We start from the raw sequence: 115,343 nt of genomic DNA, 5'->3' as shown, positions 1-115,343 counted from the left end.
AGGAGGTCATCCGCGGCGGCAGCGACGCCCAGATCGAGCGTGCCAAGGACATGCTGTCCAAGCTGTCGTAAGCGGCGTAGCATTCAGACTGTCCGGAAACGGGCGCCGAGGTTGGCGCCCGTTTGCTTTTATCGAATCAAGGATGCCGTCATGCATCTGCAACGACCCAAACAAGTGCCGTGACCGAATCTTCACTCCTCTCCGCCGCCGAGCCAGTTACAGCGCATCCTATGCGCCGGATCGTGCTCGGCATCCAGTACGACGGCGCTTCCTGGCAAGGCTGGCAGACCCAGCCGCATGGCCTGACCGTTCAGGACAAGCTGGAAGCCGCGCTCAAGCAGTTCACCCTGGTCGACATCACCACTACCTGCGCCGGACGCACCGACTCCGGTGTGCATGCGCTGGAACAGGTGGCGCATTTCGACACCGACATTGCGCGCGACAAATTCTCGTGGGTGCGCGGCGTGAATGCGTTTTTACCGGCGTCGATCGCGGTGCGCTGGGCATGCGAATTGCCGGTCGAAGATGGTCCCGGCCGGACCGTGGAAGAGCGCGACGGCGGTTTTCATGCGCGCTTCAGCGCCACCGCGCGCACCTATCACTACGTTTTGTACAACCATCCGGTGCGTTCGCCTTTGCTGGCGGGCAAGGCCGGCTGGACGTTCCGGCCACTGGATGCGGCGTTGATGCAGCAGGGCGCAAATCATCTGGTCGGCGAGCATGACTTCACGACGTTTCGCGCCGTCGAATGCCAGGCCAAGTCGCCGGTGCGCACGATGGAATCGTTGCAGGTGCGTCGCCACGGCGATCTGATCATTTTCACCCTGAAAGCCAATGCTTTTCTGCACCACATGGTACGCAACATCGTTGGTTCGCTGATCTTCGTTGGCAACGGCAACCAGCCGCCGGAATGGATCGCCCAAGTGCTGGCGCAAAAGGATCGCGGTCGTGCTGCGCCGACCTTCATGCCGGACGGCCTGTATCTGGCCAAAGTGGATTATCCGGCGCACTGGGCGTTGCCGCAGGAAGAGGCCGCGTGGCCCTGGCTGTAAGCAGGCCTTGCCATCGGTTAGACTAGGGCACATTCCTCTTATGACCTCATCTATCGATCATGCACAGAACCAGAATCAAGATCTGCGGCCTGACCCGCGCTGAAGACGTTGCCGTCGCCGTGGCGGCAGGGGCGGATGCGATCGGTTTCGTGTTTTATGCCAAGAGCCCGCGTCATGTCACAGCCGCGGTCGCCGCGGAATTGATCTCCGCGGTGCCGCCCTTTATTTCCACCGTCGGTTTGTTCGTCAATGCGAGCGCCGCCGACATCGCCGCCGTGCTGGAGCGGGCGCCCTTGTCATTGTTGCAATTCCACGGCGATGAAACGCCGGAGCAATGCGCCGCCATTGCGCAAGCGGTCAAACGGCCATTCATGCGCGCAGCCCGCATCGGAATGGCAACCACGGCCGGGGATTTGTTAAAATGCGAACAGGATTATCGTTCCTCCAGTTCCTTGTTCACGGGACTGTTGCTTGACACCCTGGTCGAGCAATACGGCGGCAGCGGAAAGGTTTTCGATTGGTCTCTCATTCCAGAAGAACTCGCGCCTCGGGTCGTTTTAAGTGGTGGCTTGAGCGTGCAAAACGTCACTGACGCGGTGCAGCGCGTGCGCCCGTACGCCGTCGACGTCAGCAGCGGCGTCGAGCAAGCCAAGGGCATCAAGGATGCCGCCAGGATAGCCGCGTTCATCAGCGCGGTGCAATTGGCAGACAAAGCCTGAGCGTTGACGCCAGGCAGCAATCACACCAGATCATCAGAGGAATACCAATGAAAGAATTGAACCCGCTCGCACACTTTGCCGAGCGCCAGCCCGTTTCCGCCGCCGCGCTGCATCAGTCGGCGCACTACAATCTGCCCGACGCGCGTGGCCATTTCGGGCAGTACGGCGGCAGCTTCGTGTCGGAAACCCTGACCCATGCGCTGAGCGAACTGCGCGAAGCCTATGCGCATTACCAGCACGACGAACAGTTCCTGGCCGAATTTCATACCGAACTGAAACATTTCGTCGGCCGTCCGAGTCCGGTGTATCACGCCAAGCGCTGGTCCGAGCTGGCTGGCGGCGCGCAAATCTATTTCAAGCGCGAAGACCTCAATCACACCGGCGCGCACAAGATCAACAACGTCATCGGCCAGGCTCTGCTGGCCAAGCGCATGGGCAAGAAGCGCATCATCGCCGAGACCGGCGCCGGCCAGCACGGTGTGGCGACCGCGACGATCTGCGCGCGTTTCGGCATGGAATGCATCGTCTACATGGGCAGCGAAGACGTCAAACGCCAGTTGCAGAACGTCTATCGCATGAACCTGCTGGGCGCCAAGGTGGTGCCGGTCGAATCGGGTTCCAAGACGCTCAAGGATGCGCTCAATGAAGCCATGCGCGACTGGGTCACCAATGTCGAGACGACCTTTTACATCATCGGCACCGTGGCCGGCCCGCATCCTTATCCGATGATGGTGCGCGATTTTCAGTCGGTGATCGGCAACGAATGCATCGTGCAGATGCCCGAAATCGCCAGCCGCCAGCCCGACTATGTCGTGGCGGCCGTCGGCGGCGGCTCCAATGCGATGGGGATTTTCTATCCCTACATCGATTACCTGGGCGTGAAACTGGTCGGCGTCGAAGCCGCCGGCGATGGGCTCGACACGGGCCGCCATTCGGCGTCGCTGACTCGGGGTTCGCCGGGCGTGCTGCACGGCAACCGCACTTATCTGCTGCAGGACGAAAACGGTCAGATCATCGAGACGCATTCGGTCTCCGCCGGCCTCGATTATCCCGGCGTCGGTCCCGAGCATGCCTGGCTGAAAGACAGCGGCCGCGCCAGCTACGAATGCATTACCGACGAGGAGGCGCTGGCGGCGTTCCACACCTGCTGCCGCATCGAAGGCATCATTCCTGCGCTGGAATCGAGCCATGCACTGGCCTACGCAGCCAAGCTGGCGGCGACCTTGCCGAAGGACAGGATTGTGTTGGCCAACCTGTCCGGCCGCGGCGACAAGGACATGCATACGGTCCAGCAGCGGCAGGGGCAATCAGGCTTGTAAGCAATAAAAGGCACCATCCCGGCATGCGAGCGGAGGATTCTTGATCCGTCGTTCGCAGGCGTAAAACAAAGCCGGGCTGGCCGAATCGACGAACAAAACATTCCCATATCATGTCCCGCATCCAATCCACTTTTTCCGCGCTGGCCGCGAACAACAAGAAGGCGCTGGTCACCTTTATCACGGCAGGCGATCCTGCTCCCGAACTCACGGTGCCGCTGCTGCATGCACTGGTTGCCGGCGGTGTCGATATCCTTGAACTCGGCGTACCGTTTTCCGATCCCATGGCCGAAGGTCCCGTGATCCAGCGCGCCTGCGAACGCGCGCTCAAGTTCGGCGTCGGCACGCGCGACGTGCTCGGCTATGTGCGCGAGTTTCGCAAGACCGACACCAGCACTCCGGTGGTGCTGATGGGTTACGCCAACCCGATCGAGCATTTCGGCGTCGATGCCTTCATCGCCGCCGCGAAGGAAGCCGGCGTGGACGGCACCATCGTGGTCGACTATCCGCCGGAAGAGTGCGAGGAATTCGCGCAAAAGATGCAGGCGCAAGGTCTTGATCCGATTTTCCTGCTGGCGCCGACGTCGACTGAAGAGCGCATCGAACAGGTCGCCAAGGTCAGCAGCGGTTTCTGTTATTACGTATCGCTGAAGGGCGTGACCGGCGCCGGCAATATCGACACCGCCGAAGTGGCGGCGCGTATCGCCGCCATCCGCAAACACGTCAAACTGCCGATCGGCGTCGGTTTCGGCATCCGCGACGGCGCCACGGCCAGGGCGGTAAGCCAGGTGGCCGATGCCGTCGTGATCGGCAGCCGCATCATCCAGGAACTGGAGAACACGCCGCGTGAACGTGCGGTGGCAGCGGTCCAGGCATTCGTCGCGGATATCCGCAAGGCCATGGATGCCTGAGTCCGGCAGGCGAGCAGGGGAGCAATCGGGTTCCGACAAGGTGCTCCCTGACCGCCTTGTGTGCTAGTGATCATTGCTGGAAAGCAAACAAAACACGATCCCCGGTTGCGTACCTTTTGCCTCTGGTACAATGCGCCACCGGAAATTAAATGAGGTTTCTATGAGCTGGCTAGAGAAATTACTCCCGCCTCAAATTCAACGTAGCGATTCCGCAAGCCGGAAGTCGATACCCGAAGGTCTGTGGGTCAAGTGCCCGTCCTGCGAAGCGGTACTCTACCGTACCGATCTGGAATCCAATCTCCACGTTTGCCCCAAGTGCAGCCACCACATGCGTATCCGCGCCCGTGCACGCTTGGACGCATTGCTCGACGAGGGCGGCCGTTATGAAATCGGCCAGGAAACCCTGCCGGTCGACACGCTCAAGTTCAAAGACAGCAAAAAGTACCCCGATCGCCTGAAAGACGCGCTGGAATCAACCGGCGAGACTGATGCGATGGTTGTCATGGGCGGTGCCATCATGACCTTGCCGGTTGTGGTTGCCTGCTTCGAATTCGAATTCATGGGCGGTTCCATGGGCTCGGTGGTCGGCGAGCGTTTTACTCGCGGCGCGCAAATGGCGCTGGAGCAAAAAGTCCCATTCATCTGCGTCACAGCCACCGGCGGCGCACGCATGCAGGAAGGCTTGCTGTCGTTGATGCAAATGGCCAAGACCACCTCCATGCTGACCAAGCTGTCGGAAAAGAGATTGCCGTTCATCAGCGTCCTGACCGATCCGACCATGGGCGGCGTGTCGGCGTCGTTTGCCTTCATGGGCGACGTCGTCATGGCCGAGCCGAAAGCCCTGATCGGCTTTGCCGGTCCGCGCGTGATCGAGAACACCGTGCGTGAAAAATTGCCGGAAGGCTTCCAGCGTGCCGAGTTCCTGGTGACCAAGGGCGCCATCGACATGATCGTCGATCGCCGCAAGATGCGCGAAGAAATCGCACGTTTGCTGGCGTTGCTGCAAAATCAGGCGGCCGAGACGGTTTCGTGACCACAACAAGACCTTGAACAGGTTCTTCAAGGTTGGCATACCGCAGGCAGACCCGAACTTGCCGTCCAGCGTGAGTTCGGGTTTTTGTTTTTAAGTCATTCGTCGGGCCCCGCGGCTCGATGCAGCTCCATCGCAGGTCGACATCATGCAAGCGCAAGCAACTCCCACCACCCTGGCCGACTGGCTGGCACTTCTTGAAACCCGCCATGCCAAAGCGATCGACATGGGCCTGGAGCGCGTCGCCAAGGTCAAGGAACAACTCGACATCCGCTTCGATTGTCCCGTCATCATGGTGGCAGGCACCAACGGCAAGGGCTCGACCTGCGCCATGCTGGAGTCGATCCTGATGCGCGCCGGCTATCGCGTGGGTTTGTACATCAAGCCGCATTTCCTGCATTTCAACGAGCGCGCCCGCGTCGAAGGCACGCCGGCTTCGGATGCCGCGCTGATCGCCGCGTTCGAGGCGGTCGAAGAAAAGCGCGGCGATGTCTCGCTGACCTATTTCGAATTCACCACGCTGGCGATCATGAAGCTGCTGGCCGACGCCAGGCTCGATGTCGTGATCCTTGAAGTCGGCCTGGGCGGGCGGCTGGACGCCGTCAATGTGATCGATGCCGACGTCGGCATCGTCACCAGCATCGACATCGACCACACCGAATACCTCGGCACCACGCGCGAAGAAATCGGTTTCGAAAAGGCCGGCATCTATCGCGCCGACAAGACCGCGATCTGCGGCGATCCGGTGCCGCCGAAGTCGCTGATCAAGCATGCGGAAGCCATCGGCGCCGATCTGTGGCTGATGGGCCGCGATTTCAACTATCAGGGCGACAAGCAGCAGTGGGCCTACGGCGGCCGCAACCAGCGCCGCAATTCGCTGGCCTATCCAAGCCTGCGCGGCGCCAATCAGTTGCTCAATGCCGCGGCCGCGCTGGCCGCGTTGGAGGCCTTGCGCGATCGTCTGCCGGTCGGCGCGCAAGAAGTACGCACCGGATTGGCGACCGTCGAGTTGCCGGGCCGTTTCCAGGTCTTGCCCGGGCAGCCGCTGGTGATCCTCGATGTCGCGCACAACCCGCATGCAGCCGCCACGCTGGCGCAAAATCTCGACAACATGGGTTTCCATCCCTACACCTATGCCGTGTTCGGCTCCATGCTCGACAAGGACATCGAAGGCGTGATCAACCACCTCAAGGGCAAGATCGATCACTGGTGCGTTACAAGCTTGCCGTTGCCGCGCGCTGCCACGGCGCAGCAATTGAAGGACAAGTTGCTGGAAGCGGGCGTCGAGCCGGAATTCAAGCCCGATGCAGCCTGCACGATAGAAACCTTCGAAACCCCGGCGGCTGCATTCGCAAATGCGCAGAGCAGGGCGACCGAGAATGATAGAATTGTGGTTTTTGGATCCTTCCTCACCGTCGCCGGTGTGATGGAAGCCCGCAAGCCGGAACTGCATTGAGTTCTTGCCGTTTTGCACGCAGTTTTTGTTGTTCATCCGCATTTTTCAGACCACCTAACATAGATCAGCATGGGCTTGTTCTCGTTTTTTCGTAAAAACAAGCAGGAATCCGCTTCCGGTCAGGGCGAATTCCTCTCTCGTTCCGCAGGGGAGTCGTCGGCCATACGCGGCAGCCGCAGCAGCGCCGGCAATTCACGCAAATCCGGCAAAGCCGGCAAGGAAGATTCCGTCGATCCGGTCCTGCCCGAGAAAAAACGCGCCCGCCGCCGCCTGATCGGTGCTGTCGCGCTGGTGCTGGCGGTGGTGATCGTGCTGCCAATGATCCTCGATTCCGAGCCGCGCCCGCTGGCCGACGATATTGCGATTCAGATACCTTCCAAGGACGGCAAGGACACCGCCAAGGATGCGGGCCACGCTGCCGACAAACCTCAGGCCGCCGCTGAGCCCAAGGAAGAATTCGTCGATCCTGCCACCATGAACGCCGGCGTCGAGAAGCCGGCGATCGCGCCCGGTGCGTCTGCCATGCCTTCCGGTCCCGCCAATGTGCCCCTGGCGCCGGAGACCAAGCCTGCGCTACCGATTGCCGAGAAGCCGGCCGACAAGCCGGAGCCGCCCAAGGAAACCCCAAAACCCGTCGCTAAAGCCGATGCCAAAGCGGACGTAAAAGACAGTAAGGTTGCTGCGAAGCCGGCGGAACGCAAGGACGAGCGCAAGAAAGACGTGAAGGAAGCAGCCAAGCCGAAGACGGCCGACAAGCCCGACGACGCGGCGCGCGCGCTGGCAATCCTGGAAGGCAAGCCGGCGACGGCCGACAAGAAACCGACTGCGACGCCGGCCGGCGGCGGCAAGTTCGTGATCCAGGTTGCTGCGCTGGCGACACAGGAAAAAGTGGATGAACTGCGCGGCAAGCTCAGCGGCGCGGGCATCAAGTCTTACACGCAAAAGGTGGCGACCCAGTCCGGCGATCGCACGCGCATCCGCGTCGGTCCGTTCGCCAACCGCGACGAAGCCGACAAGATGCGTGCCAAGATCAACAAGCTCGGCCTGAACGCCACCATCGTTCCGGCTTGAATCTGATGCCGACCGGCCGCATATTGGTCATGTTGCTGAGCTTATCGTGACGATTTTCGATTATCTGGTCTTGCTGGTGCTGGTTTGTTCGGTCATCATCAGCATGTTGCGCGGCCTGGTCAGGGAAGTGTTGTCGCTGGCCAGTTGGGTGATTGCATTAGTTGTCGCCAACGCCTATGGTGAAGCATTGGCGACAATGTTGCCGGATGTGATTCCAGGCGAGTCGACAAGATTGATTGTGGGCTTCATCGCCTTATTCATCGGCACGCGCCTGTTGATGGGGCTGGTGACCAGGGCCATGTCTGAAATGGTGAAGGCGAGCGGCCTGTCGCTGATCGATCGCAGCCTGGGCGCCGTGTTCGGCCTGGCGCGCGGTGCGGTGATTGTGTTGGCGGTGGTGCTATTGTGCGGTACGACGTCGATTCCGCAGCAGCCGTTCTGGAAAGATGCAAGGTTAAGTCCGCTGGCGGAAGCCGCCGCGGAAACCGTCAAACCGTATTTGCCCGGCCAGTTCGCGCAGCATGTCCATTTTTGATTTTGTTCTTCGTTTTTGTTCTCATTTAGGAGTCCACCATGTGTGGCATTGTCGGCGTCGTTTCCCATAGTCCAGTCAACCAGTTGCTCTACGATGCGCTGCTGCTGCTGCAGCACCGCGGCCAGGATGCAGCCGGTATCGCAACCAACCATGCCAACGGCTTCTCGATGCACAAGGCCAACGGCTTGGTGCGCGACGTGTTCCGTACCCGCAACATGCGTTCGTTGCCCGGCAATACCGGCCTCGGCCAGGTGCGCTATCCGACCGCCGGCAGTTCGTCCAGCGAAGAGGAAGCGCAACCGTTTTACGTCAATGCGCCGTTCGGCATCATCCTTGCGCACAACGGCAACCTGACCAACGCGGAACAGCTCAAGGTCGAGATGTTCAAGAACGACCGCCGCCACCTCAATACCGATTCCGACACCGAAGTACTCGTCAACGTGTTTGCGCATGAATTGCAGCAAGCCACCACCGGCTATTCGCTTGATCCGGCCGCCTTGTTCAAAGCAGTCGCCATGGTCCACAAGCGCGTGCGCGGCTCCTATGCCGTGGTGGCGCAGATCGCCGGCTACGGCCTGCTGGGCTTCCGCGATCCGTACGGCATTCGTCCGATGTGCCTGGGTTTCAATGAAACCGACAAGGGCGCCGAATACATGCTGGCCAGCGAATCCGTGGCGCTGGAAGGCCTGGGCTTCCGCTTCCTGCGCGACGTCATGCCGGGCGAAGCGATCTTCATCGACAACGACGGCAAGCTGTACAACCAGCAATGCGCCGAAAATCCGTCGCTCAATCCTTGCGCTTTCGAATTCGTCTACCTTGCCCGTCCCGACTCCGTGATCGATGGCGCGTCGGTGTATGCCTCGCGGCTGAAGATGGGGGAATTCCTGGCCGACAAGATCCGTCGCGAAATCAACAGCGGCGAGATCGATGTGGTCATGCCGATCCCTGATTCTTCGCGTCCTGCCGCGATGGAGCTGGCGTTGAAACTGAACCTCCAATATCGCGAAGGCTTCATCAAGAACCGCTACATCGGCCGCACTTTCATTATGCCGGGCCAAGGGCTGCGCAAGAAGTCCGTGCGCCAGAAACTGAATGCCATCGGTTCCGAGTTCAAGGGCAAGAGCGTGCTGTTGGTGGATGACTCCATCGTGCGCGGCACCACCAGCCGCGAAATCGTGCAGATGGCGCGCGAAGCCGGCGCTAAACGCGTGATCTTCGCTTCGGCCGCGCCTCCGGTCAAATTTCCGAACGTCTACGGCATCGACATGCCGACGCGCGACGAACTGATCGCCTACGGCCGCACCGACGAAGAAGTCTGCCGCGAAATCACAGCCGATGCACTGGTCTACCAGGACGTGGAGGCGCTGAAGCGTTCGATTTCCGACATCAATCCGGCGCTGAAGAACTTCGAGGCATCGTGCTTCGACGGCAACTACATCACCGGCGACATCACGCGCGAATATCTCGACCGCATCGAACTGGCGCGCAAGAATCCTAAGCCGGCGCTGGAGGACATGGTGCGTTCGCAACTGAACCTGAATCTGGCGCGCGTGGACTGAGTTTTCTTCACGCTTCAGGACAGTAAAAACGTCGGATCGCCGTTATAGCATCCGGCGTTTTTTATTGTGCTGCGGCAGCGCTGGAACTGGCTTATCATCACTATTCTTGCATGTTTTACCGTCCCGGCTTTTCCATCCATCAATATGAACGACAAGAAAAACTACGGCTTCACCACCACCATCCTGCACAGCGATCGCCAGAAGGAGATCGAACACGGCTCGCTACACAAGCCTATCCACACTTCCGTCGCTTTCGGCTACAAGGATGCGCGCCAACTGGCGGAAGTATTCCAGGGCAAGCAACCCGGTTACCGTTACGGCCGTCAAGGCAATCCGACCGTGTCGGCGCTGGAGGACAAGATCACCAAGATGGAAGGCGGCCTGTCGACCATCTGTTTCGCTACCGGCATGGCAGCTATCGGCGCAGTGATCCAGGGCTTGCTGCGCGAAGGCGACCATGTGGTGTCGTCGGCTTTCCTGTTCGGCAACACCAACAGCATGTGGATGACGGTGAATGCGCAAGGTGCGCGCGTCTCGATGGTCGACGCCACCGATGTCAAATTGGTGGAGGAGGCATTGACGCCGCAGACGCGCGTCGTCTTTGTCGAAACCATCGCCAATCCGCGCACCCAGATCGCCGACTTGAAACGCATCGGCGAACTGTGCCGCGAACGCGGCATCCTGTACATCGTCGACAACACGATGACGTCGCCTTATCTGTTCCGGCCTAAGGCGGTGGGCGCCGGACTGGTGGTCAATTCGCTCACCAAATCGATCGGCGGGCATGGCAATGCGCTGGGCGGCGCGCTGACCGATACCGGCCTGTACGACTGGTCGCGCTATCCGCACATCGCCGACAACTACAAGAAGAACCCGCAGCCGCAGTGGGGTATGGCGCAAATTCGTGCCAAGGCGTTGCGCGACTTCGGCGCTTCGCTCGGACCGGAAGCTGCGCATCACATTGCCGTCGGCGCCGAAACCATGGCGCTGCGTCAGGAACGCGAATGCGCCAATGCGCTGGCGGTGGCGCAGATGCTGGACGCCGACCCGCGTGTGGCGGCGGTGCACTACCCAGGTTTGCCTTCGCATCCCCAGCATGCGCTGGCGACCGAACTGTTCCGATCTTACGGCAGCTTGTTGAGCTTTGAGCTGAAGGACGGCATCGATTGCTTCGACTACCTGAATCGCTTGCAACTGGCGATCCCGGCCAGCAATCTGGGCGACACGCGCACGCTGGTGATCCCGGTGGCGCACACGATTTTCTACGAGATGGGAGCGGAGCGCCGCGCCGGCATGGGGATTGCCGAGTCGCTGATTCGCGTGTCGATCGGACTGGAAGACACTGCGGATCTGGTCGACGATTTCAGACAGGCGCTGAACTCCTGATCCTGAGAGGCGCCATTCCGGCCGATGCTAATGGCAATGGCCGGAATGGCGTGAAGATTAGGGCAGCAACGGGGCCGGTGCTGCCTTCTCCGACCATTTGTTGGTATAGCTGGGCTTGTAGGTCTTGAAGCGCTGGACCAGGTCGGCCGGACTGGCTTCATGCATCATCAGCAGCGATTGTTCCGCCGTCAGAAAACGCTGCGACACCAGGTGTTCGATGAAGGCGATCAGGTTGTTGTAGAAACCGTCGACGTTGAGCAGGCCGATCGGTTTGTAGTGGAAGCCCAACTGCGCCCAGGTCAGCACTTCAAACAGTTCTTCCAGCGTGCCCATGCCTCCCGGCATGGCGATAAACCCGTCCGACAATTCCGCCATCATGGCCTTGCGCTCGTGCATGTCCTTCACGATGTGCAGACGGGTCAGGCCATTGTGGCCGAGCTCCTTGTCGAGCAGCGCCTTGGGAATGACGCCGGTGGCTTCGCCGCCCAGACGCATGACTTCCGTGGCAATCACGCCCATCAGGCCGACGTTGCCGCCGCCATACACGAGGGCGATGTTGTCCTTGACCATTTGTTGCGCCAGTGCGCGAGCGCCTTGAGCATAGACTTCGGAGGCGCCGACGGAAGAACCGCAATAAACACAGATAGATTTCATTTTCTTTCGCTCGAATTAATCAACATGGCCATGTTATAACATGACAGCTATGACCTGGCGGTGACAGGCGGCATGAAGGCTGACTCAAGGAATAGCATGCAAAACAAGATTGTGACATTGGCATTGCAAGGCGGCGGCTCGCACGGCGCATTTACCTGGGGCGTACTGGACCGGTTGCTGGAAGATGGCCGTATCGACTACGAAGGCATCAGCGGCGCCAGCGCCGGCGCCATGAACGCCACGGTGCTGGCGCATGGCTACAATCTTGGCGGCCGCGAAGGCGCGCGCGAAGCCCTGGCGGCCTTCTGGGGACGTATCGTCACCAAGGAGCCGTTCAGCTTCCTGCCGCCCGAAATGCTGCCCGGCGGCGCCAGCCTGCTGACGCAGACCACGCCGGCGGCGATGCATGCCCTGCTGGCCATGACGCGTTTCTTTTCGCCGACCCAATTGAATCCGCTGGACATCAATCCCTTGCGCGACATCCTCGAAGAGCAGATCGATTTCGAGCGCCTGCGCCGCACCGGCAGCATCAAGCTTTTCATTGCCGCCACCAGGGTCAGCACCGGTACGTTGAAGATATTCCGCAATCGCGAACTGACGCTGGACGCCTTGCTGGCCTCGGCCTGCCTGCCGTCGATGCACCGGCCGGTGGAAATCGACGGCGAGGTGTACTGGGACGGCGGCCTGACGGCCAATCCGCCGATCTTTCCGTTGCTGCACCTGTGCTCGGCGCGCGACCTGCTGGTGGTGCTGCTGCATCCGTGCAGCCGGCCGGGTACGCCGACTTCCACGCATGAAATCGGCCAGCGTTTGAGCGAGATCAGTTTCAGTTCGGCGTTCTTCACCGAACTGGGCGGCCTGGCCCTGGCCAAACGCGAAGCCGAGAGTGCGATGTTCGCCTTTGGTACGCTGGAGCGCCGCCTGCGCCGGCTCAACATGCATCTGGTCGAAGCCAATGACCTGATGAGTCAGCTCGACGTCATGAGCAAACTCAACACCAAGACCTCGTTCATCCACGGCCTCTACGAGGAAGGGCGGCAAGCCGCTGCACGTTGGCTGGAAACGAATTTCCACATGCTGGGATTGAAGTCGTCCTTCGATCTGGGACGTTATCTGCAATAAGAGACGCTCGCAGCGTCGCTGACAAAACGATGGCGCCGGGCAGGCGGGGCGCCGGGGATTTATACTGTGAGGTTTTCCGACTGCCTATCCGCCATGAAGCCATCGCGTTCCGACTACCTCAACATCCGCGGCCTGCGGTACCACGTGCGCCACTGGGGCGACTCGCAAGCGCCCAAGTTATTCATGGTGCATGGCTGGATGGATATTTCCGCTTCGTTCCAGTTCGTGGTCGATTGCCTGCGGAAGGAGTGGCATGTGATCGCGCCCGACTGGCGCGGTTTCGGCCTGACCGAGCGCACCAGAGGAGATACCTACTGGTTCCCCGACTATCTCGCGGATCTCGATGCATTGCTGCTGCATTATTCGCCCGAGGAATCCGTCAACCTGATCGGTCACAGCCTGGGCGGCAATGTCGTCGGCCTGTATGCAGGCGTGCGTCCGCACCGCATTGCCAGACTGGTCAACCTGGAGGGGTTCGGCATGCCGAGCACTGTGCCGGAGCAGGCACCGGGCCGTTTCGCCAAATGGCTGGACGAGTTGCAGGATAAGCCTTTCATGCGTCCCTACGCTACGCTGGACGACGTCATGGCGCGGCTGCAAAAAACCAATCCGCGCCTGAGCCGTGAACGCGCCGCTTTCCTTGCCGGGCACTGGGCTATGCAGAACGACGACGGCGCTTGGGACATCCTCGGCGATCCGGTCCATAAAAAGGTCAATCCTATGCTTTACCGCGTCGAAGAAGCGATGGCATGCTGGTCGCAGATCACCGCACCGGTGTTGTGGGTTGAGGCCGCCGAGACCGACATCTGGCGCTGGTTCGGCGAAAACACACTGATGCGGCCGGAAATCGAGCGCCGCATTGCGCACATCCGCAATGTGCGCACCGAAATCATCCCCGACGCCGGCCATATGCTGCATCACGATCAGCCAGAATTGCTGGCGACCTTGATCGAGAGCTTCCTGGAGGAGTGAGGGGGCTCCGTAAGGCCCGCCCCGCAGCGTGTGCACATGCAGCAGAGAAGGCTTATGCAGCGTACAATGAAAACATCTCATTTCCATATTTTCAGGTATCGCCCACAATGCCCAATGTCGATCTGCACTGCCATTCCAACGTCTCCGACGGCCTGCTGCCGCCGGCGGAAGTGGCTGCGCGCGCCAAGGCCAACGGCGTCGATGTATGGGCGTTGACCGACCACGACGAAATCGGCGGCATTGCGGTGGCGCGTCAGACTGCGCAAGCGCTTGGCATGCGTTATATCCCCGGCGTCGAAATTTCCGTGACCTGGGCCGGACAGACCGTGCATATCGTCGGTTTGTGCATCGATGAAACCAATGCTGCGCTGGTGCGAGGACTGGCGGCGACGCGCAACGGCCGCGAGCGGCGCGCCCGCGAGATCGCGGCTCAGTTGGACACCGTCGGCATTCCCGATGCCTTCGAAGGCGCGCTTAAGCATGTCGGCAATCCCGACCTGATGTCGCGCACGCACTTTGCACGCTACATTGTCGAAATCGGCCGCTGCGCCGATATCAAGGAAGTGTTCCGTAACTACCTGTGTGAAGGCAAACCCGGTTACGTGCCGCACCGCTGGGCCACGCTCAAGGAATCGGTCGACTGGATCCGTGGCGCTGGCGGCGTGGCGGTGATTGCCCATCCGGGGCGCTATCAGTACAGCGACCTCGAATTCGGCGCTTTGTTCGACGAGTTCAAGCAACATGGCGGCGCGGCGATCGAGGTCATCACCGGCAGCCACACGCCCGACCAGTACGACGAATATGCCCGTGTCGCCAAGCGCTACGGCTTCCTGGCATCGATTGGCTCGGATTTCCACGGCCCCGGAGAATCGCGCGTCGATCTGGGAGGCTTGCCGCCGTTGCCGGCCGGATTAACGCCGGTGTGGCACGACTGGAACCTGTAAGAAGCTGTTCGAGATCTTGCTGCGGGACCATGATCCGCGAATCGGCAACTTCCGGGAGGTGCTTGGAATCAAGTACATTCAAAGGATCGCAACTGAGCTCGGCTTCGTCCGCCACGGGCTGATGGCCTCTCGCTACAGATCGTCAACAGGTTCCAAGTCGCAAACCGAGGAAGTGGCTTGCGGCGGCATCTCTTGATTTCCCCCTCTCTGATCCTATCTAATAACCACTTTCCTGACAGGAGTTTTTCAGATGAAACGCATATTCCTCTTCCTCGCGACCAATATCGCCGTGCTGGTGGTGATGAGCGTGGTCCTGTCCTTGCTGGGCGTGGACAAATTCCTGACCCGTGCGGGGCTGAATCTGCCCATGCTGCTGGTGTTCTCGATCGTGGTCGGCTTTACCGGCTCGATCATTTCGCTGCTGATGAGCAAGTCCATGGCGAAATGGAGCACTGGTGCGCGCGTGATCGACACGCCGACCAACTCTACCGAAGTCTGGCTGGTTGCTACCGTGAACAAGCTGGCACAGCGCGCCGGCATCGGCATGCCGGAAGTAGCGGTCTATGAAGGCGAACCGAATGCCTTCGCCACCGGCGCTTTCAGGGATTCGGCGCTGGTCGCGGTATCGACCGGCTTGTTGCAGGGCATGACCAAGGAAGAAGTCGAAGCCGTGCTCGGCCATGAAATTTCCCATATCGCCAACGGCGACATGGTGACCATGACGTTGATCCAGGGCGTGGTGAATACTTTCGTCGTGTTCCTGTCGCGCGTGGTCGGCTACTTCGTCGATTCGGCACTGCGCCGGAACAATGACGATTCCGGTCCCGGCATCGGCTACATGGTGACGGTGCTGGTGTGCCAGGTGGTGTTCGGTATCGGTGCCTCAATGATCGTGGCCTGGTTTTCGCGCCATCGCGAGTTCCGCGCCGACGCCGGCTCCGCCCGGTTGCTCGGCGGTCCGCAGCCGATGATCCACGCGCTGGCGCGGCTGGGCGGCATTCCCGTGAGCGGCTTGCCGGAATCGATGGCCGCCATGGGTATCAACGACAAGCCGGGATTCATGGAATTGTTTTCCACGCACCCGCCGCTGGAGCAGCGTATCGCCGCATTGCGCGGCCAGCGATGATCCGCCGACGGTAGGAACGGCGGTGCGAAACCGCCGTTTTGCCTTTTTGAAACCGCAACCGATGCTGAAATGAAAGACGCATGAGTCAGTTTTTCCAGATCCACCCCGATAACCCACAACTGCGCCTGATCAAGCAGGCCGCACAGATCATCCGTAGCGGCGGCATCGTGGCCTTGCCGACGGATTCCTGTTACGCGCTGGTATGCCAGCTCGACGACAAGGGCGCCGTCGAACGCCTGCGCCGGATTCGCGGCGTAGATGATAAACATCACCTGACGCTGCTATGCCGCGACCTCAGCGAAATCGCCCAATACGCCAAGGTCGACAACCGGCAATATCGTCTGCTCAAGGCGGCGACGCCGGGACCGTACACCTTCATCCTGGAAGCCACCAAGGAAGTGCCGCGCCGCCTGAGCCATCCGTCGCGCAAGACCATCGGCCTGCGCGTCCCGGAAAACCAGATTGCCCACGCCTTGCTGGCCGAACTGGGTCAGCCCCTGATCGGCACCACGCTGATCTTGCCCGACCAGGACGATCCGCTGACCAGCGCCGACGATATTCGCGACCGTCTGGAAAAACAGATCGAACTGGTCATCGACAGCGGCGCCTGCAGCCTGGAGCCGACCACCGTCATCGACCTCAGCGACGATACTCAGCCGGTGTTGGTCAGGCAGGGGCGGGGTGACGCTGCGCCATTCGGGTTGTAATTGCCTTTTGGAAATGTGTTTTCCCCGTCACGGGCCGTTGCATTACGGTCCACATCCACTTTTTCCACAATGAAATTGTGATTTTGGCAAGCTTGCCCTGCGGCTCGCGCCGATTTCTCTTGCATGCCGTCGATTTTCCCGCGGCCCTTCCTTGTCCCTCTGCTAAAATTCGCACCCATGAATGATCTTATCCAGACTGTCGCAGTGTATGCGCTCCCGGTACTGTTCGCGATTACACTGCACGAGGCAGCGCATGCCTTCGCGGCAAAGTACTTCGGCGACAACACCGCTTATGCGATGGGGCGCATGAGCCTCAATCCCCTCAAGCACATCGATCCTTTCGGGACCATCGTCATTCCGGTGCTGCTGTATTTCGCTACCAGCGGGGCTTTCCTGTTCGGTTATGCGAAACCGGTGCCGCTCGACTTCGGTAAGCTGCGCAAGCCCAAGCGCGACATGGCGTGGGTGGCGCTGGCCGGTCCCGCCGCCAACTTCCTGATGGCGTTGATCTGGACGCTGGTGATTTATGCGCTGGCGATCGGTGGCGTCGAAGAAGAATTCTTCATGCTCATGGCCAAGGCTGGCGTGCTGACCAACCTGGTCATGTTCGCGTTCAACCTGTTCCCGATTCCGCCGCTCGACGGTGGCCGCATACTGACAAGTTTGCTGCCGAGCCGATATGCGTATAAATTTGCACAAATCGAGCCCTACGGTTTCTTCATCGTGATGGCACTGGTCTTGCTCAAGGTGATTTACACCTGGTGGATGGCGCCGGTCATGTACCTGGCGGGCAGCCTGCTGCAACTGATCACCTCGCCGATATCCTTATTTTTTAACTAAATCACACCATGTATCCTGATCGCGTTGTCTCCGGTATGCGCCCCACGGGCGCGCTGCATCTGGGCCATTATCACGGCGCCCTGAAGAACTGGGTCAAGCTGCAATCCGAACTGCCTTGCCTGTTTTTCGTTGCCGACTGGCATGCGCTGACGACGCATTACGACGACCCCAGCATCATCGAGACCAGCACCTGGGAAATGGTGATCGACTGGCTCGCCGCCGGCGTCGATCCTTCCCAATCGACCCTGTTCATCCAGTCGCGCGTGCCGGAACACGCCGAACTGCACCTGTTGCTGTCGATGGCCACGCCGCTGGGCTGGCTGGAGCGCGTGCCGACCTACAAGGACCAGCAGGAAAAGCTGGCCGACCGCGACCTCGCGACCTACGGTTTCCTCGGCTATCCCTTGCTGCAGGCGGCCGACGTGCTGATCTACCGCGCCAGCCAGGTGCCGGTGGGGGAAGACCAGATTCCGCACATCGAGATGATGCGAGAGATTTCGCGTCGCTTCAACCACCTCTACGGCAAGGAAAAGGGCTTCGAGGAAAAGGCTCGCGAAGCCGTCAAAAAGCTCGGCAGCAAGCGTTCCAAGCTGTATCAGGAGCTACGCACCAAATTTCAGGAACAGGGCGATGACGAGGCGTTGGCGCAGGCCAAGGCCATGCTCGACGATGCACAAAACCTGTCCATGATCGATCGCGAGCGCCTGTTCGGTTATCTGGAAGGCAGCCGCAAGCTGATCCTGACCGAGCCGCAAGCCTTGCTGACGGAGGCGTCGCGCCTGCCCGGCCTGGACGGCGCCAAGATGTCGAAGAGCTACGGCAACGCGATTGCGTTGCGCGAAGACAAGGATACCGTCATCAAGAAGGTCCGCACCATGCCGACCGACCCGCAGCGCGTGCGCCGCACCGACGCGGGCGATCCGGGCAAGTGTCCGGTCTGGCAATTCCATCTGGTGTATTCGGACGATGCCACCCGGCAATGGGTCGACAAGGGCTGCCGTTCGGCCGGAATCGGTTGTCTGGAATGCAAGCAACCGGTGATCGACGCCATCCTCAGGGAGCAACAGCCGATGCTTGAGCGCGCGCAGCAATACATCGACGATCCCTCGCTGGTGCGCGCCATCATCGCCGACGGCTGCGACAATGCCCGCAAGCTGGCGCAGGACACCATGCGCGACGTGCGTGAAGCCATGGGCTTGGGATACTGAGCGGCGGGGCAAGCAAATCCGAACAATTTGACCGGTAGCAGCGGCTATCCGCTACAATCGTTCTTTTCTTTTTAACCGTATCCTTTACTACGCACGAACATCATGATCAAGGGCAGCATAGTCGCCATCGTCACGCCGATGCATCCGGATGGCAGTCTCGATTTCCCGGGCCTGCGCAAGTTGATTGACTGGCACATCGCCGAAGGCACCGACGGCATCGTGATCGTCGGCACCACAGGCGAATCGCCGACCGTTTCGGTCGAAGAACATTCCGAACTGATCAAGGTCGCGGTTGAGCATACCGCCAGACGTATTCCCATCATCGCCGGCACAGGCGGCAATTCGACTTCGGAAGCCATCGAGCTGACGGCGTTCGCCAAGAAGGTCGGCGCCGACGCCTCGCTGCAGGTCGTGCCTTACTACAATCGCCCGACGCAAGAGGGCATGTACCAGCACTTCAAGAAGATCGCCGAGTCGGTCGACCTGCCGGTCATCCTGTACAACGTTCCCGGCCGCACCGTGGCTGACATGAGCAACGACACCATCCTGCGCCTGGCGCAAGTGAAGGGCATCGTCGGCGTCAAGGACGCCACCGGCAACATCGGGCGCGGCACCGACCTGATCCGCCTGGCGCCGAAGTCGTTTGCGGTATATTCCGGCGACGATCCGACCGCTATCGCATTGATGCTTTACGGCGGGCAGGGCAACATCTCGGTGACCGCCAACGTGGCGCCGCGCGACATGCACGAACTGTGCGTGGCTGCCATGAGCGGCAATATCGCCAGGGCGATCGAACTGAACAACAAGCTGCTGCCTCTGCATAACAAGCTGTTCGTCGAACCCAATCCGGTTCCCCTGAAATGGGCAATGACGGAAATGGGTCTGATAGAATCCGGCATGCGTTTGCCGCTGGCTCCGCTGGGCGCGGCCTTCCACGATACCGTGCGGGCCGCGTTGCGCGAATCCGGTGTATTAAAATAATCAATTAACTAAACGGCAGTATCGTTTTTCCTTGAACCCGAACCCGCTTCTCATTGCAACGATATGACAATTCGCAAGAACGTTCACTCTGCTTCACGTCTTCTCCCGCAACGTGGTCTCATCATCGCCCTGGCTTTCACCAGCCTGGCCGGATGCAGCGCCGTCAGCAACATGCTCGAGGGGGACCGTATCGACTACAAGAGTGCGGAAAAAGCCAAGGGCCCACGACTCGAAGTGCCGCCTGACCTGACCCAGTTGCAGCGCGACAACCGTTACGCCATTCCCGAGGCGAACAAGGGCGTAGCGACCGCCTCCGGTTACAACCTCGAACAGAAGACGCGTCCTGCCGCCGATGCAGTGGCAGTCGCGCCGCAAGTCAAGGGCGACATCCGCATCGAGCGCGACGGCAGCCAACGCTGGTTGGTGGTGAACAAGACGCCCGACGAACTGTGGCCGCAGATCAAGGATTTCTGGCAAGACTCCGGCTTCCTGATCAACGTCGAGTCGCCTGACACGGGCGTGATGGAAACCGACTGGGCAGAAAACCGCGCCAAGATTCCTCAGGATTTCATTCGCAATACACTGGGCAAGGTGTTCGATTCGCTGTATTCCACCGGCGAACGCGACAAGTTCCGCACGCGCCTGGAGCGCGGTCCGAACGGCACCACCGAAATCTTCATCAGCCATCGCGGCGCCGAAGAAGTGCTGACCGGCTCTTCCAAGGAAACTTCGGTGTGGACCGCGCGTCCTTCCGATCCAGGCCTTGAAGCCGAATTCCTGTCGCGCCTGATGGTGCGCCTGGGTGCCGAAGAAACCAAGGCCAAGGCTGCCGTCGCCAACGCGCCGACGCTGCAGGCCCGTTCCAAGCTGCTCAAGACCGCTAACGGCTCCAGCGTGCAGGTCGACGAAAGCTTCGACCGCGCATGGCGTCGCGTGGGCCTGGCGCTGGACCGCGTCGGCTTCACCGTGGAAGATCGCGATCGTTCGCAAGGCTTGTACTTCGTGCGTTATGTCGACCAGAACCAGGATGCCAAGGACAAGGAATCCGGCGGCTTCTTCTCGAACCTGTTCAGTTCCAAGAACAAGGACAAGACCGCTGCGCGTTACCGCATCGTGGTCAAGGGCAGCGGAGACATCAGCGACATCACTGTCCAGAACAACGACGGCAAGCAGGAAGTATCGCAAACCGCCGACAAGATCCTCGGCCTGCTGAACGATCAGTTGAAGTAATTCTCCGTCCGCAGCACATGTCTTCGCGAGGCCACTGTTGAAATTTGCAAGTCTCGGCAGCGGCAGCGAAGGCAATGCCCTCATCATCGCCGGCGCATCCGGCACGACCACCACCACGGTCATGCTGGATTGCGGTTTCGGCATCCGCGAAACCGAGCGTCGCCTGGCGCGCATCGGCAAACTCCCTCAGGATATTTCCGGCATCGTCGTCACGCATGAACATCAGGATCATGTCGGCGGCGCGTTCAAGTTCGCGCGGCGCCACCGCATTCCGGTATGGCTCACCTACGGCACCTTCCAGGCGGTCGGCGAAGAGGCCTGCAAGGACGTCCTGCTGCATTTCTGCCGCGACAGCGAGGAACTCGTCATCGGCGATCTGTCTTTCATGCCGTACACCGTACCGCACGACGCTCGCGAACCGGTACAGTACGTCGCCAATGACGGCGTGCGCAAGCTCGGTGTATTGACCGATGCCGGGCAATCGACTTCGCATCTGGTGCAGGCGCTGAGCGGCTGCGACGCGCTGGTGCTGGAGTGCAACCATGATCGCCGGATGCTGGAAGAGTCGGTATATCCGCCGTCGCTCAAGCGGCGCATCGGCGGCGCTTACGGCCATCTGGCGAACGACACCAGCGCCGAGATCTTGGCGGCGATTGAAAAACAAAAATTGAAGACCGTGGTCGGCGCCCACCTGAGCCTCAAGAACAATACGCCGGAACTTGCGCGAGCAGCATTGTGCGGGGCGTTGGATGCGCACGCGGGCGACGTCATGATCGCTTGCCAGGAAGAAGGGTTCGACTGGATCGCTATCGGCTGAGCAGCCTGGCGAGAAATGCGGCGAAAATCCTGCATGAACCGCGCAGGCATAAAAAAGCCGACCCATCAGGTCGGCCTTTCCAATAATCAGTTGATTATTTTGCTGGAGCTGCGTCAGCAGGCTTAGCATCGGCTGCTGGTGCTGCAGGAGCAGCATCGGCTGGCTTAGCGTCGGCTGCTGGTGCTGCAGGAGCTGCGTCAGCTGGCTTGGCATCAGCCGGAGCTGCTGGTGCTGCTGCTGGAGCTTCAGCCGCTGGAGCTGGTGCAGGTGCTGGAGCTTCTTCTTTTTTACCGCAAGCAGCCAGAGCAACAGCCAACAAAGATGCGATCAACAGAGTCTTTTTCATGAATATTCCTTCAATGATAATCAAAATTTTGCGATGAATAATTACCGGTAATTATCGCTCTATAGGATGTTTTCGCCGTTTTGCTTGGTAGCTCCACAACGAAAGCTTTCCAGCCCGATATTATAGCCACTTTTTTGGAAAATCACATGCGAATTATTCTTTTCTGTAAGAATTTGTAAGATTGTCGGAAATCCTGTCAGCTTGGCGTAAGCCCTTTATTCATGCAGGTTTCCGGCCGTCGGTAAAATTTTTAAAGCCGAAAATTTCTGCATTTTTGGCCTGTCAGAACAGCTCCAGCCAACCGTCCTGATACCAGTTGTGAAACGCTTCCATGACATCCTCTGAAGCATGTTGCAACGCGCTCTTGTCGAGCCTGCGCTCGTCCGCCAGCATGCTCAGCACAGTTTTATCGGCGCGTCCCACGGCAAAGGATTCGCCGTTGATGAACACATGCTTGCCGCGATACAGCATCTGGGTTTTACGTGAGAGCTTGATTCCGCGCTTGTTTGCCGCCTGCACGAAACGCGCCGGCGTAAGCGGCTTGTCGACCGGATCGAAGTACACCGAGGCCTTCGGTTCGGACAGGTATTCGCCCAGGAAAATCGTGACGTCATCGTCGGTGAAGCGCATCTTGTTGATTTCTTCGGTCACCCGCGCCAGCAACGGCGCCGGCAGTTCGGCCGGATGCCTGGTCGGAGTCAGTTCCGGGTCGGCGTAGCGACCGGGCAGGTCGATGGAGTCGGCCATGAATTGCAGGAAGGCCTCGCCGAGTTCCTGGAAAGCCGGCGCGCGAAAACCGACCGAATACGTCATGCACTCGCCGACAGCGATGCCGTCGTGGGCATAATGCGGCGGCAGGTACAGCATATCGCCCGGTTCCAGCACGAACTCCTGCTCGGACTGGAAGTTCTTCAGGATCTTCAGCGGCATGCCGTCCACCAGCGACAAATCCTGTTGCGCGCTGATGCGCCAGCGGCGCCGGCCATGCGCCTGCAGCAGGAACACGTCGTAGGAATCGAAGTGAGGACCGACGCCGCCGCCGTCGCTGGCGTAGCTGATCATCAGGTCATCCAGGCGCGCATCGGGAATGAAGCGGAACTGGCGCAGCAGCGCATCGGCGGCATCGTCATGCAGATTGACGCCCTGGACCAGCATGGTCCATTCCTTTTCCCTGAGCGGTGGCAGTTTGGCCAGCGGACCGTGATCCATTCGCCAGTCGTCGCCGTTTTGCCTGATCAGGCGGGATTCGACGTCTTCGCGGGCGGCCAGATCGAATAATTCCTGGCGCGACAGCAGCGGCGTAAATCCGGGAATCGCCTGGCGGATCAGCAGCGGTTTCTTGTGCCAGTAGTCGCGCAGGAAGGTGGTGGGGCTGAGGCCGCCGAGCAAAGCGAGGGTGTTTTTCATGGCGACATTATAGACGCAGCCCGGTGCGCCTTTTGCGTGCCAAAACATCCAAGCAGGTATAATTCGCGGTGCAGATTGCAGCGCATTCACCATGTCATGCCTTCTTGGGATCGTTACATCAGGATTCCGCAACAACCGCAAGCGCAGGCCGGTTTCTTCCTGCACCTGCAGTAATCGATGACCAGCCATACACGTCTTAAGTTAAGAAAGGGGCATACATGAAGATTGCCAAAAACACCGTAGTTTCCGTCAACTACAAACTCTCCGACGCCCAGGGCGTGCTGATCGAAGAAAGCCGCGATCCGATGGTCTACCTCCACGGCGGCTATGAAAACACGCTGCCGAAGATCGAAGAAGCACTGGACGGCAAGGAAACCGGTTATAACGTGACTATCCAGGTCGAACCCGTCGACGCCTTCGGCGAATACGACGCCGAACTGGTCAAGATCGAACCGAAAAACCGTTTGCCGTCGCCGATCGAAGTCGGTATGCAATTCGAAGGTTCGCCGGACGACGAAAACGAAGCTTCCGTGATTTTCACCGTGACCGAAATCGCCGACGACAAGGTCGTCCTCGACGGCAACCATCCGCTGGCCGGCATCGCGCTGCGTTTTGAACTGAATGTCACGGAAGTGCGCGCCGCCACCGAAGAAGAAGTGCAGCACCAGCATGTGCACGGCCCGCACGGCCATCATCATCACGGTCACGATCACGGCCATGATGAAGGCGACGAGGGCGATCACTTCCGCAGCCATCCGATTCATTAAGCTGGTTGGAACGACATAAACGCAGCCTCGGCTGTAATGCCGTTCAGTTAAGCCTATTTTCCCAGCCGTGTCGTCCCAGCGAACGCAGGGACCCAGCGTCGTGAAGACGTCCGATACGACACTGGGTCCTGATTTTCGTCAGGACGACAGTTGTGATGGACTGACAATGCGGCAAGAAATTTTACAGACTTAACTGAACGGCATTACAGCCGAGGCTGCATTTTTTACGTCTGTCGGAACGCAGCTACTGCGCTGTCGGCGGCGCTTGCATTGCAGTTTTTCCGGTAGAATGCACCAGCGTAAACAACGCCGCATTGCCGCTGTCGACCGAGAACTTCGACCACCCCGACGCCACGCCGATGCTGCCCAGATTGCGGCGCCAGACGATGCCGGTGTTGGATTCGCTCTTCAGATTCTCGCCATGCACCAGCAAGACCTTGCCGCGGAATCCGTTGGCCAGCGTGACGATGCGCTGGCGCATCTCGGCAAAGCCGTCGCGCTGGCCGCGCAGCAGGAAAGGGCGCTGGCTCGGCTGTGCCAGCGGATTGCCGTCGGCGAACAGCACGATGCCTTCCAGCTTCTTTTGCGCAGCGAACGTGAACAAGCGCTGCAACCAGTCCTTGTTGGCGATCAGGCGGTCTTCAAACTCGCTGTTGCGGCCGCCGTCCTGCACGAAATGGTTGTTGGCGGCGGGGATATTGACGGTGGCGAACAGCACGCCGCCGAATTCCCAGCGTGCATTTTCGGTGTAGCTGCGGAATTTCGGCGTGACCGACTGGCGGAACAAGGGCACCTTGCTGGCGCCGAAAGAAAATTCATCCGGGAAGAACAGGTCGCGCATGCGGTTCAGGCGCTCGATGGCGATCGAGCCGTTCCTGTTGCGGCAGCCGACCCAGTCGCTCGCGGCAAGCGAGACGATGACGCCGTTTTCGGCTTCCTTGAGCAGGTCGCGGCGCGCACTGTAGAGCGCGTCGCTGCAGGGCTCGCTGGCCGACTTGATGCCGTTGACGACGACAAAGGCGAGGTTGTCGGCGTCGCTTTCGTCGAGCGCCTTGCGCAGCACGCTGTCGTCCGGACTGCCGGCGAAAGAATGGCCGATCACGCCGAACTGGAAGCTGTCTTGCGCCCGCGTCGCCGACGCCGCGCACAAGGCGGCGCTCAGCAGGGCGACGACGCAGAACAACTTGCGTTTCATGCGCGGTTGCCTCCGCCGTTGCCGCCATCACCCAGTTGTTTGAGGCGGTATAAGGCATCGAGCGCCTGGCGCGGCGTCATGGCGTCGGGATTGATGTCGGCGAGTGCCTCAACGACTGCTTGTGCCGTCGGATCGGCCGGCTCCGACGACGTGGGATGAGCATCTTCCGGGTCGTCCCGGAGCGGTGCGCTGAACAGGTCGAATTGCGGCGTCGTTTGCACCGATTGCGTTTCGAGCGCCGTCAGGTGTTTGCGCGCCGCGCGGATGACCGGCGCCGGCACGCCCGCCAGTTGCGCCACCTGCAAGCCGTAGCTTTGCGAGGCCGGACCGGCTTGCACTGCATGCAGGAACACGATGCTGTCCTTGTGTTCGACGGCGGACAAGTGGACGTTGGAAGCGGTCGGATGCACTTCCGGCAATTGCGTCAGTTCGAAATAGTGGGTCGCGAACAAAGTGAAGCTGCGCGTCGCGTCGATCAGGTGCTTGGCGATCGCCCACGCCAGCGCCAGGCCGTCGAAAGTGGAGGTGCCGCGGCCGACTTCATCCATCAGCACCAGCGAATTCTCGGTGGCGTTGTTGAGGATGGCGGCCGATTCCGTCATTTCCACCATGAAGGTCGAACGGCCGCCCGCCAGGTCGTCGGCCGCGCCGATGCGCGTGAAGATGCGGTCGATCGGACCGATCGTCGCACTGGTCGCCGGCACGAAGCTGCCGACATAGGCCAGCAGCGTGATCAGCGCCACCTGGCGCATGAAGGTCGATTTACCGCCCATGTTGGGGCCGGTGATCAGCAGCAGCTTGCGCTCGGCGCTGAAGGCGCAGTCGTTGGCGATGAAACGCTCGATCTGGTTTTCCACCACCGGATGGCGGCCTTGCTCGATCAGGATGGTCGGCTCGGTCACCAGTTGCGGTGCGCACCAGTTGTTGCGCGCGGCATGGTCGGCCAGCGCCACCAGCGTGTCGAGCTGGGCCAGCGCATGGGCGATTGCCTGCAGCGTGACGATATGCGGCGCCAGATCCTGCAGCAACTGGTCGTAGAGGAATTTCTCGCGCGACAGTGCGCGTTCCTGCGCCGATAGCGCCTTGTCCTCAAACGCTTTCAGTTCGGGCGTGATGTAACGCTCGGCGTTCTTGAGGGTCTGGCGGCGGCGATAGTCGTCCGGCACCTTGTCGGTCTGTCCGTGCGTGACTTCGATGTAGAAACCATGCACCTTGTTGTATTCCACGCGCAGGTTGGCGATGCCGGTGCGCGCGCGTTCCCGGGTTTCGAGGTCGATCAGGAACTGGCCGGCATTTTCCGACAGGCCGCGCAGCTCATCCAGGTCGGCATCGAAACCGCGCGCGATCACGCCGCCGTCGCGCACCATCGCGGCCGGTTCCAGCATGATGGCGCGTTCCAGCAGGTCGAGGCATTCGGTCGGCGTCGCCAGCGCGTCGTGCAGGTCCAGCAGCAACGGCGCATCGGCGTCGCGGCTGCACATCGCCACGTAATTGCGCAGCGAACCGAGTTGCTGCAAACCCGCGCGCAGACCGGCCAGGTCGCGCGGACGCGCCGACAGCAGGGCGATGCGCGTGGTAATGCGTTCGATATCGGGAACGGCTGCCAGGGTTGTCGACAGACCCGAGCAGGCATCGGTGCGCATCAATGCATTGATGGCGGCATGGCGCGCCCTGGCGATGCGCTGGTCGCGGCGCGCATGATGCAGCCAGTGGCGCAAGAGGCGCGACCCCATCGCAGTGCGGCAATGGTCGAGCAGCGAGAACAGCGTTGGCGCCATCGCCGATGCATCCTGGGCGCGGATGGTTTCGGTCAATTCCAGGTTGCGGCGCGTCGAGGCGTCAAGGCCGATGAATTCGTTTTCGGACTCCACCGTCAGCGCGCGCACATGTTGCAGACCCTTGCCCTGGGTGGATTGCGCATAGCGCAGCAGCGCGCCGCCGGCACCGATGGCGGCGCTCATGCCTTCCGCGCCGAAACCGTTCAGCGTGGCGACGCCAAGCTGGTCCAGCAACGCCTTTTCGCCGCTCGGCAAATCAAAATGCCAGTCCGGCACCGTGGTCGCCTTGCCGGTGAGGATGTGGGAGTATGCCGCTTCTTCAGCGTCGCCGATCAGCGTTTCGGCCGGTGAAATGCGCTCCAGTTCCTGCTTCAGGCGCGCTTCCAGCAAGGCCGGTTCGGCGCTGAATTCCATCAGTTTCAAGGCGCCGCTGGCCATCGACAGCCAGGCCAGGCCGACGGTGACGGTCTTGCGTTGCTTGGCGGACGCCACATTGACAGCCAGCAGAGGACGTTCGGATTTCTCCGGCAGCAGGTCGGAATCGGTCAGCGTGCCCGGCGTGATCACACGCACCACCTTGCGCTCGACCGGCCCCTTGCTGGTGGCCGGATCGCCGATCTGTTCGCAGATCGCGACCGATTCGCCGAGCTTGATCAGCTTGACCAGATACTGGTCGACGGAATGGAAGGGAATCCCCGCCATTTTGATCGGTACGCCATTGGATGCGCCGCGCTGCGTCAGCGTGATGCCCATCAGGCGCGAGGCCTTTTCGGCGTCGTCGTAGAACAGTTCGTAGAAGTCGCCCATGCGGTAGAACACGAGCGTGGTAGGGTATTCCGCCTTGATGCGCAGATATTGCTGCATCATTGGAGTGTGAGAGATCGGTTCTTTTTTTGTTGAGTTCAATGTAAAAAATCCATTTAAAATCAATAAATTATGATTTTTTAATAAAAGTCATGCGGACAGTATAAATTCTCGTGTCGAAAATAATCTGTGAGCGGCTTATCGAGATGTAATGAGAATAAATATCCTTATAAAACAAGGATTTGTAGAGTTGTTACATAGTCTTTCGATGCCAAAATGAGCCATTTAGCCCTTGGTTGGAGCAAAAAAAGCGCCGTGGAAAATATGGGGACTAAAGGGAGAATGGCGACCGGGTTCTGGTGAAGGTGAGTTTTTAGTCCCCCAATTTACCGGGGAATTCCCGAATGCAGATAGGACTGCATCCGCAAGGCGGTGCAGCAATTATGCCGCAAGCATGTTCAGTTGGGCGAGGGTTTGTCCAAAATAGGCCGTACTATCCATCGATGCCGTCCTGCCGTCTTCGGGTTTGATGGCGCTTCGTGAGTCAGGCCAAGCTCGATTGCCCATGTGCCAGGCTCTGCGGAATGCTGAGCAGGGAAGGCCAGTCAAATTCGTCGATTGTATGCTTCATATGATTTGGATCATATCCATCGATGGCCATAACGCTATAGGATCAATCCAACGTCCATACCGGAGACAAGACCGTGTTAAAACTCCTCATCACCTCGTGCGCAATCGCTGTTTTTGCGTCAGGCACCCAGGCCCAGACGATGGACCCATCGACCATGGATCATTCCCACATGGACCAGGCCGCCCATATGAAAATGATGGAGGAGACGCAGCGCCAGGCAGCGGTCGCCGAGCGCGGCAAGGACGTGATGCCTTTTAACCTTGCCGCCACCACGCACATCTTCGCCAAGACTGCTGAGGGCGGCGTGCAGCAAGTCGTGGTCAAGAAGCCTGCCGACACCGCGCAGGTCAATTTGGTTCGCGGGCATCTTCGGGATATCCGCGAACAGTTCTTGAAGGGCGACTTCTCCGGCCCTTCGACCATTCACGGCCAGGACATGCCCGGACTCGCCGACCTCAACGCCGCGAAGCCCGGCCAGATCGCCATCGACTACAAAGACATAAAGGGCGGCGGGCAGTTGACCTACAGGTCGGCAGACGCCATTCTCGTCGCCGCGTTGCACCAGTGGTTTGACGCGCAACTCTCCGACCACGGCAAGGATGCCATGGCGGGACATGCCGGTCATGGCGGCATGCCGAAGCGTTGAGAGCAGGCTGGGTGGATCGCAAAGGATGACGGAGAGAAGATCAGTTCAGCACTTCGCCTATTGCCGCCGTCTAAAGTCCCATTGATTGGTCATCCATAAGATTCCACGCCGGTAGGGGGTCTCAGTGGCGGGTGCATCGCGCGCGCGGGTACGCTCATGATCCATGAACCCGTGGACAGGTTTTGCGACAACAATCGGATTAAGGAAGCTTATGCCGTCACATTTCACTCTTCTCGACGCGCCAACCAAGTATCTGTTCTTCACAGGCAAAGGCGGAGTCGGCAAAACCTCGGTGTCCACGGCAGTATCAATCGCGCTGGCGGAGTCGGGCAAGAAAGTCCTGCTGGTCAGCACGGACGCGGCATCCAACCTCGATGAAATGCTCGGCATTGAGTTGCGCAATCAACCCGTGGCGGTGCCCGGCGTTCCCGGCATGTCGGTCATAAACATCGACCCGGATGCGGCGGCCCAGAGCTACCGCTCTCGCGTTGTCGAACAGATGGGGCCGCACGCAAGCGCCGAAGAAGTCGCGACGGTTCGCGAGCAACTCTCTGGCGCTTGCACCACGGAGATCGCCACCTTCGATGAGTTCTCCAGCCTGCTGTCGCGAGGAGGCGCAGACTATGACCATGTAGTATTCGACACCGCCCCGACCGGGCACACGCTGAGGCTTCTGAGCCTGCCGAAGGCATGGAGCGGCTTCCTGAGTGGGAATGACCGGGGCGCATCATGTCTTGGGCCGCATTCCGGATTGAAAATGCAAGAGCAGCTATTCAATCAGGCATTGGCGTCGCTCAACGATGCGTCACTGACGAGCATCGTTCTGGTGGCGCGACCGGAAGCCGGCGCGCTCAATGAAGCCGCAAGGTCGTCCGACGAATTGCGGGCGCTTGGTTTGGGCAACCAGCGACTGGTGGTGAACGCGGTATTCAAGGCAAGCGGTAACGACGATCCGATTGCCAAGGCCATTGAAGCATTGGGGCCAACAGGCGATGGACGAGATGCCTGCGCAACTGAGGGAATTGGAGCGCGACATTATTCCCTTGAGGGCAGTCGATTCGGTTGGACTGGCAGCGCTGCGCGGGCTGTTGGCGCCCCACTCAACGGAAATATCCAATGTCAAAGTCGAAGCGTCGCGTTTCGATCATCGCAAGCTTTCCGAGTTGGTTGCCGAACTTGCGAAAGGCGAGCGTGGCTTGATCATGGTAATGGGTAAGGGAGGCGTCGGAAAAACCACCGTTGCCGCAGCCATCGCATTGGGTTTGGTTCAAAGCGGGAAGTCCGTGCATCTCAGCACGACCGACCCCGCGGCCCATTTGGCTGTGACGCTTAATGGCGAGGTTCCCGGTTTATCTGTGGGGCGCATCGATCCGAAAGTCGAGACCCGGAAATACGTGGACAAGATCGTGGCAGCGAAGTCTCCCGGCATGACTCAGGCCGAGAAGGACTTGCTCATTGAAGACCTTCGTTCGCCTTGCACCGAGGAAGTCGCTGTTTTTCACGCGTTTTCGCACGTGGTGTCGCAGGCAGGAAGCTCGTTTGTGGTGCTTGACACCGCGCCCACCGGTCACTCGTTATTGCTGATGGATGCCACTGGCGCCTACCACCGCCAGATGCTCAGGGAGTTCGAGGGCAAAGCCTCCGGCCGGATCGTCACGCCCTTGATGCGGCTGCAAGACGCCGCTTACACCAAGATCATTCTGGTGGCGTTGCCCGAAGCAACGCCCGTCTCGCAAGCGGTGGCGCTGCAAGACGACCTGCGCAGGGCCAGGATTGAGCCGTTCGCGTGGGTGGTCAACAAATCGCTGCTGGCTACGACCACACGCGACCCGCTGCTCCTCGCTCGTTTGGAGAGTGAGAGAAAGCAGATTGAACGGGTAAAGGCGCAGGCCAGCGGAGAGGTTTTCATGGTCCCATGGACTGCCTCCCCACCTGTTGGGGTGGCCGCCATCAAAGCGCTGCTCGACGCCTGATCGCCGATCATGAATCGACATCGGTATGCAACAATCGCCTTCAAGTCCATGAAGTCGCCGATCAGTCTGTGCTTCGCCTCCCCGAACAAGCCTGCGTGACGATAGGCTCAGCGCATATGCACGCAAGCGCCGGCCGAATACGTCGCCGCAATGGCGCGGTCGTCCGCCAGGATCGCCAGCGCGAACAATTGCTCTTCCAGGCTGTCGGTGGTGGCGCTGCGGCGCGCCAGCAGCGGGGTGGCCTTGGGATCGAGCACGATGAAGTCGGCCTCGCAGCCGGCAGCGAAGTTGCCGATCGTTCCTTCCAGTTGCAAGGCGCGCGCGCCGCCCAGCGTCGCCAGGTAAAACATGCGCTGCGCGGCCAGATGCGTGCCGGCCATGCGACCGACCTTGTACAGCTCGTTCATCGTTTGCAGCATCGAGAAGCTGGTGCCGCCGCCGACATCGGTGGCCAATGACACCGGCATGCGCAGCTTGTCGGCGTTGGCGAAGTCGAACAGGCCGCTGCCGAGGAACAGGTTGGAAGTCGGGCAGACGGCGGCCACCGATTGCGTCGCCGCCATGCGCGCGCGGTCGGCGTCGTCCAGCCAGATGCAGTGCGCATACAGCGCGCGTTTGCGCATCAGGCCGTACCGATCGTAAACGTCGAGATAGCTGCGGCTGTCGGGAAACAGCTCCTTGACCCACTTCACTTCGTCGGTGTTTTCGGCGACGTGGGTCTGGATGTAGGTATCGGGATATTGCATCGCCAGTTCGCCGGCCAGCTTCAGTTGCGCGGGCGTCGAGGTCGGCGCAAAGCGCACGGTGATGGCGTAATGCTGGCGGCCCTTGTTGTGCCAGCGCTGTATCAGTTCTTCGGTCTCGCGCGCGCCGCTTTCGGCGGTGTCGCGCAGGAAGTCCGGCGCGTTGCGGTCCATCAGGCACTTGCCGGCCACCATGCGCAGGTTCAGCGCGCTGCTGCGCCGGAAGAAGGCATCCACCGATTGCGGATGCACCGTGCAATACACCGCCGCCGTGGTGGTGCCGTTGCGCAGCAGTTCGGCGAGGAAAAAGTCAGCCACTTCGCTCGCATGTTCGCCGTTCTCGAAACGCCGTTCGGCGGGAAAAGTATAGGTGTTCAGCCACGGCAGCAGGCCCGGCGCCGGCGAGCCGATGATGTCGGTTTGCGGATAGTGGACGTGGGTGTCGACGAAGCCGGGCGCGATGATCTTGCCGCGATAATCATGCAAGTCGCAATCAGCGGGCAGCGAGGCGGACAGCTCGTCGTAGTCGCCGGCCGCGACGATTTTGCCGTCGGCGACGATCAGCAGGCCGTCGCCGTGCCATTGCGTGGCGTGTTCGTCGAAGGCCGGGTCGTTGCGGAAATGGAGCAGGCTGGCGCGATAGGCTTGCACGTGGGAAGTCATGATGATCCTTGATAATCTTGGCAATGCAATTCAATACAATTGAATGATACGGGATGAACAGGTAAGCAGAGGCGACGGTCCGGGTGTTCTTAAGTCCGGCCGTCCAGCAGCTCTGTGGCCGGTCTCGCCTTGAACTTGCGATCCGGCTGTTGCGAATGCAGCGCCTGCAACTCCCATAATTGCACCAGTTGCGCCACCACCGCGATCGCGATGCTGGCGGGTTCCTTGCCATAGATGCCCGGAATGCCGATCGGGCAGGTCATCTTGTTCAACTGCTCCTGCGTGATGCCGCGATCCTGCAGGCGATGCTCGAATTGCTTGCGTTTGGTCACTGAGCCGATCAGGCCGAACCAGCCGATGTCTGCGCGCTTGAGAATGCGTTCGCTCAGTTGCTGGTCCAGCGCATGGCTGTGCGTCATCACCAGAAAGTATGCACCCGGTTCGGCCAGGTCCACCACGGCGTTGGGCGCGTCGGTGGCTTCGATCGCGACTTGCATCGGCAGGTCGGCCGGGAACATGTCTTCGCGCTCGTCGACCCACAGTACGCGGCAGGGCAGCGTCGCCAGCACGCGCACGATGGCTGCGCCGACATGGCCGGCGCCGAACAGCACCACCTGCGGCTGGTGCGCGCGGCAGCGGTCCAGCAGCCAGCGGCGGCCGTAGCGGTCTTGCGCCACATGGGTGTTGCCGGCGTTGAGGAACATCGCCGCGTCCAGGCCGTTGTCGGGCGCGCCGAGGTCGCAGGCTTCGCCTTCCGGTTCGTACAGCAGCGTCGGGTCGTTCGATTCGAGCGCGACGGCGCGCCAGACGTCGATGCCCTTGCGCCAGTGCTGTTCCAGTGCATCGAGCATCGCGCCTGCGTGTGCATCGACGTGCCGGTCGATACGCTCAAACGCGAGAAAAACCACGCCGCCGCAGCATTGCCCCAGGCTCGGTCCGAGCGCAATGCGCTCGAACTTGCGGATGCCGGATAAGGCAGTCGGATCGGCTTCCAGCATGGCGCGCGCGATCTGCGCCGCACGCCACTCCAGATGGCCGCCGCCGATGGTGTCGACCTGGTCGTCGGCCGTCAACACCATGCGCGCTCCAGCCTCGCGCGGCGCCGACCCCTGGATGGTCGCCACCGTCACCAATACCGCCGGAACGGCAGCGTCGTGCAAGTCTTTGAGTGCGGCAAGCCATGCGGTCATGAATTTTCCTTATGAAGTCCGACGATATCGATACGCTATTGCGTCAACCGCGCAGCTTTCACCGCATCGACCGCATTCAGGATCGCTTCGCTGGTCGCAGGCGCGCGCAGCGGCGGATTGACGCGATGTCCGCCGACCGCCGACACCGCGTCGCGAATTGCGAAGAACACCGAGAACGGCAGCAGCAGCGGCGGCTCGCCGGTTGCCTTGGAGCGGTGGATGGTATCCGAGACATTGCTGTTCTCGAACAGGCGCGTGCGGAAATCCGCCGGGCAATCCGACACCGCCGGAATCTTGTAGGTCGACGGCGCATGCGTCATCAGCTTGCCGTCCTTGTTCCACCACAATTCTTCCGTGGTCAGCCAGCCCATGCCCTGGATGAATCCGCCTTCGACCTGGCCGACATCGATCGCCGGGTTCAGGCTTTCGCCGGCGTCGTACAGCAGGTCGGTGCGGATCAGGCGCCACTCGCCGGTCAGCGTATCGATCACGACTTCGGCCACCGCCGCGCCGTAGGCGAAGTAGAAGAACGGATGGCCGTTCATGGTCTTGGCATCCCAGTGCACCTTGGGCGTGGAATAGAAACCGTCCGACCACAACTGCACGCGTTGCAGGTAAGCCTGCATCACCAGTTCTTCAAACGTCGCCGATTGTGCGCCGCCGTTGCCCGCTGTGACCATGCCGTCGGCAAAGCGCACCTCGGCGGCGTCGACGCTGAAATGTTTTGCCGCCACTTGCGTCAGCCGATGGCGAATCTGCAACGCCGCATCCTGCGCCGCCTTGCCGTTGAGGTCGCTGCCGGTCGAAGCGGCGGTGGCCGAGGTGTTGGCGATCTTGCTGGTGTCGGTGGCGGTGCAGCGCACCCGCTCCAGCGGCAACCCGAGTGCGTTGGCGACCACCTGAGCGACCTTGGTGTTGAGGCCCTGGCCCATCTCGGTGCCGCCGTGATTGACCAGCACCGAGCCATCGGTATAGACGTGCACCAGCGAACCGGCCTGGTTCAGATGCGGGACATTGAACGAAATGCCGAACTTGACCGGGGTCAGCGCCAGGCCGCGTTTCAGGATCGTGTTTTCCGTATTGAAAGCGTTGACGGCCTTGCGGCGCTCCCGGTATTCGCTGGTGCATTCCAGTTCGTCCACCAGCGCCTGGATGATGTTGTCTTCGACCTTCTGGCCATAGTGCGTGACGTTGCGCGCATCCGGGCCTTCGGCATCGCTGGCGCCATAGAAGTTGGCGCGGCGCACATCGAGCGCATCCTTGCCGAGATTGCGGGCGATTTCGTCGATGATGTACTCGATGGCGATCGCCCCTTGCGGACCGCCGAAGCCGCGAAAGGCGGTGTTCGACTGCGTGTTGGTCTTGCCGCACATGGCGTGGATTTCCACGTCCGACAGATAGTAGGCATTGTCGAAGTGGCACACGGCGCGTGTCGCCACCGGGCCCGACAAATCGGCCGAGAAGCCGGCGCGCGACACCATGTCGATGCGTGCGGCGACGATGCGGCCGTCGTCGTCGTAGCCGATGTCATAGTCGTAAGCGAAACAGTGGCGCTTGCCGGTGACGATCATGTCGTCGTCGCGGTCGGCGCGCAGCTTGACCGGGCGGCGCAGGCGCACCGCAGCTACCGCGGCGGCGCAAGCCCACAAGGCCGATTGCGACTCCTTGCCGCCGAAGCCGCCGCCCATGCGACGGCATTCCACCAGCACATCATGCGAGGCGACGTGCAGCACTTCCGCGATGTGATGCTGCATTTCGCTCGGGTGCTGGGTCGAGCAATATACATGCATGCCGCGTCCTTCTTTCGGGATCGCGTACGAGACCTGGCCTTCCAGATAAAACTGTTCCTGTCCGCCGACATCGAACCGGCCCTTGAGCTTGTGCGGCGCCCTCGCCAAGGCTGCGGCCGGAGCGCCGCGCGTCAGATGCATCGGCGGCAGCACGTAGGATTCGGCGGCATGCGCGGCGCGCGGCGTCAGGATGGGCGGCAGTTCGTCGTAGTCGATCACGGCCTGGCGCGCCGCGCGACGGGCGTTGTCATGGCTGTCGGCGACGACGATGAAGATCGGCTGGCCGACGTATTGCACCAGGCCGTCCGCCAATACCGGATCGTCCTTGATGATGGCGCCGCACTGGTTCTCGCCGGGGATGTCGTCGGCGGTGTAGACCGCGACCACGCCGGCGGATGCCTTGACCCTGGAGAGGTCGATGGCGCGCAGTCTGGCATGCGCCTTTGCCGACAGGCCGAGCGCGGCATGCAACGTGCCTTGCAGCTCGACGATGTCGTCGGTATAGGTGGCTTCGCCGGTCACGTGCAGGACGGCGGATTCGTGCGGATGCGGTTTGCCGACCTCGGTCCAGGCGGTGGGAGTTTGCGGATTGTCGACAGCCATGAATTCTTCAGTTTGCTTGTTCATTGCGTTTTCTTCCTAAGCAATCTGCGCGGCGCTAGAGGCAGAGGTTTTGCCATGCACGAAGGCGCTCACGGAGGCGGGTTGCAGCGGCGCGTCGGCGCGCGTTTCCAGCCAGTAGCGATACAACAGATTCTGTGCCGTCTTCATACGATACGCCGAAGATGCGCGCATGTCAGACAGCGGCGCATAATCTTGCGCCAGCGCAAGCATTGCCGCCTTGACATTGGCTTCGTTCCAATCCTTGCCGTTGAGTTCTGCTTCGGCCAGTGCGGCGCGCTTCGGCGTGGCCGCCATGCCGCCGTAGGCGATGCGGGCGTCGGCCACCTTGCCGCCGTCGAGCCGGAAGGCAAACGATGCGCACACTGCCGAGATGTCCTGGTCGAAGCGTTTGGACAGCTTGTACACGCGGAAGGCGACGTCCTTGCGCGGCAACGGCACGCGCACCGCCTGCACGAACTCGTTCGGCTGCAATGCCGACTGTTGATACGCGATGTAAAAATCCTCCAGCGGCATCGTGCGTTGACCGTCCACGCCGTACAGCACGATTTCCGCGCCGAGCGCGATCAGCCACGGCATCGAGTCGCCGATCGGCGAGCCGTTGGCGACGTTGCCGCCCAACGTGCCGGCATTGCGCACCGGCAGCGAGGCGAAGCGTTGCCACAGTTCGGACAGTTCAGCCGGATATCGTTCGGTCAGCGCGGCGTAGGCTGTTTCCAGCGTGACGCCGGCGCCGATTTCCAGCCGGCCGTCTCTGTCGACGATGCGGCGCAGTTCTTCGACCTGGCCGATGTAGATGATGTCGCCCAGATCGCGCATGTGTTTGGTCACCCACAGGCCGACGTCGGTCGAGCCTGCCAGGATGCGCGCCTTTGGCAATTTGCTGCGCAGCGCCGCCAGTTGCGCCAGCGTGCGCGGCGCGTGGAAAGTCTGGCCGGCATACGTGACGGAGAGCGGTTCGTCGCGCCGGATGGCGCGCAACGCCTCGATCACCGGCGTGCGGTCGAACGTCGCTTTCGGCAATTCCCCCATGCGGCGCGCAGCGTCGATGATCGGACGATAGCCGGTGCAGCGGCACAGGTTGCCGGACAGGGCGTCGTCGATTTCGCGTGCGGTCGGCGTGACGTTGTCTTGCTCATGCTTGAGGTACAGGCCCCACAGCGACATGACGAAACCCGGCGTGCAGAAGCCGCATTGCGAACCGTGGCATTCCACCATCGCTTGCTGGACCGGATGCAGGCAGCCGTCGCCCTGCTTGAGGTCTTCCACGGTGAACAGCGCCTTGCCGTCCAGCGTCGGCACGAACTGGATGCAGGAGTTGACCGTCTTCAGTTCCAGTTCGTTGCCGCGCAGCTCGCCCACGACCACCGTGCAGGCGCCGCAATCGCCTTCCGCGCAACCCTCTTTGGTGCCGGTGCAATGCAGGTCTTCGCGCAAATGCTGCAAAACGGTGCGTGTATTGGGCAGGCCATCGACTTGATGGGTCTCGCCGCGGAAATAGAAGCGAATCGGTTCGGACATGGTGTGCTTTGCTATATGAAAATGGCTATCGATGATGTGCTTGCTATTGTGATTCAAGATCTGTGCCGGGACCTTCGAGAGATAAAACCGATTTGCCGCAGCGGATTGTTGCGAAAAATTGTCGGGCCGGTTCCATCTCTGAAAAATCCTTCTTCTTTCATGCTGCCGGCACCGTCCGAAGATCGATGCCGGCATTCCCGCTATTGACTATTGTCGTTCCCCGGACCTCATGCGCCCAGGTAAATCATCTTGAACAGGAAGATCGCCGCAATCACCCAGATCACCGCCGACACATCCTTGAAGCGCCCGGTCAGCAGCTTCAGCGCGGCGTAGCTGATGAAGCCCAGCGCCAGACCGTTGGCGATCGAATACGTGAACGGCATGACCAGCGCGGTAATCACGGCAGGCACGCATTCGGTGGTGTCGTTCCAGTCGATGTCGGTCAGTTCGCGCAGCATCAGGCAGGCCACGAAGAACAGCGCCGGCGCGGTTGCATACGCAGGCACCACGCCCGCCAGCGGCGCAATGAACAGGCACAGCAGGAACAGCGCCGCGACCGCGACGGCGGTCAGGCCGGTACGGCCGCCGGCCTGCACGCCTGCCGCACTTTCAATATAGGCAGTGGTGCTCGATGTGCCAAGCAGCGAACCGGCCACAATCGCGCCGCTGTCGGCCAGCAGCGCCTTGTTGATGCGCTCGATCTTGCCGTTCTTGACCAGGCCCGCGCGCTGCGCCACGCCCATCAGCGTGCCCGTGGCGTCGAACAATTCCACCAGGAAGAACACCAGCACGACGTTGAGCAGGCCCATCGAAATCGCGCCCTTCAGATCGAGCTGGAACAGCGTCGGCGAGATCGACGGCGGCGCCGAGAAGATGCCCGAGAAATGGTTGCCGCCGAAGAAGAAGCTCAGCACCGTCACGGTCAGGATGCCGATCAGCAGCGCGCCGCGGATTTTCATCTGATCCAGCGCGACGATCACCAGGAAACCGATGATGGCCAGTACCGGCGCGACTTCATGCAGGTTGCCGATGGTCACGAACGTGGCCGGGCTGGCGGCCACGATGCCGGCGTTCTTGAGCGAGATCAGCGCGAGGAAAAGTCCTATTCCCGCCGGTATCGCCGTGCGCAGCGAATGCGGAATCGCGTTGATGATCAGCTCGCGCACGCGGAACAGGCTCACCAGCAGGAACAGGCAGCCCGAGATGAACACCGCGCCCAGCGCGGCCTGCCACGGAAAGCCCATGCCCTTGACCACGGCGTAGGCGAAATAGGCATTCAGCCCCATGCCCGGCGCCAGGCCGATAGGATAGTTGGCGTACAAGCCCATGATCAGCGTGCCGATTGCCGCCGCCAGGCAGGTGGCGACGAAAACCGAGTCCTTCGGCATGCCCGCATCCCCGAGTATGGATGGGTTGACGAAGATGATGTAGGCCATCGTCAGAAAGGTCGTGAGACCGGCCAGCAGTTCGGTACGGACGGTCGTGCCGTTGTCGCTGAGTTTGAAGAATTTGTCCAGGAAAGTCATGAGAATTGTCTCCGTTTACGCGTTGTGCGGTTCTTTTTTATACGCCAGAAAACTTGCGGATTTCTCCGGTCCGCAAAAAATGGGCGTTCTGAGGTCGATGTTGTTGTACGCTGCTTTCGCGCCCCGGCGCCAGGCGCGGGAGCCGGCTTTGAGCAGATTGATTGCAGCAAGGGCCTGCTGTGGGCAAGCCCATGTAATGTCGTTGAAATAATTGGGCAAAACGTAAGTCATGAGGAATATCAACTATAAGGTTATGGGTATATGTTCATGCGTTAATCAAATAATGACGATTTGCCATGGTTTCTGGCTATGGATGGCCTCCAATAATGTATTGAATTGAGGAGCCTGGTCTGATGCCGTGCAGTGAAGCTCAAAATACCTTCCCTCATTGCCAACTCTGCATGCCTGTCCTCCTGGCGCACGTCAGGACCCAGCGCCGATCAGCCGTCGTCATAACGCTGGGACGACTGCTCTTTAGCTCTCTTATCTGCTTCTTTGCGGCAATTATCTGGTCCAGTAATCCGGCCGCGAATACACCTCCTTCAGATAGTCGATGAAGAACCGCGTCTTCGCCGGCAAATGCCGTTGCTGCGGGTAGACGGCCATGATGTCGTAATGGGGCAGGGCGTACTCGTCCAGCACCGTGATCAGTTCTCCCGAGGCGAGTTGCGACTGGATCTCCCAGGTCGAGCGCCAGGCCAGTCCGAGGCCCTCGCTGGCCCAGCGATGCAATAGCTCGCCGTCGTTGCAATCGAGATTGCCTTGCGCGCGGATGATCACCGGCTTGCCGTTCTGCTGGAAATACCAGCCGCGCTGCTGGCCGCCCTGCAGGTTGAAGGCCAGGCAATTGTGACTGGCCAGGTCGTCCAGCGTCTTGGGGATGCCGTTGCGATGCAGGTATTCCGGCGCGGCGCAGACCACGCGCCGGTTGCCGGCCAGTTTCACGGCGACGAAACTCGGCTCGATCGCGCCGCCGATGCGGATGCCCAGATCATAGCCTTCGCGCACCAGATCCACCACGCGGTCGGTCAGGTTGAATGAAATCTGCACTTCCGGATGATTGGCCAGGAAGGCCGGCGCATGCGGCGCGACATGCAGCCGTCCGTAAGCCGCCGGCGTCGACACCACCAGATGGCCGGTAGCCTTGTGGCGACCCTCGGCAATGCTCTTTTCCGCCACTTCGATATCGCCCAGCAGCTTGCGGCAATGATCGAGGAAGACGCTGCCTTGCTCGGTCAGCGTCAGATGGCGCGTGGTGCGATGCATGAGCTTGGTGCCGAGGCGTTTTTCGAGCGCGTCGATGCGTCGGCCGAGCATCACGGGCGTGATGTTTTCTTCCAGCGCCGCCGCGGCGAGGCTGCCTTTTTCAACGACAGACACAAAAGCTTCGATCTGTTTGAGTTTGTCCACAAATCCTCCTTGCGCCGCTAACAAAATGCCGCTGGCGGCGTTGCTTTTCCTTGCCGGCGACGTTTTGTTCGCGGTTTATATTCAATACTTTTTCTATGTTTCCATATTTTTAGTACGGAATAAACAGATATTTAGTCTTCTTATCAAACAATATTGTTGGTTATAGGATGCATCTCAATGGTCGAGGGGCATCGTCGCTGCTTCCCGGCCGTCGACAACCTGGGAGGCAACATGGCAAAGATGAAGGCAGTGGATGCAGCGGTATATGTGCTGGAAAAAGAGGGCTGCCTGCAAGCCTTCGGCGTGCCCGGCGCGGCAATCAATCCATTCTACGCGGCGCTCAAGCGCCACGGCGGGATCCGGCATACATTGGCGCGCCATGTCGAAGGCGCCTCGCACATGGCCGAAGGCTACACCCGCGCCAGGGCCGGCAACATCGGCGTATGCATCGGCACCTCCGGTCCGGCCGGCACCGACATGATCACCGGCCTGTATTCCGCGCAGGCCGACTCGATTCCCATCCTGTGCATCACCGGTCAGGCGCCGCGCGCACGTCTATATAAAGAAGACTTCCAGGCCGTCGATATCGAAGCCATCGCCAAGCCGGTCGTCAAATGGTCCGTGACCGTGCGCGAACCGGCGCTGGTGCCGCGCGTATTCCAGCAGGCATTCCACCTGATGCGCTCGGGCCGTCCCGGTCCGGTGCTGATCGACTTGCCGTTCGACGTGCAGATGGCCGAGATCGAATTCGACCCCGACACCTACGAGCCGCTGCCGATCTATCGGCCGTCTGCCAGCCGCGCCCAGATCGAAAAAGCGCTGACCATGCTGAACCAGTCGGAGCGTCCGCTGCTGACCATCGGCGGCGGCGTGATCAACGCCGATGCCGCCGGGCTGGCCGTCGAGTTCGCCGAACTCGCCGGCGTGCCGGTCATCCCGACGCTGATGGCCTGGGGCGCAATCCCCGACGATCACCCGCACATGGCGGGCATGGTCGGACTGCAGACCAGCCACCGTTACGGCAATGCCACCATGCTGGCATCCGACTTCGTGCTCGGCATCGGCAATCGCTGGGCCAACCGCCACACCGGTTCGATCGACGTGTTCACGAAGGACCGCAAGTTCGTCCACGTCGACATCGAACCGACCCAGATCGGCCGCGTGTTCGGTCCCGACTACGGCATCGTTTCCGACGCTGGGGTGGCATTGAAGCTGTTCATCGAAGTCGCCAAGGAACTCAAGGCCGCCGGCAAATTGCCGAACCGCTCGACATGGCTGACCGAATGCCAGGAGCGCAAGCGCACGATGCATCGCCGCACGCACTTCGACGAAGTGCCGATCAAGCCGCAACGCGTCTATGAAGAGATGAACCGCGCCTTCGGTCGCGACACCTGCTACGTCAGCACCATCGGCCTGTCGCAGATCGCCGCCGCGCAATTCCTGCATGTCTACAAGGAGCGCCACTGGATCAACTGCGGCCAGGCCGGCCCGCTGGGTTGGACCATTCCGGCCGCGCTGGGCGTGTGCGCCGCCGATCCGCAACGCAAGGTCGTAGCGATCTCGGGCGACTACGACTTCCAGTTCATGATCGAAGAACTTGCCGTCGGCGCGCAATTCAAGCTGCCGTACCTGCACGTGGTGGTGAACAATTCCTGCCTCGGCCTGATCCGGCAGGCGCAACGCGGCTTCGAAATGGACTACTGCGTGCAGTTGGCGTTCGAGAACATCAACGCGCCCGACCTCAACGGCTACGGCGTCGACCACGTCGCCGTGGTGGAAGGCCTCGGCTGCAAGGCGATCCGCGTCACCGACCCCAATGCCATTCAGGACGCCTTCGCCGTGGCGCAGCGCTGGATGGAAGAGTACCGCGTGCCGGTGGTGGTGGAAATCATCCTGGAGCGCGTCACGAATATTGCAATGGGCACCGAGATCAACGCCATCAACGAATTCGAAGAGCTGGCCACCAAACGCGAACATGCGCCGACGGCGATCAGTTTGCTGGATTAGGAATAGTCGCGAAGAGATAAGGATAAGAAGGAAGAACGATCACCGGAGGAGACAACGACGGAGGCGCTTAATCACTTCTCCGTCGTCCCGACGAACGTCGGGACCCAGCGTCGTCAGTGCATCGACGGCGTTGGGAATGAGCGAGAACGACAGCGGAAAACCAAACCGGTTTGCCGGCACATGTCGCCATGTGCCGAGCGAACAACCGCCGTCGCCATTGCAGCAAGCCACTGGGTCCCGGCGTTCGCCGGGACGACGGTGGTGGATTTAACGATAGCCTGAACCGGCAAGCGCCACGACCGCCAAGGACCCACACATGACCAAACTCGCCGCCAACCTGACCATGCTCTTCACCGAGCTGCCGTTCCTGGAGCGTTTCCGCGCCGCCGCGCAAGCCGGGTTCAAGGCCGTGGAATTCCTGTTCCCCTACACCTTCGAACCGGCGCAGATCGCCGGGCAACTGCGCAAGAACGAACTGGAACTGGTCTTGCACAATCTGCCTGCCGGCAACTGGGACGCCGGCGAACGCGGCATCGCCTGCCATCCGGACCGCGTCGGCGAATTTCGCCGGGGTGTCGACGACGCCCTCCGCTACGCCAAAGTTCTCGGCGTCAAACAACTGAACTGCCTGGCCGGCATCCGGCCGCAAAGCATCAGCGTCGAGGTCGCGCGCGAAACACTGCTCGCCAACCTCAAGTTCGCCGCCGACAAGCTGGAAGCCGACGGCATCGCCTTGCTGATCGAGCCGATCAACTGCTTCGACATTCCCGGCTTCTTTCTCAACACGACCAAACAAGCCGTCGAGCTGATCATGGCGAGCGGCTCCGGCAATCTGTTCGTGCAGTACGACGTCTATCACATGCAGCGCATGGAAGGCGAACTGGCCAACACCATCAAGGCCAATCTCTCGCTGATCCGCCATGTGCAACTGGCCGACAACCCGGGGCGTGGTGAGCCGGGTACGGGCGAGATCAACTATCGTTTCCTGTTCAGGCACCTGGACGAGATCGGTTATCGAGGCTGGATCGGCTGCGAATACAAGCCCAAGGCGGGCACCGCGGAAGGCCTCGGCTGGCGTGCTGCGCACGGCCTTTGATCGGCAATCCGGACGAGTTCATTTTTCATTATTGAGGAGAGATATCATGGCAAAAGTCGGTTTCATCGGATTAGGCATCATGGGGTCTCCCATGGCGGACAACCTGCAAAAGGGCGGTCACAAACTCTACCTGCACGACCGCAAAAATCCACCAACGGCATTGATCGACGGGGGCGCCACCGTCTGCACCTCGGGCGCGGAAGTCGCCAAGCGCGCCGATATCGTCATCGTGATGGTGCCGGACACGCCGCACGTCGAGGCGGTGCTGTTCAGCAAGGGTGGCGTCGCCGAAGGCCTGACCGCCGGCAAGGTAGTGGTCGACATGAGCTCGATCTCGCCGATCGCCACCAAGGGCTTCGCGCAAAAGATCAATGCGCTCGGCTGCGAATATCTGGACGCGCCGGTCTCCGGCGGCGAAGTCGGCGCCAAGGCGGCGTCGCTGACCATCATGGTCGGCGGCAACGAATCGGCGTTCAACGACGTCAAGCCACTGTTCGAACTGATGGGCAAGAACATCACGCTGGTCGGCGGCAACGGCGACGGCCAGACCACCAAGGTTGCCAATCAGATCATCGTGGCGCTGAACATTCAGGCCGTGGCCGAGGCATTGCTGTTTGCATCCAGGGCCGGCGCCGATCCCGCGCGCGTGCGTCAGGCGCTGATGGGCGGATTTGCTTCGTCGCGCATTCTGGAGGTGCATGGCGAGCGCATGGTCAAGCGTGCGTTCAATCCGGGTTTCCGGATCGAGTTGCATCAGAAGGATCTGAATCTGGCTTTGCAGGGCGCGAAGACCTTGGGCGTCAGCTTGCCCAATACTGCTCTAGCGCAGGAACTGATGAATGCTTGCGCGGCGCATGGGATGAGCGGGTTGGATCATTCGGCCTTGTGCCGGGCGATTGAGCTGATGTCGAATCATGAGATTGCCAGGGGCTAAAAGCTTGTCGTGCCAACGGAAGTCAGAAACTGGCGTCGTCACGCAGTTCGGGTAAGGCATTGCGTCGCTTTGCGCTCAAGCCCGACAATGCCTTCTCATAAGCCCAGCGCACCAGTTCCTTCAAATAATCCTCAGGCATGCTGCGCACATCGACAATCGTGACCCAATGAAAGCGCGCCATGTAGCGTGCAGGTTTGATGCCCGGCATATCGGTCAGTTCGATGAAGCGGTCGGGGCTGACGCGAAAGCTGAAGCGCCATTTTTCCGGATCGCTGGTCTTGAACCAGGCGAAATTCTTTCCTCCCACGGAATAGACCAGGACATTGGCCGGCGGGCCTGAGAGGCGCGACGTTGCAGCCGGCAAGGCAGTGCAGAATTTCTTGAGCTGGGCGGTATTCATGGCGAGCGGATGCCTGTTCGGGACGAAAAGATATCGGCGTATTGTAATGAAGAAGCCGTGGACCGATGAAGACAGGCCGGGCCACCCGGATCTGCACGGAATGTTGGTTGCGTTATTTTTGATGGTTGATCGTGCGTGTCAGCTTGCCGCGTCGGCCAGTTCAAATGCCAGCGTATTGTGGCGTTCGATGACCATTCCCAGATCGATTGTCGTGAATTGACCGTCACGCACGATCACGCGGCCGTTGATGACGCTGCAGGACACATTCGACGGCGTGCAGAACACCAGCGCCGCGACCGGGTCATGCAGCGCGCCGGCGAAGCCGATCTGATCCAGTCTGAACATCACCAGGTCGGCCGACATGCCCGGCTTCAGTGCGCCGATGTCGTCGCGATTCAATACCCTGGCGCCGCCCAGCGTGGCGATTTCCAATGCCTGCCGCGCGGTCATGGCATCCGGACCGAAGCCCACGCGCTGCAGCAGCATGGCCTGACGCACTTCGCCCATCATGTGCGCGGAATCGTTGGAGGCGCTGCCGTCCACGCCGAGGCCGACGGGCACGCCGGCGGCTATCATCTTGCGGATCGGCGCGATGCCGGAGGCCAGGCGCATGTTGGAACAGGGGCAGTGCGCCACGCCGGTGCCGGTGCGCGCGAACAAGTCGATGCCGTGGTCGTCGAGCTGGACGCAGTGCGCGTGCCAGACGTCGTGGCCGACCCAGCCGCAGTCTTCGGCGTATTCGGCCGGCGTCATGTTGAACTTCTCGCGGCTGTAGGCGATGTCGTTGACGTTTTCGGCGAGGTGGGTGTGCAGCGAGACCTTGTAGCTGCGGGCCATGTCGGCGGCTTCGCGCATGAGGTCGCGCGAGACGGAGAACGGCGAGCAGGGGGCGACGACGATGCGTTGCATGGCGTGGCGGCTATGGTCGTGATAGGTCTCGATCAGGCGCCGGGTGTCGCGCAGGATGTCTTTTTCGTCTTCGACCACGCGGTCCGGCGGCAAGCCGCCCTTGGACTGTCCGACGCTCATCGCGCCGCGTGCGCCGTGGAAGCGCATGCCGATCTGTTGGGCGGCTTCGATGCTGTCGTCGAGGCGGGTCTTGTTGGGGTAGATGTAGAGGTGGTCGCTGCTGGTGGTGCAGCCTGAGAGGACCAGTTCGGCCATCGCGGTGAGCGTGGAGACCTTGATCATTTCAGGCGTCAGTCCGGCCCAGATGGGGTAGAGCCTGGTGAGCCAGTTGAACAGTTCGCCGTTTTGCGCCGACGGCATGGCGCGCGTCAGGCTTTGGTACATGTGGTGGTGGGTGTTGATCAGGCCGGGCAGGACCACGTGGTTTGTTGCGTCGATGATGTCGTCGGCGGCCTGCGGCAGGTCGGCAGTGTTGCCGACCTGTTCGATGACGTTGTCGCGGATGAAGACGGCGCCGTTGTTGATTTCGTCGCGGGTGTCGTTCATTGTCGCTACGACGGCAGCGTTTTTGATCAGGAGGGTTTTGCTCATGGTGGGGACTCGCTGGATGGTGTTCTCTGCCTGGTTGTGAATGCGGCGCAGGTGATAGTGGAGTCCCTTTTAAACCCTATTGACGCTGTGCCTGGTTTTGTTGATTGGTGTTTTGTTTATTTGGTTTCTTTATTTTGTGCTTGGGTCGTTGATGCTGTTCTTTCTTCGATCAGGCTTGCCGGGGGCGGCCCGGCAGCCGCTCACTTTTCTTGTCTCGTCAAGAAAAGTAAGCAAAAGAAGACGACCGCGGGATCCAGGCCCTTCGGGCTTCCCGGCGCTGCGATGCAAAAAATGGGAAGGAAAAAAACTCGCTTCGCTCAGACAGTTTTTCCTTCTTATTCCATTTTTCGCATCGCATCACCGGCTGGCTCCAAGCGGAACGGCCAAACCGGCTCGCTTCGCTTTGCCAGGGAGGGCTCGCCTTCGGCATCGCGCTTTCATTCGTGCAGCGATAGTACAAATGCCTGAGTCACTTCTTTACTTCGTCGTCCCGGCGAATGCTGGGACCCAGCGTCGTTACAACGTTTGATCACGTCTGCAGACTCAAACCTTCGCCTTGAAATTCCGCAGGAAATCCAACAGTATCTGCGCCGAGATTTCAGCGTCGTCCGCCGTCATCGTCTCCAGCGGATTGTGGCTGATGCCGCCGTTGCCGCAACGCGTGAAGAGCATGGCGACGTCGGTTATCTTTGCCATGGTCATGGCATCGTGGCCGGCGCCGGAAGCCAGCTCGAACGGCTTGACGCCGGCGCGTTCCGTGGCGGCGGCGAGTTGTTGCATGAGCCAGGAGGCGCACGGCGCCGCAGGGGCGGACATGGTTTTCTCCAGCTTGAAATCGACGCTGCGGCGTTGGCAGATTTCTTCGATTTTCTTGAGTACGTCGGCGACTGCGGCGTCGCGCACGTCGTCGCGGGCGGCGCGGATATCCAGCGACAGCGTGCAGGCGCCGGGAATGACGTTGGTGGAGCCGTTCGGCACTTGCAACTGGCCGACGGTGCCGACCAGCGAGGCGTGCTGGTCCTGGCCGCAGCGCTGCTCGACGTAGAGGATGATTTCGGCGGCGGCGGCGGCGGCATCCTTGCGCATGGTCATCGGCGTGGTGCCGGCATGGCTGGCGACGCCCTTGAGGTCGACGAGGTAGCGCAAGCTGCCGGCGATGGAGGTGACGATGCCGACCGGCAGGTCGCGGTTGAGCAGGACTGGGCCTTGTTCGATGTGGACTTCGACGTAGCCGAGCAGGTCCGACGGATCGCGCGCGATCCGCGGGATCGCACTGACGTCGTGGCCCGCTTGCGTGAGCACGTCGCGCATGCTGATGCCGTCGCGGTCGGTGAGGTCGAGCAGATCGAGGTCGAACCGGCCGATGATGGCGTTGCTGCCGAGGAAGGTGCTCTTGAAGCGCACGCCTTCTTCTTCCGAGAAACCGATGATTTCAAAGTGGAAGGGCAGGGTCTCGCCTTTTTCATGCAGGTGCTTGACGACGGCGATCGGCAGCAGGATGCCTTCGCGGCCGTCGTATTTGCCGCCGTTGCGCACCGTGTCGTAGTGCGAGCCGGTCATCAGCGTCTTGGCTTGCGGATCGGTCGAAAGGTAGCGGCCGACTACGTTGCCGAGCGCGTCGATGTGGACGTGCATGCCGGCTTCGCGCATCCAGTGCGCGATCTGGTCTGCCGTGCGGCGGTGAACGTCGGTCATGTAAGTGCAAGTCAGCGCGCCTTCGTCTTCGCTCCAGGCGCCGATTTCTTCCGCCCATTCCATGACGGCGGCGCCGATGGCCGGCGTGTAGCCGAGCAGGTCGTTGAGGCGCATCTCCGCGATGCGGCCGATCTGGCGCAGGGCTTCGCGCAGTTCGTCTTCGGGTTGGTTGCGCAGGCGGCGGGTGAAGGTGGCGATGATCTGCCGGCGCGTCAGGCCCTTGCCGGCGGCGCCCTTGACCGCGAGGATGAAGGGGAAGCCGAACTTGGCGTTGTAGTCGCCGTTGAGCTTTTGCAGCGCGGCGAATTCTTCCGGCGTACACAGATTCAGGCCTGCCTTGGCTTGCTCGCCGGTGGATTCGGCGGTCAGTTCGCCGGCGATGGCGGCTTTGCCGGCCAGTTCCGGGTGGGCGCGGATGAGGCCCAATTGTTCGGCGCGGTCGGCGCCGGCGACCACGCCTTGCAGCGCCTGCTTGAGTGCGGTGAGGTTGGCGAACGGGCCAAGCTTCGCTGCGCGTTCGGGAATCCATGGCGAATGCTCGTAAATTCCGTGCAGGGTCTTGACGAAAGCCGGTATGTCATACGCGGCGCTGCTGTTCAATTGTTCTAGTGTGGTCATCCTGATACCTGTTGCGTGTGATTACTTGCGGTTGCTTGCGACAGTGCGGTCCCGCTGTTCCGGTGGGACTTATCCTAATGATCCGAACTCTGCGCCGCCGCCAGTGCGTAGGAAGCGACTTCGCCGTCGCTGCCGCGACCGTTGAAGAACAGGTTGAGGATCACCGCCATCGACGATGCAAGCAATATGCCACTATGGAAGACAGTGGACAAGAAGCCTGGCATCTTTTCAAAGAACGTCGGCGCTACAATCGGGATCATGCCGACGCCGATGCTGATGGCGACGATGAACAGGTTGTTGCGGTTGCCGTCAAAATCGACCTTGGCCAGGATCTTGATCCCGGTCGCCGCCACCATCCCGAACATCACGATGCCGGCGCCGCCCAGCACGAATTGCGGGATCGACGCGGCCACGTGCGCCATTTTGGGGAACAGGCCGAAGGCGACCAGGATCACGCCGGCAGCGACGCACACATAACGGCTGCGGACGCCGGTGACGCCGACCAGGCCGACGTTCTGAGAAAACGAAGTATACGGGAACGTGTTGAAAATCCCGCCGATCACCGTGCCCAGGCCGTCCACGCGCAGGCCGCGCGCCAGCGTCCGGTCGTCGACTTTCTTGTCGACGATGTCGCCCAGCGCCATGAACATGCCGGTCGATTCGATCATGGTGACGATCATGACCAGGCACATGCTGATGATCGAGGCCAGGTCGAATTGCGGCCAGCCGTAGTGGAACGGCCTGATCACCGCAAACCAGTCGGCGCCGCCGAGGCCGTCGAAGCTGATCTTGCCGAGCGCCAAGGCGATCACGAAGCCGATGATCATGCCCATGAGCACCGAGATGTTGGCGATGAAGCCTTTGACGTACCTGGTGATGAGCAGGATGGAGACGAGCACGACAGCGGCGATGGACAGGCTCAGCGGCGAGCCGTAGTCCGGGTTGGGCATCTTGACGAATACGCCGTCGACCAGTGTGCCGATGATGGGTTGGCCGCCGGCCGCCCAGTTGATGCCGACGCCCATCAGCGACACGCCGATCACCGTGATGACGGTGCCGGTGACCACCGGCGGGAAGTAGCGCATCAGTTTGCTCATGTAAGGCGACGCCAGGATACAGAACACCCCGGCCGCGATCACCGCCCCATAGATGTGCAGGATGGTGAGCGAAGGATTGTTGGCCATGGCGACCATCGGCCCGACGGCGGCGAAGGTGACGCCCATCATGACCGGCATGCGGATGCCGAACTTCCAGATGCCGAGGCTCTGGATGATGGTGACCAGGCCGCAGCAGAACAGGTCGGCGCTGATCAGGTAGGCGATTTCGGATTTCGGCAGGTTGAGCGCGCCGCCGACGATGAGCGGCACGGCGATGGCGCCGGCATACATTACGAGGACGTGCTGCATGCCGAGTGCGGCGAGCTTGAGTGTCGGCAGTCGTTCGTCGACCGGATGGCTTGGGGATGTCATGGCTGTCTCCAGATTTTTGGCATCAAGACCTTGCAAGAAGGGGCTGGCGCAACTTCCTCTTTCAGGCTTGTCGGCCGATACTAAAGTAAATTGCCTTGCTCAATATATAAGTCCGCCAATACCCGATTTCGGTATGGCGATATAAGCTGAACATGTGTTTGTCGCCGTAAAGCCCTAATTGGCAAGGATCTTGGCCGCCGCGCCGACTTGCGCGCGCAGCCATTTGTGCTCGGTCGCCTGATGTGCGCGTTCATGCCATAACTGATAGAAGCGCAGCGGCGGAAACTTGATCGGCACGCTATAACTTTTCAGCGACAGGGTTTTTTCATAGAAACCGGCGAACTGCCGGCCGGCGGTCAGCACCAAGTCGGTCTGGGCCACCATATAGGGCAGCATGCGGAAATGCGCCGATTCGACCACGACGTTGCGATGCAGGTTCTGCTTTTCGAGGAAGCTGTCGACGGTGCCGTGATAACCGGGCAGGATTTGCGACGGCGCCGCGTGCGGAAGGCTCAGGTAATCCTCGATGCTCATCGCGTCCGTCGCCGTGCGTTTGGCGTAGGCGCAGTCTGAGCGCATCAGGCAGACGAGGGGATCGTCGAACAGTTTGGACAGGTGCAGGTGCGACGGCGGTTCGTCCCAGTTGGCGATGACCAGGTCCAGCTCGCCGTCCGACAACAGGCGCACGTAGTCGGTCTCCGGTCCGAGCGCGTGGATCACGATGTGGCTCTTGGGCGATTCGCGGCGCAGGCGGGCGATGACTTCGGTGAAGAAGGGCGTGTTCATGTAATCCGGCGCGGCGATGTGGAAGGTGCGCGCTTCTTCCTGCGGGACGAAGGCGGTCTTGGGCACGAACAGGCGCTCGGTTTCTTCGAGGATGCGCTTGGCCGGCTTAAGCAGGCTTTCGCCGTGCTGGGTCGGCACCATGCCGCGCGCGCCGCGCACCAGCAACGGATCGCCGGTCAGTTCGCGCAGTTTGCGCAGCGAGGCCGAGATCGAGGGTTGCGGCTGGTTGAGCTTGAGCGCCACGCGCGAAACGTTCTTTTCGCACAGCAGCAGGTAGAGGATGCGGATCAGGTGGATATCGAGATGGTCTGGCAGCCTGGACATGATTGTCTCCGGGTAACTGGTTTGCGGGGCGGGCGTTCATGCAAGGCGCTGAACAGCCTTCTTACCTGTCGAGGACGGCCACACGATGCTGGATGTCGTGAATTCTTCCCTGACCCTTATTTGTCAGGACAGGAAAATTCCGACGCAACGCGGTCATTGTTGTATATGAATATGCGTATGTCAAATATAAGCTGATCGCAATGTTTTACAGGCCCGACGCGTTTATCGTTCCAGCATTCCGATTACTCCGTCTGCGGACAGATGGCGGTTGCGGAAATCATTGTAGTAAAAATAACAGACGGCAATCGCCGTCGGGGTCGTCGCGGCAGCAGGTAACGAGGGTTTGCGCAAGGGCGGGAGACGCCTTGCGCAAGTCTTCTTATTTATCCGGAGGAGGTGTTTCACATCGCTTCCCGATCGACCGTTTTGTGATTCATGAGGTCCGGCCTCGCTCATCTGAAGCGCCCGCAGCGGCAGGTGGGGAACAAACGTGGGGAAGACATGGAAGCATTGTTCGTATCGTATGGCCTCGAGTGGGCGAATCTGCTGGTGCGCTGGCTGCATCTGATCACCGGGATTGCGTGGATCGGCGCATCGTTTTATTTCGTCTGGCTGGACAACTCCATCCGTCCGCCGAAGCCGGGCAGCGACCTGGCCAAAAAAGGCGTGTCCGGCGAACTCTGGGCAGTGCATGGCGGCGGTTTCTACAATCCGCAGAAGTACCTCGTCGCGCCTGCCGAACTGCCGGAAGAACTGCACTGGTTCAAGTGGGAAGCCTATGCCACCTGGATCAGCGGTTTTGCGATGCTGTTTATCGTCTATTACTTCAACGCTTCGGCCATGATGGTCGACAAGTCGATTGCCGACCTTTCCGGCCTGCAAGCGGTCGGCGTCGGCCTCGGTACGCTGGCGTTCGGCTGGATCGTCTACGACCTGTTGTGCAAATCTCCGCTGGGCAAGCGCGACGGCCTGCTCGGCCTGGTCATGTTCCTTTTTATCGTCGCCGTGGCCTATGTGCTGACGCATCTGCTGAGCGGCCGCGCCGCCTACATCCACGTCGGCGGGATGATCGGCACCATCATGGTCGGCAACGTGCTGATGGTGATCATCCCCGGCCAGCGCAAGCTGGTGGAAGCCATGAAGGAAGGCAAGTCGCCCGATCCGATCTACGGCAAGAGGGGCAAGCAGCGCAGCGTGCACAACAACTATTTCACGCTGCCTGTCCTGTTCATCATGATCAGCAATCACTACGCGATGACCTACACCCACGCGTATAGCTGGTTGGTGCTGGCGGCGATCATGGCGGCCGGCGTGCTGATCCGTCACTTCTTCAATTTGCGCCATGCCGGCAAGGTGTCGATCGGTTTCCCGATTGCCGGTTGCGTGCTGTTGCTGGGCGTGGCGATTGCGATTGCGCCGAAACCGCTACCCAGGATTGCTCCGGCGCCTGCGCCGGTTGCATCGGCAGATGCGGCAGGTGTAACGGCGAATACCTCGGCAACTGTACCTGTTGCCGCAGCGGCAAGCGGCGTAGACTTTGCCCGCGTGCAGGAAGTGATCACGCAGCGTTGCGCCGGCTGCCACTCGGCGCAGCCGACCCAGGCGGGATTCGCCACCGCGCCCGCGGGCATGCTGCTGCAAACGCCTGAATTGATCCGCCAGCATGCCGCCAAGGTGTATCAGCGCGCGGTCCAGACCAGGGACATGCCGCTGGCCAACATGACGCACATGACCGACGAAGAGCGCGCGCTGATCGGCGCCTGGTTCGAAGCCGGTGCGAAGTAAATCGATCTCGCGACAACAAATATAATGGGGAGCGCCCGCTCAGGCCTCTTCCACCGACAAGGAATTTTCATGACCACCATCACCATCGACGGCTTCAACCTCAGCGCGCAGCAAGTCCTCAGCGTTGCGCGCGCGCAGAACGGCGTTTACGCCAAGGTAGCGCTGGTCGATGCATCGCGCGCCGCGCTGAAGCACAGCCGCGACTACATCGAATCGACCTGGATGCACGACGAAGCGCCCATGATGTACAGCTTCAACACCGGCGTCGGCTTGCTCAAGGACACCCGCATCAGGGTCGAGCACATCGAACTGTTCCAGACCCAGTTGATCAAGGCCCACAGCGCCGGCATCGGCGAACCGTTCCCGGAAGAAGTCAGCCGCGCCACCATGCTGCTGCGCGCCAATGCCTTCGCCAGCAATTACTCGGCCCCGCGCGTGGAAGTGGTGGACCGCCTGCTGGCCTTCATCAATGCAGGCATCCATCCGATCATGCCGCAGAAGGGTTCCGTCGGCGCTTCCGGCGATCTGGCGCCGCTGGCTTATCTGGCCGCCGCCATTGTCGGTTTCGACGAAGCCGAAGTGATGTATCAGGGCAAGCGCATGAGCGCGCCGGAAGCGATTGCCAAAGCCGATATCGGCCCCGTCAGATTCGATCTCAAGGCCAAGGATGCTTCGGCGCTGATCAACGGCTGCACGGCGTCGCTGGCCGTGGCGGTGCTGGCCGCGTACGATTCGCGCAACCTGCTGACTGACGCCTGCCTGTCGCTGGGTCTGACGCTGGAAGCGATGCGCGCCGACATGTCGGCCTTCGATCCGCGCATCCAGCAGGCGCGCCCGCATGCCGGCCAGATCAAGACCGCCGAAGTGGTGCGCGCCTTGTTGAAAGGCTCGACTCGCACCACGCACGAAGCGCGTGCGGTGCAACTGCCGGACGAGCTGCGCCGCACCGACATTCCGTATACCGCGCGCATCCAGGATGTCTATTCCTTGCGCTGCGCGCCGCAAGTGTATGGTCCGGTGTTCGACGCGCTCGATTACATCGACACCATCGTCGACAAGGAAATCAACTCCGCCACCGACAATCCCTTGATTTTCGACAAGGAAGGCGGCGGTTTCGAGATCATCTCCGGGGGCAACTTCCACGGCCAGTATCTGGCGCAGGCAATGGACTTGCTGGCCATGACCATCACTGACCTCGGCAGCATTTGCGAGCGCCGCATCGCGCGCCTGATCGACCCGACCCTGTCGTGGGGTTTGCCGCGCAACCTGATGAGCGGCGTGCGCGGCGTCAACACCGGTTATCCGGTGGTGCAGTGCTCGATGAGTTCGCTGGTGATGGAAAACCGCACTTTGTCCATGCCGGGCAGCGTCGACAGCATCCCGTCCAAGGGCAACAGCGAAGATCACATCTCCAACTCGACCTGGTGCGCGCGCAAGGCCGCCACCGTGGTCGCCAACACGCAATACATCGTCGGTGTGGAAATGCTGCTGGCGGCGCAGGCGCTGACCATGACGGAAGAATTGTTGAAGGATTTCGTGCTGGGCGAGGGGACGCAGGCGGCTTATGAGGAAATCCGCAGGCAGATTCCGGCTTGCCTGGATGGCGATCGCTGGTTCCACAACGATATCCAGGTGGCGCATTCCTTTATTACCAGCGGGTCGGTGCGGGAGGCTGTTGTCGGTCGTATCGGCAAATTTGTTTGATTTTGTTTTTGTTGTTGCGTTGAGAAAAGAGCAGCTTCGGCTGCTCTTTTTTTAGGCTGTTTCGACTGCCGTTTTTAGGTAGCTTGGGTTGCTCATTCTTCGATCAACCCTTCGCCGGGGGTAGCCCGGCAGCTACTCACTTTTCTTGTCTCGCCAAGAAAAGTAAGCAAAAGAAGGCGACCGCGGGATCCAGGTCCTTCGGACTTCCCGGTGCTGCGAAGCAAAAAATGGGAGGGGAAACAAACTCGCTACGCTCAGACAAGTTTCCCCTCTTTTCCATTTTTCGCATCGCATCACCGGCTGGCTCCAAGCGGAACGGCCTGACTGGCTCGCTTCGCATCGCCAAGGCAGGGCGGTGGCTTGACGGCCAATTGGTATCGTTGTTTCTTCAAATCACAATGCTGGAGACATCGCTGATATTTTCCCGCAGTTGCGAGGCGTCCTGTTTTGGCGGGCGGCCGAAGAGCCGGGAGTATTCGCGGCTGAATTGCGAGGGGCTTTCGTAGCCGACGGCATAGGCGGTGCGGGTGGCGTCGACGTCGGAGGCCAACAGTCGTCGCGCAGCCTGGAGCCTCAGCGTCTTTTGATACTGCAATGGACTTGTCGATGTCGCTGCACGGAAATGGCGGTTGAATGAGGCGACGCTCATCCCGGCGATGTCCGCTACTGTTTCGATGGGAAACGATTCGTCGAAATGATGGCGCATCCAGTCGATGGCTCTTCTGATTTGCGTCAGCTTGCCTTCCTTTCGACCTATTTGCCGCAGTAAGGGGCCATGCGGGCTCTGCAGCAAGCGATATAACAATTCACGCTCTCTTGACGCGGCGAGGATGGGAATGTCGCTCGGCGTGTCCAGCAGCGCCAACAGGTGGTCCCAAGCTTCAAGCACGTCGCGGGACACTGTTTCCACGTTGAAACCCAGCGTTTCCTTTCTTGATCGCTCTTCGGGCATATCGGCAATCAGCGAGGCGAACAGCGCATGGTCGAGTGTCAGGCCGGTGCCGATGTAGGGCTTGTCGCCGTCCATCTCGAAGATGCAGCAGGTCGTCGGTAATTCGATCAACGAGGCGAAGCACCCGCCCGCGCTGTAACGCAGCATGGTCTTGCCGACCATCATCTGCTTGGCGCCCTGAAGAATAAGGCAGACACCGGCGCTCACCGCCATGATGGTCGGTTCCGATTGACGAAAAGCCCCGATGGCCAGCCGCGGAATCGCGCTCTCCAATTGCTTTTCGCTCTCGTGACGCAACACCCTGCGGCACATCTGATCAAGTAAGTCTTGCATGAATCCAGTGTGACAGGACTTTCAGGTGAGATCAATAAAATGAGCGGATCAGGCAAGATTTTGCGCAATTTTGGTGAAAGTAAGCACGTGGGGGCGAGTATCTTAGGCAAGACCGGGCAAGCATCACCTGCCCATTTCCAAACAACAGGAGAAGGTTTTGACCATGAAGAATTTTGATGCGACATCGACCACCGATGAGGTGTTGAACGGTATGGACCTGCGAGGAAAACGCGCTTTTATTACAGGCGTCTCGGCAGGGCTCGGCGTGGAAACCGCCCGCGCCCTCGTAGCGCACGGAGCGGACGTCATCGGCACGGTGCGCGATCTCGACAAGGCGCATGGCGCCACCAAAGTCGTGCGCGATGCGGCGGGACAAAGCGGCGGTTCTTTCGAGATCGTCAGCATGGACCTGGCCGACCTGGCATCGGTGCGCGTGGTCAGCGATGCGATGGTTGCTGCGCAAAAGCCATTTGATCTGGTGGTTGCCAACGCCGGTGTCATGGCGACGCCGTTCGGCAAGACCAAGGATGGTTTCGAACTCCAGTTCGGCACCAACGTGTTGGGTCATTACGTGCTGATCAACCGTCTCGCGCCACTGATGCGCGAGGGCGGGCGAGTGATCGTGCTGTCATCCAACGGCCACCGATTTGCCGACATTGATCTCAACGATCCGAACTTTGAACACACTCCTTACGATCCATGGGTTGCCTACGGCCGCTCCAAAACCGGGGATGCGCTGCTGGCGGTTGCATTCGACGCGCGTCATCGCCATCGCGGCGTGCGCGCGGCAAGCATCCATCCTGGCGTCATTCAGACCGAACTGATCCGTCATATGGAACCGGAAGCCTTCCAGGCGGCGTTCACGGCGATGAACGAGCAACATCTGGCGCTGGGGAATCCGCCGTTTGAAGTGAAGACTCCGGCGCAAGGGGCAGCAACAACGATCTGGGCGGGTATCGTCGCTGACGCTGAAACAATCGGTGGCCGCTATTGCGAGGATTGTCATGTCGGATCAATTCTGGCGGACGACGCAATTGTCAGTGCGTTCAGCGTCGGGGTACGTCCGTTCGCAATTGATCCAGCGCGTGCCGATGCGCTCTGGAAAAAAGCGGGAGAACTGGTGGGCGAACGATTTTAAAATCTGATTGCAGGTAACCAATCACGATGCCGCAGGCGAGTCATCCTTGGCGAGGCGTAGCAAGCCAGTCTGGAAGTCCGCTTGAGAGTAGCCGGTGTCGGCAGGCACAAATCGGAAAAAGAAGGGAAATTTGTTTGAGCGAAGCGAGTTTATTTCTCTTCCCGATTTGTGCCTGCCGACACCGGGAACCCCCGAAGGGGGCTGCGAACCGCGGTCGCCTTTCTTTGCTTACTTTCTTTGGCGAGACAAAGAAAGTGAGTAGCTGCCGGGCTACCCCCGGCGAAGGGTTGATCGAAGAAAGAACGGAATTAATCACCTAAAGACGGATGTCGGAACAACACATCAAAAAATCAATCCTCATCCCCCAAATCCTTCTTCACCACCGCGTACCTCAACAAGGTCCTCTTCCTCGCCTCCGCATGATCCACCATCGGTTCCGGATAATCCTTCCCGATCTTCACCCCCGCCGCCTTCAGCAAATCCGCCGGACACAACCAGGGCGCATGGATATGCTTGTCCGGCAAACCGGCCAGTTGCGGCAAATACCTCCGGATGAACTTCCCCTCGGCATCAAACTTTTCCGACTGCGTGATCGGATTGAAAATACGGAAATACGGCTGCGCATCGCAGCCTGAAGACGACGCCCACTGCCAGCCGCCATTGTTGGCCGACAGATCGAAGTCGTTGAGCAGATCGGCAAAATACTTCTCGCCCCAGCGCCAGTCTATCCCCAGATCCTTGGTCAGGAAACTCGCCGTCACCATGCGCAGGCGATTGTGCATGTAGCCGGTCTGATTCAACTGCAGCATGGCCGCATCGACCAGCGGATAGCCGGTTCGTCCCTCGCACCACTTCGCAAACATCTCGCGCGCATGCTTGCCGCCTTCCCATTGGATCGCGTCGTAGTCAGCCTTGAAGGAGCGCTCCGTCACGCGCGGGTGGTGGAACAGAATCATGAAATAGAAATCGCGCCACACCAGCTCCGACAGCCATACCGGCGCACCGCGGCGGCCTTCGCCGATGCGCATGGCATCGACCGCGGCGCGCGCCAATGTACGGATCGAGATCGTGCCGAAGCGCAGATGCACCGACAGATACGACGGTCCTTTGACGGCGGGGAAGTCGCGCGTGTCGCCGTACTTGCCCAGACGCGGGAGGAAGTCTTCCAGCAATTGCGCAGCGCCGGCCATGCCGGCCGGGATGCGCAAGTCCTTGAGATTGGTCGGCAGGAATCCGAGATCTTCCAGCGTCGGTAACGCGCGATGATGTTTCTTAGACGGTGGGGCAAGTTGCGCGAAATAGGCGTCCACCGGATAAGGCTTGAGATAGAAGTCGCCGCCGGGACCGGACAATTTGTTCATCCAGGCATTTTTGTAAGGCGTGAAGACCGAAAAAGGGCGGCCGATCTGCGACAGCACTTCATCCTTCTCGAAGATAACCTGATCCTTGTACGTCAGCAATTGGCGGCCGTCTTGTTCGAGTTGCTTCTTCACGGCGGCGTCGCGCTTGATGGCCTGCGGTTCGTAATCGTGATTGGCGAAGACGGCGTCGACGCCAAGCTCCGCCGCCAGCGCAGGAATGTCTTGTTGCGCCGAGGCGTGGCGCACGATCAGCGCGCCGCCGGCCTCGCGCAGCGCGGCGTCGAGTTCGGCGATGCAGGCCACGATGAACTCGATGCGACGATCGGCTTGCAGGCCGTCGGCGAGCAGCGCGTCGAGGATGTCGCGGTCGTAGACGAAAACGCAATGCACTTGTCGGCTTTGCTTCAGCGCGTAATACAGCGCGGCATGGTCGGCCATGCGCAGGTCGCGGCGAAACCAGACCAGAGAGCTGTCGAAAGTCGGCATGGCGAACATGGTTGGTGGTAATAATTCCTGATGGTAAAGCATCCTCTGCCGGCACAAACAAAAACAGCGACGCAAGGCCGCTGTTCCTGATCGCGACAAGCATGCGACGATCAGCCGCCCAGATAGGCTTCGACTACTTTCGGGTTGTGCAGCAGGTTGGCGCCGGTGTCTTCCAGCACGATCTTGCCGGTTTCAAGCACGTAGCCGCGTTGCGCGATGCGCAGCGCCTGGCGCACGTTCTGTTCGACCAGCAGGACCGTCATGCCGGTCTTGTTGATCTCTTGCACGATACGGAAGATTTCCTGGATGATCAGCGGCGCCAGGCCCATCGACGGTTCGTCCAGCAGCAGCACCTTGGGCTTGGCCATCAGCGCGCGGCCGATGGCGAGCATTTGCTGTTCGCCGCCGGACAGGTTGCCGGCCAGGCCCTTGGCGCGTTGCTTCAATACCGGGAACAGCGAGTAGACCCATTCCAGGTCGCCGGCCACCGCCGCCTTGTCCTTGCGCGTATAGGCGCCCAGCGCGAGGTTTTCTTCGATGGTCAGCGTGGTCAGCGTGGCGCGGCCTTCGGCGACTTGCACCACGCCGCTGCCGACGATGCGGTGCGGCGACAGTTGTGTGAGGTCCTTGCCATTGAACAGCACCTTGCCGCGCGTCGCCTTGACGAGGCCGGAGATGGCCAGCAGCGAGGTGCTCTTGCCGGCGCCGTTGGCGCCGACCAGCGCGGTGATTTCGCCTTCGTTGAGGGTCAGGCTGATGCCTTTGACTGCTTCGATATGGCCGTAGGAAACCGCCAGGTCCTGGACTTGCAGAATTTCTTTGGGGACGGTCTGGCTCATGCTTCTTCCTTGCCGAGGTAGGCTTCGATCACTTCCTGGTTGTTCTTGATCTCATCGGGTGTGCCTTCGGCGATGATCTTGCCGAAGTTGAGCACGGCGACGCGGTCGCACAGGCCCATCACGAAACGCATGTCGTGCTCGATCATGAAGATCGAGAAGCCGCGCTGCTTGATGTTGATGATTTCGGCCATGAGCTCGGTTTTCTCCGCCGGGTTCATGCCGGCCACCGGTTCGTCGAGCAGCAGCAGCTTGGGTTTGGTCGCCAGCGCGCGGGCGAATTCCAGCTTGCGCTGTTCGCCGTAGGACAGACTGTCGGCCAGCATGTCGGCCTTGTGGTCCAGGCGCACCCAGGACAGCAGCTCCAGCGCGCGTTCGCGGGCTTCCTTCTCGATCTTGCGGAACGAGCCGAGGTTCAGCAGCAGGCTGCCGAAGCCGTAATCGAGATGATCGTGCATGCCGACCACGACGTTTTCCAGCAGGGTCATTTCCTTGAACACGCGGATGTTCTGGAAGGTGCGCGCGATGCCGCGTTCGGTGATCTTGTGCGGGGCGACGTTGCCGATGTCCTGGCCGTCGAACACGATGTTGCCGGACGAGGCGCGCAACAGGCCGGTGATCAGGTTGAACACGGTGGTCTTGCCGGCGCCGTTGGGGCCGATCAGGCCGAAGATGCCGCCTTCGGGCACATGGAACTGGACGCCTTGCAGGACTTGCAAGCCGCCGAAGTTTTTACTGATCTGGTTGAATTGCAATAACATCAGTTCACCTTCTTGCTTGCGGAGTTGTTGCTGGTGCGGCGTTGCATGAATGCGCGGATGCGGCGCGGATCCCAGATGCCCTTGGGCAGATACAGCACGACGAGGATCAGGATCAGGCCGTTTGCGGCCAGGCGGAAGTCCTTGAAATGGCGCAGTACTTCCGGCAGCAGCGACAGGATGGTCGAGCCGATCATCGGGCCGATCAGGTTGCTGGTGCCGCCGAACACGGCCATGGTCAGGATGTCCACGGCGTTTTCGAAACCGTAGTTGTTGGGACCGATGGTGAAGGTGTAGTGCGCATTCAAGGCGCCGGCGACGCCGGCAATGGCTGCGCCGATGACGAAGGCCAGCAGCTTGTAGCCGGCGACGTTGACGCCCATCAGGCGGGCGGCGATCTCGTCTTCCTTGATCGCTTCAAATGCGCGGCCGATCTTGGAACGGCGCACGCGTGCCAGGAAATACACGGTCACGCCCAGCAACAGCACGATGTGCCACCACTCGGTGAGCGGCGGCACGCCGTTCAGGCCCATCGGACCGCCGGTGACTTCCAGGTTCAGCACGATCACGCGCACCACTTCGCCGAAGCCCAGCGTGGCCATCGCGAGGTAGACCCCGGACAGGCGCAACGTCGGGATGCCGATCACCAGCGCCACCAGCGCCGGCAGCACGCCGCCGGCAACGAGCGCGACCGGGAAGGGCAGCCCGGCCTGCATGGTTATCAGGGAGGCGACGTAGGCGCCGATCCCCATGAATGCTGCGTTGGCCAGCGACAGCAGGCCGCACGACAGCGTGACGTAGATTGACAGGGCCAGCATGGCGTTGACGCCGACGCTGAAGATGACGGTGTTGTACGTCGCCCAGAATCCATCCCACCATTCCATCATATTCATGGGATTAAGCCTTTCTTTCCAGCACTTTGCCGAACATGCCGGAGGGCTTGACCAACAAAATCAAAAACAGGAGACCGAACGCGACCGCATCGCGGAAGTCGCTCGAAATGTAAGCCACCGTCAGCACCTCGGCAAAGCCCAGGAACAGGCCGCCGATCATGGCGCCGCGAATGTCGCCCATGCCGCCCAGGATGATGACGGCGATGCCCTTGTGCAGCATCGGCTGGCCCATGAACGGCGAGATGGCGTTGAACGACAGGCCGACCAGCACGCCGGCTGCGCCGCCCAGGGCCGCCGCTGCGAACGAGGTCAGGTAGAACAGGCCTTCGACGTTGATGCCCAGCAGGTAAGCCGCTTTCGGCGACTCGGCGATGGCGCGCAGCGCGCGGCCCAGTTGCGTGCGGCGCATCACGGCCAGCAGCACGATCATCAGTACGAAGGCGATGACGACGATGCCGACCTGCACGGCGGTGACGTGCAGGCTGCCGATGGTGACGCTGTCTTCGGGAATGGTGCCGACCGGGAAGCGCTTGTTCTCGGCGCCGAACAGGCCCTGTGCCAGGTTGGTCAGCATGATCGCCACGCCGATGGTGGCGATCATGGGAATCAGGTGGGGGGCGTTGCGGCGGCGCAGCGGTTTCAATACCAGGAAGTCGACGATCAGGCCGATCAGGCCGGTGGCGACCATGGCGGCGAGCATCGCCAGCCAAAGCGGCAGCGACAGTTGCTCGACCAGCAGCAGGGCCGCATAGCTGCCCAGCATGAAGATCGCGCCGTGCGACAGGTTGATGACGCCGAGCACGCCGAACACCAGCGTGAAGCCCAGCGCAAAGAGCGCATAGACGCTGCCGAGCGAAAGAGCGTTGATAAGTTGTTGTTCTAACATAGGACCTGCGAATAGTGATGAGGTCGCCTTCGTCTCATCTGCCGTCCGGGCAAACGGGCAGGTTGGCGATGTACCCTCGTTACATCAGAAAAGCGGCTTTTGGCGAGCCTGTTCTTTTTCGCGATTGGGTGAAACGGATGGAACAAAAAGACTCCGGTAAAAATACCGGAGTCTTGGGGCTTGCCCTTGCCGTCGAAACTTACTTCAACAGAACGAACTTGCCGCCCTTGGCGATGTTGACGATGGCTTCCTGCTGCGCATCGAAACCGACCTGCTTGCCGGTGACAGGCGGGGCAGGACGGAAGGCGAACTTGCCGGTCGCGCCGTCGATCTTGACGCCGGGCAGGGCTTGACGCAGGGCGTCGCGGTCCTTGTCCAGGGCGCCGGTCAGCTTGACGTTCTTGAGCGCTTCGGCAACGACGTGCAGCGCATCATAGGCTTGTGCGGCGAACTGGTCGGGATCGGAACCGAACTTGGCTTTGTACGCGGCGATGAACGCCTTGTTGGCCGGAGTCAGGTTTTCCGCCGACCATGGGCTGCCCATCAGGGTGTTGTCGCCGGCGTCCTTGGCGATTTCAAACAGCTTCGGCGAGTTCAGGCCGTTGCCGCCGATGAATGGCTGCTTCATGCCCAGGGCGCGGGTTTGCAGGATGATGTTGGCGGCTTCTTCGGCCAGGCAGGAGCAGACGATGGCGTCGGGGTTGCCGGCCTTGATCTTGGTCAGTTGCGCCTTGAAGTCGACGTCGCCCTTGGCGTAGGCTTCGGTCGTGGTGACCGGGATTTTTTGCTGTTCCAGCGTGGCCTTGAAGACGTCGTAACCGGACTTGGTGAACGCGTCGTCATTACCGTAGATCACGGCGACCTTCTTGATGCTGAAATGCTTGACGGCGGCTTTCACGGTCACTGGCAGCACGTCGGCTTCCATGACGGAGTTGCGGAACGTGAACGGGCCCATGGCGGTGATGCCGTCGGCGGTGTTGCTGGTGCCGAACGCGACGACCTTGGCGGCGTTGGCGATCGGGTCAGCGGCGAAAGCCGAGTTGGACAGGGTCGGGCCGAAGACCATCAGCACCTTGTCCTGGAAAATCAGTTTTTTGAAGACGTTGATGGCTTCTTCCTTCTTGCCTTGCTCGTCTTCCGGGATCAGGACCAGTTTGTTGCCATTGACGCCGCCCTTGGCGTTGACTTCGTCTGTGGCCAGCGTAAAGCCGTTCTTGATGGCGACGCCGTATTTGGCGGCAGGGCCGGTCAGAGCGGCGGCCAGGCCCAGCTTGATGTCGGCGGCCAGTGCGGCATTCGCCAGGGTGGCGCCCAGCAACAGCGCGGGCAGGGTCTTTAAAGCGGTATTAAGCACGTTGAATCGCATCGAGTTCTCTCCTTGGTTAGATATTCTTATAGAGGATGACGCGAAATATTGACCCGGGGATACCGGTGTAGAAGGTCTTTGATAAAACCTCCCTATTTTGCTCCATCCTCTTTAGGCCGTCGTGCAGCCTTTGGGATACAACCGGTCAAGAATACCGTAAACCGGTTTAAACACACTGCTGCGCTGCAACCGGATAAGCTGCCTCGCAACAGTCTGCAAACTCCGCCGAGGCGGAGGCGACACAGATGACAGATGTGATGCTGGCCTGTCCTGAAACAGGCCGGTCCTGCTGATTACCTCGCACTGCTACTTTTGGCACAGACTCAGTACAGCGTGAATCCGGGTCGCTTTGGCTGTTCGGATCCGGCTGGTATTTCTTTATTTCTCTATTCTTTACAGCGACTTGCGCACTTCCGCGATAGCCAGACGCACTTGATTGGGCGCCGTGCCGCCGATATGGTCGCGCGCAGCCACCGAGCCCTCCAGCGTCAATACGCCGAAGATGTCGTTCTCGATCAGCGGCGAAAACGCGCGCAGCTCGTCCAGCGTCAGGTCGGACAGATCGCAATTGCGGTCGACGCAACTGCGCACGGCGCGGGCGACCGCTTCGTGGGCGTCGCGGAACGGCAGGCCCTTCTTGACCAGATAGTCGGCCAGGTCGGTGGCGGTGGCGTAGCCTTGCAGCGCGGCGGCGCGCATGGCTTCCGGCTTGACGGTGATGCCGCGCGCCATGTCGGCGAAAATGCGCAGCGTATCGGTCAGCGTGTCGACGGTATCGAACAGCGGTTCCTTGTCTTCCTGGTTGTCCTTGTTGTAGGCCAGCGGCTGGCCTTTCATCAGGGTCAGCAGGGCGATCAGGTGGCCGTTGACGCGGCCGGTCTTGCCGCGCGCCAGTTCGGGGACGTCGGGGTTTTTCTTTTGCGGCATGATCGACGAACCGGTGCAGAAGCGGTCGGCGATGTCGATGAAGCCGACGCGCGGGCTCATCCAGATCACCAGTTCTTCGGACATGCGTGAAATGTGGGTCATCACCAGCGCGGCGGCAGCGCAGAATTCGATCGCGAAGTCGCGGTCGGAGACGGCGTCGAGCGAGTTGCGGCAGACGTCGTCGAAGCCCAGCGTCTTGGCCACGCGCAGGCGGTCGATCGGGAAGGTCGTGCCGGCCAGCGCGGCCGCGCCCAGCGGCAGGCGGTTGACGCGTTTGCGGGCATCGGCCATGCGCTCTGCGTCGCGGCCGAACATTTCAACATAAGCGAGGATGTGGTGGCCGAAAGTGATCGGCTGCGCCACCTGCATGTGGGTGAAGCCGGGCAGGATGGTATCGGCGTGCTGTTCGGCCAGATCGACCAGCGCCGCGCGCAGGTCGCGCAGCAGGCCGCTGATGTCGTCGATGGCGGCACGCATGTACAGGCGGATGTCGGTCGCGACCTGGTCGTTGCGCGAACGGCCGGTGTGCAGGCGCTTGCCGGCGTCGCCGACCAGTTCGGTCAGGCGTTTTTCGATGTTCAGGTGGACGTCTTCGAGGTCGAGCAGCCATTCGAACTTGCCGGCGTCGATTTCGCCCTTGATCTGCGCCATGCCGCGCTGGATGTCGGCATGGTCCTGGGCGCTGATGATTTGCTGATGCGCCAGCATCTCGGCATGGGCAAGCGAGCCTTCGATGTCGAACTGCGCCAGGCGCTTGTCGAAAAAGACAGAGGCGGTATAGCGTTTCACCAGATCGGAAACGGGTTCGGAAAAGCGAGCCGACCAGGCTTCGCCTTTTTTCGATAATTGTGCAGTCATATTCGGGTCCCGGAGAATTGGCGATTATAGCAAGCCGATGGCAATTGAGCCACGCTGCGGCGCTTCCGGGCACAATTTCTCTGCCAGTCAACAGGGAGTTTTCTGCGTGGTATGGATGCCGACTACGACTGGTCATGGCATAAAAAACATTGCACTCTTGTCAAATCTTGAAGATACTCAAATCGCGTTTCATAAATCTGATTTTCGAATTCGTTGCGCTGAACTTATCGGGGAGAGGTCTCATGAATTTTGAAGCATTGTTTCAGCAGCAAGCGGCGTTGCCCAGCATTCCCAAAGTGGTGCAGGAGGTCATCGAGAGCTTCAACAACGACAACGTCTCGATCGAGGACATTGCAAAGAAATTGAGCGCCGACCAGGTGCTGAGCGCCAAGTTGCTGCGTCTGGCGAACTCTTCCTATTACCATGTCTCGCGCAGCATCGGCACCGTTGACGATGCCGTGCTGATGCTGGGCTTCATGACGGTACGCACACTGGTGGTCAGCACCGGCCTGACCGGCAGCTTCAAGTCGATGTCCGGCGTGGATCTCAAACTGTTCTGGCGCTACAGCCTGCACACCGCGATCGTCGCCAAGTGGCTGGCGAAGAAGCTGCAGCTCAATTCCGACCTGGCGTTCACCGTCGGCCTGATGCATGCCATCGGCCAGTTGGTCATGCATGCGGCCATGCCGGAGCAAACCTTGCAGATCGACAAGATTGCCAGCACCATCGACGCCCGCCGCCTGGATGTGGAACATACGTCGTTCGGCTACGACTTTTCGGACGTGGGTGCCGAACTGGCCCGGCGCTGGCGTTTCCCCGAGGAATTTTCCAACGCCATCAAGGCGTTCCCGACACCGCTGGAAGCAGAACCGTTCAACAAGATTGCCGCCGTGATCCATATCGCCGCCTGGCGCGCTCGCTCGGAAGAGAACGGATATTCCCGCGAGGAAATGGAGTCGACTTTCCCGGATGACGTCGCCGCCAGGCTCGGCGTGAAACCGTCCGTGTTGCTGGACGACTTGCCGCCGCTGGCCGAATTGGGCGCGGGGATGGAGGAACTGATTTCCTGATCGGTTCCTGCGGGAAATGGGAGTAAGGGAGCGGCAGTGGGGAGCGCATCGCGGTCGGCGCAGTCGGCCGTTTGAGGCAGGATAAACAAAAAAGCGGAAGAGGCTTGCGCCCGATCCGCTTTTTTCATAGGGGGGCGGAAATCGCTTCAGTCTCCCAGTTTTTCCTTCAGGAACTTCAGCATCTCGCGATATGCCTCGACCCGCGCATCGGCGTTGCCGCCGCTGGTGACGCCCGCGCCGGGCTTGCCGACGCCGGGGATGTCCATGCGCACATGCATGGGCATGCCTGGCGCATCGAAGTCGTGATAGGTGTCGGGATAGAGACGCAGCGTGATCGGCGTGTCGCTGTCCTGCATTTTCTTTTCCAGCGATTCGCAGGCTTCGGGCGGCGTCCAGTCGTCGTTTTCTCCCATCAGGATCAGCATCGGCGCGGCCGGCTTGTAGGGCGTGCGGTTCTTGGCGTACGAGGAGCAGCTCGGGTAGAACGCCACCGCCGCCTTGGGCTGCACCTTGCGTACGGCGACATCGGTCTGCGCCAGGTTCATTGCCGCCAGGATGGTGGTAGCGCCGTGCGACCAGCCGACCATGCCGATGCGCGCGTAGTCGACGTCATCCTGCATCGCCAGCCAGCGCAGGGCGACCTGCACGTCGAGGCGGCGATTGGCGCTGCTGATTTCGCGCTGCTGCAGGCTTTCCTGGCAGATCGAGCGGCGGCCGCGCGGCGTGAAGCTGTCCGGGAACAGCACGTTGTAGCCGGCATCGGTCAGCGCGCGCGCCATGGCGATGTGGCGCGGCGTGAATTCGATTTTTTCCTTGCCGACGCTGCTATAGAGGCCGCCGCAGCCATGCATGGCGATGATGGTCGGTTTTTTTTCGGCCTTGCCTTTGCCCTTGAACCAGAAGCCGAACAGGGCGGTTGCTTTGCCGCCCGGCATGTCGATGCTGGTCAGCGATACGCGCTGGGTGTGCAAAGGCGGCAACGGCGGCGGCGTCTTCGGGGCCGGCGCGGCGACGAGGTGTCCGCATAGCCCTGCGAGGCAGAGCGATGCGATGATTTTTCGGATACCCATGATGAACTTCCCCTAGTTGTGTTTGCTGCCGCGCGTCGGATTCAGGCCGACGTCGGCTTATCGATTCTGTCTTGTGATTTTGCCACCATTTTGGTGGCAGCCGGCTCAAGCACCAGCAACAATGCCGCCCCGATCAATATGCCCCCCGCGGCATGGGCCCAGGACAATTGTTCTTGCAAAAACATCCATCCCCACAAGACCCCGAACAGCGGAATCAAAAAGGTGACGGTTAACGACTTGACTGGTCCTATATCGGCAATAAGCCGGAAAAATAAAATATAGGCCAGCGCAGAACAAACAAACCCCAATGCCAGCAAAGCAAGCCATATACCAGCACTGCCATGCAGCGAACCGCCACGCAAACCTGCCGTGGCCGCAAAAAACGGCAACAATAGCGTAACCGCGCCCAACTGGCTGCCAAACGCCACCAGTTTGCTGTCCAGGCCGCCGCGATCGGTAATCCAGCGCTTGGTGAGAAACCCGGCCAGGCCGTAGCAGGCGGTGGCCAGCAAACACGCCGATGCACTCAAAACGGTCGCCGCGTCGAAGGCCAGCGGTCCGGTCCTTGTCAGGACGGCAACGCCGGTCAGGCCGAGCGCGACGCCCGCAAGTTTACGGCCCGTCAGTTTGTCACCGAAAAATAACGCGCCGATGACCACACCCATGAGCGGCGTCGTTGCATTCAGGATGGCCGAATAACCTGCCGGTAGCACTTTCGCCGCCAGGCTGTACAACGCGAACGGAATGCCCGAATTGATTGCACCCAGCATCATTGCGGCGCCGAGCTTGCCCCGGAAGCGCCATTTCACGCGTAGCGCCGCCAGGATCAGCACCAAGCCCGCGGCGCCGAAGAGCACCCGGAAAAAGGCCGTGTTGATCGCGCCCAGTTCCGGCACCACGATGCGCATGAACAGAAAACTGGCCCCCCAGATGGCGGACAGTGCGAGCAGGCGGAGCAGGTCGGCGGGTTTCATGATGGTTCCGGTAACAGAGGCGCCGTCATCTTATGTGATCGATGATGCGTCGGCGCGTCGAAACTTGCTATCGTGTTTTTCCTGATTGCAGCAATCGGGCCGGCATGCATCGGGCGGGGCGTCGATGCATGCCGGAATTGCATTGGCCGCGTATCAGCCGGTATTGCGCAGGCCCGCTGCGATGCCGTTGATGGTCAGGTGGATGCCGCGCTGCACGCGTTCTTCGACTTTCTTGCCGGCCGCCGCGGTGCTGCGGTGGCGCCTGATGAGTTCGACCTGCAAGTGGTTCAGCGGATCGAGGTAGGCGAAGCGGTTCTTGATCGAGCGCGCCAGCAGCGGATTACCGGCCAGGCGCTCCTTGTTGCCGGTGATCGAGCCGAGCAACTGGCTGGCGCGTTCATGTTCGCCCAGGATGCGGCCGAAAATCGCGTTGCGCAGCTTGCGGTCTGCGACCAGCCCGGCGTAGCGCGAGGCCACCGCGAGATCGGTCTTGGACAGCACCATATCCATGTTCGACAGCAAGGCGGCGAAGAACGGCCATTCCCTGTACATCGCGCGCAGCGTGGCGAGCCGTTTGGCCTGCTCCTTGCTGCCGCCTTCCTGCAGCCATTCCGACACGGCGCTGCCGAAGCCGTACCAGCCGGGGAACAGCAAACGGCATTGGCCCCATGAAAAGCCCCACGGAATTGCGCGCAGGTCTTCGATGCGGCGCGTCGATTTGCGCGAAGCGGGGCGTGAGCCGATGTTGAGTTCGGCGATCTCGGCGATCGGCGTCGAGGCGAAAAAGTAGTCGGTGAAGCCGGGCGTTTCATAGACCAGATTGCGGTAGGCCTGATAGGCGCGTTCCGACAAATCTTCCATCACGCGTTCGAACTCGGCCAGCTTGCGGGTTTCTTTCGCATCTGTGGTCTCCGGCATCAGGCTGGCTTCCAGCGTCGCGGCGACCAGCAGTTCAAGATTACGGCGGCCGATCTCCGGATTGGAGAACTTGGAGGCGATGATCTCGCCCTGCTCGGTCAGGCGGATCTGGCCGTTGACCGTACCCGGCGGCTGCGCCAGGATGGCCTGGTAGCTCGGTCCGCCGCCACGGCCGACGGTGCCGCCGCGGCCATGGAACAGACGCAGCTTGACGCCGGCGCGGTTGAACAGTTCGACCAGACGGTTCTCCGATTTGTACAGTTCCCAGTTAGAGGTGAGGAAGCCGCCGTCCTTGTTGGAATCTGAATAGCCGAGCATGACTTCCTGCAGCTTGCCTTGCCGGGCGACCAGCGGCGCTACCTGCGGCAGAGACAGCCATTGCTCCATGATGTCGGCGGCGCAGCGCAGGTCGGGGATGGTTTCGAACAGCGGGATGACCATCAGTTCGAGTTCGATCAGCTTGCCGGGATCCCTGGCGTCGGCGTGCAGCAGGCCGGTTTCCTTTTGCAGCAAAAGGACTTCCAGCAGGTCGGACACGGTCTCGGTGTGCGAGATGATGTAGTTGCGGATGGCGCGCGCGCCGTAGCGCTGGCGGATTTCGCGTGCGGTGCGCAGGATGGTCAGTTCGGAATTGGTTTCGTCCGAATAGTTCAGGTAGGGCGAATACAGCAGGCGCGGGCTGGACAGTTCGGTCAGCAGCAGCGCGACCTTCTTGTCTTCGTCCAGGCTCGCATAGGACGGCTCGACCTGGGCGCTGGCGAACAGTTCGCCGAGCACGCGCTCGTGCACGTCCGAGCTTTGGCGCATGTCCAGCGTGGCCAGGTGGAAGCCGAAAATTTCGATCGAACGCTTCAGCACCGCCAGGCGCGGCTTGACCAGCGCGCCGCCGTGGTTGGCGTTGAGCGAGTCGACCAGCACCTGCAGTTCCCGGATGCATTCCTCCGGGCTGGCGTAATGGGCGGCGGCGCCGACTTCCTGGCGCAGGATGTTGACCACGCCGAGCGAGCGCGCCGTCGCGGCCAGGCGCGCATACACGCCGATCAGCGCGCGGCGGTAGGGTTCGTCGGCGCGATGGTCTGAGTTGTCCGGCGAAGCGTCGGCCAGCGCCAGCAGTTCCGCGCTGGCGTCGACCATCAGCGTCGAGATCGACAGCTCGGCGCCGAGCGCATGGACTTCGTCGAGGTAGAAATCAAAGATCGTGGTCGACTGGCGTTGCAGCGCGCGCTGCATGGTGCCGGCGTTGACGTTGGGGTTGCCGTCGCGGTCGCCGCCGATCCAGCTTCCCATTTGGACGAAGGGCGTCAATTCGGCCGGCGCAGGGCTATTTCCCGCACGCGTGCGTGTACGCGAGGGGAACTGGACGTTGATTTCTTCTTCGATGTCGTCATACAGCGCCGGCAGTTCGCGCAGGAAGGTGATGCGGTAGTAGGACAGCGCGTTTTCGATTTCATCGGCGACGGTCAGCTTGGTATAGCGCAGCATGCGGGTTTGCCACAGCGTGGCGATGCGCGCGCGCAGCAGTTCGGTGTTGTCGCGCAATTCCTTGGGCGTGAGCGGATTGTCGCGCAGCGCCAGCAGGCGGGCGATTTCGCGTTCAGCGTCGAGGATGCTCTTGCGTTGTACTTCGGTCGGATGGGCGGTCAGCACCGGCGAGATCAGCGATTCGGAAAGGAAATTGCGCACGGTGTTGCCCGACACGCCTGCATTGTCCAGGCGCGACAGCGCGTAGGCCACGCTGCCCGGCTGCGGCGCCGAGCCGGCCAGCAAGTGCGCGCGACGGCGGCGGTTATGGTGCTGGTCTTCGGCGATGTTGGCGAGATGCGAGAAGTAGGAAAACGCGCGCACCACCGAGTTGGTCTGGTCGCGCGTCAGCTTCTTGAGCAGCTTGTCAAGTTCGGCGCCGGCCTTGGCGTCGGACTCGCGGCGAAAGCGCACGGCGGTCTGGCGGATGGTTTCCACCACTTCGAAGACGGTGTCGCCTTCCTGATGGCGCAGCACTTCGCCGAGCAGACGGCCGAGCAGGCGGATGTCTTCTTTCAGCGGAGCGTCTTTGTCGGTGGAAGTTTTGGCGATGCGCTTATCGACGGATTTATCGGAACGGCCAGGGGAAGAACGAGCAGGGGTTTTGGTTTGTGATTTGGTTGCCATGATCAACAATTGCTACGGTTTTCAGAGGAGAAAGTCGGGCGTGCAGGTCGAACGGTCAGTGGTGCTGCGTGCTAGAATCTGGCTCACTTGTTTGCCTCACTTTTTTTATCGTTTTATGCGCCGGGCGCCTTCACAGGCGACTCGGCGGCTACCGGAAGAGCCGTCTTGAAAGAATTTCCTCCCACCAAGCTGGTCATCGCTTCGCGCGAAAGCCGCCTCGCCATGTGGCAAGCCGAGCATGTACGCGACCGGTTAGCGGCATTATATCCGCAGTGCAGCATAACCATCCTCGGAATGACCACGCGCGGCGATCAGATTCTCGACCGCACCTTGTCCAAGGTCGGCGGCAAGGGACTGTTCGTGAAGGAACTCGAAGTCGCAATGGCGGAGGGCCGTGCCGATTTCGCGGTGCACTCGCTCAAGGATGTGCCGATGGAATTGCCGGAGGGTTTTGTGCTGGCCAGCGTGCTGGAGCGCGAAGACCCGCGCGACGCGTTCGTCTCCAACGACTACGCTTCGCTGGATCAACTGCCGCCGGGCGCCGTCGTCGGCACCAGCAGCCTGCGCCGCCAGGCGCTGATTGCGGCGCGTTATCCGCAACTCGAGATCAAGCCCTTGCGCGGAAATCTCGACACCCGTCTCGGCAAACTCGATCGCGGCGAATATGCCGCCATCATTCTTGCGGCTGCCGGTTTGAAGCGCCTGGGTGTGCCGCAACGCATCCGCGCCTTCGTCGAGCCGGAACAAAGCCTGCCGGCACCGGGGCAGGGCGCGATGGCGATCGAAATACTGGCCGGCCGCGCCGATCTGCAACGCGTGCTGGCGCCGCTGAACCACGAGGCGACGGCGCGCGCCGTCGCCGCCGAGCGCACCTTGTCGCGCACCTTCGGCGGCAGTTGCCAGATTCCGCTGGCGGCATTTGCCACTGTCGAAGGCGAACGCATGCACATGCGCGCCATGGTGGCGACACCCGACGGCAAGCGCATCGCCGCGGCCGAGGCCAGCGGTGCCGCCGATGCGCCGCAAGCGCTAGGCCGGCAAGTGGCGGATTTGCTGCAAGCGCAGGGCGCCGATGCGATCCTCGCGGCATGTAAGGCGGAGTCGGAATAAGCGGCTTCTTTTCACCCATTATTTCTGGAGGGCGAGCCATGGCGGACTTCGGTTCCAGGCCAGTAGTCGTGACGCGTCCCCTGGCGCAGGCCCGGCTGTTTGCAGAACTGGTCGTCGCCATCGGGCGCGAACCGGTGGTTTTTCCTCTTCTGGAAATCGCGCCGGCGCCGGACGACGGCGAACTGAAAGACGTCTTGTCTGCGCTCGAACGTTATGCAATGGTGGTGTTCGTCAGTCCGAACGCCATCGATGCCGCGTTCCATTTCATCGGCCGATGGCCGCAGGATGTTGCCATCGGTATTGTGGGCGAGGGCAGCCGGCTGGCCTTGCAGCGCCATGGCATCAACCAGGACAACGCCCGCATTTTCGCGCCGCACAACAGTGAGCGCATGGATTCCGAGGAATTGTTCAAGGCGCTCGACCTCGACAATCTGCGCGGCAAGCGCGTGCTGATCGTGCGCGGCCAGGCCGGACGCGATTTCCTCACAGACATGCTGCGCGCCGAAGAAGTCGACGTCGAATGCCTCACCGCCTACCGGCGCCGGCAACCGCAAATGGATGCTGCACGGACAAGACAATTGCGCGCATTGCTGGACGTCGACAGCGAATGGATCGTGACCAGTTCGGAAGCGCTGCGGAACCTGCTGCAAATCACGGCGGATACCTTGGGAGAACAGTGTGTGGTAAAACTGCAACGTAAGAAAATGATCGTTTCGCACCCGAGGATCGCTGAAACAGCGCAATTGCTGGGTTTCTCTTGCGTGACCCTGACCGGATCAGGCGACGAACGTCTGATTGCCGCGTTACAATCCCGACCATGAATGAACTGCAATCCTCCCCCGAACAGAACCAGCCGGACGCAAAAGCGGATGCCGGACTGCAGGCGAGCACGGTGCTTCCTGCCTTCACCCCGTCGGATAGCGGCGTGCTGAAAAAGCGCCTGCGACTGTTGACCGTCCTTGTTGCGATCCTCGCCATCGTCCTGGTGGCGCAGTGGTGGGCGTCGCATGTCGAGATTCGCGGCTTGCGCGAAGAGGTGGCGCGCCGCCTGCAAAGCGGCGATGCAGCCAATACGGAAGTCAAGAGCGTGCTCAAGACGGTCCAGGAAAGCACCAAGGAATTGCAGGCCAAGGTCAGCGTGCTCGACAGCAAGCAGGCCGAGTCGCAAAGCCAGCAACTGGCGCTGGAGCAGCTCTATCAGGATCTTTCCAAGAACCGCGACGACTGGGCTTTGTCGGAAATCGAAGAGGTCTTGTCCACCGCCAGCCAGCAACTGGAACTGGCCGGCAACGTTCAGGGCGCGCTGATCGCCCTGCAAAATGCGGACAAGAGCCTGTCGCGTTCCGATAAGCCGCAATTCATTGCCATCCGCCGCGCCATCGCGCGCGACCAGGATCGCCTGAAAGCCTTGCCGACCGTCGACGTGCCGGGCATCGCCGTGCGTCTGGACAGCGTCATCGGCCAGATCGACGGCATGCCTTTGCTGTCCGACGAAAAACCGGTGGTGTCCGTGACCCAACCCAAGAAACCGTCGGTGCATGCGACGCCGAAGACTGCCGGTGGTGCGCCGGCCAGCGACTGGGTGGCCAATGCGCAGGACAAATGGCAAAGCATCAGCGCCGAAATGTGGACCGAGCTGAAGCAACTGGTGCGCATCCGCAGCGTCGATACGCCGGACGCCTTGTTGCTGTCGCCGACCCAGGCATACTACGCCCGCGAAAACCTCAAGCTGCGTTTGCTCAACGCGCGTCTGGCGCTGTTGTCGCGCAACGAGTTCGCTTTCCGTAACGACCTGAATGCCGCCCAGGACACCATCGCCAAATACTTCGACACGCGCGCCAAGCAAGTGCAAACCACGCAGGCGTTGTTGAAGCAAGTCCAGGGCAGCAACCTGTCGATCCAGATGCCGACGCTCAGCGAGAGCATCAACGCGGTGCGCAATTACAAGAGCCGGCGTTAATCAAAGCGACAGAACAGTTATATGCGAATTCTCCTCTGGCTTCTGACCCTGTTTGCCTCCGCCATCGGCCTGGCGGTGCTGGCACGCTTCAATCCAGGCAACGTCGTGCTGTTTTATCCGCCGTACCGCGTCGATTTGTCGCTGAATTTTTTCCTGCTGGCCGTTGTTGTCCTGTTCATCTCGCTGTACGTGGTGATCCGTGCCGTGCGCCTGACGCAAAAGCTGCCGGGACGCGTGATGGCGTATCGTCGGCAGAAGCGTGAGAATGACGGCAACAAGGCGTTGCGCGATTCCCTGAAAGCGTTCTTTGAAGGCCGTTTCGGCCATGCCGAGAAGGCCGCCACGCGCGCCGCGGAACTCCCGGAGAACGCCGGCATTGCCGCGCTGGTTGGTGCGCGCGCCGCGCATCGCATGCGCCAGATCGAGCGCCGCGACATCTGGCTAGCCAGCACCGACGGCGACGCCGGCTTGAAAGCGGCGCGCCTGATGACCACGCTGGAATTACTGGTCGACGACCACCAGTTCAAGGCCGCGCTGGAAACCGTGGATGAACTCAATGCCAACGGCACGCGCCACATCCAGGCGCTGCAGTGGGCGCTCAAGGCCAACCAGCAAGCCAAGAACTGGCCTGAAGTGCTGCGTCTGGTGCAGACGCTGGACAAGCGCAATGCGCTGCATCCGGCGTTGTCCAATCGCCTGCGCGAAATGGCCTACGACGCCTTGCTGTCGGATCGCTCGCACGACGCCGAATCGATCCGCCGTCTGTGGGCCGAGGTGCCCAACGCCGATCGCCTGAAACCCTACATCGCCGCGCGCGCCGCCCATGCCTTCAGCAGTCGCGGCTTGCACGATGAGGCGCGCACTTTGCTGGAACGCGCGCTGGCGGCAGATTGGGACGACCGCCTGATCCGCGCCTATCGCGATTCGACCGCGGAAGCCGGCTCGCCCGCGCTGCTGACGCAGATCGAACGTTGCGAAGCCTGGCTGGCGAAACGTCCTACCGATGCCGAGCTGGCGCTGACGCTGGGCATGTTCTGCCTGCGCCAGAAGCTGTGGGGCAAGGCCCAGCGCCATCTGGAACAGGCCCTGTCCGATGCGCTTGAGCCGCGCACCGTGCGCGAGTCCCATCTGAGCCTCGGCCAGTTGCACGACGCGCTCGATCAGCACGAACAGGCTGCGGCGCATTACAAGCAATGCGCGCTGGCGACGGCAATCCGCTGATCTTTTCTGTCCTGCTCAAGCGCATTTGAAAATGCCGCCGCGCTCCTTCGGGACCCGGCGGCGTTTTTCATCTTGCCTGCGTCCAATAGTGCGCATGTTCGGGGTAGTGGCCTGAATGCCGTTATAATTCGAGGTTTCCCCATTCTTTCATTTCCTTACGAGAAAGCACCATGAGCCTGAATAACGTCCCGTCCGGCCGCGACCTGCCTAACGACTTCAATGTGATCATCGAGATCCCGATGAACGCCGATCCGATCAAGTATGAAGTGGACAAGGAAACCGGCGCCATTTTCGTCGACCGTTTCATGGGCACCGCCATGCACTATCCGTGCAACTACGGCTATATCCCGCAAACTTTGTCCGAAGACGGCGACCCGGTCGACGTGCTGGTGATCACGCCGTTTCCGCTGTTCCCGGGCGTGGTGGTGCGCTGCCGACCCATCGGCGTGTTGAAGATGACCGACGAGTCGGGCGTCGACGCCAAACTGCTGGCGGTGCCGGTCGACAAGGTCTTGCCGATCTACACGCACTGGCAAAAGCCGGAAGACATGAACGAACTGCGCCTGAAGCAGATCCAGCACTTCTTCGAGCATTACAAGGATCTGGAAAAAGGCAAATGGGTCAAGATCGACGGCTGGGAAGGTCCTGAGTCCGCCAAGGCCGAAATCCTGGCAGGCATCGCCGCCTATCAGAAGCAAGCCAAATAATTTCGTCCGTCGACAAAAAAGCGCACCAAGGTGCGCTTTTTTTTGCGTCTGGACTCCACGTCTAGTCACACGAGCGAAACGGATTGCGCTCGTTCAGTTCGCTCAGGTAGTCGTCGATGCCGCCGCCTTCGCGTTCGAGGAAGCGTTCGACGGCGTCGGCAAACGAGGGATGCGCGAGCCAATGCGCCGACCAGGTTTTTTGCGGCAGGAAGCCGCGCGCCATCTTGTGCTCGCCCTGGGCGCCGCCCTCAAACCAGGCGATCTTGTTGTCGATGCAGAATTCCAGCGGCTGGTAATAGGCGGTTTCGAAATGCAGGCAAGGCACTTCTTCCAGCGCACCCCAGTAGCGGCCGTAGAGCGACTCGTCATCGTACACCACGAGCGATGAGGCGATCGGCTTGCCGTCGCGGCAGGCCACGGTCAGCAACAGATGCTGCGGCATGTCGGCGGCAATGCGCAGGAAAAAGTCGAGGTTCAGGTAAGGCGTCGAATGGTGCGCGGCATACGTATGCCGATAGCAGCGATGGAAAAAGCGCCAGTCGCCTTCGCCAGCCTCGCCGCCGCGCAGGTGGCGGAAGGTGATCCCGGCTTCGTTGACCTTGCGGCGCTCGGCCAGGATGTTCTTGCGCTTCTTGCGTTCCAGCGTCGACAGGAACTCGGCGAAGTCGCGATAACCTTCGTTGTGCCAATGGAATTGCACGCCGCTGCGCAGCATGAAGCCGGCTTCGGCCAGCGTCTGCGCCTGGGCGTCGGGCGGGTAGAGCACATGCGTGGAGGAGGTCTGCGCGGTTTCCTGCAACGCTTGCAAGGCCTGCACCAGCGCCCGGCGCGCATGGTCGTCATGCGCCAGCAGGCGGCTGCCGGCCACCGGCGTGAACGGGATCGCCGACAGCAGCTTGGGATAGTAGGGCAGGCCATGGCGTTCGTAGGCCTCGGCCCAGGCCCAGTCGAACACATATTCGCCGTAGGAGTGGTATTTGAGGTAAAGCGGCAGCGCCGCCTTCAACGCATCGTCTTGCCATAACGTCAGGTATTGCGGCTCCCAGCCGGTATCCTTGGCCGCGGAGCCGCTTTCGTGGAGGGCGTGCAGGAAGGCGTAGGACAGAAACGGCGTCGCGTCGGCCTGTGCGGCAAGCAGCGCATCCCATGCCGGCTGGCCAATTTCTGCCAGAGAAGAAATGATTCGCGTGCGATAATGAAGCTCTGCGTTCACTGCGTGCGGCTCCTTCGCTCGGGTGTCCTGCCTCTACTCTTCGTCATTTTCTTACTTGTCGCCATCATGTCAGTCAAAGTCGCCATCGCCCAGATCAACAGCACGGTTGGAGATATCCAGGGCAATCGCAACAAAATCGTCGAATTCGCTCGCCGTGCGGCAGCGGACGGCGCGGACATCGTCCTCACGCCGGAATTGTCGCTGGTTGGCTATCCGCCGGAAGACCTGTTGCTGCGTCAGGCATTCTACGCAAAAACCGAAGAAGCGTTGCAAGCGCTGACCGCCGAGCTGGCCGCGCTGAAAGATGTGCATGTGATCGTCGGCCATCCGACGCTCAAAGATGGTGCGCGTTTTAACTCCGCTTCGGTGCTGCTCAACGGTAAAATCGCCGGCACTTACCATAAACTGGAATTGCCCAACGACAGCGTGTTCGATGAAAAGCGTTACTTCACCGGCGACGGCGCGCCGCTGGTGTTCGACGTCAAGGGCACGAAGTTCGGCGTCAACATCTGCGAAGACACCTGGTTTCCGCGTGCGCCGGAACAGGCCTGGCTGGCCGGTGCGCAGGTCTTGCTGATCCTGAACGGCTCGCCGTACCACATGAACAAGCAATTGCTGCGCCTGGATGTGATGCGCGCCAATGTGACCAGACAGGGGTTGCCGCTGGTGTTCGCCAACCTGGTCGGCGGCCAGGACGAATTGATCTTCGACGGCAATTCGTTCGTCATGGACATCGCCGGCGAACTGGTCGCCAGCCTGGCGCATGCACAGGAAGATTTGCAGATTGTCGAGTTCGACGGCGTGCAGATCCGCAATCCGAAGATGGCGCCGGCGCTGTCGATCGAAGCGCAGGTTTATCAGGCGCTGGTGCTGGGTGTGCGCGACTATGTCGGCAAGAACGGTTTCCCGAGCGTATTGATCGGCCTGTCCGGAGGGGTCGATTCGGCGCTGACGCTGGCCATTGCGGTCGATGCGCTGGGCGCCGACAAGGTGCGTGCAATCATGATGCCGTCGCCGTACACCGCGGATATTTCCTGGCTCGATTCGCGCGACATGGTTGAACGCGTCAAGGTGCGCTACGATGAAATACCGATCAATGATTGCTTCTCGGCGTTCCGCAATACCTTGTCCGCGGAATTCAAGGGCCTGAAAGAAGACACTACCGAAGAAAACATCCAGGCGCGCATCCGCGGCACGTTGCTGATGGCGCTGTCGAACAAGTACGGTTCAATCGTCCTGACTACCGGCAACAAGAGCGAGATGGCGGTCGGCTACTGCACGCTGTACGGCGACATGGCCGGCGGTTTTGCCGTCATCAAGGACATTGCCAAGACGCTGGTCTATCGCCTGTGCGCTTACCGTAACAGCATTTCGGAAGTCATTCCGGAACGCATCCTGACGCGGCCGCCTTCGGCCGAGCTGCGTCCGGATCAAACGGATCAGGACTCGTTGCCGCCGTACGAGATCCTCGATGGCATCATGCAGATGTACATGGAAGAGAATCTCAGCGTCGGCGAGATCGAAGCGGCAGGCTACCGGAAGGAAGACATCGAGCGCATCACGCGCCTGATCAAGATCAATGAATACAAGCGCCGTCAGGCGCCGGTCGGAATCCGCATCACGCACCGGGCTTTCGGGCGCGACTGGCGTTATCCGATCACGTCCAGGTTCCGCGAGTAGCAACACGTATTCCGGCGCGCATCATGAAGGGTGCGCAGTCAAAACCCTGATTGATTTAATTCGATTTTTGCAGCATTTTTTAAGGAGGGAATTGTCATGAAGCAAGTCACTGCTATCATCAAACCGTTCAAGTTGGACGAGGTGCGCGAATCGCTGGCTGAGGTCGGCGTCACCGGTCTCACCGTGACGGAAGTAAAAGGCTTCGGCCGCCAGAAGGGGCACACCGAACTGTATCGCGGCGCCGAATATGTCGTCGATTTCCTGCCGAAGGTAAAGATTGAAGTCGTTGTCGACGACAGCGTGGTCGAGCCGGTTGTCGACGCCATCATCAAGGCGGCGCGCACCGGCAAGATCGGCGACGGCAAGATTTTTGTCCAGGAAGTCGAGCAAGTCATCCGCATCCGTACCGGCGAGACGGGAGCGGAGGCGGTATAAGATCATGAAAAGGGGAGTGCATGCAGAAGCGGCGTCGAAGGTGGTTGCGAATTCTTCCGTTGCTGCTGCTAGCGTGGTCGCTCTCCCCGACGCATGCCGAAACGGGCATCTCCGATACCCGCATCCTTCTCGGTCAGTCGGCCGGGATGTCCGGCCCTGCTGCATATCTTTCCCGGCAGGTGCTGATCGGCGCCAAAGCGTATTTCGACAAGGTCAACCAGCAGGGCGGCGTGCATGGCAGGCGCATTGAGCTGATCACGCGCGACGACCAGTACTCGCCTTCCCTGGCTGCATACAATACTCGTCAACTCATTGAAAACGACAAGGTGTTCGCCTTGTTCGGCTTTGTCGGCTGGCCCGCCAGCCAGGCGGCATTGCCGATTGCCGCCAAGGCCCGGGTTCCTTTGTTTGCGCCGGTCACCGGCGGCGACTCGCTCTATCGTCCTTTCAATCGCTATCTTTTCACCGTGCGAGCCGGCTACTCGGACGAGTATGCCCACTTTCTGCGCAACATGAACGGACTGGGCATACGCAAACTGGTGCTGGTCTATCCGCAAGGCCGGTACGGCATGCTCGTCAAACAGGATATGGAACGCAAGGCGAAGGCTGGCGCGGTGGAGTTGACCGCCGTCGATGTTGATATGGATGGCGTGAATCTGGCGCCCGTACTAGACAGGATAATCGCCTCCCGCACCGACGTTGTGATGCTGGCCAACGCGAGCTACAAGACCAATGCCGGAATTGTGCGCGGACTGCGCAGCAGAGGTTTCCTGGGACAATTCTTCTGCCTGTCGTTTGTCGGGCAGAAAGCCCTGGCTGATGAGTTGGGCGAGCTCGCGCTCGGTATCCTTGTCACCCAGGTGGTGCCGTCCCCCTGGCGTGTTTCCATGCCGCTCGTCGCCGAATATCGCAAACGCATGGCGGAGGCTGGCCATGATGAGCTTACGTTCAGCAGTCTGGAAGGCTATATTGCCGCGCGCGTGTTAGTGGAGGGCCTCAGGCGGGCGAGTCGCGATCTGACGCGCGAAAAGCTGATCCGTTCCCTCGAGAGCATCAATTCCCGCAACCATGACGGTGGCGGCCATGCCATCAACTTCGCTCCCGGCAATCACAACGGTTCGATGTATGTCGACACGGCGGTGATGACCAGGGATTCGGGGTTCCTGAACTGAGGATCGTCAATCGCCGCGTCGCACGGTCGGTGTATGCGCGGTCAAAGAATCTCCCGTTTTATCAGCTTTGTCGGACGGAATTTTCCGGGAGACAGCTATGTTCTGATTTAATATACTGTATATTTATGCAGTATATTAGGCGAGGAGCAGGAATCCCATGGGCAAATCGAGTTATCGAAAAGTCCCCTTGCAAATAACGCAAGTGCTGGAGACGGAAGGCGAAACGCTGTCGAAGGTGTTCGATGCGCGCAAAGGGCGCGGCGCGGTCAGCAACCTGCAAGGACGCTATGAGACGCAGCAGCGGGTCGGTTTCGACGACGGCTGGGGGAAGGCTGATGAGGCGGACGAAGACGGCGAGCCGTCTGCCTTGCGCACCATCGTGACGGAAGAAATCGCCAAAAGCATCCTCAGTCGCAACAAGTCTCCCGACTTGCCGTTCAGCGTCTCGCTCAATCCCTATCGCGGTTGCGAACATGGCTGCGTGTATTGCTTTGCGCGTCCCACGCACGCCTATCTCGGCCTGTCGCCGGGGCTGGATTTCGAGAGCAGGATTTTTGCCAAGACCAATGCGCCGGAATTGCTGCTCAAGGAACTGGCGAAGCTGTCTTACGTGCCCGAGACGATCACGGTAGGCATCAATACCGACGCCTACCAGCCTTGCGAGCGCGAGTTGCAGATCACGCGGCGCGTGCTGCAGATACTCGGCGATTGCGGTCATCCGGCGGCGCTGATCACCAAGTCTTCATTGATCGAGCGCGACATCGACATCCTTGCGCCGATGGCGCGAAGAAAGCAGGTCATTGCCGCGGTGACCATCGCGACGCTCGATCCGGCGCTGGCGCGCAAGCTGGAACCGCGCGCCGCCGCGCCGGCGCGTCGTCTGCGCGTGATTCGCACGCTCGTCGAAGCCGGCATTCCGGTCAGCGTCAGCGTCGCGCCGATGATTCCTTTCCTGAACGAGCCGGAACTGGAAAGCATCGTCGCCGCAGCGGCGGAAGCCGGCGCGAGCCGGGCCGGCTACACAGTGCTGCGGCTGCCGTGGGAAGTCAATCCGCTGTTCCAGCAATGGCTGCAGACGCATTTTCCCGAACGCGCCAACCGGGTCATGAACCGCATTCGCGAGATGCGCGGCGGCAAGGACAACGATTCGGATTTCGCCACGCGCATGCGCGGCGAAGGCGTGTGGGCCGACCTGATTCGTCAGCGTTTTGAAAAAGCCGTCCAGCGCAGCAGCATGCGCGAGCGCGGCTGGTTCGATACGCTCGACGCGTCTCAATTCATTGCTCCGGCGCGTGCGGCGAAGGCGTCCCGATCCGGTCAGCTCGATTTGTTCTGACCGGCCCGCCACGCTCGTCATTCCATCATGACCCGTGCGATTTTTCGCTGTCCAGATGCGCCATCAGTGTTGGTGCGTAACGTTCGCCCGCTGCAGCGCCGGCCGGGATGGCCTGTTCGATGCGGCTCAGGTCTGCGGCGTCCAGCTTTACGTTCAGCGCGCCCAGCGATTCGGCCAGGCGTTCGGGGCGGCGCGCGCCGACCAGCGGCACGATGTCGCTGCCTTGCGCCAGCACCCAGGCGATGGCGATTTGCGCCGGCGTGGCCTGTTTTTCCGTCGCGATATTGCGCAGCACCTCGATCAGGGCCAGGTTATGCGCCAGGTTTTCGCTCGAGAAGCGCGGACTGAAGCCGCGGAAATCTCCCGGGGCCAGTTTGCGGCTGGGATCCCAATGGCCGCTGATGAGGCCGCGCGACAGCACGCCGTAGGCTGTGACGCTGATGCCCAGTTCGCGGCAAGTCGGCAGGATGTCTTTTTCGATGCCGCGCGAGAGCAGCGAATATTCGATCTGCAGGTCGGAAATCGGATGCACGGCATGGGCGCGGCGAATGGTTTCCACGCCGACTTCAGACAAACCGATATGACGCACATAGCCGGCCTTGACCTGGTCGGCGATGGCGCCGATGGTCTCTTCGATCGGCACGGCCGGGTCGAGGCGCGAAGGACGGTAGATATCGAGATGATCGGTACCGAGGCGGCGCAGCGAATACGCCAGGAAATTCTTCACCGCTGCCGGACGGCAATCGTAGCCGGCCCAGTTGCCGGAAGCATCGCGCAAGGCGCCGAACTTCACGCTCAGCAGGACATTGTCGCGCTTGTTGCCGCCCGCGCTGCGCAGGGCGTCGCGAATCAGCATTTCGTTGTGGCCCATGCCGTAGAAGTCGCCGGTGTCGAGGAGGGTGATGCCGGCTTCCAGCGCGGCGTGGATGGTGGCGATGCCATCCTGTTCATTGGCCGGGCCGTACAGGTCCGACATGCCCATGCAGCCCAGGCCGATGGCTGACGAGGCAAGGCCGCTGCGGCCGAGTGCGCGTTGTTCCATGATGAGTCCTTCCGCTAAAAAGTGTGAGACGCCCGATGGGCGGAAATGTACCTAAGTGCCTGATGAGTATTATCGTACTTGTTTATTTTCGAATAAATGGCATTAAAATGATTTCTTTATTCGGAAATGGTTAATTATCAGTATGGATAGGCTTCAAGCGATGGAAGTGTTCGTACGTGTTGCGGAACTGGGCAGTTTCAGCAAGACTGCCGAGCAGATGGGACTGCCGCCGGCGACCGTGACCAATGCCATCCAGGCGGTGGAAAAGCGCGTCGGCGTGCGCCTGCTGCAAAGGACCACGCGCAAGGTGACGCTGACCGACGATGGCGTCGCCTACCTTGAACGCTGCCAGCGGCTGCTGGCGGAATTCCAGGATGTCGAAAACCTGTTCGATCGCGAGCAGCCGCAAGGCGTGGTGCGGGTCGATCTGCCCGAGCGGCTGGCGCATAAGAATGTGATTCCGCGATTGCCCGAGTTCTTTGCGCGTTACCCCGACATCCGCGTCAAGCTCAACGCCAGCGATCGTTTCGTGGACCTGGTCGGCGAAGGTGTCGATTGCGTGTTGCGTGTCGGTATCCTCAGCGACTCGACGCTGATCGCCCGCGGCATCGGCGCCATGGAACAGATCACCTGCGCATCGAAAGCCTACCTGGATCGCCACGGCCGCCCGCGCACGCTGGCCGACCTGGAGCAGCATGTGATGGTGAATTATTTTTCCAGCCGCACCGGACGCGACCTGCCGTGGGAGTATATGCAGAACGGCGAACTCAAGACCCTGAAACTGCAGGGTCAGGTATCGGTCGCCAGCTCCGAAGCCTATATGGCGTGCTGCCTGGCGGGATTGGGACTGGTGCAGGCGCCGCGCCTGGGCATCGAGAGCTTGCTGGAGCAGGGCGTGCTGGAAGAATTGCTGCCGGAATTCAAGCCGCCGCCGCTGCCGGTGTCCATCGTGTATTCGCACAACCGGCATTTATCGCCGCGCGTGCGGGTGTTCGTCGACTGGCTGGCGGAAATACTGACTGTGCGCTGAGTGCGTGCAATGCTCTAGCCGGCGCTGGCGGATGTGCTCGATTGCAGCAGCACCACCAGTGCGCCTGAACCGCCGTCGGCGGGGCGCGCCTGGCAAAACGCGATGACTTCGTCCTTTTGCGCGAGCCAGTTGCGCACCTTCTGTTTCAGCACCGGTTCCTTGTTGATCGAGCCCAGTCCCTTACCGTGGATGATGCGCACGCAGCGCTGACCGCGATGGCGCGCCTGGCGCAGGAATTCGCCCAGCGCTTCGCGTGCTTCATCGCGGCGCAGGCCGTGCAGGTCGAGCTGGTTCTGAATCACCCAGTGGCCACGGCGCAGTTTGCTGAGCACGTCGCTGCCGACGCCGGGACGCGCGAAGCTGAGGTTTTCATCGCTGTCGAGCAGGGTGTCGAAGGTGAATTCGTCGGATAGCGATTCCATCAGTGCCGCTTGCTCGTCGGCGATATGCTGGCGCGCGATCGGCAGCGGCTGTGGCGCAACGATGGCGGCTTTTTCATTGCTGCGCAGCGGCGCGACCTTGCCGATGCTGTTGCGGAAAATGTCGGCTTCTTCGCGCAGGCGCTTTTCGTCTTCCAGGCGTTGACGTTCGGCGGCGAGGCGAGCTTCTTCCTGCGCCTTGATATCCTTGCGCAGCGACTTGAGTGCAGAAAAGTCCTTGATAACCGCCATGATGATCGACGCCGACGAGGCGAATGATGGTCAGGAAAACACCCTCCCTCAAGACAGGGAGGGCGAGATGGATTTTACTCCAGGCCTTCCAGGTAGCGCTGGGCATCGAGCGCAGCCATGCAGCCGGTGCCGGCGCTGGTGATCGCCTGGCGGTAGATATGGTCCTGCACGTCGCCGGCGGCGAAGACGCCGTTGATGCTGGTGGCGGTGGCGAAGCCTTCCAACCCGGTGCGGGTCTTGATGTAGCCGTTGTGCATGTCGATCTGGCCATCGAAGATGTCGGTATTCGGCTTGTGGCCGATGGCGACGAACAGGCCGTGCAGGTTGATCGGCGTCACGCTGCCGTCTTGCGTCGACTTGATCCTGATGCCGGTCACGCCGCTGTCGTCGCCGGTGACTTCATCAAGCGTGTGATGCCATTTGATCTCGATCTTGCCTTCGGTGACCTTGTGCAACAGGCGGTCGATCAGGATGGGCTCGGCGCGGAACTTGTCGCGGCGGTGGATGATGGTGACCTTGCTGGCGATGTTGGACAGATACAGCGCTTCTTCGACAGCGGTATTGCCGCCGCCGACCACGGCGACTTCCTTGCCGCGGTAGAAAAAGCCGTCGCAGGTCGCGCAGGCCGATACTCCCTTGCCCATGAAGGCTTCTTCCGAGGGCAGACCTAGGTATTGCGCCGAGGCGCCGGTGGCGATGATCAGCGCGTCGCAAGTGTATTCGCCGGAGTCGCCGATCAGGCGGAATGGCTTTTCCGACAACTTGGTGGTGTGGATATGGTCGAAAATGATTTCGGTATTGAAACGTTCTGCATGTTGCAGCAGGCGTTGCATCAATTCCGGTCCCTGCACGCCCATGGGGTCGCCGGGCCAGTTTTCGACGTCGGTGGTGGTCATCAATTGGCCGCCTTGCTCGACGCCGGTGATCAAGACCGGATTGAGGTTGGCGCGCGCTGCGTAGACGGCTGCACTGTAACCGGCCGGGCCGGAACCGAGAATCAAAACCTTGGCGTGTTTGGGCGTGGTCATAAAATACTCTTAATGTACTGAACAGAACGAAGGCGCAGTAACGACATGATGCCGATCTGCCGGATTTCAACGCAGGCGCGAGTTTGGAGTGGGGGGAGTCGCCCTCACGGCTTATGTTGCCGTTTCTCCGCTTGTTTCTCTTATATTGCACTGCAAAACGGTTAAGATTATAGACGAAGCGAAAGACCGGCCCGATGGAATTACGCTATTTCGCCAATAGGGCGGATTTGCGATTGACGGGCGGCAAGTTTGCTTCTGTCGGCTTTCACTGCCGCAATCGCCGTTACAATGTCGCCTAAGTGAGTAACAGTGCGTCAGACGCGCACCCCGATAAAGATTTATGACCAAGACCAGCCAAGCCTATACCCGCAATTCCAAAGCCGCCGATACGCCGCAGTTGCCGAGCCGGCTGGTGCGTCTCCTGTACGAAGCGCGCTGGCTGGCCATGGCGACTTTGCTGGTGTATCTGTCGCTGATTTTGCTGACCTACTCGCGCAGCGATCCGGGCTGGTCGGTGGCCAACACCGTGCCGCACCTGCATAACTGGGGCGGCCGCCTGGGCGCCTGGATGGCTGACCTGATGCTGTACATCTTCGGCATGTCGGCATGGTGGTGGTGCGTGCTGCTGGCGCATTCGATCTGGCGCAGTTACCGGAGTCTGGCCGATCGCTTCCTGTTGCAGAAACCGGCCGAACCCGAGCATCATCAGGAAGGCTTGATCCGTGCCATCGGTTTCGTCTTCCTGCTGGCCGGCAGCCTCGGCATCGAATACATGCGCATGTACACCATGAAAGCGAAAATGCCGCGCGCGCCGGGCGGCGTGCTGGGTGAAATGATCGGCAGCGCGGCGCAGTCGTCGCTAGGTTTCACCGGCGCCACCTTACTGTTGCTGCTGCTGTTCGGACTGGGTTTCAGCCTGTTCTTCCATGTGTCGTGGCTGGCGACGGTCGAGCGTATCGGCGGCGCGATTGAAGACGGCATCTTCTGGGTGCGCAACTTTTATTCGGCGCGTGAAGACCGAAAGGTTGGCCACGTCGCCGCCGTCAAGCGCGAAGAAGTTGTGGTGCAGGAGCGCGCAAAAATCGACGAAGCGCCGCCGATCCGCATCGAGCCGCAAGTGGTGGCGGTGCCGAAGTCAGAGCGCATCGAGAAGGAGCGCCAGACCAGCCTGTTCCAGGACATCGACTCCAGCCTGCCGCCGCTGTCGCTGCTGGACGAAGCGCCGCCGGCGCAGCAGACCGTCTCGGTCGAAACGCTGGAATTCACCAGCCGCCTGATCGAGAAGAAATTGTCCGACTTCGGTGTTGAGGTCAAGGTCGTTGCGGCCTATCCCGGCCCGGTGATTACCCGCTACGAAATCGAACCGGCCACCGGCGTCAAGGGCAGCCAGATCGTCGGCCTCGCGCGCGATCTCGCGCGTTCGCTGTCGCTGACCTCGATCCGGGTGGTGGAAGTCATCCAGGGCAAGAATTACATGGGCCTGGAGCTGCCGAATCCCAAGCGCCAGATTGTGCGCCTGACCGAGATTCTCAGTTCCAAGGTCTACAATGACAGCCATTCCAGCCTGACCATCGCGCTCGGCAAGGACATCGCCGGCAATCCGGTGGTGGCCGACCTCGCCAAGATGCCGCACTTGCTGGTCGCCGGCACCACCGGTTCCGGCAAGTCGGTCGGCATCAACGCCACCATCCTGTCGCTGCTGTACAAGTCGACGCCCAAGCAGGTGCGCCTGATCCTGATCGATCCGAAGATGCTGGAATTGTCGATCTACGAAGGCATCCCGCATCTGCTGGCGCCGGTCGTGACCGACATGCGCCAGGCCGGCCATGCGTTGAACTGGGCGGTGGCCGAGATGGAGCGCCGCTACAAGCGCATGTCCAAACTGGGTGTGCGCAACCTGGCCGGCTACAACCAGAAGATCATCGATGCCGACAAGCGCGGCGAAAAGATCCCGAATCCGTTCAGCCTCACGCCTGACGCGCCGGAGCCGCTGGAGCAACTCGAAACCATCGTCATCATCATCGACGAGCTTGCCGATCTGATGATGGTGGTCGGCAAGAAGGTGGAAGAACTGATTGCGCGTATCGCACAAAAGGCGCGCGCCGCCGGCATCCATCTGATCCTGGCGACGCAGCGTCCTTCAGTCGACGTCATCACGGGCCTGATCAAGGCCAACGTGCCCACGCGCATCGCTTTCCAGGTCAGCAGCAAGATCGACTCGCGCACCATCCTCGACCAGATGGGCGCGGAGGCGTTGCTCGGCATGGGCGACATGCTGTACATGCCGCCGGGGACCGGCCTGCCGATCCGCGTGCACGGCGCTTTCGTTTCCGATGAAGAAGTCCACCGCGTGGTCGACCACCTGAAAGAGCAGGGGGAACCGAATTACATCGAGGGCATCCTAGAGGGAGGCGTAGCCGAGGATGCCGATGGGGCAATCGGCGGCGCTGCGGGCGGCAGCGAAGGCGACGAACTCTACGACCAGGCCGTCGCTGTCGTGCTGAAGAACCGCCGGGCTTCGATTTCACTGGTGCAGCGCCATCTGCGCATCGGCTACAACCGCGCCGCGCGTCTGCTTGAGCAAATGGAGCAAAGCGGCCTGGTGTCGACGATGCAATCGAATGGCAACCGCGAAATCCTGGTGCCGGCTGGAAATACCACGGAATAACCATGCAAATGAAAACACAAGTATTGCCGCTATTGAACAAGTGGCAAGCCGCGGCAACGGCGCTCGGTCTGAGCGCGGCGCTTTTTTCCGCACAGGCTTCGGCGAGCGCGCTGGAGCAATTCAGGCAATTCGTGTCGTCGACGCAATCGGCCAAGGGCGAGTTCGTCCAGCGGTTGGTCAAGACCGATAGCGGCACGGTCAAGGTGTCGAACACGTCGAGCGGCACGTTCGTGTTTTCGCGTCCCGGCAAGTTTATCTGGACCTACCAGAAGCCGTATGAACAAGTCTTGCAAGCCGACGGCGAGAAACTGTTCATTTACGACAAGGACCTGAACCAGGTCACCACCAGGAAGCTCGGCAACGCGCTCGGCTCCTCGCCGGCTGCGATCCTGTTCGGCAGCAACGATCTGGAAAAGAATTTCACGCTCAAGGAGGGCGGCGCCAAGGATGGCATGGAATGGCTGGAAGCCACGCCCAAGAGCAAGGATACGACCTTCGACCGTATCGGCATCGGCTTGAAGGACGGCGTGCCGCAGGCGATGGAGCTGCGCGATTCGTTCGGCCAGACCTCACTGCTGTCGTTCTCCAACTTCGAGAAAAATCCGCCGCTGAAGTCGACCAGCTTTACCTTTGTCGTGCCCAAGGGCGCCGACGTCTTCAATAATTGATGTCGGATCAGTCCGGGTTTTTGAGCATGTCGAGCTTGCCCTGCACGTCGCGCCATTGTGCGTGATCGGGCAGCGGCGCCTGGGCCTGTGTGATCGGTTTCCAGCCAGGATGCTTGGCCAGTTTCGCATTCAGTTCTGTGAAATGGCGCAGGTTTTCGGGCAGGTCGATTTCATTGTAGATGGCGCCGACCGGGCATTCCGGCACGCACATCGAGCAGTCGATGCAGCCGTCCGGATCGATCGCCAGGAAGTTCGGTCCTTCGACAAAACAGTTCATCGGGCAGACGCTGACGCAGTCGGTGTATTTGCAGGCGATGCAGGAATCGGTGACGACAAAAGGCATGGGCGGAAACGCCATCGCGGCGTGTAGTGATTGTAGTGACGTGAACAGAATGGCAAGCAGCAGGCGTGAAATCCGCCGACCCGCCGGGATTCTAGCATTTGGGTCGATTCGCTGTTGCCGGATCGGTTAGACTAGCAAACCGTTTCATCTTAACTCTCCATTTTTACAACTGCATGAATTCAGCGCCGTTAGCCGAACGTCTCCGACCGCATTCCTTTGACGATGTCATCGGGCAGCAGCATTTGCTGGGACCGGGCAAGCCCCTGCGTGTGGCGTTCGAGTCGGGCGAGCCGCATTCGATGATTTTGTGGGGACCGCCGGGTGTGGGAAAGACCACGCTGGCGCGCATCATGGCGGATTCGTTCAACGCCGAGTTCATCGCCTTGTCGGCGGTCTTGTCGGGCGTCAAGGACATTCGCGAGGCGGTCGAGCGCGCGCAATTCACGCGCGCCAATTCCGGCCGTCGCACCATTCTGTTCGTCGACGAAGTCCACCGTTTCAACAAGAGCCAGCAAGACGCCTTCCTGCCGCATGTGGAAAGCGGGCTGTTCACCTTCATCGGCGCGACCACCGAGAATCCTTCCTTCGAAGTCAACAGCGCGCTGCTGTCGCGCGCCGCCGTCTATGTGCTCAAATCGCTGACGGAAGAAGACCTCGGCGCGCTGGTCGAACGCGCCTGCCGCGATGAACTCGACGGGCTGCAATTCGAGCCGGAAGCGCGGGAAATGCTGATCGCCAGCGCCGACGGCGACGGCCGCAAGCTGCTCAACAATCTGGAAATCGTCGCGCGCGCGGCGCAGGCGAAGAACGTCGGCGTGGTCGGCCCGGAAGTGCTGGCCGAATGCCTGGGCGATGCCTTGCGCCGTTTCGACAAGGGCGGCGATGCATTCTATGACCAGATTTCGGCCCTGCATAAATCGGTGCGCGGTTCCAGTCCCGACGGCGCCCTGTACTGGCTCACGCGCATGCTCGACGGCGGCACCGATCCGCGCTATCTGGCGCGCCGCATTGTGCGCATGGCCTGGGAAGACATCGGCCTGGCCGATCCGCGCGCGATGACCATCGCCAACGACGCCGCCGCAACCTACGAGCGACTCGGTTCGCCCGAAGGCGAACTGGCGCTGGCGCAGGCGGTGATTTACCTGGCGATCGCGGCCAAGAGCAATGCCGGCTACATGGCGTACAACCAGGCGCGTGCTTTCGTTTCCAAGGACAAGTCGCGGCCGGTGCCGGAACACCTGCGCAACGCACCGACCAAGCTGATGAAGGAACTGGGTTACGGCAAGTTGTATCGCTATGCCCATGATGAACCGGAAGGCTATGCTGCCGGCGAGACTTACCTGCCGGACGGAATTCCCGATCCGCGCTGGTACCAGCCGGTGCCGCGCGGCCTCGAAGCCAAGATCGGCGACAAGATGGCGCATCTGCGCGAACTGGATCGGGAATACAAGAAAAGCGACAAAGGATAGAGTCAGGTTGAAGTGGCAATACTGTCTGATCGGGAATCTCTCTATCGCCGTTGTCCCAGCGAACGCTGGGACCCAGTGGCGTGAAGGCGCTCGATACGACGCTGGGTCCTGACTTTCGTCAGGACGACAAAATCGTCAGAGGGACTAAGCAGGCTTTTTCCACACCTCGAATGTGCCTTCCATTGCCCCCATGGCGCTGATCACCGCGTTGTAGGTCGCATCATTGTCGTAGCCCGGCAATTTCACCTTGAACTCTTCCATCAGGCTTTCCAGCCCCGGCGTGTCGTTGGGCAGGCGGATGCCGCCTTTGGCGGTAACGAGCATCCAGTAAGGCATGGGCAGGAAATCGTCGCCGATGGTAATGACGAGGCGCTCAATGTCTTGCCAGGCGATGCTTTCCAGTTCGGCGCCGCTGCGGGAGGTTTTGATAACGGCGTCGTCGAACGCCACCGTCACGGGTTTGGCGCGCTCGACGGCGCGGCGGGCCGGGCGCAAATCGGCTGCGGTGGGGCCGGCATTGATCTTCCATGCGGTCGACGGCGGCGCCGGAAACAAGCGGTTCTTGACGCGTTGCCCAAACGCGAACATGGCGCCGAAGCTGAGGCCGGTCAGCACGCCGTAGCCGAGGCTGGAGCCGGTCAGGGCAAACCTGGAGCCGGCCCAGACGGCGCAGCTTGCGGCGAGGGCAAAGCCGATGAGATGGATGAACAGCGGCGGCTGGGCGGGTTTTTCTGACATGGCGGATTCCTGTGGCTTTCCTTGGCGGTTGGCGGCAATGGTAACGCAAGCGCATGGGCGTTGTCGGCGGCGTGGCTATTTTTGCCGCAATAACCCGCCCGGCAGCGAGGACAGGCGATGTCCTTGGTACAATCTCGGTTTTACGTATTCCTCTTTCTATTTGGCATTCCATGATCGACATCCAACTTCTTCGTAAAGACATCGACAATGTCGCGACCCGTCTGGCGGCGCGCAAATTCCAGCTCGATGTCGTCGCTTTCAATGCGCTGGAAGCCGAGCGCAAGCATATCCAGACCCGCACCGAGGAATTGCAGGGCAAGCGCAACAGCCTGTCCAAGCAGATCGGCATGCTGAAGGGCAACGGCGAAGACGCGTCGGCCGTGATGGCCGAGGTGTCCGGCATCGGCGACGACCTGAAGGCATCGGCGACCCGGCTGGAAGAGGTGCAGGCGCAGATGGCCGATTTCATGCTGGCCGTGCCGAACCTGCCGCACGAGTCGGTGCCTGCCGGCGCCGATGAAAGCGGCAACGTCGAAGTGCGCAAGGTCGGCACGCCGCGCGCTTTCGATTTCGAGATCAAGGATCACGTCGATGTGGGTGCGGCGCTTGGCCTGGACTTCGACGTCGCCGCCAAGCTGACCGGTTCGCGCTTCGCGGTCATGAAGGGCGGCATTGCCCGCCTGCATCGCGCGCTGGCGCAATTCATGCTCGACACGCACACGCTGGAGCACGGTTACACCGAGTGTTACACGCCTTATATCGTCAATGCCGATTCGCTGCGCGGCACCGGCCAGTTGCCGAAGTTCGAAGCCGATCTGTTCGCCGCCAAGAAGGGCGGCCAGGAAGGCGAGACCGGCGACAACGCCGCGCTGTACCTGATCCCCACCGCCGAAGTGCCGCTGACCAACCTGGTGCGCGACGAGATCGTCGCCGGCGACGCCCTGCCGATGAAGATGACGGCGCATTCGCCATGCTTCCGTTCCGAAGCCGGCAGCTATGGCCGCGACACGCGCGGCATGATCCGCCAGCATCAGTTCGACAAGGTCGAGATGGTGCAGATCGTGCATCCGGAAAAATCCTATGAAGCGCTGGAAGAGATGCTCGGCCATGCTGAAAACATCCTCAAGAAGCTCGGCCTGCCGTACCGTGTGATCACGCTGTGTACCGGCGACATGGGCTTCGGTGCGGCCAAGACTTACGACATCGAGGTCTGGTTGCCGGCGCAGAACACGTATCGCGAAATCTCCTCGGTGTCGAACTGCGAAGCTTTCCAGGCGCGCCGCATGCAGGCGCGCTTCCGCAATGCCCAAGGCAAGCCGGAACTGGTGCATACGCTGAACGGTTCCGGCCTCGCAGTCGGACGTACATTGGTCGCCGTGCTGGAAAACGGTCAGCAGGCCGACGGCAGCGTGACAATTCCGGAAGCGCTGCGCCCCTACATGGGGGGACTGGAAAAGCTGGCGCCGTAAACTGGTCGACGTAATGAAAAATGGCTGATGCTCGTGGGGCATCAGCCTTTTTTTTATGCGTCGTCCGGATCGCAGAGGCGCTTGTGATCGTTTACATTGCCCACGAGAAAGTTGCCGGAATACGCCGCTCGATAAAGAGGCTGTTGCCCGGCGTTTTCTTGGCCTGCTTCTTGGCCTTGGTGGCGGCGGAAGCAATCTGGTGCGGCGACGAATATTGCGACGGCTCGATCTTGACCGCGCCCAGCGACAGGCTGACCAGCGGATGCAGGATTCTGTTGCCCTGGCGATCTTCGCTGTAGTAGCCGCCGCGTTCTTTATCTTCGACGTAGTAGAAACTTTGCGAAGCGATGCTGAACGCGTCCAGCATCGCCTGGCAGCGATATTCCCAGTCTTCGCTCTGGAACATGATCAAAAAATCGTCGCCGCCGATATGGCCGATGAAGTCGTGCTGCGAATCGCAGAACTGGCTCAGCGTGCGGCCGGTCAACTGGATCATGTCGTCGCCCTTGCGATAGCCGTAGACGTCGTTGAAAGGCTTGAAGTGGTCGAGGTCACAATAGCAGATGCAGAATTCCACACCGCTTTGCAGCAGGAATTCGATGTGCTCGTTGATCGGCACGTTGCCCGGCAGTTGCGTCAGCGGATTGGCGTAGCGTGCCGCTTCGATCTGCATATGCGTGATTTCGCGCAGCAAGTCGTGGCCGGTGCCCATGCCGACGTACTGGCCGTGGTCGACGATGATGAAGCCGTTCGACAAGTGATGAGATTCGGCCTGGACCAGGATGTGGCTGAGGTCTTGCAGGCTGGTGTCCTGTTCGGTCAGCAGCGGGTTCGGGTCCATGAAGAAGGTGCAGGATTTCTTGCCGTACAGTTCCCGGCCATACAGCCGGGCGAAGCGTTCGACCATGCTGTAGCGGTTGATCAGGCCGACCGGGATACCGTTGCTGACGACCGGCAGCGCCTGTAGAAGAGGATCATTGACGAACAGGTCGTAGACTTCGTCATTGGGCACGCTCGGTGCGACGTATCGGGTTTCGCGCAGCAGCTTCAGAACCGTGGCGTTTTTCTTGCCGGGACCGTATTTTTGCGCAGCCAGGGGCACCTTGTCGCGACGCAATGTCTTGCTGATATCGTCGGTCACGATGGTCTTGGGATCGGCCTGCGGACGCGCGATATGGTAGCCCTGGCCGCAGGCGATGCCGAGGTCGCGTATGGTCAGCAACTCGGCCTGGGTTTCGATGCCTTCGGCGATGACGATCGAACCGGATTTTTCGGCAATCTCCTGGATCGAACGCACGAATTGCAACTTCATCGGATCGTTGTTGATGCCTTGGATGAAGTGCATGTCGATCTTGACATATTCCGGCTGCAGTTCTGACCAGAGGCGCAAGCTCGAGAATCCTTCGCCGAGGTCGTCGATGGCGATCTGGAAACCCATGTCGCGGTAATGCATGGCGGCGTTGCGCAGCAGCTCGTAGTCGTACGTCGGCTCGTTTTCTGTCAGTTCGATGATGATGCGCTGCGGGTTGATGCCGAGCTTTTCAAGGTGGCGCAAGGTCTCGCCCTGGATCGCTTCGGGCTGCACCAGCGCGCCTGGACTGACGTTCAGGAACAGGTTGCCGGGCAGGCCGGACTGGGCGAATTGCGCCATGACGATGTGGCGGCACAAGTGCTCGACCTGCACTGACAGCTTGTTCGCGCGCGCCACCTTGAACAGGTTCAGCGGCGAATGCAGCGGACTGTTGGACGGACCTCGGATCAGGCCTTCGTAGCCGAGGATTTCGCCGCTGCGCATGCGGATGATCGGCTGGAACAGGGCGGTCAGACTGCGTTGGGCGATGATTTCGTGAAGATGGGACAGCAATTGCGAATCCTGCTGCTCGGAAGTCGTGTGGGCATCCTCCGATTCGCCCGCAGGGAAGGGCGGGAAATTGCTGTCGAATGTAAAAGGGGACATCATCAGGTTCAGTAGGTCTAACCGCAGTTTGAGTGTAGCGCCCGAGCGCAGAGCAACGTCTGATGCTAGTAGAGATTTATGACAAGATGATGATCCGGATAATTTCCAGGCGAAAAGTCCGGAAAATATTTGCGGATTTTCCATGTGAAGGCTTTCCTTCTTTAAAACGGTTCTGCTATAATCTTTTGCTTTGCTGCATCAGCGTGGCAATTCGACTAGGTTAACCGGAGAGGTGGCAGAGTGGTCGAATGTACCTGACTCGAAATCAGGCGTACGGTTTCCCGTACCGTGGGTTCGAATCCCACCCTCTCCGCCAAGAACAAGTACCAAGCAGTCCAAGGAAGTCCAAGAACCCGTATCAAGCCCAGTGCTGATGCGGGTTTTTTGTTTTTGTTCCATTCCTCTCCTTTCTCAAATGCTCGGACGGAATGGTGAATAATTGATTATTGTCAAAAGCCAACAAAATAGGCTTGACCTTCCCGTCGTGGAAAGCCGTAGCATTACATTTCCATATTGCGTCCCTTCCTGGCCGCTTCATGCTTGCACGCCCAGATCTCCATCGCCCTCGTTTTAATAAAGGATTGGCACATGGCGCATGACCCGCACCACCACCACGTACACGGCGACCACGTTCATCTGCACGCAACCGATCCGACCGTGCCGGATGGGACAATCTATACCTGCCCCATGCACCCGGAGATTCGCCAGCCAGCCCCCGGCAATTGTCCAAAATGCGGCATGACGCTCGAACCCGTATTGCCCTCGCTGGAGGATGTTGAGAATCCGGAGCTGGTCGATTTCCGGCGACGTTTCTGGTGGACGTTGCCAGCCACCGTCGTCGTTACGGTTCTGGCCATGGCCGCGCATCAATTCTTCCCGGCCGGCGTGCCGCAGCAGAACTGGATCGAGCTGGTGTTGAGCACGCCAGTGGTCCTTTGGGCGGGATGGCCTTTTCTTGTCCGTTGTGTTCAATCGCTGGCTCAACGCAGTCCTAACATGTGGACCCTGATCGGCTCCGGTGTCACGGCAGCTTACGGCTATAGTGTCGTCGCTACCGTGGCACCCGGTGTTTTTCCCGCGTCCTTCATGATGCATGGGCGCATCGGCGTCTACTATGAGGCGGCTGCCGTCATTATTTCGCTGACCTTGTTGGGGCAGATTCTCGAACTGCGCGCGCGTTCGCAAACGTCAGCGGCGATCAAGTCCCTCTTGGGCCTGGCTCCCAAAACGGCACGCCGTATCCGGGAGGACGGCAGTGAAGAGGACATCCCATTGGCGCATGTTCACATGGGGGATTTGCTGCGTGTGCGTCCCGGCGAAAAAGTGCCGGCCGACGGCGTGGTCGTCGAGGGTGAGAGCGCCGTTGACGAGTCGATGTTGACCGGAGAACCATTGCCCGTGACCAAGCGCGTGGACGATAAAGTCATCGGGGCGACGCTCAATGGCAGCGGCAGCCTGGTTATTCGCTCTGAAAAAATCGGTTCGCAAACCATGCTGTCCCAGATCGTTCAGATGGTGGCGCAAGCCCAGCGTTCACGCGCCCCGATGCAGCGGCTTGCCGATGTCGTTGCCAGGTATTTCGTCATGGTTGTCGTCAGCATCGCGGTGCTGACCTTGCTTGGCTGGGGATTTTTCGGACCTGATCCGAGCTGGGTGTACGGTTTTGTGAATGCTGTCGCGGTCCTGATCATTGCCTGCCCATGCGCCCTTGGCCTGGCCACCCCGATGTCCATCATGGCGGCGACGGGGCGGGCAGCGACGCAGGGAATGTTGTTTCGCGATGCGGCAGCCATTGAAGCCATGCGCAAGGTCGACACCCTGATCGTGGACAAGACGGGCACCTTGACCGAGGGCCGGCCTGCTTTCGATCGCGTGGTCGCGGCGGCAGGCATGACGGAAGCTTACGTTCTCCAGATTGCGGCAAGCATCGATCAAGGCAGTGAGCATCCGCTTGCGCACGCGATTGTCGCTGAAGCACGCCGGCGCGATTTGCCGCTTATCAAGCCGGAGCGCTTTGAATCGTCCAGTGGTATTGGTGTGCGCGGCAGCGTCTCCGGCCTATCCGTTGCGCTTGGCAATACGGTGCTGATGGAAGCCGAAAAAGTGGACTGGCATCCTTTGTCCGAACAAGCGGAGGCCTTGCGCAGCGAAGGCGCCAGCGTCATGTATCTGGCCGTCGATGGCGGGCTGGCGGGTATTGTGGCGGTCTCCGATCCGCTCAAGGCGACGACGGTCGACGCCCTCGCAACCTTAACGCGGGCAGGATTGACGATCATCATGGCCACCGGCGACGGCCTGACAACAGCGCAGGCCGTGGCAAGGAGGTTGGGTATCGGCGAGGTGTATGGCGAGGTTAAGCCGCAAGATAAACTTGCCTTGGTCGAGCGATTGCAAAAGCAGGGAAAAATCGTCGCCATGGCCGGCGACGGCATCAACGATGCTCCGGCACTGGCCAAGGCGGATGTCGGTATTGCAATGGGAACCGGCACCGATGTGGCCATCAACAGCGCCCATCTGACGTTGGTGAAAGGCGACCTGAGGGCAATCGCCCGTGCTCGTCTGCTATCCCTCGATACGGTGCGTAACATGCGACAAAACCTGGGTTTTGCGTTCGTCTATAACGCCCTGGGAATTCCTTTGGCGGCAGGTGTCTTGTATCCCTTTACCGGGCAACTGCTGTCGCCGATGATTGCTGCCCTGGCCATGAGCCTGAGTTCTGTCTCCGTCATCACCAACGCCTTGCGGTTGCGTCGCGGGAATTAAGGCTACGCTGAATAACTTGCTGATTTTTGAACCGGTGTAACAAATTCATCCGTCCCGCCGATTTGGTGCGAATTGCTTCTTGTTGTTTGTCCTTTCGGGCTATTTTGCGGGATTTTCCCCGCCTTCTGTCCACTACGGACGGACTTGCCCCATCAACCTGTGACGAGACAGGTAAATGTTGGCCAGGGCAAGCGCGGTAAATGCACGTCCGGCATTCTTGGCCAGGCCACGGTAGCGTACTTTCGTGAAACCCCACAGCCGCTTGACTACGCCGAAGACGTGCTCGACGCGGGCGCGGATCTTCGATTTGTGGCGATTCTTGCTGCGCTTGATTTCATCGACTTCGCCACCCAGCCGACGCGTGCGGCAGTTCGTGAAATCCCTCGCTTGCGGCGCCTTGCCGCGGATCAGATCCTTCTGACTGGCGTAGGCACTGTCGCCATAGACGCGCCGCTCCTGTCCATGCAGCAAGTCAGGCAGCGGGTGCTTGTCGTGCACGTTGGCGGCAGTGACGACGGCGCTGTGCGCCAGACCGCTTTGGCTATCGACGCCGATGTGCAATTTCATTCCGAAGTACCACTGCTGCCCTTTGCGCGTCTGGTGCATTTCCGGATCACGCGCTTTCTCTGCGTTCTTCGTTGAACTGGGGGCGGCAATGAGGGTGGCGTCGACGATCGTGCCGGTTTTGAGCGTCATCCCACTGCCTTGCAGCACGCGGCCGACCTCGGCAAACAGCTTTTCGTTGAGATGATGTTGTTCCAGCAGATGCCTGAACTTAAGCAAGGTGGTCGCGTCAGGCCCTGCTTCACGTCCCAGGTCGATGCCGGCAAAACGGCGCAGACTGGCGCTGTCATACAACGCCTCTTCGCAGGCGAAGTCAGCCAGATTGAACCAGTGCTGAAGGAAGTGAATGCGCAGCATGCGTTCCAGACCTATCGGCGGACGGCCATTGCCGCCCCGCGGATAGTACGGCTCGATCACGGCGCACAACTCGGACCACGGAACGATGCGATTCATGGTGTCGAGAAATTGATCGCGCCGAGTCGGCTTGCGATGCTGTTCAAATCCTTGGTCTGCCGCCATCGCCAGTGTTTGCTGTTTCATCGCTTTTTACCTTGCTCCGTATCGATCGGAACAATAACGTCTTCAGTCCTCAACTCGTTTACTTAATCAGCGTAGCCTTAACGGCGGCTGGACTACGCAGGAGATATTTAGCCCAACCGCGACGTTGCAAATGCCAAGAAATTTGCATTTGCTCTTTCATTAATCAGAGGCGGCAAAGGAGTTCGAATTTTTGAATTATATTATAATATTATTATCCTGATATTATAATGTAATGATCATAAAAGAATATAGAAGACGGCCATTGGCACCATCGTTCAGTAAGACGGCAGCGAATTTTCCGGGAGGTCCGATTGCGTATCGACACGATCGTTCTTCCGAACGAATTCGCTTTTATATGGAATTGCTGCTCAATGAGCAAAATCCTCCACTTCCAGAGGAATCTGTTCCTATGCTTTTAAACCGGTTTGACCATTTGATGTCTATTTCCAACAATGGAAAGCCATTCATTTATACAAACGGCCGTTCGGCGTTCCTGCACTTTGACATCCTTGCGGTGCAGAGCGAGATGGATGTCAATGCGCCTTATCGGCTAGTGCTCAGTTACACTCGCACGATGATGGGATTCCTGCTTTTCCATCAGGCGCCGAAATCGATTGCGATGATCGGCTTGGGCGGAGGCTCCATGCCGAAGTATTGCCACCGTTATTTGCCGGAAGCCTCCATTGTCGTGCTTGAAAAAAATGAGGAAGTGATCGCTTTGCGCGATCACTTCCTCATCCCTGAGGATGACGATCGTTTATCGATTCACTGCGCGGATGGCGTGGATTTCGTGAAAACCGCGGAACAGCAGTACGACGTGTTGGTAGTGGATGGGTTTGACAAGGCGGGGCAGCCGCCGCGGCTGTGCAGTCAGGATTTTTACGACGACTGCTATCGGCTCCTTGCCCAGGACGGCATCATGGTTGTCAATCTCATAGATAATGACGAAGTCAACGAAATCTATCTGGATCGCATGCGGCGCAGTTTCGACGATGCGGTCATCACCGTTCCGGTCTTTGAGTCGCATAACAGAATCGCCTTCGCCTGCAAGGGCGACAGTCTTCAATTGTCCAACCAGGTTCTGATCGGGCGGCTAAGGGCAATTGCTGCATCGCATCCGATGGATCTACACCAGGTACTGAAGGGCATCTTGCAGCAACGCCAGCTTGAGCTGGTGACGGGACGATCTCAGGCGGTCGTCTTTTGAGCGTGCCTCTTGTGAAAAAATGATGACCAACATCCAGACAATTCAGTTCTTTAGGAAGCGGATTCCCTCTTTCGTCTGCAAGCCTGGCTGCCATGACTGCTGCGGCCCGGTGACGGCTTCGTCGGAAGAGATGTCGCTGCTGCCGGTGAAAACGGCTGAGGAGCACGATGTTGCATTGGCAAATCTGGATTGCCCGCATCTTGGCCAAGACGGTTGCGAAGTCTATGCCGAGCGGCCGCTCATTTGCCGCTTGTTCGGGACGACACCGCGGCTGGCTTGCCCGAACGGCCATCGGCCGGATGTAATGATCGATCCGCGCATTGAGGAAAAAATACATCAATTCTTCCTGGCGACGCGGCAGGTTTTGGTTTAAGCAGTTTGACTGGTGTGAGGCGATATCAATGAAAAAAGCATTGCAGGAAGGTTTTCAGCGGAAGAGAAGGGCCTTCGAAGAACTCTATGTCGACAGTAAGGGAAAGCCCTTTTCCTTTGATAGCGACGACATGCGCACCTTGCATTTTGACGACCGTTATATTCAAAGCGCGATGCGCATCAGTGCGCCTGACGAGCTCCTGCTGAGCTATACCCGCGCCATGATGGCATTTTTGTTGTTCCAGCGTGAGCCGGCCAGCATCTTGATAATAGGCCTGGGTGGCGGTTCTTTGCCCAAGTATTGTCATCGGATCTTGCCGCGCGCAAAAATTACGGTGCTGGAACTGGATGCCGATGTGATCGCACTGCGCGACAAGTTTGCTGTTCCTGCAGAGAGTGAACGCTTTCAGGTCGTCCATACGGATGCGAAAGATTATGTGGAGACGACGGATCAGCGAGTGGACGTCATTTTGCATGATGGCTTCGATGCGGATGGACTGGCGCCGTCTTTGAGCACCGAATCGTTTTATGCAGCTTGCCGTAAAACGCTGTCCGATGATGGCGTTCTGGTGTCGAATTTATGGGGGGATGCCGGCAATTTGTCGCTTGTCATGGACCGTCTGTGGACGGTTTTCGATGCGAAATTGTGGTGGAGCAGCGTATCGACCAGTTTGAATCGCGTCGTTTGGGCGGTGAACGGCAACGGCCTGTCCGTGCCGGCGCTTCATACGCAGGCTGTCCGGCTTGATTTGATTTACGATTTGTCGTTTGTCGCGCTCGTGGAGCGCATTCAGACTGCGCAGGGGAAAAGCCGCGCCGAATTCAAGGCGATTTCGGATATGAGCGTATTTGCCGAGTTCATGCATGTCGCAAGCGATGAAGACAGAGGATCCTGATCAGACTCACGCGCGCCTCATCTGGAAATAACGGATTGAAAAACATTATCATTTGATTATAATATTTCCATCCCCACATCAGAAGGCAATCATGGAAAGCAAAACTGCCCGTCTCACCGTGCTGGTCGATCCGGTCAAGAAAAAAGCGTTTGAAGAGCTGTGCTCCAGCCAGGATTTGACACCGTCGCAGGTCATTCGTCAATTGATGCGCGATTACATGAAGCGATTCGGAGTGGATTACAGTACCCAAAGCAACATTGTCAGTAAAAATGCAGCGCGGAAGAAAGCGTAGATTTTCTTGAATTCAAAGAGGCGTTTTTGGTGTCGACCTGAGCGCCTCTCACACAATGCTTCATCTTAAAACGCGAACGCCCGCATCATGCGGGCGTTTTGCCATCTACTGCCGTTAACGGCATTGCATCTTCCGAATGTCCAAGTCGGGTCTATCTCGTGCTGATTTTCTGTGATGCAAATCATGCCTGTGCCTAAAAATTAAGCAATTGAGGCATGGTGATTTATAATAGCGGGCTTGATTGCAATTATGACAATAATCGCCCACCTCCGTGCTGGGCATTTCGGGGTGTGTTGATGTCGTTGAGTCGCCTGTTCTGGCTTATCTCCATTGCACTGATGCTGTTGTTCTCTGCACTCGCTGCGCGGATCGTCCTGATCGAATGGGGCGCCTATCAGCGCGGTGCGCGCAGCGTGGAGGCCGTGCGCATCGTGCAACTGGCCATGGTGGCCATGGAAAAAATCTCGTTTGAGCGGGGCCCTGCCAACGCGGCGATGGGCGGCGAGCGTGAGGCTCTGCCTTTGTTGCGGCAAAAGCTGGATCGGGCACGGCAAGAGTCCGACCAGTCGCTTTCCGATGTGTTGAGTGCGCTACGCGTCGAGGCCGACCCTCGCTACGTCCCTGTCATTCGCAAGATCGAGGCGGTGCGCCAGGTATTGGGGCCGGCGCGGCAACGAACCGACCAGCAGGTCGGCGTGCTGAAATGGCAGCGTTCTTCCAGGGAGATTTCGGCTGCAGTGGAAGGAATGGTCAATCTCATTCCTCTGATGGTTGCGGCAGTTGCGGATCTGTCCAGCATTGCAATTCAGGCAGACCCTGAAGTGCTGGATGGTCTGACGGGGATGCGCATCGCTTCCACCATGCGCGAATATGCCGGGCAAGTGGGCTCCAGATTTACGGCGCCGGTGATCATGCAGCGACCGCTGACCAAGGATGAAGTGATTGAGATCGGCAAGTTGTACGGCCGTATCGAACAGTTGCGTACTCTGCTCGATATCCAGATGCGTGCGTACAAGGACAATCCGGCGTTCCGTATGGCGCTGTCCGACCTTGATGCGCAATACTTCGGAAAAAGTTTCCCTTTCCTCGACAGCCTGTTGCAAAGCGGCCTGACCTCAGGTTCGTACGAGGTTGACACGGCCGAGTTGGCTGCACGCTACGTCCCGCCGATGGCGTCGATTCTGCATCTGCGCGACGTGATCCTGACTGATGTAATCCGCGAAGCAGAAATCCGTCATCGTCAGGCATTCAACCTGCTCGTCGGCGTCGTTGCGATGACGGTGTTTGCTTTCCTGTGTTTCTTTGTGTTGCTGTATCTGGTGCGCCAGCGCGTGCTGGAGCCGGTGCTGAAGGCGACCAACCTGGTCGTGGGTCTGGCGGAAGACAACTTCGATGCGCCGATTCCGCAGGCGCGCCACAACGATGAAATCGGCGACATGTTGCGCGCCCTCCATGTGCTCAAAGCGCGCAGCCTGGAGCGCATCAGTCTGGCAGGCGAGCGCGAGACGCTGATCGAACAACTGCAAGTGTCGTCGAATACCGATTTCCTGACCGGCGTACTGAACCGCCGCGCCTTTTTCGCGCATAGCGAGCAGCAACTGGCGATTGCGCAGCGCTATAAGAGGAATCTTGCTCTGGTCCTGCTCGACATTGACCATTTCAAGCGCATCAACGACAACTACGGTCATAACGCCGGCGACAATATCTTGCGCAATGCGGTCCAGATGATCAGCCAGTTGCTGCGCAAGATGGATGTCTTGGCTCGCTACGGCGGCGAGGAATTCATCATCTTGTTGCCGGAGGCCGATCTCGGGCAGGGCGTAGCGGTGGCGGAGAAATTGCGCGTCATGCTGGCGTCGCGGACTTTTGCGATCGACGATGCACGGCGGATCGGCATTACGGCGAGCTTCGGCGTCAGCGCGCTGGCGGGGGAGGAAAGCCTCGACCACTTGATTCGCATGGCCGACGAAGCGCTGTACGTTGCCAAGAACAAGGGACGCAACCGGGTCGAGAGGGCAGCCTGACTCGGCGTCGATTGCGCTTTTTGCGACGTTCAGTCGCGGTCGTTGAAAGCCGAAATATGTGAGACCTGGAATACACTGGACAGCGAATGCAGTTCGTTGCGGTGCAGTTCCGCCAGGCGATGCAGATACTGTTCGCCGGTTTCCGTCAGCCGCACCTGGACCAGGCGCTTGTCCTTGTCATCCTGGGTGCGCGTCACCAATCCCGCTTTTTCACAGCGCGTCACCAGCGCCACCACGCCATGATGCTGAGATTGCAGGCGTTCGGCGAGTTCGCTGATGCTGGCCCAGTCGCGTCCGGGGAATCCCTTGATATGCAACATCAGCAGATATTGCAGCGGTGTCAGTCCTTCGCTTTGCGCGGCTTCTTCGCTGAAACGGATGAAACGGCGCAGTTGATAACGGAATTCCGAAAGGGCTTCGAAATCGCCTTTTTGCAAGCGGGAGGATGTCTTCATTGGTGGTGTGTCGGGCCGGGAAGGCGGTGGTCGGATCCGGTAAGTCCGGATATTAAGCCTCACAATAGGCAAAATATATCATCTTGTGATGTAATTGCGTCTTATATCTATTCCAAAATGGGTTGGTGCATGCGCGATTCTATCCTGCAATGGCTGAGAAGTTTCATTCCGCAAAAAACGGCGGTCGATCGTTTTGAGCGCATGCGCGCCAGCGTTGGCGCGTTGTTTGGTATTTTACTGACAGGTTTGCTGAGTTATGCGATTCTGCCGCACGATGCGGCCGCCGTCTGGCTCATCGCGCCGATGGGGGCGTCGGCGGTATTGTTGTTTGCGGTGCCTTCCAGCCCGCTGGCGCAGCCTTGGTCGATTATCGGCGGTAACCTGATTGCTGCACTGGTGGGCGTGAGCTGCGCCAAGCTGGTTGCGGAGCCGGCCCTTGCGGCGGCGCTGGCGATCGCGCTGGCGATCGCTTGCATGTTCGCCTTGAGCTGCATTCATCCGCCCAGTGGCGCGGTGGCCTTGACGGCGGTGCTGGGCGGTCCGGCGGTGCATGCGATGGGATACCGGTTCGTGCTAGTGCCGGTATTGCTCAATTCCTTTTTGCTGCTGGCCATGGCGCTGTTTTTCAACAATGCCACGCGGCGTCGCTATCCGCATGCGCAGCAGAGCGAACATCGCAACAACATGCACCAGACGCATGATGCGGCGCCGAGTGCGCGTCTCGGGTTCACCCATGACGATCTTGATGCGGTGTTGCGGCGCTATAACCAGGTGCTCGATATCAGCCGCGACGACCTTGAAGGGATCTTGCAGCAAACCGAAATGGAAGCATATCGCCGCCGCTTTGGCGAGACCGTGTGCGCCGACATCATGTCGGGTGACGTCGTGGCGGTGGAATTTGCGACTGAGCTGGCCGAGGCGTGGAGGCAGATGCGCGAACATCGCCTGCAGGCCTTGCCGGTCATTGATCGGGCGCGCCGCGTGATCGGCATCGTGACCAAGACGGACTTCCTGCATCATGCCGGCACTCATGATGACGAAAGATTGAGCGACAAGCTGCGCTCTTTCTTGCGGCGCACGCCGCATACGCACTCGATCAAGCCGGAGGTGGTCGGGCAGATCATGAGCAAGGCCGTGAAAACCGCTTCGGTGCATCTGCCGATCGTGCAACTGGTGCCGCTAATGGCGGACGATGGCATCCATCAGATTCCGGTGATTGACGATGAACGTCGCCTAGCGGGAATGGTGACGCAATCGGACATGGTGGCTGCGCTGTACGTCAATAATCTCAATGGGGGGCGCGGCGGATTGCGGGCAGTGGCGTCATGAGCGCATTGCATGGTGGCCGAACCATTTGATCTGGCGGCGTCTAAAATGCAGGAAGTGCACGAAGGACAAATAGAGGAGACCGCCATGCGTCAAACCGTTTTGATCTCAGTCGTCGTTGTCGCCATGCTGGCGGCCGCATGCCAGCGCAAGGACAAGCCGCCGAAACCCACCGTGTCGCTGGCGCCGGTGGTGCAATTGGTGGGCTGATCCGGATAGAGATATTGTTTTTGTGAATATCTGCTATTGGAAGAATAAAGCAGACGAGCGGGAAGTCGATCGTTATAGTTCCACCTGTCTCCTCCAATTCTCCTCCTTAAGAAATTGGATTCAGCCCGCAACCTCTGGTTCGCGGGCTTTTTTTTGTCCTGAGACTGCGCCCGTGCTTCTTGGTAAGATGTCGGTACACCGCCACGCAGTTCTTGTAAAGATATCCATGTCTCAAACTCCCCCCGAACGTCCTGATACCCCCTGTGTTGCCGTCTGCTCAACCACCTTTGACGATGTCTGCCGCGGTTGCGGTCGTACTGTCGCCGAGGTCGCGCATTGGGTATTCATGACCGAGGAGGAGAAGGACGCGGTCTGGAAGCGTATTACTGCCGAGGGTTATCCACGCCGTCAGGCCTAGGCGCGGTTGTGTTTTTTTGGGGGGGGGCATGCAGCGATGCATCAAGAGAGCCTGATCCGGGTGCACGTTTGTTTGTGCGATATGTTCCGATAACAGGAGTCGAAAACATGATTCAGAAACGAAGCTTTTATCAAGCCGCTTCGGCATCGTTGCTTATCGCATTGAGCGCATGCGGCTCAATGCCTGCAACGACAGCAGCCGGCATCAACACTTTTCCCGAAATTCCCGCGCCGGCACCGGTCGTTCTCGCGTCTAAGACGACGGCATTGCTGGTACTCGATATCAATTCCGTCGTATGCCAGCCGAATCCGGTTTGCCTGAATACAGTGCCGGCGATCGCTGCGCTGATCGCCAAGGCGCGCGCGGCTAAGGTGCCTGTCCTTTACTCGACCACCGTCAGTCCTTCAGGACCGCCGCCAACTCTGTCCGACGTCGCACCGCAGCCGGGAGAGCCGATCGTGTCGACACGCGCGAACAAATTCACAGGCACCAATCTGGAAGAGCTGCTAAAGCAAAAAAATGCGGAAACGCTGGTGATCGTAGGCAGTACTGCCAACGGCGCCGTCATGTACACCTCGTTCCATGCGAATACGCGCGGTTTCACGGTGGTCGTTGCCGAAGATGGCATTTCCAGTCCGGTACCGATCAATACGCAACTGGCGCGTTATCAATTATTGAATCAGCCTGGATTCATCAATGCGGGCAATACGCCGCTGGCGGATAAAAAAGTGACGCTGAGCCGGGGCGACCTGATTACCTTCAAGTGATCGTGTTCTAGCTGGCAACGCCAAAAAACGGCATGCCGGCATTGCGAAGCATGCCGGTCAGCGCAATCATGGGCAGGCCGGTGAGGGCGGTGGGATCGACGCTGTCGATCCTTTCGAGGATGGCAATGCCTAATCCCTCGTTTTTGGCGCTGCCGGCGCAATCGTATGGCTGCTCAATGCGCAGATAGGCGTCCAGTTCGGCATCCGGCAGATTGCGGAAGGTCACGAAGGTCTGGATATTCTCGATCTGAATGACTGGCGAGCCGGGCTTGCGGTTATCCCACAGGCAGAGTGCCGTATGAAAAATGACGCGCCGGCCGCGCATCTTGATTAGTTGTCGAAGTGCATTATCGTGATTGCCGGGTTTGCCGATTTGTTCACCGTCGAGCGTGGCAACCTGGTCGGAGCTGATGATAAGCGAGTCGGGGTTGCGTTGTGCTATGGCTTCGCCTTTTGCGCGCGCCAGGCGCAATGCAGTGGCTTCCGGGCTTTCGTCCGCTGCTGGCGTTTCGTCGATCTCGGGCGCAATGACCTCGAAAGGCAATTGCAGTCTGGACAAGAGTTCTTTCCGATAGCTTGAGCTGGAGGCCAGGATCAGACGGGGGAGCGGTGGGGAATTGTGCATTATGCGACAACAGGTGGGAAACGTTGGCTGGAAATACGCTAACACTTTGACGAATAAGGGAAAACGCTGTTATTATCGCAGGTTTTCCGGATTCTGCTTTCGCCATGAGTGCTTTTGTGATCGACGCATTTGAATTTTGTCGGCTAAAAGAACAGGCCGAAGGCGAGTTGCCGGTAGCCGAAATGGCGCGCCTGGCGGGCGAAACGGTTGATCGCGCTGGCTCCATCAAATGGTCTCTGGCTGGCGGCGCCGACAAGCTCGGTCATCCGCAATTGAAGCTTTCCGTCTCTGGACGGGTCAATCTGGTTTGCCAGCGATGCCTGACTGCAATGCCTTTCGAGGTGTCGTCCGAGTCAGTGCTGGTATTGGCCAAGGATGAAGAATCAGCCGACGCCATCGAAGAAGTGCTCGATGACGAGTCGATCGATGTGATTGTCGGTGATGAGGCTTTCGATATCAGTTATCTGATTGAAGATGATGCGCTGCTGGCTTTGCCCGTGGCGCCCAAGCATGATGTCTGTCCTGCGCAGGAAGTGGCTGGGCCTGCTGCGACCGAGAAAGTGTCGCCGTTTTCGGTGTTGAAGAATTTGAAGCGGTAAAAGTAGGTGGCGGGATTTTTCCGCCGGATGTAAGGATTCTCGGTTGGTCAGTGAGTTTGCTAGCCGGATATGTTAAAATTTTAGAACTTAAGGTTTAGGAGTTATCATGGCTGTTCAACAAAACAAAAAGACCCCGTCGAAGCGCGGTATGCATCGTGCACACGATTTCCTGACAGCGCCGCCGCTGGCAGTCGAGCCGACAACCGGTGAAACGCACCTGCGTCACCACATCAGCCCGAACGGTTTCTACCGTGGTCGCAAGGTCCTGAAGACCAAAAACGACGAGTAATCGGAAATTGCTGTTAAGGCGGAATGCGGCGCAATGAGTTTTTCAATTGGCGCCGCTTTTCATATGCTGGTTCAGCTCAGCGCGTCATTTTGAATCGCGCCAAATCTGCCCCATAATGCGGGTTGGCAAGGCTCTGAATCAAAACAATGACCATCAAAATTTCCATTGACTGTATGGGCGGCGATCACGGCCCGTCAGTTACCATCCCAGCCGCCATTTCTTTCCTGCAGCGCGAGCCTGATGCCGAATTGATACTGGTCGGCCAGGAGGACTTGCTGCGTGCCGTTTTGCGGAAGCAAAAGCAGAACGATATTTCCCGGATTCATATTCAGCACGCCGCCGAAGTCGTTGCCATGGACGATTCGATCGAGGTCGCCCTGCGTCGCAAAAAAGACTCGTCCATGCGCGTAGCCGTCAATCTGGTCAAGGATGGCCGGGCTAGCGCTGCCGTTTCCGCCGGCAATACCGGCGCGCTGATGGCTGTGTCGCGCTATGTGCTGAAAACCATCCCGGGTGTCGATCGTCCGGCGATTTGCACAATTCTTCCCAATCAGAAAGACGGTCCGACCTACATGCTCGATCTGGGGGCCAACGTCGATTGTGAGCCGGAGCATTTGCACCAGTTCGCGTTGATGGGGTCTGCGCTGGTGTCGGCTATGGAAGGCAAGCCGCGGCCGACGGTCGGTTTGCTGAACGTCGGCGAAGAAGAAATCAAGGGCAACGAAGTGGTCAAGCAGGCCGCCGAGCTGCTTCATGCGGATCACGAAAAAGGCATCATCAATTTCTACGGCAACGTCGAAGGCAACGATATATTCGAAGGCACCACGGATATCGTGGTGTGCGATGGCTTTGTCGGCAACGTTACGCTGAAAGCCTCCGAAGGCCTGGGCCGCTTCGTCAAGATCGTGCTGACGACGGAGTTCAAAAAAGGCTTCTTCAATAAGCTCGGCGCCTTGATCGCCTACGGCGCCATCAAGGCATTGTCGCGCCGCCTCAATCCATCCCGCTACAATGGCGCCAGTCTGCTCGGCTTGCGGGGCCTGGTGTTCAAGAGTCACGGCGGCGCTGATGCCTATGCGTTCGAGTGGGCGATACGCCGTGCTTACGATGCGGCGAAATACGACGTCTTGTCGCGCATCACCACAACTATTGCCGAACTGATCCCGCAGGCTGAGGGATCGCTTGTCGAGCGTGTCATTGCAGCCAATACTTCAACCGATCTAACAGAACAGAAAACGGTATGACTTCCTATAGCAAAATTGTCGGTACCGGCAGTTATCTGCCGCCCAAGCGCGTGACCAACGATGAGCTGGCTCAGCAGCTTGCAAAAAAGGGCATTGAAACATCCGACGAGTGGATTTTTTCTCGCAGCGGCATTTCCGCGCGCCATTATGCTGAAGCCGATGTGTTGTCGAGCGACCTGGCGGTGGCGGCGTCGCAACGTGCGCTCCAGGCGGCGGGTTTGCAGGCGAACGACATCGATCTGATCATTCTGGCGACATCGACGCCGGATCATTTCGGCGGCTTTCCGAGCACTGCGTGCGTCGTACAGCGCAAGCTTGGCATCACCAACGGCAGCGCTGCGATGGATGTGCAGGCGGTCTGCAGCGGTTTCATCTACGCGATGTCGGTGGCGGACAGCTTCATCAAGTCCGGTATGTACAAGAACGTGCTGGTGATTGGTGCGGAGGTGTTTTCGCGCATCCTGAATTTCGATGATCGCACCACTTGCGTACTGTTCGGCGACGGTGCCGGCGCGATCGTCATGACGGGGTCAAAAGAGCCTGGTATCCTCGCGTCGAAATTGCATGCCGACGGCAGCCACGGCCACATCCTGTGTGTGCCTGGCAATGTGAACGACGGCGCGATTGCCGGCAACGCCTATCTGTACATGGACGGCCCGGCGGTGTTCAAGCTGGCGGTGTCGGTGCTGGACAAGGTGGCGCGTGAAGTATTGGAAATCGCTCAGGTCGATGCCAGGGAAATCGACTGGTTGATTCCGCATCAGGCCAATATTCGCATCATGCAGAGCACGGCCAAGAAACTCGGCCTGCCGCTGGAAAAAATGGTGGTGACGGTTGACGAGCATGGCAATACCTCGGCAGCGTCCATTCCGCTGGCGCTGGATCAGGCGGTACGCGACGGTCGCGTCAAGCCAGGTCAGAACGTCATGATGGAAGGCGTTGGCGGCGGTTTTACCTGGGGTGCTGTGTTGGTTCGCATGTGAGTTTGCTGCGGTCGCGATTGCCTGTTGCGGCAGAGGCGTGAGCCGACGATTTGAACAAATTTTTTAACGACAAAATAGAGCATGACAAAATTTGCTTTTGTTTTTCCGGGCCAGGGTTCGCAGGCCATCGGAATGCTGAATGGATTTGCCGACAATGAAGTGGTCAAGGCGACGGTTGCAGAAGCCTCGGAGGCGCTGCAATTCGATCTCGGTAAACTGATCGCCGAAGGTCCGAAGGAAGACCTCGATTTGACCACCAATACCCAACCGGTCATGCTGACCGCCGCCGTGGCGTTTTATCGCGCCTGGCTGGCTGCCGGCGGCAAGGCGCCGGCATTGGTAGCCGGTCACAGCCTGGGCGAATATTCCGCTCTCGTGGCTGCCGGCGTGATCGCTTTCAAGGATGCGGTGCCGATGGTGCGCTTCCGTGCGCAAGCCATGCAGGAAGCCGTGCCGGTCGGGCAGGGCGGTATGGCGGCGATTCTGGGTTTATCGGACGACGACGTGCGCGCCGTGTGCGCTGAAGCTGCGCAAGGCGAAGTGGTCGAAGCCGTCAACTTCAATGCGCCGGCGCAAGTCGTGATCGCTGGCCACAAAGCTGCGGTCGAGCGCGCCTGCGAAGTCGCCAAGGCCAGGGGTGCCAAGCGCGCGTTGCCGCTGCCGGTTTCCGCGCCGTTCCATTCGTCGCTGCTCAAGCCGGCCTCGGATCGCTTGCAGGCTTACCTTGCCGCAGTACAGTTCTCCACGCCGCAATTGCCGTTGATCAATAACGTCGATGTCGCCATCGTCGGCGAGCCGGCTGCGATCAAGGATGCGCTCGTGCGTCAGGCCGCCAGTGCAGTCCGTTGGGTGGAAACCGTGCAAAAGATGTCGACGGAGGGAATTACCCATGTGATCGAGTGCGGTCCCGGCAAAGTGCTGACCGGCTTGACCAAGCGTATCAACGGCGACCTGATCGGCGAAGCGATTGTCGACCAGGCCTCCCTGGACAAAGTATTGGAGTTGCTGAAGTGAGCGTTCAAAACCTGCAAAATCAAATTGCGCTGGTCACCGGCGCTTCCCGCGGCATCGGCCGCGCGATTGCCCTTGAACTGGTGCGCCAGGGCGCCAAGGTTGTCGGTACAGCAACGTCGACAGCCGGCGCTGCCGCCATCAGCGAATATCTTGACCAAGCGCAGCCCGGCAGCGGCAAGGGCGTCGTCCTCAACGTCAATGATGCTGCTGCCTGCGGCGCTGTTATCGACGAGGTGCAAAAGGAATTCGGCGGCTTGTCGATTCTGGTCAATAACGCCGGCATCACGCAAGATCAATTGGCCATGCGCATGAAAGACGAAGAGTGGGATAATGTCATTTCGACGAATCTGACCGCAGTCGGGCGCCTATCGCGTGCGGTATTGCGCGGAATGATGAAGGCCAGGCACGGCCGCATCATCAATATTACTTCGGTCGTCGGTTCAACCGGCAATGCGGGACAGATGAACTATGCTGCCGCCAAGGCTGGCGTGGCGGGCATGAGTCGCGCTCTGGCACGCGAAATCGGTAGTCGCAACATTACCGTCAATTGCATTGCACCCGGCTTCATCGATACCGACATGACCAAGGTGCTGGGCGAGCAGCAAACCGCCGTCTTGCTGCAACAGATTCCCCTGGGACGCCTCGGCGCTCCCGAGGACATCGCGGCGGCTGTGGCCTTCCTGGCCTCGCCGCAGGCAGGCTATATCACCGGCACGACCTTGCATGTCAATGGCGGCATGTATATGAATTAAGCGTCTTTAGACGCAAATGGCAGCGACTTACTTATTCTTGTTAAGAATACTTAAAAGTAAATTTTTGGCGTGCAAACCTGATAAAATGCGCGCACTTTTGTAACCTATCCACTGGAGGCACTTATGTCCGATATCGAACAACGCGTTAAAAAGATCGTCGCTGAGCAACTGGGCGTCGCTGAAGCAGACATCAAGACCGAATCGTCGTTCGTGGACGATCTGGGCGCTGACTCGCTCGACACTGTCGAACTGGTTATGGCGCTGGAAGATGAGTTCGAAATGGAAATTCCTGACGAACAAGCTGAAAAGATTACAACCGTGCAACAGGCGATCGATTACGCCAAGGCACACGTCAAGGCCTAAGTTGGTTTTGAACGACTCTAGGAGAATTGCTTGAGCCGCTCACGTGAACGTCGTGTAGTTATTACCGGTCTGGGTTGCATTTCACCCGTTGGCAATTCGGTTGCCGACGCGTGGGGCGCCGTGAAGGAAGGTAAGTCGGGCATTGCCACCATCACCAAGTTTGATGCCACTCCTTTTTCCACGCATTTTGCGGGAGAGGTGAAGGGCTTCAACATCGAAGACTACATTCCCGCCAAAGAAGCGCGCCACATGGATACCTTTATCCATTTCGGTATGGCGGCGGGTATCCAGGCCATGCAGGATAGTGGTTTGGAAGTCACAGATGAAAATGCCGAGCGCATCGGCGTCATCATCGGCTCTGGTATCGGTGGTTTGCCGCTGATCGAGCAGACGCATGAAGAGTTGACCAATCGCGGCCCGCGTCGCATTAGCCCTTTCTTCATTCCGGCTTCGATCATTAATATGATTTCCGGTAACTTGTCCATCAAATACGGTCTGAAGGGGCCTAATCTGGCCATCGTCACTGCTTGTACGACGGGATTGCATTGTATTGGCTCCGCCAGCCGCATGATTCAATACGGCGATGCCGACGTGATGGTTGCCGGCGGCGCGGAATCTAGCGTTTCGCCGCTGGGTATTGGTGGCTTTGCTTCGGCGCGTGCCTTGTCTACCCGCAATGACGACCCGGCCACCGCTTCCCGTCCTTGGGATAAGGACCGCGACGGTTTCGTCCTGGGCGAAGGTGCGGGCGTAATGGTGCTGGAGGAATACGAACACGCCAAGGCGCGCGGTGCCAAGATTTATGCCGAAGTACTGGGTTTTGGCATGAGCGGCGATGCTTACCACATGACTGCGCCGAATCTGGATGGTCCGCGTCGCTGCGTGGTGTCGGCTTTGCGCGATGCCGGCGTGAATCGGGATGAAGTCCAGTACCTGAACGCACATGGTACATCCACGCCCCTGGGCGATAAGAATGAAACCGAGGCGATCAAGGCGGCCTTTGGCGATCATGCTTACAAGATGGTCGTCAATTCCACCAAGTCCATGACGGGCCATTTGCTGGGCGGTGCAGGCGGACTGGAATCGGTATTCACCGTGCTGGCTCTGGATAATCAAATCTCTCCTCCGACGATGAATATCTTCAATCAGGATCCGGAGTGCGATCTCGATTATTGCGCAAACCAGGCGCGCGACATGAAGATCGATATCGCCGTCAAGAATTCATTCGGATTCGGCGGTACCAACGGCACGTTGGTGTTCGGCAAGGTATAAACCTGACTCGGCTTTCGGTTGAAAGCCGAGTTTTGTTTTTTCCATTCCAACTTATATGTCGATAGCAGTTTCTGCGGATATCAAACCTTCCCGTCTGCTCTTGATCGTGATGGCTGCGGCTGCCATTGTCGTGGCGCTCATTGGCGTCATCTTCGCTTTTGCTCTGGTCGGGCAACTGTCTTTTGTTTTCAGGATTTCTCTCGCGGCGGCGTGTGTCGTGACGGCGACATTGGCGTTCTGGCTTGTGCTGCGAAATCGCAAGGCAGTCTGGCTGCATATTTCCGGTACCGGGCAAATCAGATTGGTCGAGCACCATGCCACGGTACGCGTCAAGGCAGGCTCGCAAGTCATGAGTGGGGGATTGGCGCAATTGCTGGCGGGCTCCACGGTCTGGCCGAATTTGCTGTTGTTGAGGCTAAAGCTCGAAAATGGCCGGGTGCGCACCATCCCGGTATTACCGGACTCCGTTCCCAAAGAAACTTTTCGGGCGTTGCAAGTGGCTTGCCGCTGGG

The 115,343-nt window shown here is 60.0% G+C and carries 103 protein-coding genes, 1 tRNA gene and 1 pseudogene (2 of these 105 only partly in view); 67 read left to right on the top strand and 38 right to left on the bottom strand.

All coding sequences use genetic code 11. The features are described 5' to 3' along the window. The 11 genes from RV1423_RS01315 to RV1423_RS01265 all read left to right on the top strand — a co-directional run. Positions 1-71, top strand: the 3' end of a protein-coding gene (locus RV1423_RS01315; RefSeq protein WP_034292254.1) for a FimV/HubP family polar landmark protein. 2,611 nt of this gene lie to the left of the window's left edge; only the last 71 of its 2,682 coding nucleotides appear in the window; the start codon falls outside the window, past its left edge; the stop codon is at positions 69-71. A gap of 159 nt (positions 72-230) precedes the next feature. Then, complete coding sequence (gene truA, locus RV1423_RS01310; protein ID WP_034292252.1) at positions 231-1,052, top strand: tRNA pseudouridine(38-40) synthase TruA; 822 nt, start codon at positions 231-233, stop codon at positions 1,050-1,052. 56 nt (positions 1,053-1,108) lie between these two features. Further along, on the top strand, positions 1,109-1,771 hold the full coding sequence (locus RV1423_RS01305; protein WP_155834996.1) for a phosphoribosylanthranilate isomerase: 663 nt from the start codon (positions 1,109-1,111) through the stop codon (positions 1,769-1,771). 47 nt (positions 1,772-1,818) lie between these two features. After that, positions 1,819-3,090, top strand: a complete 1,272-nt coding sequence (gene trpB / locus RV1423_RS01300) for a tryptophan synthase subunit beta (protein ID WP_034292249.1) — start codon at positions 1,819-1,821, stop codon at positions 3,088-3,090. 110 nt (positions 3,091-3,200) lie between these two features. After that, a complete protein-coding gene (gene trpA, locus RV1423_RS01295; RefSeq protein WP_034292246.1) occupies positions 3,201-3,998 on the top strand; it encodes a tryptophan synthase subunit alpha in 798 nt (265 codons plus the stop codon). A gap of 160 nt (positions 3,999-4,158) precedes the next feature. Continuing rightward, positions 4,159-5,031 carry an acetyl-CoA carboxylase, carboxyltransferase subunit beta gene (accD, locus tag RV1423_RS01290; protein WP_034292243.1) on the top strand — a complete coding sequence of 291 codons (873 nt, stop codon included), beginning with the start codon at positions 4,159-4,161 and terminating at the stop codon, positions 5,029-5,031. A gap of 145 nt (positions 5,032-5,176) precedes the next feature. Next, on the top strand, positions 5,177-6,484 hold the full coding sequence (gene folC, locus RV1423_RS01285; RefSeq protein ID WP_034292241.1) for a bifunctional tetrahydrofolate synthase/dihydrofolate synthase: 1,308 nt from the start codon (positions 5,177-5,179) through the stop codon (positions 6,482-6,484). A gap of 69 nt (positions 6,485-6,553) precedes the next feature. After that, complete coding sequence (locus tag RV1423_RS01280; RefSeq protein ID WP_034292239.1) at positions 6,554-7,555, top strand: SPOR domain-containing protein; 1,002 nt, start codon at positions 6,554-6,556, stop codon at positions 7,553-7,555. Positions 7,556-7,601: 46 nt separating this feature from the next. Continuing rightward, on the top strand, positions 7,602-8,090 hold the full coding sequence (locus RV1423_RS01275; protein ID WP_034292237.1) for a CvpA family protein: 489 nt from the start codon (positions 7,602-7,604) through the stop codon (positions 8,088-8,090). A 38-nt stretch (positions 8,091-8,128) separates the two neighbouring features. After that, positions 8,129-9,649, top strand: coding sequence for an amidophosphoribosyltransferase (purF, locus tag RV1423_RS01270; RefSeq protein WP_034292234.1), 1,521 nt, complete (start codon positions 8,129-8,131; stop codon positions 9,647-9,649). 144 nt (positions 9,650-9,793) lie between these two features. Further along, positions 9,794-11,035 carry a cystathionine gamma-synthase family protein gene (locus RV1423_RS01265; protein WP_034292232.1) on the top strand — a complete coding sequence of 414 codons (1,242 nt, stop codon included), beginning with the start codon at positions 9,794-9,796 and terminating at the stop codon, positions 11,033-11,035. A gap of 57 nt (positions 11,036-11,092) precedes the next feature. Here the strand turns inward: RV1423_RS01265 and RV1423_RS01260 are convergent, their stop codons facing one another. Then, entirely contained in the window at positions 11,093-11,689 is a 597-nt protein-coding gene (locus tag RV1423_RS01260; protein ID WP_034292230.1) for a TIGR00730 family Rossman fold protein, read from the bottom strand. Between the two features lie 96 nt (positions 11,690-11,785). Between RV1423_RS01260 and RV1423_RS01255 the strand changes: the two genes are divergently transcribed. From RV1423_RS01255 to RV1423_RS01210, 10 genes are all read left to right on the top strand, one after another. After that, positions 11,786-12,811: a patatin-like phospholipase family protein gene (locus RV1423_RS01255; RefSeq protein ID WP_034292228.1), complete on the top strand. Its 1,026-nt coding sequence runs from the start codon at positions 11,786-11,788 to the stop codon at positions 12,809-12,811. 93 nt (positions 12,812-12,904) lie between these two features. Then, positions 12,905-13,783 (top strand): alpha/beta fold hydrolase, encoded by an 879-nt coding sequence (locus RV1423_RS01250; RefSeq protein ID WP_034292227.1) that lies wholly within the window; start codon positions 12,905-12,907, stop codon positions 13,781-13,783. Positions 13,784-13,890: 107 nt separating this feature from the next. After that, positions 13,891-14,727, top strand: a complete 837-nt coding sequence (locus RV1423_RS01245; protein WP_034292226.1) for a 3',5'-nucleoside bisphosphate phosphatase — start codon at positions 13,891-13,893, stop codon at positions 14,725-14,727. A 250-nt stretch (positions 14,728-14,977) separates the two neighbouring features. Further along, entirely contained in the window at positions 14,978-15,853 is an 876-nt protein-coding gene (htpX, locus tag RV1423_RS01240; RefSeq protein WP_034292225.1) for a protease HtpX, read from the top strand. Positions 15,854-15,933: 80 nt separating this feature from the next. Then, positions 15,934-16,560 carry an L-threonylcarbamoyladenylate synthase gene (locus tag RV1423_RS01235; RefSeq protein WP_034292223.1) on the top strand — a complete coding sequence of 209 codons (627 nt, stop codon included), beginning with the start codon at positions 15,934-15,936 and terminating at the stop codon, positions 16,558-16,560. A gap of 177 nt (positions 16,561-16,737) precedes the next feature. Then, positions 16,738-17,400: a site-2 protease family protein gene (locus RV1423_RS01230; protein WP_034292220.1), complete on the top strand. Its 663-nt coding sequence runs from the start codon at positions 16,738-16,740 to the stop codon at positions 17,398-17,400. An 8-nt stretch (positions 17,401-17,408) separates the two neighbouring features. Further along, complete coding sequence (locus RV1423_RS01225) at positions 17,409-18,608, top strand: tryptophan--tRNA ligase (protein ID WP_034292217.1); 1,200 nt, start codon at positions 17,409-17,411, stop codon at positions 18,606-18,608. Positions 18,609-18,710: 102 nt separating this feature from the next. Further along, positions 18,711-19,589 (top strand): 4-hydroxy-tetrahydrodipicolinate synthase, encoded by an 879-nt coding sequence (dapA, locus tag RV1423_RS01220; protein WP_034292215.1) that lies wholly within the window; start codon positions 18,711-18,713, stop codon positions 19,587-19,589. A gap of 63 nt (positions 19,590-19,652) precedes the next feature. Then, positions 19,653-20,819 (top strand): outer membrane protein assembly factor BamC, encoded by a 1,167-nt coding sequence (gene bamC, locus RV1423_RS01215; protein ID WP_034292213.1) that lies wholly within the window; start codon positions 19,653-19,655, stop codon positions 20,817-20,819. Between the two features lie 37 nt (positions 20,820-20,856). Continuing rightward, complete coding sequence (locus RV1423_RS01210; protein ID WP_034292211.1) at positions 20,857-21,636, top strand: MBL fold metallo-hydrolase; 780 nt, start codon at positions 20,857-20,859, stop codon at positions 21,634-21,636. Positions 21,637-21,730: 94 nt separating this feature from the next. Here RV1423_RS01210 and RV1423_RS30535 read toward each other — a convergent pair whose 3' ends face one another. Beyond that, on the bottom strand, positions 21,731-21,982 hold the full coding sequence (locus tag RV1423_RS30535; RefSeq protein WP_081768631.1) for a hypothetical protein: 252 nt from the start codon (positions 21,980-21,982) through the stop codon (positions 21,731-21,733). Between the two features lie 282 nt (positions 21,983-22,264). After that, entirely contained in the window at positions 22,265-23,389 is a 1,125-nt protein-coding gene (locus RV1423_RS01200) for a cupin domain-containing protein (RefSeq protein WP_034292524.1), read from the bottom strand. 218 nt (positions 23,390-23,607) lie between these two features. On the opposite strand from RV1423_RS01200, the gene RV1423_RS01195 reads away from it, so the two are divergent. Further along, positions 23,608-24,156, top strand: coding sequence for a peptidylprolyl isomerase (locus RV1423_RS01195; RefSeq protein WP_034292209.1), 549 nt, complete (start codon positions 23,608-23,610; stop codon positions 24,154-24,156). Between the two features lie 244 nt (positions 24,157-24,400). On the opposite strand, the gene RV1423_RS01190 is transcribed toward RV1423_RS01195, so the two are convergent. Both RV1423_RS01190 and mutS read right to left on the bottom strand, forming a co-directional pair. Next, positions 24,401-25,351 carry a hypothetical protein gene (locus tag RV1423_RS01190; protein WP_034292206.1) on the bottom strand — a complete coding sequence of 317 codons (951 nt, stop codon included), beginning with the start codon at positions 25,349-25,351 and terminating at the stop codon, positions 24,401-24,403. Next, the gene (gene mutS, locus RV1423_RS01185) at positions 25,348-27,996 is read right to left on the bottom strand and encodes a DNA mismatch repair protein MutS (RefSeq protein WP_034292203.1); all 2,649 of its coding nucleotides are present in this window, start codon (positions 27,994-27,996) and stop codon (positions 25,348-25,350) included. Before mutS ends, RV1423_RS01190 begins: the two co-directional genes overlap by 4 nt. 641 nt (positions 27,997-28,637) lie before the next feature. Here mutS and RV1423_RS01180 point away from each other — a divergent pair. After that, the gene (locus RV1423_RS01180) at positions 28,638-29,210 is read left to right on the top strand and encodes a hypothetical protein (RefSeq protein ID WP_034292201.1); all 573 of its coding nucleotides are present in this window, start codon (positions 28,638-28,640) and stop codon (positions 29,208-29,210) included. 211 nt (positions 29,211-29,421) lie between these two features. Continuing rightward, positions 29,422-31,183, top strand: a pseudogene (gene arsA, locus RV1423_RS01175) (arsenical pump-driving ATPase). Positions 31,184-31,290: 107 nt separating this feature from the next. Here the strand turns inward: arsA and guaD are convergent. The 7 genes from guaD to RV1423_RS01140 all read right to left on the bottom strand — a co-directional run bounded on the left by guaD (position 31,291) and on the right by RV1423_RS01140 (position 40,647). Next, complete coding sequence (guaD, locus tag RV1423_RS01170; protein WP_034292199.1) at positions 31,291-32,589, bottom strand: guanine deaminase; 1,299 nt, start codon at positions 32,587-32,589, stop codon at positions 31,291-31,293. An 89-nt stretch (positions 32,590-32,678) separates the two neighbouring features. Continuing rightward, positions 32,679-33,779 (bottom strand): xanthine dehydrogenase accessory protein XdhC, encoded by a 1,101-nt coding sequence (gene xdhC / locus RV1423_RS01165; protein WP_034292197.1) that lies wholly within the window; start codon positions 33,777-33,779, stop codon positions 32,679-32,681. Positions 33,780-33,814: 35 nt separating this feature from the next. Beyond that, positions 33,815-36,196, bottom strand: a complete 2,382-nt coding sequence (gene xdhB / locus RV1423_RS01160; RefSeq protein ID WP_034292194.1) for a xanthine dehydrogenase molybdopterin binding subunit — start codon at positions 36,194-36,196, stop codon at positions 33,815-33,817. 12 nt (positions 36,197-36,208) lie between these two features. Beyond that, positions 36,209-37,711 (bottom strand): xanthine dehydrogenase small subunit, encoded by a 1,503-nt coding sequence (gene xdhA / locus RV1423_RS01155; RefSeq protein ID WP_034292191.1) that lies wholly within the window; start codon positions 37,709-37,711, stop codon positions 36,209-36,211. A 227-nt stretch (positions 37,712-37,938) separates the two neighbouring features. Continuing rightward, complete coding sequence (locus RV1423_RS01150; protein WP_034292189.1) at positions 37,939-39,237, bottom strand: NCS2 family permease; 1,299 nt, start codon at positions 39,235-39,237, stop codon at positions 37,939-37,941. A 15-nt stretch (positions 39,238-39,252) separates the two neighbouring features. Then, positions 39,253-39,468 carry a hypothetical protein gene (locus tag RV1423_RS01145; RefSeq protein WP_034292187.1) on the bottom strand — a complete coding sequence of 72 codons (216 nt, stop codon included), beginning with the start codon at positions 39,466-39,468 and terminating at the stop codon, positions 39,253-39,255. Positions 39,469-39,741: 273 nt separating this feature from the next. After that, positions 39,742-40,647 carry a LysR family transcriptional regulator gene (locus RV1423_RS01140; RefSeq protein ID WP_034292522.1) on the bottom strand — a complete coding sequence of 302 codons (906 nt, stop codon included), beginning with the start codon at positions 40,645-40,647 and terminating at the stop codon, positions 39,742-39,744. 231 nt (positions 40,648-40,878) lie between these two features. On the opposite strand from RV1423_RS01140, the gene gcl reads away from it, so the two are divergent. The 3 genes from gcl (at position 40,879) to RV1423_RS01125 (ending at position 44,684) form a co-directional block, all read left to right on the top strand. Then, on the top strand, positions 40,879-42,654 hold the full coding sequence (gene gcl / locus RV1423_RS01135; RefSeq protein ID WP_034292520.1) for a glyoxylate carboligase: 1,776 nt from the start codon (positions 40,879-40,881) through the stop codon (positions 42,652-42,654). Positions 42,655-42,970: 316 nt separating this feature from the next. Further along, entirely contained in the window at positions 42,971-43,750 is a 780-nt protein-coding gene (gene hyi / locus RV1423_RS01130) for a hydroxypyruvate isomerase (RefSeq protein ID WP_034292185.1), read from the top strand. Positions 43,751-43,796: 46 nt separating this feature from the next. Beyond that, positions 43,797-44,684, top strand: a complete 888-nt coding sequence (locus RV1423_RS01125) for a 2-hydroxy-3-oxopropionate reductase (RefSeq protein WP_034292183.1) — start codon at positions 43,797-43,799, stop codon at positions 44,682-44,684. Between the two features lie 22 nt (positions 44,685-44,706). Here RV1423_RS01125 and RV1423_RS01120 read toward each other — a convergent pair whose 3' ends face one another. Both RV1423_RS01120 and RV1423_RS01115 read right to left on the bottom strand, forming a co-directional pair. Continuing rightward, positions 44,707-45,084, bottom strand: coding sequence for an MmcQ/YjbR family DNA-binding protein (locus RV1423_RS01120; RefSeq protein WP_034292181.1), 378 nt, complete (start codon positions 45,082-45,084; stop codon positions 44,707-44,709). Between the two features lie 138 nt (positions 45,085-45,222). After that, positions 45,223-46,584 carry an 8-oxoguanine deaminase gene (locus tag RV1423_RS01115; protein WP_034292178.1) on the bottom strand — a complete coding sequence of 454 codons (1,362 nt, stop codon included), beginning with the start codon at positions 46,582-46,584 and terminating at the stop codon, positions 45,223-45,225. Between the two features lie 36 nt (positions 46,585-46,620). Between RV1423_RS01115 and RV1423_RS29630 the strand changes: the two genes are divergently transcribed. Next, complete coding sequence (locus RV1423_RS29630) at positions 46,621-47,052, top strand: hypothetical protein (RefSeq protein WP_197034850.1); 432 nt, start codon at positions 46,621-46,623, stop codon at positions 47,050-47,052. A 75-nt stretch (positions 47,053-47,127) separates the two neighbouring features. Here the strand turns inward: RV1423_RS29630 and RV1423_RS01110 are convergent, their stop codons facing one another. From RV1423_RS01110 to RV1423_RS01100, 3 genes are all read right to left on the bottom strand, one after another. Continuing rightward, a complete protein-coding gene (locus RV1423_RS01110; protein ID WP_034292176.1) occupies positions 47,128-48,897 on the bottom strand; it encodes an allantoate amidohydrolase in 1,770 nt (589 codons plus the stop codon). Positions 48,898-48,971: 74 nt separating this feature from the next. Beyond that, positions 48,972-50,366: a nucleobase:cation symporter-2 family protein gene (locus RV1423_RS01105; RefSeq protein WP_034292175.1), complete on the bottom strand. Its 1,395-nt coding sequence runs from the start codon at positions 50,364-50,366 to the stop codon at positions 48,972-48,974. A 174-nt stretch (positions 50,367-50,540) separates the two neighbouring features. After that, positions 50,541-51,476, bottom strand: coding sequence for a LysR substrate-binding domain-containing protein (locus tag RV1423_RS01100; RefSeq protein WP_034292172.1), 936 nt, complete (start codon positions 51,474-51,476; stop codon positions 50,541-50,543). 501 nt (positions 51,477-51,977) lie between these two features. On the opposite strand from RV1423_RS01100, the gene RV1423_RS01095 reads away from it, so the two are divergent. Together RV1423_RS01095 and hutH are read left to right on the top strand one after the other, a co-directional pair. Continuing rightward, a complete protein-coding gene (locus RV1423_RS01095) occupies positions 51,978-53,261 on the top strand; it encodes a urate hydroxylase PuuD (RefSeq protein ID WP_034292171.1) in 1,284 nt (427 codons plus the stop codon). A gap of 69 nt (positions 53,262-53,330) precedes the next feature. Beyond that, on the top strand, positions 53,331-54,965 hold the full coding sequence (gene hutH / locus RV1423_RS01090; protein WP_034292169.1) for a histidine ammonia-lyase: 1,635 nt from the start codon (positions 53,331-53,333) through the stop codon (positions 54,963-54,965). Between the two features lie 388 nt (positions 54,966-55,353). Here hutH and RV1423_RS01085 read toward each other — a convergent pair whose 3' ends face one another. Continuing rightward, positions 55,354-56,217, bottom strand: coding sequence for an AraC family transcriptional regulator (locus tag RV1423_RS01085; RefSeq protein ID WP_231502008.1), 864 nt, complete (start codon positions 56,215-56,217; stop codon positions 55,354-55,356). A 42-nt stretch (positions 56,218-56,259) separates the two neighbouring features. Between RV1423_RS01085 and RV1423_RS29625 the strand changes: the two genes are divergently transcribed. Beyond that, positions 56,260-56,427 (top strand): hypothetical protein, encoded by a 168-nt coding sequence (locus RV1423_RS29625; protein ID WP_197034848.1) that lies wholly within the window; start codon positions 56,260-56,262, stop codon positions 56,425-56,427. Then, positions 56,414-57,388: an SDR family NAD(P)-dependent oxidoreductase gene (locus RV1423_RS01080; protein WP_034292164.1), complete on the top strand. Its 975-nt coding sequence runs from the start codon at positions 56,414-56,416 to the stop codon at positions 57,386-57,388. The genes RV1423_RS29625 and RV1423_RS01080 overlap by 14 nt, the downstream gene beginning before the upstream one ends. Before the next feature lie 350 nt (positions 57,389-57,738). On the opposite strand, the gene RV1423_RS01075 is transcribed toward RV1423_RS01080, so the two are convergent. From RV1423_RS01075 to argH, 7 genes are all read right to left on the bottom strand, one after another. Then, positions 57,739-59,235 (bottom strand): deoxyribodipyrimidine photo-lyase, encoded by a 1,497-nt coding sequence (locus RV1423_RS01075; RefSeq protein WP_034292518.1) that lies wholly within the window; start codon positions 59,233-59,235, stop codon positions 57,739-57,741. Between the two features lie 110 nt (positions 59,236-59,345). Next, positions 59,346-60,074 carry an ABC transporter ATP-binding protein gene (locus tag RV1423_RS01070; RefSeq protein WP_034292162.1) on the bottom strand — a complete coding sequence of 243 codons (729 nt, stop codon included), beginning with the start codon at positions 60,072-60,074 and terminating at the stop codon, positions 59,346-59,348. Beyond that, positions 60,071-60,832: an ABC transporter ATP-binding protein gene (locus tag RV1423_RS01065; protein ID WP_034292159.1), complete on the bottom strand. Its 762-nt coding sequence runs from the start codon at positions 60,830-60,832 to the stop codon at positions 60,071-60,073. Before RV1423_RS01065 ends, RV1423_RS01070 begins: the two co-directional genes overlap by 4 nt. Then, positions 60,832-61,713 carry a branched-chain amino acid ABC transporter permease gene (locus RV1423_RS01060; protein ID WP_231502013.1) on the bottom strand — a complete coding sequence of 294 codons (882 nt, stop codon included), beginning with the start codon at positions 61,711-61,713 and terminating at the stop codon, positions 60,832-60,834. Before RV1423_RS01060 ends, RV1423_RS01065 begins: the two co-directional genes overlap by 1 nt. 13 nt (positions 61,714-61,726) lie before the next feature. Next, the gene (locus RV1423_RS01055) at positions 61,727-62,608 is read right to left on the bottom strand and encodes a branched-chain amino acid ABC transporter permease (RefSeq protein ID WP_034292154.1); all 882 of its coding nucleotides are present in this window, start codon (positions 62,606-62,608) and stop codon (positions 61,727-61,729) included. Positions 62,609-62,807: 199 nt separating this feature from the next. Next, positions 62,808-63,974: an ABC transporter substrate-binding protein gene (locus tag RV1423_RS01050; protein WP_034292152.1), complete on the bottom strand. Its 1,167-nt coding sequence runs from the start codon at positions 63,972-63,974 to the stop codon at positions 62,808-62,810. A 393-nt stretch (positions 63,975-64,367) separates the two neighbouring features. Beyond that, on the bottom strand, positions 64,368-65,759 hold the full coding sequence (argH, locus tag RV1423_RS01045) for an argininosuccinate lyase (protein WP_034292150.1): 1,392 nt from the start codon (positions 65,757-65,759) through the stop codon (positions 64,368-64,370). Positions 65,760-66,001: 242 nt separating this feature from the next. On the opposite strand from argH, the gene RV1423_RS01040 reads away from it, so the two are divergent. Continuing rightward, on the top strand, positions 66,002-66,829 hold the full coding sequence (locus tag RV1423_RS01040) for an HDOD domain-containing protein (RefSeq protein WP_034292148.1): 828 nt from the start codon (positions 66,002-66,004) through the stop codon (positions 66,827-66,829). A 146-nt stretch (positions 66,830-66,975) separates the two neighbouring features. On the opposite strand, the gene RV1423_RS01035 is transcribed toward RV1423_RS01040, so the two are convergent. The 3 genes from RV1423_RS01035 to ppc all read right to left on the bottom strand — a co-directional run bounded on the left by RV1423_RS01035 (position 66,976) and on the right by ppc (position 71,939). After that, positions 66,976-67,899: a dienelactone hydrolase family protein gene (locus RV1423_RS01035; RefSeq protein ID WP_034292146.1), complete on the bottom strand. Its 924-nt coding sequence runs from the start codon at positions 67,897-67,899 to the stop codon at positions 66,976-66,978. Positions 67,900-67,940: 41 nt separating this feature from the next. Continuing rightward, the gene (locus RV1423_RS01030) at positions 67,941-68,873 is read right to left on the bottom strand and encodes a DMT family transporter (RefSeq protein ID WP_034292144.1); all 933 of its coding nucleotides are present in this window, start codon (positions 68,871-68,873) and stop codon (positions 67,941-67,943) included. Between the two features lie 153 nt (positions 68,874-69,026). Further along, positions 69,027-71,939, bottom strand: coding sequence for a phosphoenolpyruvate carboxylase (gene ppc, locus RV1423_RS01025; protein WP_034292516.1), 2,913 nt, complete (start codon positions 71,937-71,939; stop codon positions 69,027-69,029). A 165-nt stretch (positions 71,940-72,104) separates the two neighbouring features. On the opposite strand from ppc, the gene hemC reads away from it, so the two are divergent. The 5 genes from hemC (at position 72,105) to ppa (ending at position 76,937) form a co-directional block, all read left to right on the top strand. Continuing rightward, positions 72,105-73,049 carry a hydroxymethylbilane synthase gene (gene hemC, locus RV1423_RS01020; RefSeq protein ID WP_034292143.1) on the top strand — a complete coding sequence of 315 codons (945 nt, stop codon included), beginning with the start codon at positions 72,105-72,107 and terminating at the stop codon, positions 73,047-73,049. 38 nt (positions 73,050-73,087) lie between these two features. Then, positions 73,088-73,870, top strand: a complete 783-nt coding sequence (locus RV1423_RS01015) for a uroporphyrinogen-III synthase (protein ID WP_034292142.1) — start codon at positions 73,088-73,090, stop codon at positions 73,868-73,870. Then, entirely contained in the window at positions 73,867-75,009 is a 1,143-nt protein-coding gene (locus RV1423_RS01010; protein WP_034292141.1) for a uroporphyrinogen-III C-methyltransferase, read from the top strand. Before RV1423_RS01015 ends, RV1423_RS01010 begins: the two co-directional genes overlap by 4 nt. A gap of 21 nt (positions 75,010-75,030) precedes the next feature. Next, positions 75,031-76,230, top strand: a complete 1,200-nt coding sequence (locus tag RV1423_RS01005) for a heme biosynthesis protein HemY (RefSeq protein ID WP_034292139.1) — start codon at positions 75,031-75,033, stop codon at positions 76,228-76,230. Positions 76,231-76,400: 170 nt separating this feature from the next. Beyond that, a complete protein-coding gene (gene ppa / locus RV1423_RS01000) occupies positions 76,401-76,937 on the top strand; it encodes an inorganic diphosphatase (protein ID WP_034292137.1) in 537 nt (178 codons plus the stop codon). 61 nt (positions 76,938-76,998) lie between these two features. On the opposite strand, the gene RV1423_RS00995 is transcribed toward ppa, so the two are convergent. Next, complete coding sequence (locus RV1423_RS00995; protein WP_034292134.1) at positions 76,999-78,150, bottom strand: GNAT family N-acetyltransferase; 1,152 nt, start codon at positions 78,148-78,150, stop codon at positions 76,999-77,001. A gap of 66 nt (positions 78,151-78,216) precedes the next feature. Here RV1423_RS00995 and RV1423_RS00990 point away from each other — a divergent pair, with 66 nt between their 5' ends. From RV1423_RS00990 to RV1423_RS00975, 4 genes are all read left to right on the top strand, one after another. After that, the gene (locus RV1423_RS00990; protein WP_034292132.1) at positions 78,217-79,830 is read left to right on the top strand and encodes an NAD+ synthase; all 1,614 of its coding nucleotides are present in this window, start codon (positions 78,217-78,219) and stop codon (positions 79,828-79,830) included. A 96-nt stretch (positions 79,831-79,926) separates the two neighbouring features. Further along, entirely contained in the window at positions 79,927-80,265 is a 339-nt protein-coding gene (locus RV1423_RS00985; RefSeq protein WP_034292130.1) for a P-II family nitrogen regulator, read from the top strand. 20 nt (positions 80,266-80,285) lie between these two features. Beyond that, a complete protein-coding gene (locus RV1423_RS00980) occupies positions 80,286-81,437 on the top strand; it encodes an ABC transporter substrate-binding protein (RefSeq protein WP_034292128.1) in 1,152 nt (383 codons plus the stop codon). A 157-nt stretch (positions 81,438-81,594) separates the two neighbouring features. Then, positions 81,595-82,773 carry a PA0069 family radical SAM protein gene (locus RV1423_RS00975; RefSeq protein ID WP_034292126.1) on the top strand — a complete coding sequence of 393 codons (1,179 nt, stop codon included), beginning with the start codon at positions 81,595-81,597 and terminating at the stop codon, positions 82,771-82,773. A 25-nt stretch (positions 82,774-82,798) separates the two neighbouring features. Here RV1423_RS00975 and RV1423_RS00970 read toward each other — a convergent pair whose 3' ends face one another. Further along, positions 82,799-83,815: an aldo/keto reductase gene (locus RV1423_RS00970; RefSeq protein WP_034292124.1), complete on the bottom strand. Its 1,017-nt coding sequence runs from the start codon at positions 83,813-83,815 to the stop codon at positions 82,799-82,801. A 142-nt stretch (positions 83,816-83,957) separates the two neighbouring features. Between RV1423_RS00970 and RV1423_RS00965 the strand changes: the two genes are divergently transcribed. Next, on the top strand, positions 83,958-84,845 hold the full coding sequence (locus RV1423_RS00965; RefSeq protein ID WP_034292122.1) for a LysR family transcriptional regulator: 888 nt from the start codon (positions 83,958-83,960) through the stop codon (positions 84,843-84,845). Positions 84,846-84,859: 14 nt separating this feature from the next. Here the strand turns inward: RV1423_RS00965 and RV1423_RS00960 are convergent, their stop codons facing one another. After that, complete coding sequence (locus RV1423_RS00960; protein ID WP_034292120.1) at positions 84,860-85,516, bottom strand: Smr/MutS family protein; 657 nt, start codon at positions 85,514-85,516, stop codon at positions 84,860-84,862. 74 nt (positions 85,517-85,590) lie between these two features. Beyond that, positions 85,591-86,544 (bottom strand): thioredoxin-disulfide reductase, encoded by a 954-nt coding sequence (gene trxB, locus RV1423_RS00955; RefSeq protein WP_034292118.1) that lies wholly within the window; start codon positions 86,542-86,544, stop codon positions 85,591-85,593. A 340-nt stretch (positions 86,545-86,884) separates the two neighbouring features. Here trxB and RV1423_RS00950 point away from each other — a divergent pair, with 340 nt between their 5' ends. Both RV1423_RS00950 and lolA read left to right on the top strand, forming a co-directional pair. After that, positions 86,885-89,212, top strand: coding sequence for a DNA translocase FtsK (locus RV1423_RS00950; protein ID WP_034292116.1), 2,328 nt, complete (start codon positions 86,885-86,887; stop codon positions 89,210-89,212). 2 nt (positions 89,213-89,214) lie between these two features. Further along, positions 89,215-89,880, top strand: a complete 666-nt coding sequence (gene lolA, locus RV1423_RS00945; RefSeq protein WP_034292114.1) for an outer membrane lipoprotein chaperone LolA — start codon at positions 89,215-89,217, stop codon at positions 89,878-89,880. A gap of 7 nt (positions 89,881-89,887) precedes the next feature. On the opposite strand, the gene fdxA is transcribed toward lolA, so the two are convergent. After that, entirely contained in the window at positions 89,888-90,223 is a 336-nt protein-coding gene (fdxA, locus tag RV1423_RS00940; protein WP_034292514.1) for a ferredoxin FdxA, read from the bottom strand. A 173-nt stretch (positions 90,224-90,396) separates the two neighbouring features. Between fdxA and RV1423_RS00935 the strand changes: the two genes are divergently transcribed. Continuing rightward, positions 90,397-91,692, top strand: a complete 1,296-nt coding sequence (locus tag RV1423_RS00935; protein WP_034292112.1) for a replication-associated recombination protein A — start codon at positions 90,397-90,399, stop codon at positions 91,690-91,692. A gap of 144 nt (positions 91,693-91,836) precedes the next feature. Here RV1423_RS00935 and RV1423_RS00930 read toward each other — a convergent pair whose 3' ends face one another. Beyond that, positions 91,837-92,430, bottom strand: coding sequence for a hypothetical protein (locus tag RV1423_RS00930; protein ID WP_034292110.1), 594 nt, complete (start codon positions 92,428-92,430; stop codon positions 91,837-91,839). A gap of 170 nt (positions 92,431-92,600) precedes the next feature. Between RV1423_RS00930 and serS the strand changes: the two genes are divergently transcribed. After that, positions 92,601-93,899, top strand: coding sequence for a serine--tRNA ligase (gene serS, locus RV1423_RS00925; protein ID WP_034292108.1), 1,299 nt, complete (start codon positions 92,601-92,603; stop codon positions 93,897-93,899). A 91-nt stretch (positions 93,900-93,990) separates the two neighbouring features. Here serS and RV1423_RS00920 read toward each other — a convergent pair whose 3' ends face one another. Then, positions 93,991-95,859 (bottom strand): GGDEF domain-containing protein, encoded by a 1,869-nt coding sequence (locus RV1423_RS00920; protein ID WP_373419940.1) that lies wholly within the window; start codon positions 95,857-95,859, stop codon positions 93,991-93,993. A 223-nt stretch (positions 95,860-96,082) separates the two neighbouring features. On the opposite strand from RV1423_RS00920, the gene RV1423_RS00915 reads away from it, so the two are divergent. After that, positions 96,083-96,172, top strand: a tRNA-Ser gene (locus RV1423_RS00915). Positions 96,173-96,444: 272 nt separating this feature from the next. After that, positions 96,445-98,619 carry a copper-translocating P-type ATPase gene (locus RV1423_RS00910; protein WP_081768630.1) on the top strand — a complete coding sequence of 725 codons (2,175 nt, stop codon included), beginning with the start codon at positions 96,445-96,447 and terminating at the stop codon, positions 98,617-98,619. A 132-nt stretch (positions 98,620-98,751) separates the two neighbouring features. On the opposite strand, the gene RV1423_RS00905 is transcribed toward RV1423_RS00910, so the two are convergent. After that, positions 98,752-99,723 carry an IS5 family transposase gene (locus tag RV1423_RS00905; RefSeq protein ID WP_034292102.1) on the bottom strand — a complete coding sequence of 324 codons (972 nt, stop codon included), beginning with the start codon at positions 99,721-99,723 and terminating at the stop codon, positions 98,752-98,754. Positions 99,724-100,078: 355 nt separating this feature from the next. Between RV1423_RS00905 and RV1423_RS00900 the strand changes: the two genes are divergently transcribed. The 5 genes from RV1423_RS00900 (at position 100,079) to RV1423_RS00880 (ending at position 104,514) form a co-directional block, all read left to right on the top strand. Then, positions 100,079-100,930: a fused MFS/spermidine synthase gene (locus RV1423_RS00900; RefSeq protein ID WP_197034846.1), complete on the top strand. Its 852-nt coding sequence runs from the start codon at positions 100,079-100,081 to the stop codon at positions 100,928-100,930. A gap of 19 nt (positions 100,931-100,949) precedes the next feature. Continuing rightward, a complete protein-coding gene (locus RV1423_RS00895; RefSeq protein WP_034292100.1) occupies positions 100,950-101,303 on the top strand; it encodes a YkgJ family cysteine cluster protein in 354 nt (117 codons plus the stop codon). A gap of 28 nt (positions 101,304-101,331) precedes the next feature. Beyond that, entirely contained in the window at positions 101,332-102,198 is an 867-nt protein-coding gene (locus RV1423_RS00890; RefSeq protein WP_034292098.1) for a fused MFS/spermidine synthase, read from the top strand. 91 nt (positions 102,199-102,289) lie between these two features. Next, on the top strand, positions 102,290-102,490 hold the full coding sequence (locus tag RV1423_RS00885) for a CopG family transcriptional regulator (protein ID WP_034292096.1): 201 nt from the start codon (positions 102,290-102,292) through the stop codon (positions 102,488-102,490). A gap of 296 nt (positions 102,491-102,786) precedes the next feature. Next, positions 102,787-104,514 carry a GGDEF domain-containing protein gene (locus RV1423_RS00880; protein ID WP_034292093.1) on the top strand — a complete coding sequence of 576 codons (1,728 nt, stop codon included), beginning with the start codon at positions 102,787-102,789 and terminating at the stop codon, positions 104,512-104,514. Positions 104,515-104,543: 29 nt separating this feature from the next. Here the strand turns inward: RV1423_RS00880 and RV1423_RS00875 are convergent, their stop codons facing one another. Further along, positions 104,544-104,969: a MarR family winged helix-turn-helix transcriptional regulator gene (locus RV1423_RS00875; RefSeq protein WP_034292091.1), complete on the bottom strand. Its 426-nt coding sequence runs from the start codon at positions 104,967-104,969 to the stop codon at positions 104,544-104,546. 129 nt (positions 104,970-105,098) lie between these two features. Between RV1423_RS00875 and RV1423_RS00870 the strand changes: the two genes are divergently transcribed. The 4 genes from RV1423_RS00870 to RV1423_RS00855 all read left to right on the top strand — a co-directional run bounded on the left by RV1423_RS00870 (position 105,099) and on the right by RV1423_RS00855 (position 107,690). Then, positions 105,099-106,298, top strand: a complete 1,200-nt coding sequence (locus tag RV1423_RS00870; protein WP_034292090.1) for an HPP family protein — start codon at positions 105,099-105,101, stop codon at positions 106,296-106,298. An 84-nt stretch (positions 106,299-106,382) separates the two neighbouring features. Next, a complete protein-coding gene (locus RV1423_RS30800) occupies positions 106,383-106,505 on the top strand; it encodes a hypothetical protein (protein ID WP_255344172.1) in 123 nt (40 codons plus the stop codon). Positions 106,506-106,731: 226 nt separating this feature from the next. Continuing rightward, positions 106,732-106,923, top strand: coding sequence for a DUF1289 domain-containing protein (locus tag RV1423_RS28860; RefSeq protein WP_034292506.1), 192 nt, complete (start codon positions 106,732-106,734; stop codon positions 106,921-106,923). Next, positions 106,842-107,690, top strand: a complete 849-nt coding sequence (locus RV1423_RS00855; RefSeq protein WP_231502007.1) for a cysteine hydrolase family protein — start codon at positions 106,842-106,844, stop codon at positions 107,688-107,690. Before RV1423_RS28860 ends, RV1423_RS00855 begins: the two co-directional genes overlap by 82 nt. Before the next feature lie 7 nt (positions 107,691-107,697). Here RV1423_RS00855 and RV1423_RS00850 read toward each other — a convergent pair whose 3' ends face one another. Continuing rightward, positions 107,698-108,315 (bottom strand): Maf-like protein, encoded by a 618-nt coding sequence (locus RV1423_RS00850; RefSeq protein ID WP_034292087.1) that lies wholly within the window; start codon positions 108,313-108,315, stop codon positions 107,698-107,700. 104 nt (positions 108,316-108,419) lie between these two features. Between RV1423_RS00850 and RV1423_RS00845 the strand changes: the two genes are divergently transcribed. From RV1423_RS00845 to RV1423_RS00805, 9 genes are all read left to right on the top strand, one after another. Continuing rightward, complete coding sequence (locus tag RV1423_RS00845) at positions 108,420-108,914, top strand: DUF177 domain-containing protein (protein WP_197034845.1); 495 nt, start codon at positions 108,420-108,422, stop codon at positions 108,912-108,914. 106 nt (positions 108,915-109,020) lie between these two features. Then, a complete protein-coding gene (gene rpmF / locus RV1423_RS00840; protein ID WP_006463510.1) occupies positions 109,021-109,203 on the top strand; it encodes a 50S ribosomal protein L32 in 183 nt (60 codons plus the stop codon). 146 nt (positions 109,204-109,349) lie between these two features. Continuing rightward, positions 109,350-110,447, top strand: coding sequence for a phosphate acyltransferase PlsX (gene plsX / locus RV1423_RS00835; RefSeq protein WP_034292082.1), 1,098 nt, complete (start codon positions 109,350-109,352; stop codon positions 110,445-110,447). Then, complete coding sequence (locus RV1423_RS00830; protein ID WP_034292080.1) at positions 110,444-111,430, top strand: beta-ketoacyl-ACP synthase III; 987 nt, start codon at positions 110,444-110,446, stop codon at positions 111,428-111,430. Before plsX ends, RV1423_RS00830 begins: the two co-directional genes overlap by 4 nt. Positions 111,431-111,511: 81 nt before the next feature. Next, a complete protein-coding gene (gene fabD / locus RV1423_RS00825; protein WP_034292078.1) occupies positions 111,512-112,444 on the top strand; it encodes an ACP S-malonyltransferase in 933 nt (310 codons plus the stop codon). Then, positions 112,441-113,196 (top strand): 3-oxoacyl-ACP reductase FabG, encoded by a 756-nt coding sequence (fabG, locus tag RV1423_RS00820; protein WP_034292075.1) that lies wholly within the window; start codon positions 112,441-112,443, stop codon positions 113,194-113,196. Before fabD ends, fabG begins: the two co-directional genes overlap by 4 nt. Positions 113,197-113,319: 123 nt before the next feature. Next, positions 113,320-113,559 carry an acyl carrier protein gene (acpP, locus tag RV1423_RS00815; RefSeq protein WP_007881445.1) on the top strand — a complete coding sequence of 80 codons (240 nt, stop codon included), beginning with the start codon at positions 113,320-113,322 and terminating at the stop codon, positions 113,557-113,559. 30 nt (positions 113,560-113,589) lie between these two features. After that, a complete protein-coding gene (gene fabF / locus RV1423_RS00810; protein ID WP_034292072.1) occupies positions 113,590-114,831 on the top strand; it encodes a beta-ketoacyl-ACP synthase II in 1,242 nt (413 codons plus the stop codon). A 55-nt stretch (positions 114,832-114,886) separates the two neighbouring features. Continuing rightward, positions 114,887-115,343: the 5' portion of a protein YgfX gene (locus RV1423_RS00805; protein ID WP_034292070.1), read on the top strand. The gene runs 26 nt beyond the window's last position; 457 of the gene's 483 nt are visible here — the first part of the coding sequence; it begins with the start codon at positions 114,887-114,889; the stop codon falls past the right edge of the window.

The organism is Herbaspirillum sp. RV1423 (assembly GCF_000577615.1).
Classification (GTDB): Bacteria; Pseudomonadota; Gammaproteobacteria; order Burkholderiales; family Burkholderiaceae_D; genus Herbaspirillum.
This window is presented reverse-complemented; position numbering and strand designations above follow the sequence as displayed.

Excerpts from the sequence above, each read along its gene's own strand:
- guaD (WP_034292199.1), bottom strand. The coding sequence starts at position 32,589 with ATGACTTCCCACGTGCAAGCCTATCGCGCCAGCCTGCTCCATTTCCGC.
- RV1423_RS01095 (WP_034292171.1), top strand. The coding sequence starts at position 51,978 with ATGGAAGCATTGTTCGTATCGTATGGCCTCGAGTGGGCGAATCTGCTG.
- RV1423_RS01030 (WP_034292144.1), bottom strand. The coding sequence starts at position 68,873 with ATGAAACCCGCCGACCTGCTCCGCCTGCTCGCACTGTCCGCCATCTGG.
- RV1423_RS01050 (WP_034292152.1), bottom strand. The coding sequence starts at position 63,974 with ATGCGATTCAACGTGCTTAATACCGCTTTAAAGACCCTGCCCGCGCTG.
- RV1423_RS30535 (WP_081768631.1), bottom strand. The coding sequence starts at position 21,982 with ATGAAAAAGACTCTGTTGATCGCATCTTTGTTGGCTGTTGCTCTGGCT.
- lolA (WP_034292114.1), top strand. The coding sequence starts at position 89,215 with ATGCAAATGAAAACACAAGTATTGCCGCTATTGAACAAGTGGCAAGCC.
- dapA (WP_034292215.1), top strand. The coding sequence starts at position 18,711 with ATGATCAAGGGCAGCATAGTCGCCATCGTCACGCCGATGCATCCGGAT.
- purF (WP_034292234.1), top strand. The coding sequence starts at position 8,129 with ATGTGTGGCATTGTCGGCGTCGTTTCCCATAGTCCAGTCAACCAGTTG.
- RV1423_RS00930 (WP_034292110.1), bottom strand. The coding sequence starts at position 92,430 with ATGTCAGAAAAACCCGCCCAGCCGCCGCTGTTCATCCATCTCATCGGC.
- RV1423_RS00950 (WP_034292116.1), top strand. The coding sequence starts at position 86,885 with ATGACCAAGACCAGCCAAGCCTATACCCGCAATTCCAAAGCCGCCGAT.
- RV1423_RS00850 (WP_034292087.1), bottom strand. The coding sequence starts at position 108,315 with ATGCACAATTCCCCACCGCTCCCCCGTCTGATCCTGGCCTCCAGCTCA.
- gcl (WP_034292520.1), top strand. The coding sequence starts at position 40,879 with ATGGCAAAGATGAAGGCAGTGGATGCAGCGGTATATGTGCTGGAAAAA.
- RV1423_RS00875 (WP_034292091.1), bottom strand. The coding sequence starts at position 104,969 with ATGAAGACATCCTCCCGCTTGCAAAAAGGCGATTTCGAAGCCCTTTCG.
- RV1423_RS00985 (WP_034292130.1), top strand. The coding sequence starts at position 79,927 with ATGAAGCAAGTCACTGCTATCATCAAACCGTTCAAGTTGGACGAGGTG.
- xdhB (WP_034292194.1), bottom strand. The coding sequence starts at position 36,196 with ATGAACAAGCAAACTGAAGAATTCATGGCTGTCGACAATCCGCAAACT.
- RV1423_RS01230 (WP_034292220.1), top strand. The coding sequence starts at position 16,738 with ATGAATGATCTTATCCAGACTGTCGCAGTGTATGCGCTCCCGGTACTG.
- rpmF (WP_006463510.1), top strand. The coding sequence starts at position 109,021 with ATGGCTGTTCAACAAAACAAAAAGACCCCGTCGAAGCGCGGTATGCAT.
- RV1423_RS01245 (WP_034292226.1), top strand. The coding sequence starts at position 13,891 with ATGCCCAATGTCGATCTGCACTGCCATTCCAACGTCTCCGACGGCCTG.
- RV1423_RS01015 (WP_034292142.1), top strand. The coding sequence starts at position 73,088 with ATGGCGGACTTCGGTTCCAGGCCAGTAGTCGTGACGCGTCCCCTGGCG.
- RV1423_RS01040 (WP_034292148.1), top strand. The coding sequence starts at position 66,002 with ATGAATTTTGAAGCATTGTTTCAGCAGCAAGCGGCGTTGCCCAGCATT.
- RV1423_RS00980 (WP_034292128.1), top strand. The coding sequence starts at position 80,286 with ATGCAGAAGCGGCGTCGAAGGTGGTTGCGAATTCTTCCGTTGCTGCTG.
- RV1423_RS01010 (WP_034292141.1), top strand. The coding sequence starts at position 73,867 with ATGAATGAACTGCAATCCTCCCCCGAACAGAACCAGCCGGACGCAAAA.
- fdxA (WP_034292514.1), bottom strand. The coding sequence starts at position 90,223 with ATGCCTTTTGTCGTCACCGATTCCTGCATCGCCTGCAAATACACCGAC.
- hyi (WP_034292185.1), top strand. The coding sequence starts at position 42,971 with ATGACCAAACTCGCCGCCAACCTGACCATGCTCTTCACCGAGCTGCCG.
- RV1423_RS00885 (WP_034292096.1), top strand. The coding sequence starts at position 102,290 with ATGGAAAGCAAAACTGCCCGTCTCACCGTGCTGGTCGATCCGGTCAAG.
- RV1423_RS01255 (WP_034292228.1), top strand. The coding sequence starts at position 11,786 with ATGCAAAACAAGATTGTGACATTGGCATTGCAAGGCGGCGGCTCGCAC.
- RV1423_RS01195 (WP_034292209.1), top strand. The coding sequence starts at position 23,608 with ATGAAGATTGCCAAAAACACCGTAGTTTCCGTCAACTACAAACTCTCC.
- RV1423_RS01100 (WP_034292172.1), bottom strand. The coding sequence starts at position 51,476 with ATGTCCAGGCTGCCAGACCATCTCGATATCCACCTGATCCGCATCCTC.
- RV1423_RS00965 (WP_034292122.1), top strand. The coding sequence starts at position 83,958 with ATGGATAGGCTTCAAGCGATGGAAGTGTTCGTACGTGTTGCGGAACTG.
- serS (WP_034292108.1), top strand. The coding sequence starts at position 92,601 with ATGATCGACATCCAACTTCTTCGTAAAGACATCGACAATGTCGCGACC.
- RV1423_RS01225 (WP_034292217.1), top strand. The coding sequence starts at position 17,409 with ATGTATCCTGATCGCGTTGTCTCCGGTATGCGCCCCACGGGCGCGCTG.
- hutH (WP_034292169.1), top strand. The coding sequence starts at position 53,331 with ATGACCACCATCACCATCGACGGCTTCAACCTCAGCGCGCAGCAAGTC.
- RV1423_RS01235 (WP_034292223.1), top strand. The coding sequence starts at position 15,934 with ATGAGTCAGTTTTTCCAGATCCACCCCGATAACCCACAACTGCGCCTG.
- truA (WP_034292252.1), top strand. The coding sequence starts at position 231 with ATGCGCCGGATCGTGCTCGGCATCCAGTACGACGGCGCTTCCTGGCAA.
- fabD (WP_034292078.1), top strand. The coding sequence starts at position 111,512 with ATGACAAAATTTGCTTTTGTTTTTCCGGGCCAGGGTTCGCAGGCCATC.
- RV1423_RS01190 (WP_034292206.1), bottom strand. The coding sequence starts at position 25,351 with ATGAAACGCAAGTTGTTCTGCGTCGTCGCCCTGCTGAGCGCCGCCTTG.
- RV1423_RS01110 (WP_034292176.1), bottom strand. The coding sequence starts at position 48,897 with ATGACCACACTAGAACAATTGAACAGCAGCGCCGCGTATGACATACCG.
- RV1423_RS01150 (WP_034292189.1), bottom strand. The coding sequence starts at position 39,237 with ATGACTTTCCTGGACAAATTCTTCAAACTCAGCGACAACGGCACGACC.
- acpP (WP_007881445.1), top strand. The coding sequence starts at position 113,320 with ATGTCCGATATCGAACAACGCGTTAAAAAGATCGTCGCTGAGCAACTG.
- RV1423_RS00890 (WP_034292098.1), top strand. The coding sequence starts at position 101,332 with ATGAAAAAAGCATTGCAGGAAGGTTTTCAGCGGAAGAGAAGGGCCTTC.
- RV1423_RS01120 (WP_034292181.1), bottom strand. The coding sequence starts at position 45,084 with ATGAATACCGCCCAGCTCAAGAAATTCTGCACTGCCTTGCCGGCTGCA.
- xdhC (WP_034292197.1), bottom strand. The coding sequence starts at position 33,779 with ATGACCGCATGGCTTGCCGCACTCAAAGACTTGCACGACGCTGCCGTT.
- RV1423_RS01145 (WP_034292187.1), bottom strand. The coding sequence starts at position 39,468 with ATGACTTACGTTTTGCCCAATTATTTCAACGACATTACATGGGCTTGC.
- RV1423_RS01125 (WP_034292183.1), top strand. The coding sequence starts at position 43,797 with ATGGCAAAAGTCGGTTTCATCGGATTAGGCATCATGGGGTCTCCCATG.
- RV1423_RS00880 (WP_034292093.1), top strand. The coding sequence starts at position 102,787 with ATGTCGTTGAGTCGCCTGTTCTGGCTTATCTCCATTGCACTGATGCTG.
- RV1423_RS00900 (WP_197034846.1), top strand. The coding sequence starts at position 100,079 with ATGGAATTGCTGCTCAATGAGCAAAATCCTCCACTTCCAGAGGAATCT.
- RV1423_RS00845 (WP_197034845.1), top strand. The coding sequence starts at position 108,420 with ATGAGTGCTTTTGTGATCGACGCATTTGAATTTTGTCGGCTAAAAGAA.
- RV1423_RS01060 (WP_231502013.1), bottom strand. The coding sequence starts at position 61,713 with ATGGAATGGTGGGATGGATTCTGGGCGACGTACAACACCGTCATCTTC.
- RV1423_RS00905 (WP_034292102.1), bottom strand. The coding sequence starts at position 99,723 with ATGAAACAGCAAACACTGGCGATGGCGGCAGACCAAGGATTTGAACAG.
- RV1423_RS00990 (WP_034292132.1), top strand. The coding sequence starts at position 78,217 with ATGTCAGTCAAAGTCGCCATCGCCCAGATCAACAGCACGGTTGGAGAT.
- RV1423_RS01080 (WP_034292164.1), top strand. The coding sequence starts at position 56,414 with ATGAAGAATTTTGATGCGACATCGACCACCGATGAGGTGTTGAACGGT.
- accD (WP_034292243.1), top strand. The coding sequence starts at position 4,159 with ATGAGCTGGCTAGAGAAATTACTCCCGCCTCAAATTCAACGTAGCGAT.
- RV1423_RS00920 (WP_373419940.1), bottom strand. The coding sequence starts at position 95,859 with ATGATGTCCCCTTTTACATTCGACAGCAATTTCCCGCCCTTCCCTGCG.
- argH (WP_034292150.1), bottom strand. The coding sequence starts at position 65,759 with ATGACTGCACAATTATCGAAAAAAGGCGAAGCCTGGTCGGCTCGCTTT.
- htpX (WP_034292225.1), top strand. The coding sequence starts at position 14,978 with ATGAAACGCATATTCCTCTTCCTCGCGACCAATATCGCCGTGCTGGTG.
- RV1423_RS00935 (WP_034292112.1), top strand. The coding sequence starts at position 90,397 with ATGAATTCAGCGCCGTTAGCCGAACGTCTCCGACCGCATTCCTTTGAC.
- RV1423_RS00970 (WP_034292124.1), bottom strand. The coding sequence starts at position 83,815 with ATGGAACAACGCGCACTCGGCCGCAGCGGCCTTGCCTCGTCAGCCATC.
- RV1423_RS01280 (WP_034292239.1), top strand. The coding sequence starts at position 6,554 with ATGGGCTTGTTCTCGTTTTTTCGTAAAAACAAGCAGGAATCCGCTTCC.
- RV1423_RS00975 (WP_034292126.1), top strand. The coding sequence starts at position 81,595 with ATGGGCAAATCGAGTTATCGAAAAGTCCCCTTGCAAATAACGCAAGTG.
- RV1423_RS01065 (WP_034292159.1), bottom strand. The coding sequence starts at position 60,832 with ATGTTATTGCAATTCAACCAGATCAGTAAAAACTTCGGCGGCTTGCAA.
- RV1423_RS00895 (WP_034292100.1), top strand. The coding sequence starts at position 100,950 with ATGATGACCAACATCCAGACAATTCAGTTCTTTAGGAAGCGGATTCCC.
- trpA (WP_034292246.1), top strand. The coding sequence starts at position 3,201 with ATGTCCCGCATCCAATCCACTTTTTCCGCGCTGGCCGCGAACAACAAG.
- RV1423_RS01250 (WP_034292227.1), top strand. The coding sequence starts at position 12,905 with ATGAAGCCATCGCGTTCCGACTACCTCAACATCCGCGGCCTGCGGTAC.
- RV1423_RS01075 (WP_034292518.1), bottom strand. The coding sequence starts at position 59,235 with ATGCCGACTTTCGACAGCTCTCTGGTCTGGTTTCGCCGCGACCTGCGC.
- RV1423_RS00960 (WP_034292120.1), bottom strand. The coding sequence starts at position 85,516 with ATGGCGGTTATCAAGGACTTTTCTGCACTCAAGTCGCTGCGCAAGGAT.
- RV1423_RS01200 (WP_034292524.1), bottom strand. The coding sequence starts at position 23,389 with ATGAAAAACACCCTCGCTTTGCTCGGCGGCCTCAGCCCCACCACCTTC.
- ppc (WP_034292516.1), bottom strand. The coding sequence starts at position 71,939 with ATGGCAACCAAATCACAAACCAAAACCCCTGCTCGTTCTTCCCCTGGC.
- RV1423_RS28860 (WP_034292506.1), top strand. The coding sequence starts at position 106,732 with ATGTCTCAAACTCCCCCCGAACGTCCTGATACCCCCTGTGTTGCCGTC.
- RV1423_RS01105 (WP_034292175.1), bottom strand. The coding sequence starts at position 50,366 with ATGACATCCCCAAGCCATCCGGTCGACGAACGACTGCCGACACTCAAG.
- RV1423_RS01035 (WP_034292146.1), bottom strand. The coding sequence starts at position 67,899 with ATGGGTATCCGAAAAATCATCGCATCGCTCTGCCTCGCAGGGCTATGC.
- xdhA (WP_034292191.1), bottom strand. The coding sequence starts at position 37,711 with ATGTCCGAACCGATTCGCTTCTATTTCCGCGGCGAGACCCATCAAGTC.
- RV1423_RS00830 (WP_034292080.1), top strand. The coding sequence starts at position 110,444 with ATGACTTCCTATAGCAAAATTGTCGGTACCGGCAGTTATCTGCCGCCC.
- RV1423_RS01055 (WP_034292154.1), bottom strand. The coding sequence starts at position 62,608 with ATGTTAGAACAACAACTTATCAACGCTCTTTCGCTCGGCAGCGTCTAT.
- RV1423_RS30800 (WP_255344172.1), top strand. The coding sequence starts at position 106,383 with ATGCGTCAAACCGTTTTGATCTCAGTCGTCGTTGTCGCCATGCTGGCG.
- trpB (WP_034292249.1), top strand. The coding sequence starts at position 1,819 with ATGAAAGAATTGAACCCGCTCGCACACTTTGCCGAGCGCCAGCCCGTT.
- folC (WP_034292241.1), top strand. The coding sequence starts at position 5,177 with ATGCAAGCGCAAGCAACTCCCACCACCCTGGCCGACTGGCTGGCACTT.
- RV1423_RS01115 (WP_034292178.1), bottom strand. The coding sequence starts at position 46,584 with ATGAGCAAAACCCTCCTGATCAAAAACGCTGCCGTCGTAGCGACAATG.
- RV1423_RS01070 (WP_034292162.1), bottom strand. The coding sequence starts at position 60,074 with ATGAGCCAGACCGTCCCCAAAGAAATTCTGCAAGTCCAGGACCTGGCG.
- mutS (WP_034292203.1), bottom strand. The coding sequence starts at position 27,996 with ATGATGCAGCAATATCTGCGCATCAAGGCGGAATACCCTACCACGCTC.
- trxB (WP_034292118.1), bottom strand. The coding sequence starts at position 86,544 with ATGACCACGCCCAAACACGCCAAGGTTTTGATTCTCGGTTCCGGCCCG.
- RV1423_RS01005 (WP_034292139.1), top strand. The coding sequence starts at position 75,031 with ATGCGAATTCTCCTCTGGCTTCTGACCCTGTTTGCCTCCGCCATCGGC.
- RV1423_RS01260 (WP_034292230.1), bottom strand. The coding sequence starts at position 11,689 with ATGAAATCTATCTGTGTTTATTGCGGTTCTTCCGTCGGCGCCTCCGAA.
- RV1423_RS00870 (WP_034292090.1), top strand. The coding sequence starts at position 105,099 with ATGCGCGATTCTATCCTGCAATGGCTGAGAAGTTTCATTCCGCAAAAA.
- RV1423_RS01265 (WP_034292232.1), top strand. The coding sequence starts at position 9,794 with ATGAACGACAAGAAAAACTACGGCTTCACCACCACCATCCTGCACAGC.
- bamC (WP_034292213.1), top strand. The coding sequence starts at position 19,653 with ATGACAATTCGCAAGAACGTTCACTCTGCTTCACGTCTTCTCCCGCAA.
- ppa (WP_034292137.1), top strand. The coding sequence starts at position 76,401 with ATGAGCCTGAATAACGTCCCGTCCGGCCGCGACCTGCCTAACGACTTC.
- plsX (WP_034292082.1), top strand. The coding sequence starts at position 109,350 with ATGACCATCAAAATTTCCATTGACTGTATGGGCGGCGATCACGGCCCG.
- RV1423_RS00910 (WP_081768630.1), top strand. The coding sequence starts at position 96,445 with ATGGCGCATGACCCGCACCACCACCACGTACACGGCGACCACGTTCAT.